The following is a 115,343-nucleotide window of genomic DNA, read 5'->3' as shown; positions in this document are numbered from 1 at the left end:
CGGCACGGCGTGGTCACCCGCGGCGCGGTGGTCGCCGAGGGCAGCCCCGGCGGCTTCGCGGCGGCGTACAAGGTGCTGAGCGTGTTCGAGGAGGGCGGCCGGGTCCGCCGCGGCTACTTCGTGGAGGGCCTGGGCGCTGCCCAGTTCGCCGCCGACGGCGCGGTGGACCGGCTGCGCGCGGTGCACAACGCGAGCGAGCGCCGCGAACCGCACGAGCGGCCCGGCGCGGTGGTGCTGGCCGCCGCCGACCCGGCCAACCCGTACGGCGCCGCGCTGCCCTGGCCGGACCGAGCGGGCGAGGCCGGCGGCGGCCACCGGCCCGGGCGCAAGGCCGGCGCGCTGGTGATCCTGCTCGACGGCGAGCCGATCCTGTACGTCGAACGCGGCGGTCGCACCCTGCTGTCCTGGACCGACGACCCGGATCGGGTGGGTCCGGCGGCCGCGGCGCTGGCCGACGCCGTGCGCGCGGGCGCGCTGGGCAAGCTGACCGTGGAGAAGGCCGACGGCGCCGAGGTGCTGACCTCCTCGCTGGGCAAGGCGCTGGAGGCGGCCGGGTTCCATGCCACCCCGAAGGGGCTCCGCCTCCGAGGGTGACATCGTTTCGTTACACGAGCGCCCGGTCCGCGAAACACCCCGGTCATGTACATCCCGCAGGATCGTGGTCACGGACGGCGACCCGGGAGCGATCCCGGTGGACCGGCCGGCACCACCCCGCCCGTGGCGACCCTGCACGCGTCACGGTCGGGTGCACTCGGATCCGGCGTCGCGGACGTGTTCCTGGCCGCGCGTTCGCGACGTCGGTCCGTGTACCGCGAAGCAGCGCGCGCCGGCGCGCGTCCCGTGGCGTCACCGACCCCCGGGGGCGGCCGCACCGACGGGTCCGGGGGGACTCGGGGGCCGGCCCCGGGCCGGGCGCACGGCCGGCGGCACGGCCGGGACAATGGCGGTATGCCCGAAGGCGACACCGTGTACCAGGCGGCGCGGCGACTGCGCGCGGCCCTCGTGGAGCGCGAGCTGACCGTGACCGACTTCCGGGTGCCCGCGCTGGCGACGGTGGATCTGACCGGCCGCTCGGTGCTCGAAGTGGTCCCGCGCGGCAAACACCTGCTGACCCGCGTCGAGGGCGGCGTCACGCTGCACACCCACCTGCGGATGGACGGCACCTGGCACGTCCAGGAGACCGGCGCGCACCCGCTGCCCCGCCCCTGGCACGCGATCCGACTGGTGCTGGCCAATACCGCACACACCGTGATCGGGATGCGGATGCCGGTGGTGGAGCTGCTGCGCGCCGCCGACGAGTCGAGCGTGGTCGGGCATCTGGGCCCGGACCTGCTCGGCCCGGACTGGGACGCGCCCGAGGCGGCCCGGCGGCTGGCCGCCCGCCCGCGCCGGCCGATCGGCGAGGCGCTGCTCGATCAGCGCAATCTGGCCGGGATCGGCAACGTGTACCGGGCCGAGCTGTGCTTCCTGCGCGGCGTCGCGCCGTGGACCCCGGTCGCCGAGGCGGGTGACCCGCTCGCCTGGGCGGTACTGGCCCAGCGCCTGCTCGCGGCCAATCGGGACCGGGTCGGGCACATCACCACCGGCGATACCCGCCCGGGCCGGCGCCACTGGGTCTACGGGCGCGCCGGGCGCCCGTGCGCACGTTGCGGCAGCGGGATCCGGCGGGCCGATGTGGGCGATCCGCCGAGGGTGACCTTTTGGTGTCCGCGTTGCCAGCCGTCACCCGATGGAGGTACACCCGGTGACCGACGACCGGGTGGTTCGTCGTACCGGGCATGACCCCTCCCCGGATCCTGCCCGTCCTGGTGCTGCCCGTGCTGTTCCTGGCCTCGACCGGCTGCACCTCGGTGTCCGCGCCGACTCCCGCACCGCGCCCGCAGACCCCGCCCGCGGCCGCCGCGCCGCACCGGCCGACCGGCGCCCCCTCCCCCGTCGACCCGCTCGCCGGCGAGCCCGCGCCGGCGATCACCGCCCTGGCGGGCGGCACAGCCGAGCCGACCCCGACCGAACACCCGACGCCGCCGGCGGGCGATCCCACCGAGGACGCCGCGCCGCCCGCCGCCCGCCCGCGCCCCCGGACGGAGACCGGCCCGGCCCACCCGCCCCGGTCGGCGCACACCGGCGGCGGCCGAACCGGACGGCCGGCGCGTATGCCCACCGACCCGTGCGACGCCCTCGCGGCGGCCGGCGTGTTCCCCGCCGGCGGCGAGACGCACCGCTGGTGCCGCCGCCAGGAGGGCCTGCGGTGACGCCGATCTCCCCGGCCCACACCTTTATTGACTGTTCGTCAGATGGCTCGTACGGTCGGCGCGCCATACTCGACCAGCGCCGGGAGGTCACCCGTGTTCCGTGAAGCCCTCGATCTGACCGGCCGGGTCGCCGTCGTCACCGGCGCGGCGTCGGGCATCGGCCGCTCCAGCGCCGAGGTCCTGGCCGAACTGGGCGCGACCGTGGTCTGCGCGGACATCCACGAGGCCGGGGCGCAGGAGACCGCCGAGGCGATCGTGGCCGCCGGCGGCGCCGCGACCGCCGCCGCCGTGGACACCTCGCGGGCCGCGCAGGTCGACGCGCTGATCGACGACACGGTCGCCGCGCACGGCCGGCTCGACGTACTCGCCAACATCGCCGGGGTGATGCACCTGAGCACGGTGATCGAGACCGAGGAGGCCGACCTCGACCGGGTCCTGGCGATCAACTTCAAGGGCGTCTTCTTCGGCTGCCGCGCCGCCGCGCGGGTGATGTCGGGGCAAGGCTTCGGCAGCATCGTCAACATGGCCTCCGGCGCGGTGGACACCGCCACCTCCGGGCTGCTGTGCTACGGCGCGGCCAAGGCCGCGGTGGTGCAGTTGACCAAGACGCTGGCCACCGAGGTCGGCCCGCGGGGCGTGCGGGTCAACGCGGTCGCGCCGGGCTGGATCGTCACCGGGATGACGGGCCGGCACTGGACCGACGCGGACGGCAACGAGGACGAGGAGCGCAAGGCCGCGGTCGCCGCGCCGATGGCCCGGATGGCCCCGCTGCGCACCGTCGGCGAGCCCACCGACATCTCCTACGCGGTGGCCTACCTCGCCTCGGACGCCGCCAAGTTCGTGACCGGCCAGATCCTGCGCCCCAACGGCGGCGTCGCGATGCCCTGGTAGGCCGCCCGCCCGTCGGTCCCGCCCATGCCGAGGCCCCGTCTCCCGATAACAGGGACGGGGCCTCGGTGTCGTGTTCGGGTCGATCGGGCCCGGTGTCCGGTGCGCGACACCCGGCGGGTGCCCGGCGCGCGGACGCGGCTCAGGCCGCCACCACCACGCTCACCGCGTTGTCGCCGGCGATCGGGGCGGCGCCCGACGTCCGGTCGTTGTTCTGACGCTCGGTGGCGCGCTCGTTCGGCGTGAAGCCGGCACCCACCGGCTCCAGGACCGGGCGCATCGCCTCGGCCGAGGCCAGCTCGGCGAGGGCCAGCTCGTCGCTGACCTCCCGCATGAGCACGGACATGCGCACGTCCAGCGCGTCGCAGATCGCGGCGAGCAGTTCGGACGAGGCTTCCTTCTGGCCGCGCTCGACCTCGGACAGGTAGCCAAGGGATACCCGGGCTGAGGACGAAACCTCGCGCAGGGTGCGACCCTGACGCTGGCGCTGGCGCCGCAGCACGTCACCCAGCAGGCGACGGAGCAGGATCATCGGTCGCTCCCTCCTAGGGCGGCTCGGGGGGTCACAGCCCCACCGTACCTGCCCGACCGTGCGGGTGTGCCCGCCTTGCCGTCCTGTTCACTCAGGGCGTGGAACCTTGACGGCGGGGGTCCCCAGGGTCCATAGGCGTTCCGGTTCACTCCCACCTCGATTCGCAGCACGTCCTCGGCCGGCCTTTCGTATCTTCCCCGGACGCCCGGCCGCCATGGTCTCGTCGGCCGATCGGCGGGCCCGGTCACCCCGTACACGCCGGGTCCTGCTCGGCCGGCAGGCCGGCCACCACACACCGGAGCAGGTCGAGCGCACGGACCGTGGTCATCTCGCGGATCCTGCCCCGACTGCCCGAGAACAGCAGGGAGAGCACGATTGTTCCCTCGGGGCCGGCCACCGCGATGTATACGGTGCCCACGGGCTTTCCGTCCTGGGGGTCCGGACCGGCGACCCCCGTCGTGGCCACCCCGTACGTACCCGACATGACGTCGCGCACACCCTCGGCCATGCGCGCGGCCACGTCCGGGTGAACCGCGCCCTCCGCGGCGAGCAGATCGGCGTCCACGCCGAGCACCGAGCCCTTGAGGTCGGTGGCGTACGCGGTGACCGAGCCGCGCACGCTCGCGGACGCGCCGGGCACCGAGGTCAGCTCGGCGGCGATCAGGCCGCCGGTGAGCGATTCGGCCACCGCGACGGTGGCGTCGCGCCCGCGCAGCAGGTCGAGCACCACGCCGGCGAGGGTGTCGCCGGCCTCGCCGTAGACACACCCGCCGAGCAGTTCGCGCGCCCGCGCGGCGGCGGCGTCCACCTCGGCGGCGCCGCCGGGTGTGGCGGAGGTGAGCTTGACCCGGGTCTGTCCGGCGGTGGCCAGGTAGGCGACCTCGACCGCGCCGTCCCGGGCGAGTTCCTTCTCCAGCGGTTCGAGCATCGCGGCGATCACCCCCTCGCCGATCGAGGCGGTGAGCAGTTGGCGCTGCGCACGCGTCGGCGGCTCGCCCGCGCGGCGCAGCAGGTCGGGCAGGACCTGCTCCTCGGTCATCGCGATCATCTCGTGCGGCGGGCCGGGGATCGCGTAGACCGCCACGTCGCCGATCACCACCGCGATGCCGGGCGCGCTGCCGTTCGCGTTGGGCAGGCTGCGCCCGCCCTCGGGGACGTCGGCCTGCTGGAGGCCGAGCGCGGTGAGGGTGCGGTTCAGGCCCCGGTAGCGCCGGCGCAGCCAGTCCTCGATCGCCGGGTCGCGGCGCAACGGCACACCGGCGACGGCGGCGATCGCCTCGCGGGTGCGGTCGTCGGAGGTGGGGCCGAGGCCGCCGGAGACGATCACCGCGTCGGCGCGCCGGACGGCCTGGGTGAGGACGTCGATCATCGCGTCGAGGCCGTCGCCCACCGTGGACACCCCACTCACCCGCAGACCGGCGGCGGTGAGTCGGCGGCCGAGCGTGCCGGCATTCGTGTTCTCCACGTCGCCGACCAGCAACTCGTCCCCCACCGCGACGAGTTCGATCTTCAATTCGCGCATGGTCCCGCTTCCCCGCTTCCCCCGTGGTCGGGATTCGTCCCGACGGTCAGCCCTGTCCGGCGGGCACCGGGGTGCCGCGTCGCAGTCGTACGGCCTTGACGATGTAGTCCAGGCCGGTCACCACGGTAACGATGACCGCGGCCGCCATGATCCAGGCCCGGGTGCTGGCCAGCGGGCCGGTCATGACCAGTGTGTACATCCCGATCGCGCTGCCCTGGAGCATGGTCTTGGCCTTGCCGCCCCGGCTGGCCGGGATCACGCCGTGGCGGATCACCCAAAAGCGCAGCAGGGTGATGCCGATCTCCCGGGCGAGCACCACCAGGGTGACCCACCAGGGCAGGTCGCCGAGCGCGGACAGGCTGATCAACGCGGCGCCCATCAGCGCCTTGTCGGCAATCGGGTCGACGAGTTTGCCGAAGTCGGTGACCAGGTTGTGCATCCGGGCGAGCTTGCCGTCGAACAGGTCGCTGATGCTGGCCACGGTGAACGCGGCCCAGGCCCAGGCGCGCCAGGCGGGGTCGTGGCCGCCGTCCTGAAGCAGCAGGGTGACGAAGACCGGCACCAGGGCCACCCGCATCAGCGTGAGCGCGTTGGCGGCGTTCCAGGCGCTGACGGAGGTGGTGGGGTCGCCGAGGCGGTCGGGCTTCGGCGGGTGGTTGGCGGCGGCGGCCCGAACGGCCTCGGCCGGGCGCCGGCGCGGCGGTGCCGGTTCGGCCGTCACCGATCGCCCCCGCGCACGATCACGTCGATCGCCTCGCCGTACAGGTCGGCGCCCTCGCTGTCGGTGACCCGGACTCGGACGAAGTCGCCCACGCGCAGGCCCTCGCCGACCACCGTGGTCGAGCCGTCGGTCTCGGGGGCCTGGTGGGCCGCGTGGCCCTCGGCGCTGCCGTCCTCGCCGAGTTCCTCGATCAGCACGACGATCTCGGTGCCGATCCGGTCCTCGGCGCGTTGTGCGACCAGTTCCTCGGCGAGCCGGGAGATCCGCTGCACGCGGGCCTCGATCACGTCGGCGTCGAGCTTGTCGGGATAGTTCGCCGCCTCGGTGCCGTCCTCGTCGGAGTAGCCGAACACGCCGATCGCGTCGAGCCGGGCGGCGATCAGGAAACGCTCCAGGTCGTCCACGTCCTGCTCGGTCTCGCCGGGGAAGCCGACGATGAAGTTCGATCGGGCGCCGGCCTCGGGGGCCTTGGCCCGGATCTGCTCCATGAGGGTGACGAACGCCTCGACCGAGCCGAATCGACGCATCCGGCGCAGCACCGGCTCGGAGGCGTGCTGGAAGGACAGGTCGAAGTAGGGCGCGACGCCGGGCGTGCCGGTGATCACGTCGATCAGCGTCGGGCGCATCTCGGCGGGCTGGAGGTAGTTGACCCGGACCCGCTCGATGCCCTCGACGGCGACCAGTTCCGGCAGCAGCGTCTCCAGCAGACGCAGGTCGCCCAGGTCCTTGCCGTAGGACGTGGAGTTCTCGCTGACCAGGACGATCTCGCGGACGCCCTGCTCGGCCAGCCAGCGGGCCTCGGCGAGCACGTCGGAGGGGCGGCGGGACAGGAACGAGCCGCGGAAGGAGGGGATGGCGCAGAACGAGCAGCGGCGGTCGCAGCCGGAGGCGAGCTTGAGCGAGGCCACCGGCCCCGAACCGAGCCTGCGGCGCAGGGCGCGCGGCCCGGAGGCGGGCGCGACGCCCTCGGGCAGATCCTCGGGGATGCCGTGGCCGGGCACCGCGACGTCGGCGGCCTGGCGCTCGACGGGGGTGATCGGCAGCAGTGCGCGGCGGTCGCGGGGCGCGTGCGGGATGTGGCTCTCGCCGGCCAGGATCGAGCGCAGCCGGCCGGAGATGTCGCCGTAGTCGTCGAAGCCGAGCACGGCGTCGGCCTCGGGCAGCGCGCCCGCGAGCTGGTCGCCGTAGCGCTCGGCCAGGCAGCCGACCGCCACCACGGCCTGGGTGCGGCCGTCGCCCTTGAGGTCGGCGGCCTCCAGGACGGTGTCGATCGAGTCCTTCTTGGCGGACTCGACGAATCCGCAGGTGTTGACCATGACGACGGAGGCGTCCGCGGCGTCCTCGACGAGGGCCCACCCGTCGGCCTCGAGCCGGCCGGCGAGTTCCTCGGAGTCCACCTCGTTGCGGGCGCAGCCGAGGGTGACCAGGGCGACGGTGCGCAGGGCGGCGGGGCTCTCGGCCGGGGCGGCGGGGCGGGTGGTATCGCGGGCGGACATGCCGGAAAGCCTACGTCAGGCGCGGACGTGGACCGGACGCAGGGAAGCGTCGGATGGTTCCGGGGAGGTCACGATGCCCGGTCACCGGGGCGACGGGGTCGCCGACGCGCTCGTCCGCATCTGCGGGATGGGGTCGCCGGGGACGAACGTGCGGTTGACCACCTCGCCGTCCTCGCCCGCCGGGCCCAGGTCGCGGCCGTTGACGTTCAGTCGCGCGGCGCCCGAATTGCCGACCTGGACCTGCAGCTGTGCGGGGTCCTCGAAGGTCTTGGCCTCACCCTTGTCCAGGATTGTCTCCAGGATCTGCCTGTCCCTGGAGTCGAACGCGCGGATCCAACTGCGCCCGTCGACGGCGGTGATGGTGACCACGACGCCGGGCGGGAATGCCGGCGCCTTGCTCTCCGGCGCGGCCGAGGACGGCGGCGGGGGCGGCGGGGCCGGTGCCGCGGGGGCGGCGGTGGTCGGGGCGACCCGGGACGCGGTCTCCTTCTCGTCGTCGTCGGCCCGGCCGCCGGCGAGTTGTACGAAGGCGAAGATCAGCACGATGACCACGGCGACGCCCATGGCCAGGGTCCAGTTGGGGCGGCGGTATTCGATCGACTTGCGCGGCGAGTCGAAGATCTCGGTGGGCCGGGGGGTGCTCGTGCCGCCGACGGTGTGGTCGTACTCGGCGATCAGCGGCGCGGGTTCCAGGCCCGTGGCACGCGCCAGGGTGCGAATGTGGCCACGAGCGTAGAAGTCGCCCCCGCACGGCTCGAAGTCGTCGTGTTCGATTCCTTCGATGACGACCTGTCGGATCCGGGTGACCTCACTGAGCCGTTCCACGGTGAGACCGGCCCGTACGCGCGCCTCGGCGAGGCTCTGACCGATCGACACTTTTCGCCCCTTATGCGTCATTCATCACGACTGACACCAATCATCACTTAAGTCAGATCATTCTCCGCGCAACGTGGCCATAACCTGCTCGATTTCATCCGGTTTGATCAACACCTCGCGCGCCTTGGAGCCCTCGCTCGGTCCGACGATGTCCCGGCTCTCCATCAGATCCATCAGCCGGCCCGCCTTGGCGAAGCCGACGCGCAGCTTGCGCTGGAGCATCGAGGTCGAGCCGAACTGGGTGGACACCACCAGTTCGACCGCCTGGCAGAGCAGGTCGAGGTCGTCGCCGACGTCCTCGTCCACCTGCTTCTTGCGATCCGGTCCCGCGGTGACCTCGTCGCGGTACTCCGGCTGCAACTGCTCCTTGCAGTGCCGGGCGATCGCCTCGATCTCCTCCTCGGTGACGTAGGCGCCCTGCATCCGGATCGGCTTGCTCGCGCCCATCGGCAGGAACAGCGCGTCGCCCTTGCCGATCAGCTTCTCCGCGCCGGGCTGGTCCAGGATGACCCGGCTGTCCGCCAGCGAGGAGGTGGCGAACGCGAGCCGCGAGGGCACGTTGGCCTTGATCAGACCGGTGACCACGTCCACGCTGGGCCGCTGGGTGGCCAGCACGAGGTGGATGCCCGCGGCACGGGCGAGCTGGGTGATCCGCACGATCGAGTCCTCGACGTCGCGCGGCGCGACCATCATCAGGTCGGCCAACTCGTCGACGATCACCAGCAGGTACGGGTAGGGCTGGATGTCGCGCTCGCTGCCCGGCGGCACCTTCAGCTTGCCGGCGCGCACCGCGACGTTGAAGTCGTCGACGTGCCGGAAGCCGAAGTTGGCCAGGTCGTCGTAGCGCATGTCCATCTCGCGCACGACCCACTGCAACGCCTCGGCGGCCTTCTTCGGGTTGGTGATGATCGGCGTGATCAGGTGTGGAATGCCCTCGTAGGTGGTGAGTTCGACCCGTTTGGGGTCGACCAGCACCATCCGCACCTCCTCCGGCGTGGCGCGCATCATGATCGAGGTGATCAGGCCGTTGATGCAGCTCGACTTGCCCGCGCCGGTGGCGCCCGCCACAAGGAGGTGCGGCATCTTGGCCAGGTTGGCCACCACGTCGTTGCCCTCGACGTCCTTGCCCAGCGCGGCGATCATCGGGTGCGCGTCGCCGGCGGCGGTGTCGGAGGCCAGGATGTCGCCGAGGCTGACCATCTCGCGGTCGGTGTTGGGGATCTCGATGCCCACCGCGGACTTGCCGGGGATCGGGCTGATGATCCGTACATCCGGGCTGGCCACGGCGTAGGCGATGTTCTTGGCCAGCGCGGTGATCCGCTCCACCTTGACCGCCGGGCCCAGCTCGATCACGTAGCGGGTCACCGTCGGGCCCCGGGAGAAGCCGGTGACCTGCGCGTCGACGTTGAACTGCTCGAACACCTTGGACAGCGCCGCGACCACGTCGTCGTTGGCCTTGCTGCGGGCCTTGGCGGGCGGGCCCTTGCGCAGCAGTGCGGGGCCGGGCAGGTGGTAGGTGATGTCACCGGAGAGCCTGAGTTGCTCGCTGCGCGGCGGCGCGGGGGTGTGCGCCGGGGCGTCGGCGGCGCGGGCCCGCAGATCGGTCACCACCCGGGCGGCGGCGGCCTTGCGCGAGCGGGCGGGCGGGACGACCAGGCCGGCGTCGCCCGCGTCCAGCGCCGCGGCGGCGGCCGCGGCCACGTCGACCGCGTCCGGATGGCCGGTTTTGCCGGCCGGGCTCGGCCGGCGGCGCGGTCGGGGTTTGCGCACCGGCGCCGGCGCGGGCTCGTCGTCCTCGTCGAAGCCGGCGAACCCGCTCGGGCGGTCGTCGTCCTCGTCGTACGGCTCCGGCTCGGGGCCCTCGATGAAGCCGAGGAAGACTCCGAGGCGTTCCGGCGCCGCGTTGATCGGCGTCGCGGTGACCACGAGCAGCCCGAACACGATCAGCAGCACCAGCAGTGGCACCGCGACCCACCGGGTGACCAGGTGCACCGGCGGCGTCGCGAACGCCCAGCCGACCAGCCCGCCCGCGTCGCGCATCGCCGCCGCACCGTCACCGGGCTGCGGCGTCCCGCACCCGACGTGGATCAGCCCGAGCACCGCGCACACCAGCGCCGTACAGCCGATCACGATCCGCCCGGTGGCGTCCTTCTGGTCGGGATGGCGCATCACCCGCACGCCCAACGCGCCGACCAGGAACGGCACCAGCACGTCCAGTCGGCCGACCAGGCCCGCGACGACCGCGTTGACCCCCTCGCCGACCGCGCCGTCGATGGTGCCCCACGCGCCCGCGGCGATCACTATCGCCAGGCCGAGCAGGGCCAGCCCCAGCCCGTCCCGACGATGCGCGGGGTCGAGTCCGCGCGCGCCGGAGCCGATGCCCCGCGCGAGCGAACCGAACGCGTGCGCCAGCCCCAGCCACAGCCCCTTGAGCGCCTTCCCGAGCAACGCGGGCACCCCACCGAGCAGTTTCGGCGGGGGAGGTGGGGGTGGGGCCGCCTTCTTGGCGGGAGCCTTCTTCTTCGCGGCCGTGCGCGGTTGCGCTCCGCCGCCGGACGCACGTGTGGCCATGTCCCGAGGTTACCGGTGGACCCTCTCCACCTCATGCGTCCCGGCCCGGAGCGCGCGCCGTGTCGGACCGGGCCGTCGTCGACGGTCCGGTCCGCGCGGGCGCTCCGGGGTCAGCCGGCCGCCTCGCCCTTGTCCGGGGCCGGGACCAGCGGGGGTCCGCCGTGGCCGGCCGTGGCCGGCGCGAGGGCGTCGAGCGCGGCGCGCATCCGGGCCACCCGGCGGCGCAGTTGCACCGCGGAGGCGGCCAGGATCGGGTCGTCGGTCGACTCGACCTGCTTGGCCATGCCGTCGGCCTGCTCCTCGACCGCGGCCAACCGGGTGGACAACTCCGCGATCACGTCCGCCCCGGCCCGGTCGCCGCCGGCGGGCCCCTCCAGGCGCCCGCGCAGCAGCGTGGCCTGCTCGCGCAACTGGCAGTTCTTCTTGTACAGGTCCACGAAGACCGAGACCTTGGCGCGCAGCACCCACGGGTCGAAGGGCTTGGAGATGTAGTCGACCGCACCGGCCGCGTAACCGCGGAAGGTGTGGTGCGGGCCGTGGTTGATCGCGGTCAGGAAGATGATCGGGATATCGCGGGTCTTCTCCCGCCGCTTGATGTGCGCGGCCGTCTCGAACCCGTCCATTCCGGGCATCTGGACGTCGAGCAGAATCACCGCGAACTCGTCTGTGAGCAGCGCCTTGAGGGCTTCCTCGCCCGAGTGCGCCCGAACCAGGGTCTGGTCCAGCGCGGACAGGATCGCCTCCAGGGCGAGCAGATTCTCCTGACGGTCATCGACCAGGAGGATCTTGGCCTTCTCCGTCATGGCCCACCCTCTTCGATCCGACACGGTGGGTGACCCCGCGTATCGGTCGGCTCCACTCGTCCTTGTGCATGTTTTCGGTTTGCCTGGTTGACACTGCCGGCACTGCTGACGCTGCCCAGAATGACACGGCCTCGATCGACACGGTTCGGCCCGGCACACCGTCGGCCGAGATCGCCCCGACGCACTCCACGCCGGTCGAGCACACGTTCCGGGTGATGCTCGTCCCGGTCATGGTAGTGGCCAGGCGATCGGCTCGGCAGGTATTCCGGAACAGACGACCGCATGGTGTCACCACAGCCCGACCTACGGTTGCGACAACACCCCATCGACCCCTCCACCCCTTCAACGCCGGTTCGACCATACGGGTTCCATCATGTGGTGCTTGCCACCCGAGAAGCGAACTAGTGGTCGAGCCAAGTGCGGATGAGTCCCAACAAGTGCCGCGTGTCGACCGGCTTGGCCACGTAGTCGGAGGCGCCGGAGTCGATGCTCTTCTCCTGATCCCCCTTCATCGCCTTGGCGGTCAACGCGATGATCGGCAACCCCGCGTACTGCGGCATCCGGCGAATCGCCGACGTGGTGGCGTATCCGTCCATCTCCGGCATCATCACGTCCATCAGCACGATCGCGATGTCGTCGTGTCCCTGGAGCACTTCGATGCCCTCGCGGCCGTTCTCCGCGTACAGCACGCTGAGTCCGTACTGCTCCAGCACGCTGGTCAACGCGAACACGTTGCGCACGTCGTCGTCGACGATCAACACCCGCTCGCCGTCGAAGGTGCCCTCGAACGGCTCGACCACCGGCTTGACGGGGCCGGTGTGGTCGGCCCGCACCGGCCCGGTGGCGCCCAGCACCGCCCGGGCCAGCGCGTCGGGGGTGGAGACCCGCTGGAGCAGCACGATCCGGCGCCGGTAGCCGCGCAGCCGGCCCGACTCGGAGCGGGTCGGGCGGGCCGGAACGTGCACCACGACCGGCAGGCTCTGCAATTCGTTCCGCGAGGCGACCGCGTCGAGCACCTGCCACGCGCCCTCGTCGGGCAGCCGCAGGTCCACCACCAGGCACGCGGGCGGCGCCTCGGCGAGCAGGCGCACCGCCTCGCCCTCGTCGGCGGCGGTGCTCAGGTCGATCTGCCCGTCGAGCCCGGCCAGCGCGGTGCTCAGCGGCGCGCCGTCGGACTGCGGCGTCTCCACCACCAGGACCCGGCGCGGCGCCGCCTCGCCCGTGTCGTCGGGCTCGTCCTCCCCCTCCCCGGGCAACTCCGGTGCGTCGCTGAGCAGCGGGGTGGACGGCGCCGCGGCGGGCAGCGCCGCCCGGTACGGGGTCGGCGGCAACTCGATGTCGCGGTCGTGGCCGATCTCGTCGCCCGGGACCAGGACGCTGTCCAGCGGGAGGTAGAGGGTGAACGTGCTGCCGCGTCCCGGCATGCTCTCCGCGTGGATCTCGCCGCCGAGCAGCCAGGCGATCTCCCGGCTGATCGACAGGCCCAGGCCCGTGCCGCCGTAGCGGCGGCTGGTGGTGCCGTCGGCCTGCTGGAACGCCTCGAAGATCACCTTGAGCTTGTCCACCGCGATGCCGATGCCGGTGTCGATCACCGAGAAGGCCACCGCGTGCTCCGCGTTGTCCAACTCGGTGTTGGTCAGCGGGATGTCGTCGGTGAGCGTGATCAACACCTCGACCGAGCCGGAGTCGGTGAACTTGACCGCGTTGGAGAGCAGGTTGCGCAACACCTGTTGCAGCCGCTGCTCGTCGGTGAACAGGATCCCGGGCACCGCGGGCGAGACGTGCACCGTGAACTCGAGGTTCTTCTCCGAGGTCAGCGGGCGGATGGTGGCCTCGACGTAGTCCATCAGCTGGGCCAGCGCGATCCGCGCGGGACGCACATCCATCTTCCCGGCCTGCACCTTGGACAGGTCCAGGATGTCGTTGATCAGCTGGAGCAGGTCGGATCCGGCGCCGTGGATGGTCTCGGCGAACTCGACCTGCTTGCGGGTCAGGTTGCCCTCGACGTTGTCGGCGAGCAACTTGGCCAGGATCAGCAGGCTGTTCAGCGGGGTGCGGAGCTCGTGCGACATGTTGGCCAGGAACTCGGACTTGTACTTGGAGGACAGCGCGAGCTGCTCGGCCCGCTCCTCCAGCGCCTGCCGGGCCTGTTCGATCTCCCGGTTCTTGATCTCGATGTCCCGGTTCTGCCGGGCGAGCAGCGCCGCCTTGTCCTCCAACTCGGCGTTGGAGTGCCGCAGCTCGCCCTGCTGGCGCTGCAACTCCTCGGACCGTTCCTGGAGTTCCTCGGTCAGTCGCTGCGACTCGGCGAGCAGCATCTCGGTGCGCGAGTTGGCCATGATCGTGTTGACCGTGACCCCGATCTGCTCGTTCAGCTGCTCCAGGAAGTTGCGGTGCACCTTGGTGAACGGGCGGAAGGAGGCGAGTTCGAGCACGCCGAGCAGCTGGTCCTCGAACAGCACCGGCAGCACGATCACGTTCGCCGGGGCGGCCTCACCCAGACCGGAGGCGATCTTGATGTAGCCGGGCGGCGCGTCCAGGATCAGGATCGAGCGCTTCTCCAGCGCGGCCTGGCCGACCAGCGACTGGCCGAGCCGGAAGCGGGTGGGCACGCCGCCGCCGTCCTGGTAGCCGTAGGAGGCGATCAGCCGCAGCTCGACCACGTCCTCCTGGGTCAACTCGGCCAGGAAGAAGGCGCCGTGCTGGGCGTCCACGACCGGGGTCAGCTCGCTCATGATCAGCGCGGCGACCGCCATCAGGTCGCGACGGCCCTGCATGAGACCGGAGATCCGGGCCAGGTTGGTCTTGAGCCAGTCCTGCTCCCGGTTGGCCCGGGTGGTCTCGCGCAGGTTGTAGATCATCTGGTTGATGTTGTCCTTGAGCTCGTCGAGCTCTCCGGACGCGTCCACCGCGATCTGCAACGACAGGTCGCCCCGGGTCACGGCGGTGGCGACCTCGGCGATGGCCCGCACCTGGCGGGTCAGGTTGCCGGCCAACTCGTTGACGTTCTCGGTGAGTTGCTTCCAGGTACCGGAGACGCCCTCGACCTCGGCCTGGCCGCCCAGCATGCCCTCCGTGCCCACCTCGCGCGCCACGCGCGTGACTTCGCCGGCGAACGCCGAGAGCTGGTCGACCATGGTGTTGATGGTGGTCTTGAGCTCCAGCATCTCGCCGCGCGCGTCCACGTCGATCTTCTGCGACAGGTCGCCGCCGGCGATCGCGGTGGTCACCTTGGCGATGTTGCGGACCTGGCCGGTGAGGTTGTCCGCCATCGAGTTGACGTTGTCGGTCAGGTCCTTCCAGGTGCCCGAGACGCCGGGCACGTGTGCCTGGCCGCCCAGGATGCCCTCGGTGCCCACCTCGCGGGCCACCCGGGTGACCTCGTCGGCGAACGCGCGCAGCGTGTCGACCATCGTGTTGATCGTGCCCGCCAGGCCCGCCATCTCGCCCTTGGCCTCGACGGTGCTCTTCTGGGACAGGTCGCCGTCGGCGACGGCGGTGGCCACCTGGGCGATGTTGCGCACCTGGGACGTCAGGTTGTTGGCCATGACGTTGACGTTGTCGGTCAGGTCCTTCCAGATGCCGGAGACCCCGCGCACCCGCGCCTGCCCGCCGAGTCGGCCCTCGGTACCCACCTCGCGGGCCACCCGGGTCACCTCGTCGGCGAACGCGGAGAGCTGGTCGACCATCGTGTTGACGGTCTCCTTCAGCTCCAGGATCTCGCCCCGGGCGTCGACGGTGATCTTCTTGGACAGATCGCCCGTGGCCACCGCCGTGGTCACGTCGGCGATGCTGCGCACCTGGCCGGTCAGGTTGCCGGCCATCACGTTGACCGACTCGGTGAGGTCCTTCCAGGTGCCGGAGACACCCTTGACGTCGGCCTGTCCGCCGAGGCGGCCCTCGGTACCCACCTCGCGGGCCACCCGGGTGACCTCGTCGGCGAAGCCGGAGAGCTGGTCGACCATGGTGTTCACGGTGTTCTTGAGTTCGAGGATCTCGCCTCGGGCGTCCACCGTGATCTTCTGCGACAGGTCGCCGCGGGCCACGGCGGTGGTCACCTGGCCCAGGCTACGCACCTGTTCGGTGAGGTTTCCGGCCATCGAGTTGACCGAGTAGGTCAGGTCGCGCCACACCCCGGCCACCCCGAGCACCTGGGCCTGACCGCCCAGTCGGCCCTCGGTGCCCACCTCGCGGGCCACGCGGGTGACCTCGTCGGCGAACGCGGAGAGCTGGTCGACCATCGTGTTGACGGTGTTCTTGACCTCCAGGATCTCGCCCCGGGCGTCCACGTCGATCTTTTTGGACAGGTCGCCGCGCGCGACCGCCGTGGTCACCTCGGCGATGTTGCGGACCTGGGCGGTGAGGTTGCCCGCCATGAAGTTCACCGAGTCGGTGAGGTCGAGCCACACACCCGCAACGCCCGGCACCACCCGGGCCTGGCCGCCGAGCCGGCCCTCGCCGCCGACCTCGCGGGCGACCCGGGTGACCTCGGAGGCGAACGCGGACAGCTGGTCCACCATGGTGTTCACGGTGTTCTTGAGCTCCAGCATCTCGCCGGAGACGTCGACCGTGATCTTCTGCGACAGGTCGCCCCGGGCCACGGCCGTGGAGACCTGGGCGATGTTGCGGACCTGGCCGGTCAGGTTGCCGGCCATCACGTTGACCGAGTCGGTCAGGTCCTTCCACGTGCCGGCCACGCCGGAGACCTGCGCCTGGCCGCCCAGGATGCCCTCGCTGCCCACCTCGCGGGCGACTCGGGTGACCTCGGAGGCAAAGGCCGACAGCTGGCCGACCATGGTGTTGACGGTGTTCTTGAGCTCCAGCATCTCGCCGGAGACGTCCACGGTGATCTTCTGCGACAGGTCGCCCTGGGCGACCGCCGTGGTCACCCCGGCGATGTCGCGGACCTGCGCGGTGAGGTTGAAGAAGGCGGTGTTGACCGAGTCGGTCAGGTCCTTCCAGATGCCCGCGCCGCCGGGGACCTGGGCCTGGCCGCCGAGCCGGCCCTCGAAGCCGACCTCGCGCGCCACGCGGGTCACCTCGGAGGCGAACGTGCGCAGCGTGCCGGTCATCGCGTTGATCGTCTCGGCGAGCTGGGCCATCTCGCCGCGCGCGGACACGGTGATGGTCTGCGACAGGTCGCCGTACGCGACCGCCTTGGTCACCTGGGCGATGTCGCGGACCTGGGCGGTCAGGTTGCCCGCCATGATGTTGACCGAGTCGGTGAGGTCCTTCCAGGTCCCCGAGACGCCCTCGACCCGGGCCTGGCCGCCCAGGCGGCCCTCGGTGCCCACCTCGCGGGCCACCCGGGTCACCTCCTGGGCGAAGCCGGAGAGCTGGTCGACCATCGTGTTGACGGTCTCCTTCAGCTCCAGCATCTCGCCGGCCACCTCGACGGTGACCGTGCGGGACAGATCCCCCTTGGCCACGGCGGTGGTCACCAGGGCGATGTCGCGCACCTGGAGGGTCAATCGGCTGGCCATCGTGTTGACCGAGTCGGTGAGGTCCTTCCAGCTGCCGGAGACGCCGCGCACCCGGGCCTGCCCGCCGAGCTTGCCCTCGGTACCGACCTCGCGGGCCACCCGGGTGACCTCGTCGGCGAACGCGCTGAGCTGGTCCACCAGTCCGTTGGCGGTGCGGCCCATCCGCAGGAACTCGCCACGCAGCGGCTGTTCGGCGATCCGCAGGTCCATGCGCTGGGACAGATCGCCCTCGGCGACCGCGGCCAGCACCCGGCCGACCTCGACGGTGGGGCGCACCAGGTCCTCGACGAGCGCGTTGGCCGCGTCGATGCTCGTCGCCCAGGCACCCTCGCCCGGGCCCGGGTCCAGCCGCTCGGTCAGCTTGCCCTCTCGACCGACCACCCGACGCACCCGGGCCAACTCGCCGGACAGGTGCTGGTTGCGCTCGACCATGTCGTTGAACACGACGGCGATCTCGGACATGATCCCGTCGCCGGAGACCGTCAGGCGCTTGCGGAAGTTGCCGTCACGGACGCCGGTCAGGGCGGCCAGCAGACGCCGCAGATCCTGCTCGTCGTGCCGGCCCTGCCGGACGGCCGCAGTCCGCGCCTGCGCTGGGGAAGCCTTCGCCATCTCGCATTTCCTCCGCCGGACCCGATTCGCCGCGACCGTCCGTGCCTCCGGCCGCTTGCCGTCCACAGTCTTTCACTCACAGGGTTGAGAGCAGAGGCGGTCCGGGAGGATGGTGCTTGTCATCGGGAAAGTGCGGGCCCGAATGGCACGCTCGGACGGAACATCTGTCGGAATCGTGATCGATGCGTCACTGTTTGGAAGGGGTCCGCCCGATCGTCCGAAACCGATAGGGTGCGAATCTGCCGGACTGTGGAGCCGGATTCGTCACCGCAGCCGCCGTTCGTCGCAGATGCGGGAGTGTATGGATCAGGGAACGAGCATGCTCATCACTGCCCGGATGAGCGCTGCCTTCGCACCCGAGGGCAGGTCCGTGGCGGCCGCACGCTCGTTCGTCCGCAAGACGCTCACCGACTGGGACGCCGGCGACGTGGTCGACGATGCCGTATTGCTGACCAGCGAGTTGGTCACCAATGCGATCGTGCACGCGGGCACCTCGGCCGAGGTCTCGTGCGTGCGCTACGACGGCGGCGTCCAGATCGAGGTCACCGACCACTACCCCAGCCGCGAGTTGCCGGAGCCGGCGACCGGCTTCGACGACGGCGACGAGAGCGGCCGCGGGCTGTTCCTGTCCGCGTCGCTGGCGTCGGCGTGGGGGGTCGAATACGCCAAGAACGTCAAACGGGTGTGGTTCCGGCTCGAACTGCCCGACCCGGTCTCGGCGACCAGTTCGGCCGGGCCGCTGCTGCCCGCCAACGCGCTGCCCGACGCCGCGGTGCCGGTCTGCGTGGCGGTGGTGCACGCCGACGCCTCGCGCAAGGTGACCCACTGGAGCCCCGAGGCGGCCCGGTTGTTCGGTCTGAGTGACACCGAGGCGATCGGCATGGCGCTGGGCGACTTGGTCGCCTGGCCGCAGACGCCGGGCACCGAGCTGACGCTGGACGAGATGCTGGAGCTGTCCCGTTGGCAGGGCGGGTACGACGTGCGCGCCGCCGACGGGGTGGCCACGCGCGTCTTCGCCTCGCACGTGCGGCTGCGCGACGCCGACGGCGACCCCGCGCTGGTCGCGCTCCTGGTGCCCGCGCAGGCCCGCGCGCTGCTGGAGAACCGGGACGCCTCACGTGGTCGCGCCGGGGCGGCGATCCCGGTGGACAGCGAATGGGACGGGATCGACGGGCTGAACCGACTGGGCTTGGAGGACCTGCTCCAGCGCGCGGTCGAACGTGCCCGCGACCTGCTCGACGCCGACGCCGCGTTCGTGCTGCTGGCCACCGACGACGAGAGCGAGATGGAGGTGCGCGCGACCACCGGCCTGGCGGGCGCGGTGCATCGGCTGTCGCGGGTGCCGGTGGAGACCTCGGTGGGCCGTTACGGCTCGGCCCGGATGCCCGCCGTGCACGAGGACTTGGAGGCCGGGCCCGACGCGGTGCCGATCCTGCAGGGGACCCGGATGCGCTCGGCGGTGACCGTTCCGCTCAAGGTCGAGGGCCGGCTCACCGGCACGCTCGGCGTCGCCTCGGAGTCGGCGGCCCGCTTCGACAACGACGACGCGGCCCGGCTCCAGCGCGCCGCCGACCGGGTCTCGCTGACCGTGGAGAGCGCGCGCCTGTCCGAGTTGGAGCGGGTCCGGCGCGGCTCGCTGTCCTTCCTCGCCGAGGCGTCCGACCTGCTGGCCGGCACCCTAGACCCGGAGATGACGCTGGCCATGATCGCCCAGATCGTGGTGCCGCGACTGGGCACGTGGTGTGCGGTACACACCGGCGAGTCGCACGCGCCGGTGCTGAGCGTGGTGTGGCACGCCGACGAGATGCGGATCGACGACCTGCGCGCACTGCTGGACCGCGCCGAGGCGCCGCGCGCGCAGCCCACGCCCGGCGCCCGGCGCTGGCTGGGCCTGCGGTCGCTGGACCCGGAGGTGGTCCGCGAGCACACCGACCTGGTCACCGGCGAGGCGGTCACGCTGCCGCTGGTCGCCCGGGGGCGCGGCATCGGCATGCTGACCTTCGGCATCCTGGCCGGCGACCGGTTCCGCCGGGACACCCTGGAACTCGCCGAGGACCTGTCCCGCCGCGCCGCGTTGGCGATGGACAACGCCCGGCTGTACTCGGAGCGCAACGCGACCAGCCAGGCCCTCCAGCGCAGCCTGCTGCCGCCGGAACTGCCCAAGGTGCCGGGGGTGGACGTCGAGGTCGTCTACCAGGCCTCCGGCGAGGGCAACGAGGTCGGCGGCGACTTCTACGACCTGTTCACCATCGGCGAGGACAAGTGGGGCTTCGCCATCGGCGACGTGTGCGGCACCGGCCCCGAGGCCGCCGCGGTCACCGGACTGGCCCGCACGGCGCTGCGGTTGCTGACCCGCGAGGGCCTGTCGGTGCCCGCCGTCCTGCAACGGCTGAACACCGCAATCCTGGACGAGGGCCCGCGCAGCCGGTTCCTGACCCTCCTGCACGGTCACATGACCCACCGCGACGGCGGCGGCGTACGCCTGAGCCTGGTCTCCGCGGGCCACCCGCTCCCGCTGCGCCTGCGCCCCGACGGCACGGTCGACGCGGTGGCCACCCCGCAGCCGCTGCTCGGCGTCCTGGACGAGGTCGACCTGGTCCTGGAGACGGTGGACCTGGACCCGGGCGACGTCCTGGTCTGCGTCACCGACGGCGTCACCGAACGCCGCGAGGGCACCCGCATGCTCGGCGACGACGGCCTGGCCGAGGTCCTGTCCGGCTGCACGGGCCTGACCGCCGGCGCGGTAGCGGCCCGAATCCACCGCGCGGTCGAACAATTCGCCGAAGAACAGGCCCGAGACGACATGGCCATCCTGGTCCTGAGAGTCTCCGGCGACGACTAACCCCGGCCCACACCACAAAGCCCCTAACGTAGACCCCCCACCAGCCGAACCAACCCGCAGCCGGCGCAAGCCCCAGCGGCAGCCACCCACCCCATGCCGCCCGCCGGCCCAAACCGGCACGAGGCCCGTCCCTCCCTCAACCAGCCCCATACAAAAGCCACCACGGAAGCACAAACCCCCACCAAACCGAGGCCGCAGTCCGAACACAGGCCGGACCACCCGGGCGCGGGCGGAGAACGCAGCGCGGCTAGTCATGGGCCAACTCCGGCGCGGATGGGCCGATCGACCCACCCGCGCGCCGGCGGAGAGCGCAGCGGGGCAGGTCGCGGAACAGCTCCAGACCGGGTGGTCCGATCCGGCCGGCCGGACCGACCCGGGCGCCGGCGGCGCAGCGCAGCAGGGCCGGTCGCGGAAATACTCCAGGGCGGGGCAGAGCCGATCAGACCCACCCTCGCGCCGGCGGGGGCGGCAGCGCCAGTCGTGGACGACTTCAGGACAAGTGGGTGGGGCCGGCCGGGGACCGGCTCGGGCACGGGTGGAGGGTGCAGTGGGGCCGGTCTGGGGCGGCTCTGGGGTCGGTGGGTCGAGTCCGGCCGGGCTCGGCCGGGTGCCGGTGGAGAGCGTGGCCGGGCGGGGCGTGAGGCGGCTCCGGGTGGGGTGGTCGGGTTCACTTGGGTGTTGGCGTCGTGCGGGTCGTGGACCAGCGTTGTTCGCCTTGCTGCCAGGTTTCGGTGGGGGTCAGGGACGCCGCTTCGGCTACTGCGGCGGAGGCTGTGTTGGCCGGGTGGATGTGGGCGCGGATCTCTTCGATGCCTCCGGCCCGGAGCCAGGCCACCCACGCGACCGCCGCCTCCTTGGCGATGCCCCGGCCCTGCCAGGCGGTTCCCACCACCCAGGCCACCTCGGCGACCGGACCGGGCCCCACCGTGGCCTGGACCGTGCCCACCAGAGACCCCCGCGACCGCAGCCGGATCACCCGGTTCAACCAGACCACGCCGGGATCCGGCGATCCCTTCGCCCAGCGCGTGTAGCGCGCCCGCAGCGCGTCCACGTCCTCCGGCTCACCACCGATGAAGGTGTGCAGCGCCGGATCGCCCAGCACCCGCGCCATCTCCTCGGCGTGACCGACCTCGACCGGGATCAACTCCAGCCGATCGGTGACCACCGGCCCTGCCTCGTTCACGTTCATCGCCGCAGCATGCCGGCGCCTACGCGGCGATGTCGCCGCGATTTCGCCGCTCCCGCAGCCGCAACTCCGATCCGATCCGGGCGACCGTGGCCGCCGGCCGCTCGCGCGCCTGGAGCGTCGGGCAGTGCAACACGAGCCAGCTCTGCCCGGCGATGCTCCGAGGTCGCGCCCTGACCCACTGCCGGTCGTCGGTCAGCTCCACCCCGACCCGCGCCCCCGGCCAGGCCAGCGCAAAGCGCTTCAGGACCCGACCGAACGCCGACCGGATCTCCCAGCCGACCTCGGCCGCCGGCACCCCGGCGTCGAGCAGCGCCAGCCGCAGCCGGGTCTCGTCCTCACCCGCGCTGCGCCCGTCGGCCAGCCGCACCACCTCGGCGAGCCGATGGCGCCCCGGATGTCCGGCGTAGCGCTCGACCATTGCCGACAACGCGTCGGGCGCGATCAGCCCGGCCCGCAGGAACCCGTCGAGCACCACCACGCCGGTCTCCCGATCCGAGGTCCGGACCAGGTCCGCGGCGGTCCGGGCGGGCGAGGTGACCGGAATCCCGGCCCGCCACACCGTCTCCCCCGGCCCGAGCGCCATGATCCGCGCCCGGCAGCCGTGCCGGCGGGGCAGAGCCGCCCCCACCGGCACGACCACTTCGATCGGTGCCACGCGCCGTGCCTGCGTCCGGGGCCGCGCCGGAACCCGCACGCCGTACAACCTCGCCGCGGTGCGCCCACAGACCACGGCCCCGCGGGGCAGAACCATGACCGCGGCCCGGGCCCGCACCTCCGGCGTGTCGTCGACGTGCGCGCCGACGTAGACCCCGTGTATGACCCGACGCACGTCGCCGTCGCGCACCAGGCGTCGGACGACCGACCGGCCGACCCCGTGGCGGGCGGCGACGGCGAGGGTGAAGGGCCGGGACAGCAGTGCGGAAAGATCGGTCGGCGTCATGCGGGCCAGTGTGCGCGCGCCCCCTCCACGCGCGCCGCCCGTCGTCCACAGCCCCCGGGATGGGTGTGACCATCACACCCGGCCTGTGTACGACTTCGGCCCGGCCGCCCCCACGACCCGACCCCGGCCGACCCGCCGACGCCCCTTCCGCCTCCCGCCCGGCCCGCACCCGCTACTCGGTGCCGGTGTGCTCCGCCTGCCGCCCGCATCCCTTCTTCGCGCGATAGAGCACCTTCCAGGTGGCCTCGTTCGTGACCCCCGACGGATCGAGGCCGTTGCACTTCTGCACCCACCGGACCCCGTCCGCGGTGGCCGCGTCGAACACCCCGGTCTCAGGCAAGTCGCCGGGGGCTCCGGACCTCGTGTCGATCAGGCACTGCACCTGGGCGACCGCGTCGTCCCGATCCCCCTCACGCAGCTCCGGCCGGTTGTCCTTCGCCACGTGGTCGCAGCGCGGGGCGGCCGCCGCCGGCGAGACGGGGCCCGTCATCCCCGCGCCCAGACCCAGCGCCGCACACGAGCTCAGCGCGAGCGCCGCGACCCGCCCACGCCGCGAGCGCCCGAACCGGGCGACCGGCCGCCGCCCGGGCACCGAGATCGGCGCGCCCCACGGCGCGGGCGGCGGAGCGCCCCGTCGTGGGCCGCCGCAACGCCGATTCCGCTGTACCGCATACATGTGTGCTCCTGACTGCCGATCCTGTCGACCGTGTCGACCTGTCCAGCGCCCGGAGAGCGGCTGCCCTCCGAACACGACCGACGTTAGGAGCCGGCAGTCGAGCCACCCATAAGTACGAGAACCCGACCTTCACACCACAAAAAAGGCCACAAACTCCCCAGCCACCCCAGCTTCACGCCACCATCACCCTCCCCCGCACCACGACAAGCCCGCCAAGGCCCACCAAGGCCCCGCCAAGACCCGCCAAACGCAGCCACCCCCACACCCACCGCCTCGCACATCCGGTCGACAACCCGCCACCGCCCCCGACCACAACCGCCGACTCCCCCGAACCACGCCCACGCCCACCCTCCGCCCCCAAACCACACAGGGCCCGCTACGAAGATTTCGTAGCGGGCCCCGCGCAAAACGATCGAGGAGGTCTCAGACCTCCACCACAACCGGCAGAATCATCGGCCGGCGCCGATAGGTGTCCGACACCCACTTGCCCACGATCCGCCGCACCTGCTGCTGCAACTGATACGGCTCCGCCACCCCGTCGGCGGCCGCCTTCTGCAGCATCTCCTCGATCTTCGGGATCACCGCGTCGAACCGGGCGTCGTCGATGCCCGATCCCCGCGCCGTGATGGTCGGCCCGCCGACCACCTTGCCCGAGCTGGAGTCCACGGCGAGAAACACGGACACGAAGCCCTCCTCGCCCAGGATCCGACGATCCTTGAGCGAGGACTCGGTCACGTCGCCCACGGACAAACCGTCCACGTAGACGTATCCGGCCTGCACCTTCCCGGTGATCTTGGCGACACCGTCGACCAGGTCGACGGTCAGCCCGTCCTCGGCGAGGACCACCCGGTCCTTGCGCACCCCGGTCTTGACGCCCAGATCGGCGGCGGCGCGCAGATGGCGCCATTCGCCGTGCACGGGCATCAGGTTGCGCGGGCGCGTGAGGTTGAAGAAGTACAGCAGTTCACCGGCCGAGGCGTGGCCGGAGACGTGCACCTTGGCGTTGCCCTTGTGCACGACCTTGGCGCCCCACCGGGTCAGCCCGTTGATCACCCGGTAGACCGAGGTCTCGTTGCCCGGGATCAGCGAGGACGCGAGCACCACGGTGTCGCCCTCGACGATCCGGATCTGCTGGTGCGAACGGTTGGCCATCCGCGACAGCGCCGCCATCGGCTCGCCCTGCGAGCCGGTACAGACGAGGACCACCTCGTCCGGCGGCAGGTCGTCGAGCGTCTTGACGTCCACGACCAGGCCTGCGGGGATCTTCAGATAGCCGAGTTCCCCGGCGATCTTCATGTTGCGCACCATCGAGCGGCCGACGAAGGCGACCTTGCGCTCGTAGGCGTACGCGGTGTCGAGCACCTGCTGGATGCGGTGCACGTGGCTCGCGAAGCTGGCCACGATGATCCGCTGGTCGGCGTCGGCGAAGACCCGGTCCAGCACGCCCGCGATGTCCCGCTCGGCCGGGATGAAGCCCGGGACCTCGGCGTTCGTGGAGTCCACGAGCAGCAGATCGATGCCCTCGGTGCCCAGCCGGGCGAACGCCGGCAGGTCGGTGAGCCGGTTGTCCAGCGGCAACTGGTCCATCTTGAAGTCGCCGGTGTGCACGACGGTGCCGGCCTCGGTGCGGATCGCCAGTGCGAGCGCGTCCGGGATCGAGTGGTTCACCGAGATGAACTCGCACTCGAACGGCCCCAGCCGCTCGATGTCGCCTTCCTTGACCTCGAGGGTGTACGGCCGGATGCGGTGCTCGGTGAGCTTCGCCTCGATGAACGCGAGGGTCAGCTTCGACCCGATCAGCGGGATGTCGGCCTTCTCCCGCAGCAGGTACGGGACCGCACCGATGTGGTCCTCGTGCCCGTGGGTCAGGATGACCGCCTCGATGTCGTCGAGGCGATCCCGGATCGAGCTGAAGTCCGGCAGGATGAGGTCGACTCCGGGCTGCTCCTCCTCGGGGAACAGCACCCCGCAGTCGACGATCAGCAGCCGGCCGTCGAACTCGAAGACGGTCATGTTTCGGCCGATCTCGCCGAGGCCGCCCAGCGGGGTGACCCGAAGGCCGCCCTTCGGCAGCACCGGCGGCGGGCCGAATTCGGGGTGGGGATGGCTCAAGTTCTCTCCTCGCCACGTGCCGCCGTCCGGCCGATCGATACTCGGCCGGACGGGAACGCGCAAAAGCTCGTGTTCGGCCCGAGCGGGTGTGGTACCCGCCCGGGGCACTACTTACAGATATTCCTGTTTACAGCTCTACCCCACCCGCCGAAAGATCCTGCCTCAGCTGCGCGATCTGTGCCTCGTCGGCATCGATCAGCGGCAGCCGCAGCGGCCCGGCGGGCAGGCCCTGCAATCCCAGTGCGGCCTTGGTGAGGATCACGCCCTGGGTACGAAAAATGCCGGTGTACACCGGAAGAAGACGCTGGTGGATCTCGCGCGCCTTGGCGACGTCGCCGGCCGTGAAGGCGTCGATCATCGCGCGGAGCTCCGCCGAAACGAGGTGTCCGACCACGCTCACCACACCGACCGCGCCGATGGACAGGAGCGGCAGGTTCAGCATGTCCTCACCGCTGTAGTACACCATGTCGGTGCGCGCCATCACCCAACTCGCCGAGGCGAGGTCGCCCTTGGCGTCCTTGTTCGCCACGATCCGGGGGTGCTCCGCGAGCCGGACCAGGGTCTCGGTCTCGACCGGCACGGCGCTGCGACCGGGGATGTCGTAGAGCATCACCGGCAGCCCGGTCGCGTCGGCGACCGTGGTGAAGTGCCGGTACAGGCCCTCCTGCGGGGGCTTGCTGTAGTACGGGGTGACCGCGAGCAGACCGTGCGCACCGGCGGCCTCCGCCTGCCGGGCCAGCTCGACCGTGTGCCGAGTGTCGTTGGTACCCACACCGGCGACCACGAACGCGCGATCGCCCACGGCCTCCAGAACCGCCCGGACCAGCTGCTCTTTCTCCGCGTCGCTCGTGGTGGGCGACTCGCCGGTGGTGCCGTTGACGACGAGTCCGTCGTTGCCGGCATCGACAAGATGGGCGGCCAGGCGCTGGGCGCCGGGGAGGTCGAGCGCACCGTCGGCCGTGAAGGGGGTCACCATCGCGGTGAGGACCCGGCCGAAGGGGGTCTGGGAGGTAGACGTCGGAGCCATGGCCCAAACCGTACCGGGCCCGCACCTGACCTGCGGGTAGCACCCGCCCTATGAGACCTCCACCGCCCGGGAGCCCGCCCCATCGGCCCGAACGACACCCGAACAAAACCGGGGACCGGGCCGCACAAAACAAGGGACCAGGCGCTGCCCGCTCGGGGGTTCGAGCAGCGCCTGATCTCTTTCAGTATCGACCACAAGGGGCGAAACCTTAGGGATTCTGGCGAAAAATTTCCAATGTCACCCTATGTGCCGATTTGACCACTCGGACGGCTCAGCCGGCCCCTGCCCCGCCCTCGCCTCCTACGGCGCGACCCGACCGTTGGCGTTGAACGCCGCGTACGTCAGCGGCATCAACTCCGCCCAGGCCGCCTCCATCCGCTCCGCGACCATCTCGATCTCGCGCTGCGGGAACGATGGGAAGGTCGCGTCGTCATGCTTGGTGCGCAGTCCCAGGAAGTGCATCAGGGAGCGCGCGTTGCAGGTCGCGTACATCGACGAGTACAGCCCGACCGGCAACGTGGTTCGCGCCACCTCCCGCGCGACACCCGCCTCCAGCATGCGCCGGTAGGCCGCGTACGCCGCCTCGTAGCCCGCCCGCGTCGCCTCGTCGACCACCGCGTGCTGCTCGGCCGTGCCGTCGACGAACTCGTACGCCCCCGGCTTGCCCCGCTGCACCAGCCGCCGCTCCGTCGCAGGTACATAGAACACCGGCAATAGCTCCCGATAACGCCCGCTTTCCTCGTTGTAAGACCATCCGACGCGGTGGCGGTGGAATTCGCGGAAGACGAAGATCGGGGCGCTGACGAAGAAGGTCATCGAGTTGTGCTCGAACGGGCTGCCGTGCTTGTCGCGCATCAGGTAGTTGATCAATCCCCTGGAGCGCGAGGCGTCCTTGTCCAACTCGTCGAGGGACTTCTCCCCCGCCGTGGAGACCCGGGCGGCCCAGAGCACGTCCTGGTCCGAGGCGCTGTGCTTGATCAGTTCGACGGTCACGTCGTCCCGGAATCGCACGTCGGCGGGCTGCTCCTGGGGTGTTTCGGTCACGCGGGGTGGCTCCTCGTCGGACGAACGCACGCAGCCGTGCGTCGATGAAGGGGGGTGCGGCGGCGGATAAGCCTAACCGCCGCTCGGAGCCGCGCTCGTCCCCGTGCCCGTCGGCGTGGAGCGCGGCACCACCACCGTGCTCGGCTGGGTCGACGGCCCCTCGGCGGGCCGCGTCGGCGCACCCGCCGGCAGCGCCGCGGATGTCGTGAAGGTCACCCGGTCCAGTCGGCCCATGTACGGCTGCACCTGGACCTCCAGCTTCCCGACCAGCTCCCTCGGCACCGCGAAGTTGTAGGTGATCACCGTGTCGGCGTTCACCGCGACCTCACCCGGGCCGCTGCGCGCCAAGCCGACCTTGGCGAGGGCGCACGGCAGCGCGTCCGGCCCCGCGTACAGGGTCACCTGGAACAGTTCGGCGACCAGGTTCGATCCGGTGCGGTTGCCGTAGCGGATCGGAATCGCCACGTCGACCGTCTCCCGCCGCTCGCCGGGCACGGCCGCCGTCCGGGTCACCGCCGGCGCCAGGGCGGTGACGGTCAGCCCGTTCGAGTAGGTGTGCGTCTGCTTCTTCTGTCCGGTCCCGCCGGACGGCGGCGGCGCGCCCGAGGGCGGCGGGGCCGCCGGGGTCGAGCCGTCGGTCGGATTCTTGTCGGGCAGATCCGGCGGATTGCCGGTGGGGCCGGCCGCGGCCGGCTTCGGCTTCTCGTCGTCGATCGTCGGACCCACCATGCAGCCGGTCGCGAGCACCGCGACCACCGCGCACACCGGGGCGATTCGTCGGACCCGGACCCCCATGACCATCCTCCGCTGCCGCGCCCACCAATCCTTGGCCGACAGCGTCGCACGACGCGCGCGGGGGCGGGAACGCCGGCGGCGCGTGTCGCCCACGGGTGTGTGCGTTCGGCGAGCGGCGGACAGGAAACCGTCGGGCGCGCGAGAATCGGCCGAACTCGACGATGGGGGCACCACATGAGCGATTGCTACGTACGGCCGGCCCACGCCGGAGACGGCCCCGCCCTGGGCGCCGCGCACGCCCGGGCCTGGCACGACGCCTACACCGGCGTGCTGCCCGCCGCGGCCTTGGCGGCGGCCACACCCGAGGCGTTGGCCGCCGAGTGGGAGGACGCCGCGGTCGCGCCACCCTCACCGCGCCACCGCGTGCTCGTGGCCTGCGCGGGCTCCACCGCGGCCGGCTTCGCGGCCCTCGTCCCCGGCTCGGACGAGGACCTCGACCCGGCCCGGGCGGGCGAGTTGGCGATCCTGGTGATCGACCCGGCCCGACAGCGCGAGGGGCACGCCTCCCGGTTGCTCACCGCGGTCGTCGCGGACGCGGTGTCCGACGGCGTGGACACACTGGTGACCTGGGTCCTGGAGAACGACAAGCCGCTGTACGACTTCCTGACCGGCGCGGGCTGGGCCGCGGACGGCGCCACCCGCGAACTGTGGGTGGACGAACCCGGCGGCGCGGTGATCCGCCAGGTGCGACTGCACACGGCGGTCTCCCCGATGCCCTGAGCAAAATCCGACCACGTTCGTCGCCCTACTCCGGGGTCGATCCGTTTCCGCCCGACGGCAATCCCGTGATGCGAGCGGGAAATCGGCGGGCGAAACGGCCGACGAACACGGTGAAGACCACACCGACGTGCCATTGAAGTGGGTAAGTCAGCCGACTTAACGTGGGCGCCGTGAGCCGAACTCCGACCCGCGAGCGCCTTCTGCTCACCGCCGAGCGGCTGTTCGCCGTACACGGAATCGACGCGGTCTCGCTGCGCCGGATCAGTGTCGCGGCGAGTCAGCGCAACAATTCCGCCGCGCAGTACCACTTCGGCAGCAAAGAGGAATTGATCCGGGCGATCTTCGGCTTCCGGCTCGCGGCGGTCAACGGGCGCCGCGAGGACCTGGTCCGCGCACTGGTCCGGGCCGGCCTCGACCGGGACCCCCGGGCCCTGGCAGAGGCCATGGTGCGCCCGCTGGCCGAACAGATCGACGTCGGGGGCAGCTTCTACCTGCGCTTTCTGGCCCGGGTGCACCAGCACCCGGGCGCCTCCGCCTATGCGCTGCCGGCGATGGGCCTGGAAGGCAGCTCGCCGGAGTTCGCCCACCTGATCGATCTGGCCCTGGGCCACCTGCCGAGCGCGGTGCGACGCAACCGGCTGCGCCTGGGCGGCAGCCTGGCCGTACACGCGACGGCCGATCGCGAGCAGCGCGTCCACGAGGGGCAGGCGCACGACGTGCTGCCGCCCGCGGCGTTCGTGGAGGACCTGGTGGACGCGGTGGCGGGCATCCTGGCCGCGCCCGTATCGGCCCGGCTGCTCACCGCCCTGGACCCGACCGCCGCGCAGCCGGCCACGCCCCACCCGCCCGGCCCCGCGACACTCGACCACCCGGCCGGCGCCAGACCCTAGCTAACGCGTGGCCGGCGCCCGGCCCGCGTGCAGGCGGATCGCGGTCAGCATCGCCCGGCGCCCGCGCGCGTTGTCGCGCGCGTCGCCGTAGGCCACGGCCAGCCGATACCAGCCCCGCCAGTCGTCCGGCGCGGCCTCCACCTCGGCCTTGCGCCGCTCGAACACCTCGTCGGCGCTGTCCCGATCGACCCGCCCGCCGGGGGTGCGGGCCAACTCGTCGGCCGGCAGCCCGCCCTCGGCCGCCAACTCGCGGGCCAGCCGCTGCATCGCGAAGCCGAAGCGCACCTCGCGCCAGATGTACCAGGCACCCACCACCGGCACGAGCAGGATCGCCAGCCCGAGCACGACGGTGACCGGCCGCCCGTCGCGAATCGCGATCATGCCGCGACTGCCGACGAGAAACACGTAGAAGACCAGAACCGCGATCAGCACGAGCGCGGTGACACGTTGCCTCACGATGCTCAGCCCAGATCGAGGAAGTGTTCCAGGCCCACGGTCAGGCCGGGCGTGGAGACCACACGACGCACCCCGAGCAGCACACCCGGCATGAAGGACGTGCGCTGGAACGAGTCGTGCCGGATGGTCAACATCTCGCCGTCGTCGCCGAGCAGCACCTCCTGGTGGGCGACCAGGCCGCGCAGCCGGACCGCATGCACCGGCACGCCGTCGACCTTGCCGCCGCGCGCGCCGTCCGGGTCGTCCACCGTCGCGTCGGGCATCTCCCCGAGACCGGCGCCCTCCCGCGCCTCGGCGATCAGCTCGGCGGTCCGGCGGGCGGTGCCGCTGGGCGCGTCGACCTTGTTCGGGTGGTGCAGTTCGACGATCTCGACCGACTCGTAAAAGCGCGCCGCCTGGGCCGCGAACCGCATCATCAGCACCGCGCCGATGCCGAAGTTCGGCGCGATCAAAACGCCGGTTTCCGGGCTCTTCGCCAGCCACTCGCGCAACTGCGCCAGGCGGTCGGGGGTGAAGCCGCTGGTGCCGACGACGGCGTGGATCCCGGCACCCGCGCAGTACTCCAGGTTGCCCATGACCACACCCGGGTGGGTGAAGTCCACGGCGACCTGCGCACCCGCCTTCGCGAGGTCGGCGAGGTCGTCTCCCTCGTCGACACGCGCCACCAGTTCGAGGTCGTCCGCCGCCTCGACGGCACGGCACACCTCGGTGCCCATGCGGCCGGCCGCACCGATCACACCCACCCGGATCGCAGTCATGATGTCGCGCACTCTCCCGTCAGCACAGTTCTTCGCCCCGATCGGCACCGCGGCCGATCGCAGCGCACCAACTTCCGTGCCCGCCGACCCGCTCGCGACCCGGCCGGCACGGTTTCGCCGTCGTTCAGGCCGACGCGGCGACGAAGTCCGCGTCGTCGGCGAACGGTCCGACCACGGCCAGCGTCGGCCGCGCGGCGAACAGGACCTTCGCCACGTCGTGGATCTCGTCGGCGGTCACCGCGGCGATCCGGGCCAGCACCTCGTCGACGGACAGGTGCTCGCCGTAGACGAGTTCGCTCTTGCCGATCCGGCTCATCCGCGACCCGGTGTCCTCCAGGCCGAGCACGGTCGAGCCACGCAGCTGGCCGATCGCCCGATCGATCTCGTCCCGGGGCAGCCCGTCGTGCACCACCCGCTCCAGCTCGGTCCGGCAGATCTCGATCACCTGGCGGGCCTTCTTGGGCTGGCAGCCGGCATAGATCCCGAACACGCCCAGGTCGGCGTAGCCGGAGTGGAACGAGTAAACCGAGTAGGCCAGCCCGCGCTTTTCCCGGATCTCCTGGAACAGGCGCGAGCTCATCCCGCCGCCCAGCGCCGTGTTGAGCACGCTGAGCGCGAACCGCCGGTCGTCGTCGCGGGCCAGGCCGGGCATCCCCAGGACCAGGTGGGCCTGCTCGGTCGGCCGGTTGAGCACCCGGACGCTGCCGGCCGCGCGGGTCCCGCGACCGCCGACGCGCGGCGCCGCGGCCACCGCGCCCTCGTCCACCTTGACCTGCGCGAACGCCTTCTTGACCAGCCGGACCACCTTGGCGTGGTCGACGTTGCCGGCCGCGGTCACCACCATGTTCGGCGCCTTGTACCGGCGCCGGTAGTAACCGTTGATCTGGGTCCGGGTGAGCGCGTTGATCGACTCGACGGTGCCCAATACGGGCCGCCCGAGCGGGGCGTCGCCGAGCATCGCGTCGTAGAAGAGTTCGTGCACCAGGTCGCCGGGCTCGTCCTCGTTCATCGCGATCTCCTCGAGGATCACGCCGCGTTCGGCGTCCACGTCCTCGGAGTCGATCAGCGAGCCGGTCACCATGTCGCAGATCACGTCGATGGCGAGCGGGAGGTCGGTGTCGAGCACGCGTGCGTAGTAGCACGTGTACTCCTTGGTGGTGAACGCGTTCATCTCACCACCGACGGCGTCCAGTTCCGCGGAGATCTCCAGCGCGTCGCGCTTCGCGGTGCCCTTGAACAGCAGGTGTTCGAGGTAGTGCGAGGTGCCGGCCAGGGCGGGGGTCTCGTCGCGCGAGCCCACCCCGACCCAGATGCCGAAGGTCGCGGAGCGCACGGACGGCATGTTCTCGGTGATCACCCGCAGGCCGCCGGGCAGGACCGTGCGGCGGACGGCACCCACACCGTCCGCGTCACGCAGCAGGGTCTTCGTGGAACCAGGCCGCTGCGCGGACGCAGCGGCCTGGTTCTTCGACGAGGAGGACGTCACTTGGCGGCAGCGTCCTCGGTGTCCTCGGCGGCGTCGCCTTCGCCCTCGATGACCGGGACGAGCGACAGCTTGCCGCGCTGGTCGATCTCGGCGATCTCGACCTGCACCTTGTCGCCGACCTTGATCACGTCGTCGACGTTCTCGACGCGCTTGCCACCGGCGATCTTGCGCAGCTGCGAGATGTGCAGCAGGCCGTCCTTGCCGGGCATGAGCGACACGAACGCGCCGAACGTGGTGGTCTTGACAACCGTACCCAGGTAACGCTCCCCGACCTCGGGCATCGTCGGGTTGGCGATCGCGTTGATCGTCGCCCGCGCGGCCTCGGCCGAGGTGCCGTCCGAGGCACCGATGTAGATCGTGCCATCGTCCTCGATGGTGATCTCGGCACCGGTGTCGTCCTGGATCTGGTTGATCATCTTGCCCTTCGGGCCGATGACCTCGCCGATCTTGTCCACCGGGATCTTGACGGTGATGATGCGCGGCGCGAACTTCGACATCTCGTCCGGAGTGTCGATCGCCTCCATCATCACGTCGAGGATGTGCAGACGGGCGTCCTTGGCCTGCTTGAGCGCCGCGGCCAGCACCGACGCGGGAATGCCGTCCAGCTTGGTGTCGAGCTGGAGCGCGGTGACGAACTCCTTGGTGCCGGCGACCTTGAAGTCCATGTCGCCGTACGCGTCCTCGGCACCGAGGATGTCGGTCAGGCACACGTACTCGGTCTTGCCGTCGACCTCGTCCGAGATCAGGCCCATCGCGATGCCCGCGACCGGCGCCCGGAGCGGCACACCGGCGTTGAGCAGCGACATCGTGGACGCGCAGACCGAGCCCATCGAGGTCGAGCCGTTGGAGCCGAGCGCCTCGGACACCTGGCGGATCGCGTACGGGAAGTCCTCGCGCGCGGGCAGCACCGGCAGCAGGGCGCGCTCGGCGAGCGCACCGTGGCCGATCTCGCGGCGCTTGGGCGAGCCCACGCGGCCGGTCTCGCCGACCGAGTACGGCGGGAAGTTGTAGTTGTGCATGTAGCGCTTGCGCGTCTCGGGCGAGAGCGTGTCGAGCATCTGCTCCATGCGCAGCATGTTCAGCGTGGTGATGCCCAGGATCTGGGTCTCGCCGCGCTCGAACAGGGCCGAGCCGTGCACGCGCGGGATGACCTCGACCTCGGCCGACAGGGTGCGGATGTCGGTCAACCCGCGACCGTCGATGCGCACCTTGTCGCGCAGCACGCGCTGCCGGACGAGCTTCTTGGTCAGCGCGCGGAACGCGCCGCCGATCTCCTTCTCGCGACCCTCGAACGCCGGGAGCAGCTTCTCCGCGGCCAGGTCCTTGACCCGGTCGAGCTCGCTCTCGCGGGCCTGCTTGCCGGCGATGGTCAGCGCGGCCGACAGCTCGTCGGTCACCGCGGCGGCCAGCGCCTCGAAGACGTCGTCCTGGTAGTCCAGGTAGACCGGGAACTCGCCGGTCTCCTTGGCGGCCTTGTCGGCCACCTCGACCTGCGCGGCGCACAGCGCCTTGATGAACTTCTTGGCGGCCTCGAGGCCGTCGGCGACGACCTCCTCGGTCGGCGCCTCGGCGCCGCCCTTGACCAGCTCGATCGTGCCGGTCGTGGCCTCGGCCTCGACCATCATGATCGCCACGTCGCCGTCGTCGAGCACACGGCCCGCGACGACCATGTCGAACACGGCGCGCTCGAGCTCGGTGTGCGTCGGGAAGCCGACCCAGGTGCCGTCGATCAGCGCCACCCGGACGCCGCCGATCGGGCCGGAGAACGGCAGGCCCGCGAGCTGGGTGGACATCGAGGCCGCGTTGATCGCGACCACGTCGTACAGGTGGTCCGGGTTGAGCGCCATGATCGTCTCGACGATCTGGATCTCGTTGCGCAGGCCCTTCTTGAAGGACGGGCGCAGCGGACGGTCGATCAGCCGACAGGTGAGCACGGCGTCCTCGGACGGGCGGCCCTCGCGGCGGAAGAAGGAGCCGGGGATCTTGCCCGCGGCGTACATGCGCTCCTCGACGTCCACCGTCAGGGGGAAGAAGTCGAGCTGGTCCTTGGGACGCTTCGAGGCGGTGGTGGCCGAGAGCACCATGGTGTCGTCGTCCAGGTAGACCACGGCGGAGCCGGCGGCCTGCTTGGCGAGGCGGCCCGTCTCGAAGCGGATGGTGCGGTTGCCGAAGGTGCCGTTCTCGATGACTGCTTCGGCGAAGCTGATGTCGGGACCCTCCACGGGTGCCCTCCTCGTTCGTTTCGAGGGAGGTCCGCGGCGCATGACGCCTGAGGGCCGACCGTGCCGGTCTTCGATCGAAGCACCCGGGTGCGTTACCCGGGGGCCACTACCGAGGACCGGCGCTGGAGGTCGGCGCCTTGGTCGCGACGCGGCGCTCCCAGTGTTTGTCGTTCGTCCTCGTCGTCGGGCGTGCGCGAGGCACGACCGACGTCGATTGTCTTGTTCTATCTCACCGCGGATGCCCGCGTGCGGAACACAGCCTACAAAGACGGCGTCCGGATACGGCGAAGGAGCGGCTTGTGCAAGCCGCTCCCCCGTCGTGTGTTGCTAGCGGATGCCGACGCCGCTGCGGCGGATGCTCAGGCGGTCGGTCAGCGTGCGGTAGCGCTCGATGTCCTTCTTGGCCAGGTAGCCGAGCAGGCGACGACGCTGGCCGACCAGGAGCAGCAGGCCCCGGCGGCTGTGGTGGTCGTGCTTGTGCTCCTTGAGGTGCGCGGTGAGCTCGTTGATCCGGTAGCTCAGGATCGCGACCTGCACCTCGGGGGAGCCGGTGTCGCCTTCCTTGGTGGCGTAGTCGGCCATGATCTGCTTCTTCGTTGCGGTGTCGAGCGACACGTGTTCTCCCTCTGCAAGGTGGTGAGCGCCACCGGTCTTACTCACGGCGGCGACTGGGCTCACATGGTGCGGGCGCGCGGCCCGTGGGCAGCACGCATCCCGGGCACGCGGCTCCGGGATACGGACAACCCTAGCAGGAGCGCATCAGGCCGTGATGTTCCGCAGCTTGTCGTACAGATCCAGCACCGCCAGGCACAGCGGTACGACCGACACCATCAGCATGCCTTCGAGCACGTCCATCAGCCGCCCCCAGAAGGGGGACAGGCCGCGCGAGGGCACGGTGGTCGCCACGATCGCGAGCAGCGCGCCGACCACGCAGACCAGCGCGAAGATCCAACCCTGGCGCTCCTTGTCCGCCATGCCGGTGTCCAGGGCCAGGCCGACGAACAACATCGCCAGGGCGAGCAGGCCGGCCGTGTACAGGACGGTGACCTGGGTGGTGTGCCGGAACAGGCGGGCCCGGCACAGGGTGACCAGGGCGAGTACGGCGGTCAGGGCCCGGGCCCACAGGGTGTCGACGCTGCCGAGCACGACGCAGGAGGCGACGAGCGCGGCGGCGCAGGCGCCGGCCAGGCCGCTGAGCACCTCGTGGCCGCGACGGGCGCGGGCGGCGACGTCGGCGTGGTCGAGGGTGTCGCTCTGGCGGGAGGTCGGCGCGTCGGAGGGCAGGAAGCCGATCGGCAGCCGGGCCAGGCGGGCCGCCCAGGAGGGCAGGAAGGCGATCATGGCGAGGGCGACGGTGCCGGTGACCGCGGCGGCCTCGCGGGGGGCGCCGTCGACGGTGATCAGGCCGAAGGTGGCGAGCGTGCCCAGGGCGCCGGCGCCGGCGCCCGCGATGTAGACGGCGCCGCGGGCGGGCAGCAGGGCGGCGATCAGGGTGGAGACGACGAGCACGGCGACGCAGGCGACCAGGAACTGGACCCGGCCCGGGCCCTCGCGGACCGGCGGCTCGATCAGGCCCAGGCCCGCCAGGAACGCGTTCGGCAGCGCGCCGAGGCCGAGCACGGCGCCGCCGGAGTGGTCCCCGTACACCCGGGCGCGCACGCCCGCGACCACGGTCAGCACCAGGGCCAGCGAGCCGCCGACGATGGCGGGCAGGCCGTGCGGCAGGGGGGTCATGCGCCAGAGCACGACGGCGCCGAGGGTGAAGAAGACGGCCGCGCCGGACAGACCGGCGATGCGCAACATCTCCGGCGTCCACAGCCGGTTGTCGCCGGTGACGGAGGTGGCCACCGAGTCGGCGACGTCGTCGTACACCGGCGGGGGCGGCGCGTCCGCGAGCGCCGTGAAGCGCAGCAGTTCGCCGTCGCGCACGTTTTGCGCGGCCAGCGTGAGTCCGCTGTCCAACGCCTCGCCGTCGAGCCTGGTGAGCTGAAAGCCGGTCACCGCGCCGTTGCGCTGGGTCTGCCCCGACAGCCGCAGGATCTCCGGGTACAGCTCCGCGAGCGGGACCTCCTCCGGCAGCGCGAGGTCTACGCGACAGTCCGGTGCGATGACGGTGATCCGGGCGAACCCGGTGGTGACCGTCGTGGTCGTGGAGTTCACCTGTGCAGATCCCCCTGCTTGTAGCCGCCCCGTGTCCCGCGACCCCGAGGGGGCGGGACGACGACTCTATACGTCACCGCTTCACGCGACGGTGGCGCCGGGAAGACCGGCCAGTAGTATGCGGCGCACACACGAACGGACCACCGGTCCACCGTGTGTCATGGAGACGACCCTGACGGGGTGGGTTGACTCACATCACCTGCTCCTTTTCCGTGCTTTGCGGCGGGTTCGATCCGTGTCCGGGATCCTCGCGACGGATGAGGCTGATTCACCTTGACCGTGGTCATCGTCAAGCGCCCGCCCAGGGTGCTGCCCTCTCCTGTCCCCACGGAGGAGATCCGACTCCAATCGCCACCCGAGTTGGAGCGCCCGACCGATCAGAACTGGATCATGAGCGTGCTCCCGATGATGGGCATGCTCGGGTCGGCGGGCTTCTTCTTCATGCCGGGCGCGCCCAAGATGATGATGGTCATGGGCGGCATGATGATGATCTCGTCGCTGGTCATGGTGGTCGCGAACATCCTCAAGTCGCGTGGCGGCAACCGGGTGCAGATGCTCGACTCCCGGCGCGACTACCTCAAGTACCTCGCCCAGCAGCGCAAGGAGGTCCGGCGGACCGCCCGCAAGCAGCGCGACGCGCAGTTGTGGACGCATCCGGATCCGGGCCAGTTGTGGTCGGTGGCCGCGGGCGAGCGGCGGATCTGGGAACGGCGGGCCGGCGACCCCGACTTCGGGCAGGTCCGGGTCGGGGTGGGTCAGCAGCAGTTGTCCACCCCGCTGGTGGCTCCGGACACCGCGCCGCTGGAGGAGTTGGAGCCGCTGTGCGCGGACGCCATGCGGCGGTTCCTGCGCACCCAGGCGACGCTGGACGATCTGCCGATGGCGGTCTCGCTGCGCTCCTTCTATCACCTGACCGTCTCGGGCGAGCCGGAGCGGGTGTACGGGCTGACCCGGTCGATGCTGGGCCAACTCGCGGTGCTGCACTCCCCCGACGACGTGCGCATCGTGGTCGCGTGCGACACGAACTCGCTGCCTCGTTGGGACTGGCTCAAGTGGCTGCCGCACGTGCAGCACCCGTCCCAGTCGGACGGCGCGGGCTCGGTGCGGATGATCGCCGGCGACCTCGGCGAGATCGAGGAGTGGCTGGCCGAGGAGTTGGCCGGGCGTTCGCGGTTCGCGGCCGGTGCGCAGCCGGTGCCGGACCAGCCGCATCTGGTGGTGGTGCTCGACGGCGGCGGGGTGCCGGCCAACTCGCTGCTGGCGGGCGCGGACGGGTTGCAGGGCGTGACCATCGTCGAGGTGGTCCCCGGGCCGCTGGACGAGTTGCGCGGCGGGCTGGCGATCATCGCCGAGGAGGACCGGCTGACGCTGGAGTCGACGGCGGGCGCGTACGAGGGGGTGCCCGACTTCCTGTCGGCGGGCGACGCGGAGGCGCTGGCCCGCAAGCTCGCGCCGCTGCGGCTGTCGGCGAACGACGACGACGAACCGCTACTGGCCAATCTGGACTTCACCGACCTGATGGGCATCGGCGACGCGGCCCAGGTGGACGTATCGCAGACCTGGCGGCCCAGGCCGCCGAACGACCGGCTGCGGGTGCCGATCGGGATCGGCCAGAACGGCGAGCCGATCATGCTGGACCTCAAGGAAGCGGCGATGGAGGGCATGGGTCCGCACGGCCTGTGCGTCGGCGCGACCGGTTCCGGCAAGTCGGAGCTGCTGCGCACCCTGGTGCTCGGCCTGGCGACCACGCACAGCTCGGAGATCCTCAACTTCGTGCTCGCCGACTTCAAGGGTGGCGCGACCTTCTCCGGGATGTCGGACATGCCGCACGTGGCGGCGGTGATCACCAACCTCTCCGACGACCTGACCCTGGTCGACCGCATGCGCGACTCGATCACCGGTGAGCTGAACCGACGCCAGGAGTTGCTGCGTTCGGCGGGCAACTACGCCAACATGCACGACTACGAGCGGGCCCGGGTGGCCGGCGCGGCCCTGGAGCCGCTGCCCTCGCTGGTGATCATCATCGACGAGTTCAGCGAACTGCTGACCGCCAAGCCGGACTTCATCGACATGTTCATCCAGATCGGCCGCATCGGCCGATCGCTCGGCGTACACCTGCTGCTCGCGTCGCAGCGGCTGGAGGAGGGCAGGCTGCGCGGGTTGGACACCTATCTGTCCTACCGGATCGGGTTGCGCACCTTCTCCGCCGCCGAGTCGCGCGCGGCGATCGGCGTGCCCGACGCGTACCACCTGCCGTCGGTGCCCGGCGCGGGTTACCTCAAGTTCGACACCGAGTCGATGGTGCAGTTCAAGGCCGCGTACGTGTCCGGCACCTACCGCGCCTCGGACCGGATCCGGCGCAACCGCACGGGCTCGCCGATGCCGGTGCTGTTCGACAGCCGGTGGACGGCCGCGAACACGTGGAACCGACAGCCGGACCTGCCACCGGAGCCCGAGCCCGAGCCGGACGTCGACAGCGCGCTCGCGGACACCGTGCTTGACGTGATCGTGCGGCGGATGGTCAACCAGGGCCCGCCGGCGCACCAGGTGTGGCTGCCGCCGCTGGCCGAGTCCAACTCGGTGGACCGGATGTTGCCGCCGCTGCGCGTCACCGCGGAGCGCGGGTTGAGCTCGCCCGAATGGGGGGCGAACGGCCGCCTCGTGGTGCCGCTGGGCCTGGTGGACAAGCCGTTCGAGCAGCGCCGCGACGTGATGTACGCGGACCTGTCCGGCGCGGCCGGCCACGCCCTCGTCGTGGGCGGCCCGCGCAGCGGCAAGAGCACGCTGATGCGCACCATGATCACCTCGTTCGCGCTCACCCACACGCCGGCCGAAGTGCAGTTCTACGTCCTGGACTTCGGCGGCGGCGGGATGGTCGCGCTGAGCGATCTGCCGCACGTGGGCGGGGTGGCGGGCCGGCTCGACGCCGAGCGGGTGCGCCGGATCGTCAGCGAGGTCAAGGGCATCCTGGACCGGCGCGAGGAGATGTTCCGGGTCAACAACATCGACTCGATCGACACGTTCCGCCGACGCCGCGCCGCGGGCACGCTGCCGGACGAGGCGTGGGGTGACGTCTTCCTGTTCGTCGACGGCTGGTTGACCCTGCGCAACGACTTCGACGCGCTGGAGGCCGAGGTCACCGACATCGCCACGCGCGGTCTGGGCTTCGGGGTGCACGTGGTGCTCTCCGCGTCCCGGCATCCGGAGATCCGGCCCGCGCTGAAGGACCAGATCCAGACCCGGCTCGAACTGCGGCTCGGCGAGACGATGGAGTCCGAGGTCGACCGGCGGCTCGCGGCGAACGTGCCCTCCGGCGCGCCCGGTCGCGGTCTGTCCCCGGACAAGCTGCACTTCCTGGCCGCGTTGCCCCGGATCGACGGCTCGTCGACGGCGGAGGACCTGGGCGAGGGCATGGCGGCGATGGTCGGCGCGGTCAAGGCGGCGTGGGCGGGCCCGCCCGCGCCGCCGGTGCGGGTGTTGCCGATGTTGCTGCCGTACGAGCAGTTGCCGACGCCGGCGCAGGTGTCCGGCCGGGGGATCCCGATCGGTGTGGACGAGCAGACGCTCAGCCCGGTGTACCTGGACTTCAACGTCGACACGAACTTCGTGCTGTTCGGCGAGAGCGAGTCGGGCAAGACCAACTTCCTGCGGCTGCTCTCCCGGGGCATCGCCGAGCGGTACACCCCGGCCGAGGCGCGGATCATCGTGTCCGATTACCGGCGCACGCTCTTGGACGTGGTCCCGGAGTCGCACCTGCTGGAGTACGCGGCGGCGGCACCGGCGCTGACCTCGTTCATGGCCGAGATCCGCGGCGGCATCGAACGGCGGCTCCCGGGGCCGGAGGTGACGCAGGAACAGCTGCGCAACCGGAGCTGGTGGAGCGGCCCGGAGCTGTTCCTGCTGATCGACGACTACGACCTGGTGGCCTCCTCCAGCGGCAACCCGGTGGGCAGCATCGCCGAGTTCCTGCCGCTGGCCCGCGACGTCGGCCTGCACCTGATCATCGCCCGCAGCAGCGGCGGTGCGGGCCGCGCGCTGTACGAGCCCGTGCTGCAAAAGCTCCTCGACCTGGGCACGTCCGGCCTGATCCTGTCCGGCAACCGGGACGAGGGCGCCCTGATGGCCAACGTCAAACCGACCCAACTCCCGCCGGGGCGTGGCCAGTTGATCACCAGGCGGCGAGGCGTGCAGCTGATCCAGACGGCCTGGCTGCCGGACAACTGACGGCATTTCGCGTCGGTATGCCGAACCCACCATCCGAATAGTTATAACGGAACGTCAGCCTCCTCTTGCGGTCCGCTGACCATTCGTGGATCAATGGTCAGCGCCGCGACGCGCAGGCGTGTCCGACGTCCGCCGGGGAGGGTCGCGGCCGAAGGTCACCAAGCCCGGGGGAAACGTTGGCTATGGCGGGATCCGGTTTTCAGATCAGCCTGGAGATGCTGGAGAAGTTTCAGGGGGCGTTGGAGGGAGTGCTCGCCGATCTGATCGGCGAGGATCCGGGGGCGAACGCGGCCGAACACGGGATCGGCGCGACCGACTTGGGCGTGTCCTTCGCGGAGGCCCCGATGATCGGGGGAGTGATCCAGGAGACCGCCACCCGATTGCGCGCACTGATCGCCACGCTGCACGACCAGATCACGGCGATGAAGTTGTCGATCAAGGTGACCGGCGCGAACACGGCCGACGTGGACGACGACACGCGCCGCGCGCTGAACGAGATCATGGCGCGGATCGGCCAGGGTGGACAGACGCCGGTGACGACGGGATCGACGACCAAGTCGGGCGGCACGGTGGGTCTGGAATGACACGACTACACGAATCCGGCGTCGTGGGGGGAATCTGATGGTGCACGCGGACGGCGCGCCGACCGGGGGACCGGGCGGCGGCGGAACCGACTTCGAGGGATACACGCTCGAACAACTGCAGGCGATGATCGCCGGGGCGAACCCCTCGGCACTGGGTGTCTACGCCGACAAGCTGCACGGAACCGCCCAACGCATCCAAACCGCCACCGACGGCCTCACCAAGTGCATCCAGGCCCTCAGCGGCGCCTGGGAGGGCCCGGCAGCGGAAAGCTTCCGCACGTGGGCCGGCGGCGTCACGGCCGCCGCAACCGGCCTCGGCGACTACGTCTCGGCGGCCGGCACCCACGTCAACCACGTGGGCCAACAAATCTTCGTAGCCAAGATGCGCATGCCACGGGTGCCCCCGACAGTCCTGGCCACAGCCAACCAGGGCCCGGTAGCGGTCGTCTCAGCCGCCACAAACCCACCCCCCGGCGGCGTCGACCCAATCAAAGCCCACGAGGAAGCCAAGGCACAGGTAGACGCAGCCCACCGCGAAGCAGTAACCCAAATGCGCACATTGGCCTCGACATACCGCGTCACCGCGTCCGACCTGAAGGCCCTACAAGCGCCGGTGTTCCCCAATCCTCCGGGATACGGGCCAATCGACCAAGAGAGAACCATTGAAGGAGTCGCCAACACGAGCTCAGTCGGCGGTACTGCCGGTGAACATAGCGGCGGCGGGTCAGAAACTCGTTCAGGACCGAGCGGCTCGCGCAGCGGAATCTATTCGGCACCCGCGGAACAACCGAGCGGCGGCAGGGCGCCAGGCTTCGGATCTCCTGGCGAAACAACTCCCTACACCCCGCAGTCGACAAGTTTGCAAGGTGGCACTTCACTCACTGCATCGCCGGCGACTGATGTTCCCTGGACTCCGCAAAGCTCCGGCAGTAATCCCAGCTCCATGCCTACCGGCGCCAATCCGCCCGGTGGGCTCCCAGGGATTAGCCCGATCACTTCCACAGGTTCGGGACAGATCACAACGCCCCACACCGGAGGCAGCCGCACCACCGGAGGCCCGGGGGCTACCCCACGGAATAGCTACGCCGGAGGACCAGGAGGCGCGCCCCCGCATGGTGGAAGCAGAGCTCCAGGGGTGATCCCGGGAAGTGGGACTACGCCCGGAAATGGGGGTGGGCGAGGTACCTTCAGCGCTCGGCCCGAAGCTCGCGGCCCAGCATCGAATCCCGTAAGCGGCACATCCGCGTCAGGGCCGACAGGGCGTACGGCAGGCATGCCCGGAGCAGCAGGTGCGCCGGCCTTCCCAGCAGGTCGACCAACTGGCGGATCCGGTCGCCGTCTAGCCGCTTCGCAAGGTGGATCCGTCGGTAACGTTTCTCGTGCCGCGTCCAGTCGCAACTCCCCGAGGTTGCAAGCGCTTCCTGCGGAGCCAAATGCAACCAGAACCGGCAGCGCTGGCACACAGCGCAACCCTGCGGCTCCCGGGGAACGAACCCCATTTACAGGCGGTGCTCGCTCGGAACAGGTCCGTCGGCGCACACCTCGCGTGGACAACGACGACGACAACGTCTGGGATGGCCCCCGTCGGCCGGGTGTGGTCCCACCTGTCATCGAATAGACCACGCCCCTCCCACCCTTGGAAGGACACCTACATCGTATGAGCGGACGACCTATGCAAGCCCATCGGCTGTCCGTCATGCTCAGCACGCTCTTCGTGATTCTGATCGGCAGTGGACCCTTTGCACCACCCGCCCGGGCCGACTCCCTCCGCGCCCAGCAATGGTACTTGGATACATGGAAAATCGACGAGGCATGGAAGATTTCTCGCGGCAACGGCATCACTGTTGCGGTAATCGACTCTGGCGTTGACGCTACGCATCCGGATTTGGTGGGGCAGGTACTGCCTAGTTTGAGCACAGCCGGGGATGCCAATGGTCACGGCACCGGTATGGCGAGTCTCATTGCTGGTCATGGCAGAGCTGGTGGCGGGCAGGGAATTTACGGCGTGGCTCCCGGAGCCAAGATCCTGCCGTTCAGAGCTCTCGATGGCTTGGCCGGTAGGCAGGACACAAATTCGGTGGCGGAGGGCATTCGCCTAGCCGCAGATTCCGATGCCAAAATCATCAGCATCTCGTTGGCCGGAAGCAACAATGTTCCAGCTGAGGGGGAGGCTGTAGCATACGCGCTCAGCAAGGGAAAACTAGTCGTCGCTGGCGCAGGAAACACACCGGACAGTCGTGACAACGTGCCGGTCTACCCAGCGACGCGCCCAGGCGTTCTAGCCGTTAGCGCAGTGGATCGTGAAGGAAAACCCGCCAACAACAGTGTGCGCGGGTCGTGGGTCGCGCTGGCGGCCCCGGGCGCCGACATCCCTCGCGCCTGCGTCACCGAGACCCGCTACTGCCTGGGCACCGGTTCCAGTGACGCCACCGCGCTTACCTCTGGGGTGGCGGCGCTTGTGTGGTCGGTGCATCCCGATTGGACTGCCAATCAGGTCATTCGGCGGCTGATCGATACTGCCAATCGGCCTACCGAGCCTGTTCCTTCCGACACCTTTGGCTACGGGGCCGTGAGTCCCCGTAAGGCCCTTGCTGCCACCGACACGCCTGGGCCGGCCGATGTGAATCCGCTCGTCGGCGTGCGTGGGGACAAGCCGAGTGCGCCGCCCACCACCGGCGCGTCCAGCGGCCCGCCTGCGGCAACTGCGCCACCCGCAAGTACCGCGCCCCCGGCGGCAGTCGCCGGCAAGTCCGACGACGAGGACAGCCTCCTCGTTCCGATCCTCATCGGCACCGCCGCCGTCGTCGTCCTCGGCGCCGGCGCCGCCGTCGTCACCATGCGCCGTCGCCGGGCCCGCGAGCTCGCGGCCCGTCAACAGGCCGCTGCGCCGCCCTGGCCCACCGTACCGCCGACCTACCACCCGCCGGGCGGCGGCCACCCCTACGACCGGCGCTGAGCGCGACGGCACGCCCGATCCCGCCTACTTCGCCGAAGTCGCGCCGCCGCCCGCGCATGCCGATTCGGGCGCGGCCGCCACGATGGCCGCCTTCAACTCCCGCAGCGGCCGGAGCCGTTCATCGAAACGTTCGAGTGCATGGACCAGGGCCGCGTTTTCGGCGGGAATCACTCCGGGCTCGCAGCCCCACGCGATCGTGCGACGACGTTCGGCGTTTTGGGGGTACTGCCAGGCGAAGGCCGCGTTCATGCTCGTGAAGCGAAGGGCTCGTTCGCCCTTCTCGTTGAAAACATCACACCAGGACACATCGGTTCGGGCGGTCTCGAACTTCTCCGCCGACCACCTTGTCGTATCCGTGATCCCGAGAGCCGTCGCGTCCACAGGTAGACACCGCCCATCCTGCGGAAGCGGCTCTCTGCGCACCGGTCCCGCGGAAATGTCCAGTTCCGGGATACGGTCCGGGCAGCCCATGGCCTCGAGCCCGCGATTCGTCAAACGGGCGAGCATCGAAGCCAGGATCGGCCGTATGTTCTTGAGCGAAGCATCCTGCGAGCGCCGCACACCGATGTTGGCGAACCTCGCCGTCTTGCGTGTCTCCTCGGGGCCTGCCGAACACGCCGGCACCCGTAGCCACGCCTCGTTGTCGGTGACCGCTCCGCTGATGCCACCGCCGAGCGGGGTGGCGCCGGTGGGGAAGTCCTCGGCGATCTGACCTTCCACGGCCCAGTCGGCAATGAACAATCTGAAAGCGAATTCGGCGCGATCGTCATCTCGGGATGTGTTGAGCCGCGTCCCTTGTGGCTGTACACGTCCCCGGGCAACCGGCACCGAGAGGTAGCAGTTCGTGGTACCGATGTGATCCCGGTCGACCGGGGTCACGGATATCACGCGCCCGATACGACCGTGCTTGCCCATGGACGATCCACTGATGAAACGCGCCACCTCGGCCCCGGACATCGCATCGAAACAAAACTTTTCCGGGGCCGAGTAGGTCTTCTCCTGCCACGGCAGCCGATCACTGTGACCCAGAAATACCCCGACAGCAGTCAATGAGACGCACGTCGCGAGAGCGATCACCAATCGCCGAGTCCGAAACGCCCAAGGAGATCGATCGGACATTATCGCACCCTTCAATTTTTCGAATTCACGAACAGAAGCCGTGGACTGCTATTTATCGAAAATCTGCTGCACCATGTGGCTGCCGTTTCCGTAGTACAGCTGCGAATTCCCGAGCAGGCCTTGAAGCTTCACGTCGAAGTCCGGAGCCCCTCGCTCCGGAGAGCTTTCGGCAAATGCCTTCAGCGCCGCGCTCCATCGATCCGCATTTTCCTTGCGCATGGCCTCCAGGTCGATCGAGGTCTGCTCGGCGATCTCACTGCTGCGGTCGGCATACCAGTGATCGGTAATAAGATTCACCCTCCGCTGGGCGAAGTCTCCCAAAAAGGCGAGTTGCGGGGGCAGGACAACCCCTGCCACCGCATTCGCTCCACCACCGTAGCCGTGGTAGAGATATTTACTGTCCCAACTCCTCGCGGTATCCGAGTCGCTTCCGTAGTCCATGATCACCTGTGCTCGAATTTCATCGAGCGCGCCCAGGGCCCTGGATCCGGCGTTGACCTCCACCTTCACCGCTTCCGGATCGACGGGGGTGGCCATTCTTGCCGCGCCGTAATTGAGTTCCTGATCATAGAGCAACCTGAAGGCTTCCGGGTTCTCGGATGCGCCCTTCATCGCCCTGACCAGATCGTTCGTGTTACCGAAGAGGGAATGATGGAGTCGATCTCCCGAGAGACTGAGATGCGTTTCGTCCACATATTCCGCGAATATGTTCGCCATACTGTCGCTCATGCTCCCGGGTACCGCGCCGTGCAACCCTCCCCGGCCCCCGATGTAGTTGACCGCGTCCGCCGCGATACGCCGCATGACGTCATCGTGCGGGGCCATCGGGGAATCGGGGAGGCCCACCGCGCCGGTGGGGATTCGGCCGGTCGTGGCGGCCTGGAGCGCATTCCCGAGAGCATCGAAGCTCGTCGGCTCGCCGCCGCCACCGCCGATGTGGTCCGAAATCGGGCTGCGGCCCTTGAACAGGTAGTCGAGCCGGGCCGGTCCGCCGTCGCCGAAGAAGCCCTTCGCCGCCTCGGGGTTCCAACTCATCGCCGTCAGCACGCCGGTCACCGGATCGTAGCCGCTGCCCGGACGGGAGAGATCCAGGCCGAAACGCGGCGGCGGAATGAGGGTCGTGCTCCAGATCGAGGGCTTGCCGGCGGCCTTCTCGAACGCGATCACCTCATCGGCGGTCTGTCGCAGGAAGGCGGTGTCGTATGTGCCGTGGCCCAGCAGCGTGCCCAGCAACTGGTACCCGTAGACCGTGGCCCGTCCCGGATACGCGTCACCGTCGCCGACGCGGACGAACTTTCGGCCCGCCTCCGTCATCGACGCCATCCACGCGGGGTCCTTGACCAGTCGCGGACTGGCCGCGGCCAGGGAATTGCCCAAGTCGGTCTGAAGTTGCCTCAGGTCCGCCAGTCTCGGGTCATTCTTGTCGCCCGCGCCTATCCGCGCGTTCATCTGCGCGATCAGACCGGTGGCATCGTAGAGGCCGGTGGGTTTCATCGAACGAGTCAGTGCTTCGGCGAAGTTCGGGTTTCCGGAGTTCGCCTGCATGATGTTGCGCAGCAGGTCGAGATCACCCGAATCGAGCGAGGACAGGCGGGTGAACAGGTCGGCGGCGCGCTTGGCGTCCGCCTCGGCACCGCCACCGAGCGCGTCGGGCGAGTCGAACAAGGTCGCGTCCTTGCCGCGCGTGGCGCGCAACGCCGCCGCCCCCCGCTCGTCCGCGTCGCCGGCTCGACGCAGCAGGTCGGCGATCCGGCGACCGATTTCCTCGGCATGTGAGCGCTGCTCGGCCGTGTAACGATCGCCGGCCTCCTTGCTCACCTCCGGCTGCCCCGGAGCAACCTGCATCGGTGGCCAGCTGACCGCCCCGTCCGGCGCGATCACGAGTTTCTTGGCGGCGGCCTCCGCCTCGATCGCCTGCAACTCCTCACGCAGCTTGCGAAGATCGCCGTTGACATCACTGAGCACGGAAGCGACGGCCCGACTCTCGAGCGTGGCGTTGGTCAACTGCTTGTGCACCGTATCGATGCGCAGGCCGGCGAACTTGGCGGAAAGCCCCTGCCACTTACCGCTCTTGATCGGCCCCGACAACTCGGCGCCCAGGCGGAGTTCAACGCCTTGCATCCGTCCGGCCAGGGCGTCCCAATACGCCACCGCCGCCGACAGGCCATCGAGATTGGCCTGTCGAAACTGTGCGAGGTTCATCGCTTCTCCTCAAGAACCGAACAGGTTGGTGTTGACATGCTCGGTATGCCGGTACTGGTCGGCGTTGGCGCGCAAGGCTTCCGCCGCCAAACCGAACTGGGCCGCGGCGGAGGCAGCCTGCAAGGGCCAGTCGTGTGCCAACTCGCGCAGCGCCGCCTGCATGGCGTGGCCCTCCAGCCCGGCCGCCGCGGTCTGGGCGGTGGCGTCGGCGTCCTGGTTGATCTTCAGAATCTCGCCCTGGAAGCCTTCGGCCGTGCCGGCGAGTCGGGTCAATTGGTCCGCTTCCACGTACGTGCGACCCGGCACGTCGAACGAGCCGCCGGGGTCCTGAATCGGCGGAACACCCGGAGGCGGGTTCGGTGGGCCGGCCGGAGCCGGGTGCGAGCCGGGCGGCGCGGGATCGGTCTCGTGAAACTGATCGGGAAAGGCGATACGGCTCAAGTTCGTATCGGGTATGCCGCTTGACATGTTTTCCCCAGGTGGTCCGATGAGGTTCTTTCCTGATTATCGGAAGCCCGCCCCGAACGACGGGTCGTCACCATGCAGTGGCCGGCCGAACCTCGATCGGCCGGGGCCGGTCGCGGTTCAGCTGGGTTAAGGGCGGTTTCGGGCGTCGCGGATGACGATTGCGCCGCAGATCACCACGATCGTGAGCCCGATCGCGACGAAGAGGATCACCGAGGCCTTGCGGCGGTCGCGGTCGGCTCGGGAGGGGCCGTGGGCCAGTGGGGCCACGTTGACCAGTTCCGTGCTGCGGTCGACCTTGGGGTCGGGGACCGGGACGGAGCCGGGTACCCCGGTGAAGGCGAGGGCGCGCAGGGGGTCGACCACGCCCCAGCCGACGCCGTCCACGTGGCCCGGGGCGGTGCGCTGTGCGGTCTGTTCGATCAGGGTGATCACCTGGGCCGCGGTGTAGTTCGGGTGCGCCGAGCGGATCAGCGCCGCGACGCCCGCCACGTACGGCGTCGCGAACGAGGTGCCGTCGCCCCGGCAGTGGCCGCCCTTGGGGACCGTCGACCACATGTCCACGCCGGGCGCCATCACGCCCACGTACGGCTTGTTCTGCGAGAACGGCGCTCGCTCGTTGTTGCGGTCGGCGGCGCCGACGCCCAGCACGCCCGGATACTTCGCGGGCCACGAGTCGAGGTTGTCCTTGTCGCCGGAGTTGCCGGCCGCGGCCACCACCACGACCTGCTTGGCCAGCGCGCGCTGGATCGCGTCCTGCAACTTTTGGCCCGGCTCCTGGCCGCCCACGGTGTCCTGCGAGATGTTGATCACCGAGGCACCTCCCGCGACCGCGAAGTCGATCGCCTGGGCCAGGGTGTCCTCGTTGCCCTTGGTCGCGTCGTCGCCGCCGTTCTGCCGGATCGGCAGCAGCATCGCCTCGGGCGCGATCCCGGCGAATCCGGTCTCCAGCCTGGGGGTGAGCCGATCCCCGGGCCGGGCCGCGATGATGCCCGCGGCCATCGTGCCGTGGCCGTTGGTGTCGTCGGTGCCGTTCGCCTTGTCGTTGAAGAAGTCCTTGCCGGCCACGATCGCGGGCGCCAACTGCGGGTTGTCGTCGTCTATCCCGCTGTCGATCACCGCGACCGTGACGCCCTTGCCGGTCGCCTTCTGCCACAGCTCGTCGAGCAACACCCGTTGCAACGACCACGGCTTGCCGGGCATCGGCTTGGACGGGTACTGGCAGTCGCTCCCCGCGAGCAGCGCGGTGTGCGCCGGACCCCCGTCGGCCGAGGCAGCGCCCACCGATCCGGCGGGAAGCACCAGACCCAGCGCCAGAAGGGGTGCCGCCCACCGTCGCCGCACGGGTCGCATCGGTTCGTTCGCCTTCCGGATCACCGTCCGCCCGATCCCGGTCCACCGGGCCGGGCGGTTCGTCTTCTGGGTGTCCCCGGCCCCCGTAAGACCGATGACGGACGCGGGAGGAGGCGGGCACCAGCCCGCCTCCTCACATCACGCCACTCACGCACACACGCTCTCGCACACACATGCCTTCGCGCACACACGCGCACGCGCACTCGCACTCACACACACGCACTTCGCCGACGACGCACCGCGCCGAGGATCGAAGCAGCGACTACTGCCACATCTTGGCGTTCGACGCCTCGGTCTGGCGGTACGCGTCGGCCGCGCGCATCAGGCCGTCGGCGATGCCGTTGAGCGCGTCCTGCAGCCCCTGCGCGTTCTGGTCCCAGCTCGCCTGCTGGACGAGGTAACCCTCGCGGGCGTCACCGGACCACGACTCGGTGACCGGCGAGATGTCCCGCTTCAGACCCGACTGCATGTCGGCGAGACGGGCGTTGAGGGCGCGAATATCGGCTGCGGCCTGTTCGAGCGCAGCGAAAGTGACAACTACCTGCGACATGCTTTCTCCCCAGTGTCGGATGACGGGCGTACGACCGGGGCATCGCCCCGAGCGCCACGAGAGCGGACTCGACCGTCGGCGACGGGGGCGACCAGGCGCACGGCGACGACGGTACGAATCCCGGAACGAACCTCGGTCAGAACATCAACTTCGAGATGTTGCCGGACACCGTCGTCTCGGTCTGGTCGTACGAGTTGGCGTTGTGGCCCATCGCCCCCGAGATGGCCTCCAGAGCGCGCTTGACCCCGAGCGCCTTCTGCACGGCCTGCTCCTGCAGCGGGTCGAACTGGGTCCTGGCAGCGCCCTGCCACTGACCCTCGATCGCGTCGACCTTGCGGTTCATCTCCTGGATGGCCGCCTCGAGGTCGGTCGCGACACCCTGAACCTTCTTCGACAACTCCGCCAACATCTGCGGAGTGATCTTGAACGCTTCACCTGCCATGTTTCACCATCCCCCATGAGACAGACGTGCGCGAGGGAAGGTTCGTGTCACCCGTGTCGGGTGCCCCCGCACCAACGTCACCGTTGCGACGTCGTGGGAACTCTAACCGCAACCCCGGACGCCACCCAAGCGACGCCCTACGCAAGGTTACGGAACCTTGACCCGGTGAATACCCCTGCGGGTCCAGTGCAATGCGCAGGTCTTCAGTGGTGCTTTCGGGTCGGTTCGTCGCCACTCACGACCCCCACGACGCTACCTCAACTCCCGCCCCCAGGCTCAGGAACCCTGTGGCTTCTTGGCATCGGCCGTACTCAACTGCGGTCCCCGCGACACCAGTTCCGACCACGCCCGGGGCAACGGCTTGGCCTCCACGCCCTTGTACCCCAGGCGCTGCTTCGCCTCGCTCTCCTGCCCGGACTGCGCCTGCGCACCGCCGGCCTGCGCCTCCTCCGGCACGCTGTAGCGCAGTCCCGAGTCGGCGACCAGATACATCGGACCGCCCTCGGGCGTACCGGTGACCTCCCGATACAGCGCCCCCGCGCCGGGCTTGACCCACACCCCGCCCATGCCGTCGACCAGTTGCTCCGGCGGCCGGGTCCCCGCGGACTGCGTGGTCACCGGCTGTGTGCCGCGCCAGTCGTCGGCGAAGGTGTTGCACACCACGTTGCGCGGCAGTTCCAGGTCGTTGCGGGTCATCCGGTTCATCGGGGTCGGCGGAATCTCCGGCCATCCCTTGTCCGCGGCGTAGGTGCGGTCCTGCACCACGGCGGTGCCGAGCGTGCCGATGTTCACCGGGAACGCGTTCGGCGGCGTGTTGCCGTACGCCTCCTTGACCCTCGGGTTCGTGGTGAGCAGGACGGCGGTCAGCTCGCTGATCGGCATCACGCCCTCCCTGGTGACCACGTAGTTCTGCCGCTGGGCACCACCTTCGGCCCGCAACACGATGCCGATCCTGTTGTACTCCCGAGCCAGCGGCAGCGAGGTGGGCTTGCCGTAGTCGGCCGGCAGCGGGTGGTCGATCACCCCGCCGTCGATCAGCGTGGCCAGCCACGAGTCGCTCATCGGCTGCGCCGGTATGCCGACCAGGTTGAGCGCGCCGATCACGGTCGGCGCCTCCACGGCGTAGCGCTTGCCCTGGTAGACGAGGTACTTGCGCTGGTTGCGGTCCTGGACGAACAGCCCCTGCCCGGGGGCGAGCGGCCCGTCCGCCGGAGCCGCGCCGATGAACACGCTGCGCTGCGGCTCGCCGGCCGGGTCGGGCCTGCCGTCCTTGCCGATCGCCGGACGCTCGCACACGGTCCAGGACTTGCGCCCCCGGACCTCCTTGGCCGTGGGCAGCCGGTCCGGCGCGTTCGGAATACCCAGCGGCGCGCCGTGACTCACGCTGTTGAGCTGCTTCTCCGGCACCATGTTGACCTTGAAGTTGCCCGGGTCCAGGAGCAGTCGGCCCGAAGCGATGTTGAGCACGGGGTGCAGCTTGCCGTCGAGGAAGACGTATCGGCTGGCCGAGTCGCGGCCCACGATCAGACTGCTCTTGTCCTTCCAGCCGGGCGGCGTTCCGGGCTTGATCAGACCGACGACCCCGAACCCGGCCAGCACCAGCATCGCGACCACGATGCTGGGCGTGACCATCCGCATCGGCTTGGGGGCGTTCTCCTCGGTGCCCCCGCCGGGCGCGGGTTGCAGGAAGGCCGCCACCATGCGGCGGCGCGCGAAGATGTACGCCTCAAGTTGCTCGCGGCGCGATGCCATCGTTCTCCCCGTGATCGACCGAACGCTCCGGCTGACGGTTCTATCACCGCCGCGGTCGCAGGGTCGCGGCCAGACCCCCGGCCCCGTACCGTACGGTGTGCCGCACCCGTTGTGACACTCGGGCGACGGCGTACGGGGACAAGTCGTGACATGGGGGATCTACAAACGTGGCCGCACCCACGCCGGTAGGGACGCATCGGCAGACCCGCCCGCCCACACCACCCGACGGGACGTCACCACCGACGCCGCCCCAACGCGCCTCGTTGCGGGTACATCCGCGCGCGGGGCGGATCGGCGGCGTGCTGGTCCAGCAGATCGTACTGATCCAACTCGCCGTGCTGCTGGTCGCGATCGGCCTGGCCACCAACCTCGCGGTGCTGATCGGTCTGGGCGCGGTGGCGATCCTGCTGGTGGTGCCCGCGCTCGTGCGGCTGCGCGGCCGGTGGCTCGCGCAGTGGTTGCCGATCGTGTACGACTTCCGCCGCAGGCGTCGGATGCCGGCCGTGCCGGACGACGCGGACCCGGTCCTGGTCCCGGTATTGGAGTGCGCGCCGCGGTTGACCACCACCTCGGTCACCGACCGCGACCGCCGCTCGATCGGCCTGATCGGCGACGGCACCTTCCTCACCGCCGTACTGCTGGTCACCTCGCGCGACGAACCGCTGCGCCCCTCGCGGGCCCAACGCCCGCTGCCGCTGCCCGCGATCGTGAGCACGCTCGACGTGGACGACGTGACGCTGGCCTCGGTCCAGGTGGTCCAGCACACCCAGCCGGCGCCGGCCACCCACCTGCCCGAGGAGGCGCTGGCCACCCGTTCCTACCGGCAACTCGTCGAGCAGGGCCTGCACGACGTGCCCGCGCTGCGGCTGACCTGGATCGCGCTGCGCTTCGAACCCGAGCTGTGCGCGGGCGCGGTGGCCGCGCGCGGCGGTGGCGAGGAGGGCGCCCAGCGGGCGCTGTTGCGCGCGGTCAACCAGCTCGCCGGCAACCTGACCGGCGCCGGTTTCGAGGCCCGGGCCCTGGACGAGGCCGAGTTGATCCAGGCGCTCGCCACCTCGTGCAGCGTGAACCGCACCACGCGCCAGTACGGGCGCGGCGGGCGGCGGACCACCGAGTCCAAGCGCGCGTGGCGCTGCGACGACCGGTGGCACACCACCTATTGGGCGAACCACTGGCCGCAGTTGACCCAGGGGCGCACCTCCGACCTGGTGGGCGCGCTGACCGCGACCCCGGCGATCGCCACCACCTTCGCGCTGACCGCCACCCACGGCGTGGGCGGGACCACCGCGCTCACCACGCACGTACGGATCGCCGCCCGCTCCGGCAGCGAACTGGCGGACGTGACCCGGCAACTGGAGCGCCGGGCGCGCTCCGAGCGGATCGGGCTGACCCGGCTCGACTGGGAGCAGCAGCCGGCCCTGCTGGCCACGCTGCCGCTCGGCGGCCTGTCGTGACGAAGCGTCACATGTGCATGTGTACGGGGAGGATCCACCTGTGAGCACGACCAACACCGGCCGCGGCCGACGTCGGGCGCCGAACGGGCGCAATCCGGCCCCCGCGCCGACGCCGACCCCGCCCCCGAATCCGACCCCGGGGTCCGGCACCCCCGCACCACGGCCGGCGCGCCGCGGGGGCCTGGCCCGCTTGATCGGCCCGCGCCACGAGCGACACCTGCTGACCGCCGCCCAGTTGCCCGCGCTCGGCCTGCCGGTGGGCGACGACGGCGTGGTGATCGGGGTCGACGCGGATCGTGATCCGGCGGTCCTGGGCCTGTTCCGGCCCGAGCCGCTGGAGGTGGCGTTCGTCGGCGGCGCGTATGTGGTGCAGATCATCGCGTTGCGGGCGGCGGCGATCGGCGCCCGGGTGGCGATCGAGTCCGGCCGTCCGCAGCTGTGGTCCGCGATGGCCCAGGCCGCGGGCGGCGCGCAGCCGTGCGTGACGGTGCATCAGGTGGGTCGGCTCGGCCCGCAAGGCCCCACTCCGGGCAGCCCGGTCCTGGTCGTCCGCGACTGCGGCGCCCGGCCGCCGCGCAATCGGCTCGCGCCGGCCGCCTGGCAGACCACGCTGACCCTGCTGCCCTTCCTCGACCCGGCGCAGGCCCGGCAGCGGATCGGCGCCGGCGTCGGGCTGATCGGCATCCAGCGGGTCTCGCCGATGGAGGCGCAGGCGGCCGCGACCGTGCTGAGCCTGCCCGGCGAGGACGAGGCCGCGCTGCCCACGCTCGCCGACGAGCTGACCCTGTGGAGCACCAGGAAATCGCGCAAGTACGTGATGCTGACGCCCACTCGGGCCGAACTCGACCTGCTCGGACCGCCGCGCCGGATGGACTGACCCGGTGTCCGGGCACACCGACCGCGCGGTTCCGCGCACCGCCTCGACGCGAACAGGGGACGGACCGGCGACGACCGCCGACGCCGCTGACTACGCTGTGAGGCTCGTGTAGGGGGCAACCTCGACCCTGGTCGGGGTACGGCCGACGGCGGCGCCGTGTGCTCTGATGCCGAGCCGCCTCCGGACGATCGGAAGGACCACACCGTGAGCAGCGAGCAGGACGGCGCACACATCGAGGCGGGGGCGGACGAGGAAGAGGAGTGGTCGGGACCCGATTTCACCATGCCCTCGTGGTACACCCACCAGGACGGCGGCGCGCCCGCGCCACCCCCGTCCGGGGGCCGTGCGCCCGCACCACCGGGGCCGAGCCAGGCGCCCCGCTACGGCAGTGAGGACCCCACGCTCGTGCCGCCGGCACGCACGCCGGACGCGCCCGCGCCGCTGCCGTACGGGGCGGACCACGGCGCCGCGCACCCGGCCGGACCGACCGCCGGCGCCCCGGGCCCGTACGGCTCCGGCGCACCGGTACCGCCGCCCGGCGCCCCACCGCACGAGCCCACCCACCGACCGCCGGCCGGCGACCCCCGCGCGCACGAGGCCCGCACGCACGAGCCCGCGCCCCCGGCCGCCGTCGACCACGGCGCGCACCGCCCGGCCGGGCCCGGCGAGGCGCACCCGAACACCGCGCCCCAGGCCCCACCGGCGTTCGGCACGGGCGAGCCGACCACCGTCGTCCCGCCGCAGTACACCCCACCCGAGCCCGCGGCCCCCCTGCCGTACGGCGGCCAACCACCCGTCGCGCAGGACCGCCCCGGCCCGACCTTCACCCCCGGCGACCAGACCATGGTCATGCCGCCGGTGACCGATCCGGACCGCCCGGGCCCGGCCACCCCGCCGGCCGCCCGGGACAACCGACCGGATCAGCCGTTCACCCCCGGCGACCCGACAACGGTCGTGCCCCCGTCCCTCGACCGGGACCACCCGGGCGCGCCCGTACCGACGGACGACCGGACGACGGTCGCACCGCCCTCCCACGACCAAAACCGCCCGGACCCGACCTTCACCCCGGGTGACCCGACGATGGTCGTCCCGCCGTCGTTCGACGGAAACCGGACCGAGCCCACTCCCCCGGCCGACGACCGCACCACCGTCGTCCCGCCGTCCGGCGACCCGAACCACGCCGGCCCGGCCCACACACCCGGCGACCCGACCATGGTCGTACCGCCTTCCCACGACCCGAGCCTTCCGACCACGGAACCGGCCGAGCCCGGTCCCGCCGACCCGCCCACCGGCGCTCCGGTCGACGCGGCCCCGGACGGCCCGGAGCACCCGGAGCCGATCGAGCCGCCCCGCCCCGACGTCGAGGCCGGCGACGCGCGCCCGACCGACACCGCGGCCCCGGAGCAGTCGCCCGCCGGTCCGCCCGGCGATGCCGCCCCGCAGCCCGACTCCGCGCCCGACCGCGCCGACGACGCGCCCCCGGCGGCGGAAGCCCGCCCGGACACGCCCGCGCCGTTCGACCCGCAGGACGTACCCACCACCCCCGCCGGCGGCACGCCGATCCCCGGCCTCTCCGCCGACGAACCGGCCCCGGCCGCCCCGGAAGCCCCCCCGACCACGCCGGCCGACGCACCCGCGCCGCCACCGCAACCGCCACAGGGCTACGACCAGCACCCCCAAGCGGACCCGTACGCCCCCCACGCCGGCGAAGCACAGCCGCCCCGGGCCCCCGAAGCGGCGGAGATGCCGCAGCCACCGGCCGCCGCGCATCCGCAACAGCCCCAGCCCCCCGCCCCGCCGGCCGCCCCCGCGCAACAGCCGCCCGCCGGCGCGTACCCGCCCTACGGACAGCCCCAGCAGCCGCCCCCGCCCCAGGGCGGGCCGCTGCCCTACCCGCAGTACCAGGGCCCGGCGCACCCGGGCGCCCCGCAGCAGCAGCCCTATCCCGGTCAGCAGGGCGCCCCGACCCCCGATCAGGCGACCCGGCTGATCCCACCCGTCACCGACGACATGGCCGCACCGCCCGGCGTCCCGCAGCAGGGCCCGCCGACCGGTGCCCCGCCGCGCCCGATGACGGCCCCGCAGGGTTCGCCGCTGCCGCCGCCGGCCTGGACCGGCTCCGCCCCCGGTCACGGCGAGGCCTGGGGCGGCTCGGCACCGCCGCCGACCGGGCAACCGCTGCCGCCGCCGAGTGGTGCGCCGATCGCGCCCCCGCAGCAGCAGCGCGACGAACGTTCGTGGATGCGCCGTGCCTTCGGCGGCGGCAACGACCAGGCCACCGCGCCGGAGCAACAGCAGCACGGCGGCCAACCGCCGTACGCCCAGGCCCCCGGCCCATACCAGCAGGCCCCCGCCCCGTACGCCCAGGGCACCCCGCCGCACGGCGCCCCCGGCCCACAGGCCCACGCCCCATACCCGCAGCCCGATCCGCAGCAGGGCGGCCCCAACCCGTACGCCCAGGCACAGCCGGGTCAGCCGCCCTACGGCCAGGCACCCCCCGGCCCCCAGGGACCGGACTACGCCCAGGGCGCGCCCTACGGACAGTCCAACCCCGGCCACCCGCAACCGCCCTACGCCCAGGGCACCCCGCCCCAGGGCGCCCCGGCCCCGCAGCAGCCCCCGTACGGCCAACCCCCCGCCGCCGCCCAGCCCCCCGAGGCCCAACCGCCCCACCAGGGCACGCCCCCACACGGCGCCCCCGGCCCCCAGGCGGCACCGGCAGCACAGGGACAGCCAGTACAACCGGGACAACCGGGACAGCCAGGGCAACCGGGATACCCCAACCACCCCACACCCCAACACCCCAACCCGGCCGACCCATACGCCGCCCAACCCCCCGAGGCGCCCCAGCCCTACCACCCGGGCACCCCGCCCCAGGGCAACCCGCAACCCCAGCAGCAGCCCTGGTCCCCCGACGGCGGCGGCGCCCCGGCCCGCACCGTCGGCGGCGCCCCCCTCGGCTACACCGCGGCCGTCGAACTGACCAGCGACCGCCTGCTGCGCAAACAACCGCAACCCCGCCGGCAGACCCCGCGCTTCCGGCTCGGCGGCAAGTCCGCCGACGCCCGTCGCGCCGAACGCCTCGAACGCATCCGCACACCCGTCCTGGGCTGCTATCGGATCGCGGTGATCAGCCTCAAGGGCGGCGTCGGCAAGACCACGACCACCACCGCCCTCGGCTCGACCCTGGCCACCGAGCGCCAGGACCGGGTGATCGCGATCGACGCCAACCCGGACGCCGGCACCCTCGGCCGCCGGGTCCGCCGGGAGACCGGCGCAACCATTCGCGACCTGGTCAACTCAATGGCCCACGTGCACAGTTACATGGACATCCGGCGGTTCACCTCACAGTCGTCCAGCGGCCTGGAGATCCTGGCCAACGACGTGGACCCGGCGGTGTCGACCACGTTCAACGACGACGACTACCGCTCGGTGATCGACCTGCTCGGCAAGCAGTACCCGATCATCCTGACCGACTCCGGCACCGGCCTGCTCTACAGCGCGATGCGCGGAGTCCTGGACCTGGCCCACCAGTTGATCGTGATCAGCACGCCCAGCGTGGACGGCGCGACCAGCGCCAGCACCACACTCGACTGGCTGGTCGCACACGGCTACGCCGACCTCGTGGCCAACAGCATCACGGTGATCTCCGGGGTCCGCGAGACCGGCAAGATGGTCAAGACCGAGGACATCGTCGCCCACTTCGAGACCCGCTGCCGCGCGGTCGTGGTCGTCCCCTTCGACGAACACCTGTCCGCGGGCGCCGAGTTGGACCTCGACATGATGCGCCCCAAGACCCGCGAGGCGTACTTCGAACTCGCCGCGCTGGTCGCCGAGGACTTCCACCGCACCCAGCCCGGCGAGCAACAGCAGCAGTGGCAACCGCAGTACGGGCAACAACCGCCGCAGCAGCCCTATTACGGCCAACCGCAACAGCAGCCATACCAACAGCAGCAACAGCACCCGCAACAACCGCACCCACAACACCAACAACAGCCGCAGCACCCGCAACAACCACAGCCCCAACAGCCGTACTACCAGCAGCCCCCGCCCGGCGACTGGCAACCACCGCGACAGGGCTGAACGCACGAGGGCCGCCCCGGAGATGTTCTCCGGGGCGGCCCTCGTCGGTTCACTCAGCCCGCGGTGTCGAGATCCGTCGCGTCGATCAACTCGCGTGCCCGCTTCACGTCCCGCGCCATCTGGTCGAGCAGGTCGTCGACCGACTCGAACCGCACGGTCCCGCGCAGGTATTCGAGGAAGTCCACGGCGACGTGCACCCCGTACAGGTCGAGGTCGGTCCGGTCCAGCGCGTACGCCTCGACCCGGCGCTCCGTACCGTCGAAGGTCGGGTTCGTCCCGATCGAGATCGCCGCCGGCAACCGCTCGCCGTCGATCACCAGCCACCCCGCGTACACCCCGTCGGCCGGAATCGCCGTATACGGAAGCACCTCGAGGTTGGCCGTCGGATAGCCCAGTTCGCGCCCGCGCTGGTCCCCGCGCACCACCACACCCTCGACCCGGTGCGGCCGGCCGAGCAGTTCGGCCGCGCCCGCCACGTCGCCCTCGGCGACCCGGGCCCGGACCACGGTGGACGAGAAGGTCACCTCGCCGGAGACGAACAGCTCCGGCTCGACGACGGTGAAGTCGTTCGCCACGCCCAACTCCTCCAAGAGGGCGACGTTGCCCGTCGCCTTGTGGCCGAAACGGAAGTTGCGTCCCTCGACCACCACGGCCGCGTGCAGCGTGTCCACCAGTACCTGGCGGACGAAGTCGACCGCGCTCTGCCGGGAGAATTCGAGGGTGAACGGGAGCACCAGGACCGCCGCCACCCCGAGGTCCGCCATCAACTGCGCGCGCCGGTAATGCGGCGTCAGCAGCGGCGGATGGCTGCCCGGGCGGACCACCTCGCTGGGGTGCGGGTCGAACGTGACCACGACCACGGGCAGACCGCGCTCGCGACCGATCTCGACCGCTCGGCCGATCGTCCGCCGGTGTCCGCGATGCACACCGTCATAGGACCCGATCGTGACGACGGAGCGTCCCCAATCGCTGGGGACGTCCTCCAAGCCCCGCCAACGCTGCACCGTAACCGCTCCTCGTTCTCCGTGGTGTGTCGCGGGTCCAGCCTCCCACGTACCGGCCCCCACCCGGCCCCGACCCCGCCGTGGCAACGATCACCCCGGACCCGAGCCGACAACGTCAGCCCACGAACACCGCAAGCGGCCGGGCCACGCCCCCGCTGTTCTCCACCAACGCCAGAAAGGTCCCGTCCGGCCCGAACACGCCCACCGGCCCCGACGCCTCGTCCGCCGGCAGCCGCCCGCCGTGCGAGACCGCCCGCGCCTCGTCCTCGCTCACCTCGCGGCGCGGGAAGGCCGCCGCCGCCGCGTCCGCGATCGGCAACACGCCGAAGGACTCCTCCAGCTCCTCCAGCGTGCGAGCCCGGTCCAGGCCGTACGGACCGACCCTGGTGCGCCGCAGCGCCGTCAGGTGGCCGCCCACGCCGAGCCCGGCGCCCAAGTCCCGGGCCAGCGCCCGGATGTAGGTGCCGGACGAGCAGGTCACCCGCACGTCCAGGTCGATCGTCTCGCCCTCGCGCCGGGTGGCCGACACCTCGAACGCGGACACGGTGACCGGTCGGGCGGCCAGCTCGAACTCCTCGCCGGCCCGCACCCGCGAGTAGGAACGCTTGCCGTCGATCTTGATCGCCGACACCTTCGAGGGCACCTGCATGATCGGCCCGGTCAGCGCGGCCACTCCCGCCGCGATCGCGGCGTCGCCCACATGCCCGGCCGGGGTCGAATCGGTGACCTCGCCCTCGGCATCGTCGGTGACCGTGTTCTGCCCGAGCCGGATCGTGCCGTCGTAGCCCTTCTCGGTGAGCGCGAGGTGGCCGAGCAGGCGGGTGGCCTTCTCGACACCGATCACCAGGACGCCGGTGGCCATCGGGTCCAACGTCCCGGCGTGGCCCACCCGACGGGTGCCGGCGATCCGGCGCAGCCGGCCCACCACGTCGTGCGAGGTCAGTCCGGCCGGCTTGTCCACGATCACCAGACCGTCGGGCGGCGGGGGTCCTGCGTTGCGGCGCTTCACGCGTCGTCTCCCGGGGTTGCCTGCGCCGGGGCGACCGGCAGTAGTGCGTCGGCGAGGAGGTCCCGGAATCGGGCCACCACCTCGGCCGGTGGATCGTATGCGGTGAAACCCGCCGCGAACGCGTGTCCGCCGCCGCCGAAGGCCCCGCAGACCCGTCCCAGGTCCACCGCGCCCTTGGACCGCGCGGAGGCGCGCAGCGCGCCGTCGTCGTCCTCCTTGAGCACCAGCGCGACCTCGGCCTCGCCGCTCTTGCGGACCACGTCGATCACGCCCTCGATCTCGTCCAGGCGGATCCCGTGCGCGGCCCGCTCGGCGCGGGTGATCACCGTGGACACCAGGCCCAGGCCGCCGGCCGCGCCGGTGTCGAGCCGGGCCCCGGCGAGGGCGGCGGCGAGCACCTTGAGGTAGCCGAACCGGCAGGTGTCCCAGATCGCCCGCTGGATCAGGTCGTGCCGTATCCCCGTGGCCATCAGCCGGGCCGCGAAGGTGTGCGTCTCCGGCGTGGTCCCCACGTACTTGAACGAGCCCGTGTCGGTGACCAGACCGGTGTACAGCGCGGTGGCGATGTCGGCGGTCAGCGTGGCGCCGAGCCGGGTGATCAACTCGTCGGCGAGCACCGCGGTGGCGGGCGCGTCGATGTCGATCAGGTGGTGGGTGCCGAACCGGGTGTTGGAGGCGTGGTGGTCCACCACCAGGAGCGCTCCGGCCGCCTTTGCCTTGCCTTCCAGCAGGCCCAGCCGGGCCGAACCGGCCGCGTCGAAGACCGCGACCAGCTCCGGCTCCTCGGGGACCTCGGTGTGCGGCACCAGCAGGTCCTGACCGGGCAGGAACTCCAACGAGGACGGCACCACGAGGGGATCGTCGCCGTAGGAGACCCGCACGCTCCGCCCCAGCTCGCGCAGCGCGAGCCCGACGGCGAGCGCCGAACCCAGCGCGTCGCCGTCGGGGCTGACGTGTGCCAGCAGGGTGATGTCCTCGGCCGTCAGGAGCAGGCGTACCGCCTCGTCCCAGTCGGCCGCACCCGGCGCGGTCGGCGGCCTCGTCTCCGCGTCGGAACCACCGCCGGTCCGCGGCTTCGCTCCCGCGGCCGGACCGGAGTCCCGGTCCGCCGCCACGCCTGGTGTCAAGGTCGGTCGCCCTCCTGTGTGTCCGCCTTGGTCTGCGCCGTCGACTCGTCGTCGGAGTCGTCGGCGTCGCCCGCGGCCGGGGTCCGATAGGGGTCCGCGTCACCGGCGTAGCCGGCGCCCGCGGCGGTTGAGCGTACCGCCGCATCGGCCTGCTGCGCCCGGGCGAGGAGATCGTCGATGAGTTTGGCGCTGTCCGGAAGGGCGTCGGCGACGAACGTCAGCGACGGGGTGTGGCGCACGCCGGTCTGCCGGCCCACCTCGCTGCGGAGCACGCCCTTGGCGCTCTCCAGCGCGGCGGCGGTCGCCGCGCGCTCGATCTCGTCGCCGTAGACCGTGTAGAACACGGTCGCCTCACGGAGGTCACCCGTCACTCGTGCGGCGGTGATCGTCACGAACCCCAGACGGGGGTCCTTGATCCGGCGCTCCAAGGTCTCCGCGACCACGACCTGGATGCGGTCCGCGAGTTTGCGCGCCCGCGCGGTGTCGGCCACTGATCCTCCTGCGATTGCTCGGCATTTCGGCGGGGTCCCCCGCGCCCGGGGTCACCGGGCGCGGGAGCCGCTCTCGTTCTTCTTCCCTGCGACTGCGACGACCACGGCCGGGGTCGCGACCGGGGGTCGCGGCCACGGCGACCGCGACCGCCGTCGCCGCCGGTCCGTCAGTCGTCGTCCCCGTACACCCTGCGGCGTGCGGAGAGCAGATCCAACTCGGGCCGGCCCGCGACGAGCCGCTCGCAGCTGTCCAACACCTCGGCGCACCGCTCGACGGTCGCGGAGACCACCGCGACCCCGATCACGCTGCGCCGATGCAAATCCTGATGCTCCACCTCGGCGGCGGCAACGGCATTCTTGCGCTGAAGGTCCGCCAGGATGGGGCGGATCAAAGATCGTTTTTCCTTCAACGAGTGCACATCGCCGAACAACACATCGAGGCTGATCGTTCCCACAAACATAGGCGACGGGCCTGGCCGGCCCGGGAGGCCTCGGGTCGGGGCCACCGGGGCCGCCGACGAAAAGAGCCGGGCACGCACGTCGCGGCCCGGATACCACCACACTGCTTCGCGACACGGCGGATCCGCCCGGTGTGCACCGGGCGGATCCGCCGCCTCGTCTCGGCGGGTTCGAGTGCCTTCGACCACCGGATCGGCGGCCGGAGGCGCTCGAACGCCCTACCGGATCAGCCTCGCGGCTTCTCCCGCATCTCGAACGTCTCGATGATGTCCTCGACCTTGATGTCGTTGAACGAACCGAGGTTGATACCGCACTCGAAGCCCTCGCGGACCTCGGTGACGTCGTCCTTCTCGCGGCGCAGGCCCTCGACGTTGAGGTTGTCGGCGACCACGGCCCCCTGCCGGATGATCCGCGCCTTGGTGTTGCGCTTGATCGTCCCGCCGGTGACCATGCAGCCCGCGATGTTGCCGAGCTTGGAGGAGCGGAACACCGCGCGGATCTGCGCCGTGCCCAGCTGGACCTCTTCGAACTCGGGCTTGAGCATGCCCTTGAGCGCGGCCTCGATCTCCTCGATGGCCTGGTAGATCACCGAGTAGAAGCGGATGTCGACGCCCTCGCGGTCGGCCATCGTCCGCGCCCGGCCCTCCGGCCGGACGTTGAAGCCGATGATGATCGCGTCCGAGGCCATCGCCAGAGTGACGTTGGACTCGGTGATGGCACCGACGCCGCGGTCGATGATCCGCAGCTCGACCTCTTCGCCGACGTCCAGGTTGAGCAGCGCGTCCTCCAACGCCTCCACCGAACCGGAGCCGTCGCCCTTGAGGATGAGGTTGAGCTGCTGCATCTCGCCGGCCTTGAGGGCCTTGTCCAGGTCCTCCAGCGAGACCCGCTTCGACCGACGGGCCAGGACCGCGTTGCGCTCCCGGGCCGCCCGCTTCTCGGCGATCTGCCGCGCGGTGCGCTCTTCCTCGACCACGAGGAAGTTGTCACCGGCGCCGGGCACCGAGGTCAGGCCGAGCACCATGACCGGACGCGACGGCGTGGCCTCGGTGAGGTTGTTGCCGTTCTCGTCGATCATCGCGCGGACGCGGCCGTAGGCCTCGCCGACCACGATGGCATCGCCGATGTGCAGCGTGCCGCGCTGGACCAGGACGGTGGCGACCGGGCCGCGGCCCTTGTCGAGGTGACCCTCGATCGCGATGCCCTGGGCCTCCTGGTGCGGGTTGGCGGTGAGCTCCAGCGCCGCGTCGGCGGTCAGCACGACCGCTTCGAGCAGGTCGTCGATGCCCATGCCCTGCTTCGCCGAGATGTCGACGAACATCGTGTCGCCGCCGTACTCCTCGGCCACGAGCCCGTACTCGGTGAGCTGGCCGCGCACCTTGGTCGGGTCCGCGCCCTCCTTGTCGATCTTGTTGACCGCCACCACGATCGGCACGCCCGCGGCCTGCGCGTGGTTGAGCGCCTCGATCGTCTGCGGCTTCACGCCGTCGTCCGCCGCGACCACGAGGATTGCGATGTCCGTCGACTTGGCACCGCGGGCACGCATGGCGGTGAACGCCTCGTGACCGGGGGTGTCGATCAGGGTGATCTTGCGGTCGACGTCGTTGACCGTGGTCGCGACCTGGTAGGCACCGATGTGCTGGGTGATGCCACCGGCCTCGCCCGCGATCACGTTCGTCTTGCGGATCGCGTCGAGCAGGCGGGTCTTGCCGTGGTCGACGTGACCCATGACGGTGACCACCGGCGGACGCGCCTCGAGGTCGTCCTCGTCGCCCTCGTCCTCGCCCCATTCGAGGTCGAAGGACTCGAGCAGCTCGCGGTCCTCCTCCTCCGGGGAGACGATCTGGATCACGAAGTCGAGCTCGGCCCCGAGGGTCTGCAGCTCGTCGTCGCTCACCGACTGCGTCGCGGTCAGCATCGAGCCCAGGTTGAACATGATCTGGACCAGTGCCGCCGGGTTCGCGTTGATCTTCTCCGCGAAGTCGGTGAGCGAGGCACCGCGCGACATCCGGACGACGCGCCCGTTGCCGCGAGGAGCCATCACGCCACCGGCGGACGGAGCCTGCATCTGGTCGAACTCTTGACGACGCTGACGCTTCGACTTGCGCGCGCGGCCCGGACGCCCACCGGGACGACCGAACGCGCCCTGCGTGCCGCCGCGACCACCCGGGCCGCCACGACCGCCGCCGCCGGGACGACCGGCGAAGCCGCCGCCACCACCGGGACGACCCGGAGCGCCGCCGCCGCCACCGCCGGGACGGGGACCGCCGAAGCCGCCACCGCCACCACCGGGACGACCGCCACCGCCGCCGGCACCCGCCGGACGACCGCCGCCGCCACCGGGACCGGGACGACCGGGCGCACCGCCCGGACGGCCGGGACCACCCGGGCCACGCGCGGGCGCCGGACGGTTGGGCATCATGCCCGGGTTCGGACGCGGGCCACCGGGGCCTGCGCTACCACCCGGACGCGGACCCGCGGGACCACCCGAACCGCCCGGACGCGGGCCGGCGGCCGCAGGACCCTGCGGACGCGGCGGCATGCCGCCCGGGGTGGGGCGACCGCCGCCGGCGGCCTGCGGCCGCGGCATACCGGTGCTGCCCGAGGTGAAGGGGTTGTTGCCCGGACGCGGGCCGGCCGGACGCGCGCCACCCGGACGGGGGGCACCACCCTGACCGGGACCACCGGCACGCGGGCCACCGGCGGACGGTGCGCCGCCGGTACGCGGACCGGAGGAGCGCTCGCCGCGCTCGGGACGGTCACCGCGCTCGGGACGACCACCGGGGCCGCCCTGACCGGGACCACCCGGACGCGGACCCGGACGGCTGCCCGCCGCCGGACCCGAGGAGGCCGCGGCGGGACGGTCCGAACGCGGACCGCGCTCGGCGGGACCGCGGTCGCCCTGGCCACGCTCGGCCGGACCGCGCTCGGCGGGACGTGCGGCCGGACGCGGACCCGGAGCGGGCGCGCCGCCCGGACGCGGACCCGACTGTGCCGCGGGACGCTCCGCCTGACGCGGGGCGGCCGGAGTCGCCTCCGCGGCCGGCGCGGCCGGCACCACGGGCGGGGCGGTGCTGCCCTGGGGGGCCGGGCGCGGCGTCGGGCGCGGGCCCGGCGTCGGCGCACCCGCCGGGCGCGGGCCCGGAGCGGGGGCAGGGCGCGAGGCGCCCTGCGGGGAGGGGGCGCCCTGCGACGCACCGGACGAGGCCGGCGGACGCGGGGCGCGGCGGGCGGGCCCGCCTTCCGTCTTGAGTGCTTCCGTCAATTTGCGAACAACCGGCGCCTCGATCGTCGAGGACGCCGAACGAACGAACTCACCGAGTTCTTGGAGCTTGGCCATGACGACCTTGCTCTCGACTCCGAACTCCTTGGCGAGTTCGTATACCCGGACCTTTGCCACGTCGCTCCTTCTGGTCCGGGGTTGGTCGTCCGCCGGACCGTCACTACCGCATGTCTGTACTCATCGCGTACTCATCGAGTGCTCATCGCAATCTCGACCTACTTCCGACTCGCGAGGTACCGCTTCGCTGGACCTGTCCGACCGACCTCTGACAACCCATCACCGCTCAAAAAAGCACGCAGTGGTGCCGAGTCCAGCGGCCCCGGCACGCGCAAAGCCCGAACGAACGCCTTGCGGCGCTCCGCCTGGGCCAGGCACTCCGGATCGGGGTGCAGATGCGCTCCCCGCCCGGGCATTCGGCCGCGGGGATCGGGGACACAAACGCCCTCGACCGCCACGACCCGCAATAGGTCGGCCTTGGCCGCACGCTGCCGACAACCTACGCACGTTCGGCACGGGGAAGCGGTGATTTCCCGCTTCTCCGACCTTGTACGAGGGCATGCTCGGGCACGCCTGCGACCAGACATGTTCAAGTCTACCGCTCCTCACCGCGACCTGGTTCGGTCGACCGGGTCCGGTCGTCCGAATCGGTGGTCTCGGTGTCCGGCCGGATGTCGATGCGCCATCCGGTCAATCGCGCGGCAAGTCGGGCATTCTGCCCCTCCTTGCCGATCGCCAGCGAGAGCTGGTAGTCGGGCACCGTCACCCGGGCGGAGCGCGCGGCGAGATCCACGATCTCGACCTTGCTCACCCGCGCCGGCGACAGCGCGTTGGCCACCATCCGCGCGGGGTCGTCCGACCAGTCGACGATGTCGATCTTCTCGCCGTTCAACTCGGCCATCACGGCGCGCACGCGCGCGCCCATCGGCCCGATGCACGCGCCCTTGGGGTTGAGCCCGGCGCGCGTGGAGTAGACGGCGATCTTGGAGCGGTGGCCGGCCTCGCGGGCGATCGCGGCGATCTCGACGCTGCCGTCGGCGATCTCCGGGACCTCCAGCGCGAACAGCCTCCGCACCAGGTTGGGGTGGGTGCGCGAGAGCGTGATGGACGGCCCCTTGGGCCCACGCCGCACCTGTACGACATAGCAGCGCAGGCGCATGCCGTGCGCGTACCGCTCGCCCGGCACCTGCTCCTGGGGCGGCAGGATCGCCTCGATGCGACCCAGGTCCACCAGGACGTTGCGGTTGTCCTTGCCCTGCTGGACCACACCGGCGACGATCTCGCCCTCACGGCCGGCGAACTCGCCGAACGTGATCTCCTCCTCGGCGTCGCGCAGCCGCTGCAGGATCACCTGCTTGGCGGTGGTCGCCGCGATCCGGCCGAAGTCGTCCGGGGTGTCGTCGAACTCGCGCACGCGCTGACCGGCCTCGTCGGTCTCGGTCGCCCATACGGTGACGTGACCGCTTGCCCGGTCCAGCTCCACGCGCGCCTTGGGCAGGCTGCCCTCGGTGCGGTGGTAGGCGATCAACAGGGCCGACTCGATGGCCTCGACCAGGAGGTCGAACTTGATCTCTTTTTCGCGCTCGAGCCCGCGCAGGGCGCTCATGTCGATGTCCACGTCCTACGCCTCCTCGTCCATGGTGTCGTCCGCGTCGGTGTCGTGCTCGACACCGGTGTCGTCGTCCTCGTCGTCTTCTTCGGTCTCGGCGTTCGTCGCCGAATCCTTGCCCTTGCGGTTGAACTCGACCTGTACGACGGCCTTGGCCACCTCGTCCCAGGTCAACCGTCGCGGTGTGCCGTCGACGTCCAGTTCCACACCCTCCGCGTCGCTCGCGCCGATCCGGCCGGTCACCGTGCCGCCGTCGTGCAGCTGCACCAGGACCAGCCGATCGGCCGCGCGGCGCCAGTGCCGCTCCAGCGTCAGCGGGCGGTCCACGCCGGGGGTGGTGACTTCCAGCAGGTAGGGCAGCGAGCCGAGCACGTCGCTCGGGTCGAGCACGTCGGAGACCGCGCGGCTGACCTCGGCGACCTTGTCCAGGTCGACGCCGCCGTCGGCGGCCACCATCACGCGCAGCACACGCCGTTTTCCGGCGGGAGTGAGGGAAACTTCCTCGAGATCCACGCCCAGGGTCGATACCACCGGCTCCAGCAACTCCCGCAGCCGGTCCAACGTGGTGGTGCTCATCCGGGTGACTCCTCGGCTGCGTGTGCTGTTGTCTCAGGTGCGTCGACCGCCGGAGGGCGGGTCGGGGGAGGACAACAGTATCCGGTCCGGGAGCCATCTCGCGCACGTCCGCCCGGCGTACACGGGTTGTCCGCCGGATGTCCGGCGGGCTCCACAGGCCCGGCCATGCGGTAGCGTCCGACACGGCCGGAGGCGGCACGGACATCACGGACGAGGTTCAGGAGCGGGACGCATGCGCGACGCGGGGCCGACGCGACGGGCCGTCCTCGGCGCCGTGACCGCGGCGACGATCGCCGCCGCGGTCGCCGGTTGCGACGACGGCGGAGGTTCGGACCAGGGGCGGCGCAAGGCCGACGACGCGGCGCGCGACCGGGCGTACGCGGCGACCGGGGCGCTGCTGGCGCACTACGACGCGGTGGCCGCGCGACACGCCCCGTTGGCCGAGCGGATCCGGCCGCTGTCGGTCGAGTTGCGGCAACACCTGACGGCCTTCGCCGGTCGCGCGACACACCCCGCGCCGCCCCCAGGGGCCGCGCCCGACGACCTCGCCGCGGCGACCACCACGATCGCCGACCGGGCGCAGCAGGCCTCGGACGAGCGACTGGTCGACCTGGACCGGGTCTCCCCCGATCTCGCCCGCCGACTGGCGGCCACCTCGGCGTGTCTGGCGGGACACGCCCAACTGTTTCGGAGCGCATCGTGAGTACGCCGCGTCCGACCCCGTCGGGGGCCGCCGCCGTCGAGGTGAAGGCGCTGCGCGACGCGCTGGACGCGGAGCACGCGGCGGTCTACGGATACGGCATCGCGGGCGGGCGGCTGACCGGTGCCGCCCGGACCCAGGCGCGGACCGCGCTGGACGCGCATCGGGCCCGGCGGGACACGATCACCCGGCTGATCGCCGACCGGGGCGCGACCGCGCCGTCGGCGGCGCCCGCGTACACGGTGCCCTTCCCGGTGGCCACGCCGGCGGACGCGACCCGGCTCGCGGTGTACCTGGAGGACGGGGTCGCGCTGCACCTCGGCGCGCTGGTGGCCGCGGCCGGGGCGCCGCTGCGGGCGGAGGCGGCCGGCTGGTTGCGCGAGGCCGCGGTGTGGGGGGTGCGCTGGCGGGGGGCGAGTACGCCCTTCCCGGGGGTGCCCGAGGAGGGTGGTTCGGGGACGGCGACGGCGGGGGGCCGCACGTGAACGATCGGGTCGAGGTACCGGAACGGCTGACGCGGACCGCGCTGCGCTGGTGTGGCGAGGAGGCCGCGCGCGGGTGGCTCGCGGGGCTGCCGGACGCGGTCGCGGAGTACGCGGCGCGCTGGGGGCTGACCGTGGAGCGGCCGATCATTCCCGGCGGCGCACTGAGCCTGACCTTCCTGGTCCGCCGGGCGGACGACACGCCGGCCACGCTCAAGCTGGGCTTCGTGGATCGCTACACCGCGCATGAGCCGACCGCGCTCGCGCTGTGGGACGGCGCCGGCGCGGTGCGGTTGCTGGAGGCGGATCCGGCGCGCGGCGCGCTGTTGCTGGAGCGGCTGCAACCGGACGTCTCGCTGCGCTCGTTGGCGGAGGATCGGGCGATGCTGGAGGCCGCGGAGGTGGTCCGCCGGTTGTGGGTGGCCCCGCCCGCCGACTGCCCGATCGAGCCGGTCGCGGAGCGAGCCGGGCACTGGGGCGCATCGATCCCGCGGCGCTACGCGGAGCTCGCCGGCCCGTGCCCGAAGGCGCTGGTCGACGAGGCGGTGGCGCTGTGCGCCGAACTGGCCGCGTCGCAGCCGGAGGTGGTGGTGCTGCACACCGACTGCCACCACGGCAACGTGCTCGCGGGCACTCGGGCGAAGTGGCTGGCCATCGATCCGCGGCCGATGCTCGGCGAGCGGGCCTTCGACCTGGGGCCGCTGGTCCGGGACCGGATGGCCACGGTGGTCGCCGAGCCGCGTCCGCAGGCGCTGGTGCGGCGGCGGGTGACGTGGTTGGCGAACGCGCTGGACCTGGACCCCGATCGGGTGCGCGGGTGGGCGCTGGTGCAGGCGTTGGCACTGGGCCTGTGGTGCCTGTCGGTGGACGACCCGGCGGGCGAGGACCTGCTGTCGGTCGCGGAGTGGCTGTCCTGAGCCGTGCCCCGGCTACCGGCGCGCGGCGGCGCCGTCGGGCGCGGCGGGATCGGGCGCGGCGGCATCACGCGAAGGGCAGGATCGCGCCCATCACGGTGTAGGGCCGGTTGTTGCCCGGGAACAGCACCGGGCGGGCCAGGTCGACGAAGCCCAGGCCGCGATAGAGCCGGCGCGCGGGGGTCTGCTCGTCGATCGCGGAGAGCAGGATGTGCGAGCGGTCCTGGCCCCGGCACAGCAGGCCGATCAGGGTGCGGCCGATGCCGTGCCCCTGCCAGCGCGGCAGCACGTGCAACTCGCCGACCACGAACGACTCGTCCAGCCAGGCCCGATGGCCCTCCCGGGCCAGGTGCGGCTCGATCACCAGGCTCCACCACTGGTCGGTGAGGTTCGGATAGCCGTAGCCGAAACCGACCAGGCGACCGGCGCCGTCGAACGCGCCGAGCGAGCGCACCCCGGCGAAGGTCGCGTGACGGCGCATTATCCGCTGCCGGATCGCGATCTCGTCGTCGGCGAGCCCGAACGCGTGGGCCTGTACCTCGACCGCCTCGTCCGCGTACGCGGCGAGGTCGACGACCCGGCACGTCCACTCCATCAGCACACGCACTCCATCGGGACGAGCCGCCGGCGCCGCATCAGAACAACACACTCATGAAGGCGCCGGTCTCGGCGAAGCCGACCCGCCGATAAGCCGCGCGGGCGGGGCCGTTGTAGCTGTTCACGTACAGGCTGGCCACCGGCGCGACCTCGGCGAGCGCGTGCCGCAGCACCGCCGCCATGCCGATCTCGGACAGCCCCTCACCGCGCCGCTCCGGGGCCACCCACACACCCTGGATCTGGCACGCGTGCCGGGTGACCGCGCCGATCTCCGCCTTGAACACCACCCTGCCGTCCTCGATCCGGGCGAATGCACGGCCGCCGGCGATGAGTTCGGACACCCGTGCGCGATACAGCGTGCCACCGTCGCCGATCAGGGGCGAGACTCCGACCTCCTCGGTGAACATCGACACGCACGCGGGCATCACCAGATCCAGCTCGTCCGGCCGCACCCGGCGCACCAGCGGATCCGCGGGCACCTCGGTCGAGGGCCGGCCGGCGACCATCAGCGGCTGCACCGGGCGTACGTCGCGGGCGGGTCCCCAGGCGGGTTCGAGCAGCCGCCACAGACCGGCCGCCGCCTCGGCGGGGCCGACGATCGACGAGCAGCGCCGACCCTGGCGCCGGGCACGTTCGGCGAAGGAACGTATCGCGTCGGGCCCGGCCTCGACCGGAACCAGGTTCGCCCCCGCGTAGCACAGCGAGGTGAGCAGGCCGCCCTCGTAGTAGCCCCACAGCTCGCCGCCCAGACGCCACGGATCGACACCGGCGAGCCGGACCCGGGACGCGACGAAGACGTTGGTGACCGGGTCGCGGTCGAGCAGCGCCTGGACGGCGGACAGGTCGGTCCCGTCCAGGACCTTGGTGGAAACCGAGCTCAGCACGTGCCTCACCATGCCATCGGGCGGACCTTGGGGAAATGCCGGTTGTTGCGGCACCACCCTATGCAGGTCCGGGCCGTATGTGCCGCCCGGGAGGTAGGGGGATCGGCGGGCGGATCAGCGCGGCAGCCTCGGCACCCCCGGTCGGCGCGTCACGGGGCCCTCCGGCGCGGCGGCGTCGCACTCGATGTCGTTCGCGGGCAGGGTCCCGTCGACGAGGTACCCCGTGGCCCGGTCGTCCACGCACGGGCCGTCGACGAGGTAGTGCCCGTGGTTGCCGTTGCCGCGCACGGTCAACAGCCGCGAGGAGGGCAGCGCGTCGTGCATGCGCAGCGCCCCCTCGTAGGGCGTGGCCGGGTCGCCGACGGACTGGATCAGCAGCACACCGGGCAGGCCCGCCCCGTCGATCCGGGTCGGCGGGGCGGTGTTGGTCTGCAGGTACAGGCACGCCCCGGGCGAGGCGATCGCCGCGCCGAGCGCGCCGTCGCGGGTCCGCAGTCGGACCATGTCCGCGTCGAAGACCCGCTCGTCGGCCGGGAAGGGGGCGTCCGCGCAGGAGACGGTCTGGAACACCGACTCGAAGTTGACCTCCTCGGTGGTCGCCGCCCGCCGGGACGCGACCAGCGCCGCCGGGTCGCCGGAGGCGTAGTCGGCGAGCGCGCCGGCCAGCCGGGGCCAGTCCCGGTCGGTGTAGAGCGAACCGATCGTGAACTGGTCGAGTTCGACGCCGCCGAAGACGCCGTCGGCGGGCTGCGCCACGAGGCGGGCGCGCAGTACGTCCCAGCCGGCCAGTACCCGGGCCGCGCTCGTGCCCAGGTGGTAGCGGTCGTCGCGGTCGGCGGCCCAGGCCGCCCAGTCGCGCTGACGCGCGGAGAAGGCGCGGGCCTGGAGGAAGCCGGTCCCGTACCAGACCTCGGTCGGGTCCACCACGCTGTCCAGGAGCATCCGGTGCACCCGCCGCGGGAACAGTTGCCCGTACACCGCGCCCAGGTAGGTCCCGTACGAGTAGCCCAGGAAGCTCAGCCGCTCCGCGCCGAACGCGGCCCGGACCAGGTCGAGATCGCGGGCGATGTCGCGGGTGGTCAGGTGCGGCAGCAGGTCGGGCGCGGAGGCCCGGCAGCCGTCGGCGAACGCGCGGGTCGCGGCCAGGTGCGCGGCGCGACCGGCGGGAACCGCCGGATCGGGCCTGGGCCCGCGGCCGAAGGTGACCGGGTCGGTGCAGACGACCCGCGTACTGGTGCCGCGCCCGCGCAGGTCGAAGCCGATCAGGTCGTAGGCCCGGCGCAGCCGCTCGGGCAGGCCGCCGGCCAGCGCGGCCATCGAGCCGACGGAGGAGGCGCCGGGGCCGCCGAAGTTGACCACCAGGACGCCCTGATACTCGGCCCGGCTCCCGGTGGCCGGCACCCGGGAGACGCCGACCCGGATCCGGGCGCCGTCGGGGCGGGCGTGGTCGAGGGGCGCGCCGATGCTGCCACAGCGCTCGCCCGGCGCGGTGCCCGTCGGGCAGCCGCCCCACGTGATCGGCTCGGTGCCCGCGCGGGCCGGTGCGGGGGCGGCGGTGAGCGCGGCGGCGGTGAGCGCGCCGGCCAGGAGGGCGCGGACGGCGCGGGTCACGATTCCTCACAGGTGGTGTCGCGGCCCGCCGGGAGCGTGCCGTCGGTCAGGTAGGCCGCGGCGGCGGCCAGGACGCAGTCGTTGGGCTGGAACGCGAGGATCCCGTGGTCGCCTTCGCCGAGCACGGTGATCAGGCGCGAGGAGGGCAGCGCGTCGTGCAGCGCGTTCGCCCCGGCGGGCGGGGTCGCCGGATCGCGGGTGCCCTGGATGAGCAACACCGGCGGCAGGTCGTGGCCGTCGATCCGCATCGGGGTCCGGGCCGGCACCGGCCAGAACGCACAGGGCGCGTTCAGCCAGGTGTTGGACCAGGCGGTGAGCGGGGCGGTGGCGTGTACGGCGCGCGCGTCGCGGTCCCACACCGCCCAGTCGCGCGGCCACGGCCCGTCGTGGCACTCGACGGCGGTGTAGATCGCGGTGCCGTTGGCGTCCTGCGCGGTGGGCGGCGTGTACAGCGCGGCGAGCGGGGCCGGGTCGCCGCGGTCCCAGGCGCGCAGGGCGTCGGCGAAGCCGGGCCAGTGCTGCGAGCTGTACAGGGTCCGCGTGGCGAGGTCGTAGAGCTCGGCCGGGCCGACCGCGTCGGCGAGGGGGCGGGTTCGGGCGGCGGCGAGCACACGCGTGAAGATCGGGTCCAGATCGGCGCCGGAGGCGTCGAGGAAGTCGCGCCAACGGCCCTGGAAGGCGATGTCCTGACGCAGGTTGGAGCCGTACCAGACCTGGTCGGGGCGGGGGTCGACGATGCTGTCCAGGATCATCCGGTCGACCCGCTCGGGGAACAACTGCCCGTAGACCGCGCCCAGATAGGTGCCGTAGGACCAGCCGATGAAGGAGAGTTTCGGCCGGTCGAGCGCCGCGCGGACCAGGTCCAGGTCGCGGGCGTTCTCCAGGGTGCCCAGGTGCGGCAGGAGGTGGCCGGCGCGCTCGGCGCAGCCGCCGGCATAGGTGCGGGCGCGCTCGATCAGCCGTTCCTCGTCCCGCGCCGTGGCGGGCACCGGGTCGGGCCTGGGCGCCCGGTCGAAGCTCGCGTCGACGCACGAGATCGGGTCGCTGTGGTGGTTGCCGCGGGGGTCGACGCCGACGATGTCGTAGCTCTGCCGCACCCGTTCGGGCAGGGCGCGGCGGACCAGCCCGGCCAACCACATCCCGCCGCCGCCCGGTCCGCCGGGGTTGACCACGATCGTGCCGCGCCGGGCCCGCCCTCCGGTCGCCGCCGCGAGCGACAGACCCAGCGTGGTGGTGGGCCCGTCGGGGCGCGCGTGGTCGACGGGCACGGCCAGCGTGCCGCAGCGCAGTCCCGGTTCGGCGACATCGTCGGGGCAGCCGCCCCACACGACGCCGGGCGTGCTCCCGACGGCCGGGTGCGCCGTGTCGGGACCACTCGCGGGTCCCGCGGCGGTGCCCGCGATCATGGCGGCGACGGCCACTACGGCCACGACGATGCGTCCCACGCGCGACGCCCCTCCCCCGGGGGCGACGCCCCGATCATGTGTCTCGATGATCGGGGTCGATTACCTGGGGTCGGGGCGCATCAACGATATGTCACTCGCGTGGGCGAGCCGATTGATCCGGTCGGGCTCGAACCGGGGTGGATGGGGGTGGACCCGACCGGATCGGGATGGACCGGGGTGGACCCGCCCGGACCGGGGTGGATCCGCGCGGACCCGCCTCGATCGAGACCGACCGCGGCCGGATCGGGCACCGGCCGAAATCCGCCCCCGGCGACCGCTTCGGGCGACCGCTTCGGGCGACCGACTCAGGCGATGTCGACGATCGGCTCGCCGCTGATCACACCGTCGGCCTGCATCTGCTCGGCCAGCTTGAGCGCCTCGTCGATCAGCGTCTCGACGATCTTCGACTCGGGCACGGTCTTGATCACCTCGCCCTTGACGAAGATCTGCCCCTTGCCATTGCCGGACGCCACACCCAGGTCCGCCTCGCGGGCCTCGCCGGGGCCGTTGACGACGCAGCCCATGACGGCCACCCGCAGCGGCACCTTGAGCCCGTCCAGGCCCGCGGTGACCTCCTCCGCGAGCTTGTACACGTCGACCTGGGCCCGGCCGCAGGACGGGCAGGAGACGATCTCCAGGCCGCGCTGCCGCAGTCCGAGCGACTCCAGGATCTGGTTGCCGACCTTGATCTCCTCGACCGGCGGGGCGGAGAGGGAGACCCGGATGGTGTCGCCGATGCCCTGCGACAGCAGCGCGCCGAACGCGACCGCGGACTTGATCGTGCCCTGGAAGGCGGGCCCGGCCTCGGTGACGCCAAGGTGCAGCGGGTATTCGCAGCGCTCGGCGAGCAGCCGGTAGGCCTCGATCATCACGACCGGGTCGTTGTGCTTGACCGAGATCTTGATGTCGCGGAAGTCGTGCTCCTCGAACAACGAGCACTCCCACAGCGCGGACTCCACCAGCGCCTCGGGGGTGGCCCTGCCGTGCTTGGCGAGCAGTCGCTTGTCCAGCGATCCGGCGTTGACGCCGATCCGGATCGGGGTGCCGGCCGCGGAGGCCGCCTTGGCGATCTCGGCGATCTTGTCGTCGAACTGCTTGATGTTGCCCGGGTTGACCCGCACCGCGGCACAACCGGCGTCGATCGCGGCGAAGACGTACTTCGGCTGGAAGTGGATGTCCGCGATCACCGGGATCTGCGACTTGCGCGCGATCGCGGGCAGCGCGTCGGCGTCGTCCTGCGAGGGGACCGCGACCCGGACGATCTGACAGCCGGACGCGGTCAGCTCGGCGATCTGCTGAAGCGTGGCGTTGACGTCGGACGTCAGGGTGGTCGTCATGGACTGCACCGACACCGGGGCGTCTCCGCCGACGGCCACGTTGCCGACCATGATCTGCCGTGACTTGCGGCGCGGCGTGAGGGGCCGGGCAGGTACGGACGGCATTCCGAGCTGGATCGCGGTCATGTTCGCTTGAGTCCCGTGGGTTCGGCGGGGTAGGTCGTCGTCAACGCTACGCCACCGCCCACCGGTACGGACGCGCCCGTACCCCTGTGCCGTCCCACCTGTTGCCTGATCGACACACGCCGGGCCGGCCCGGCCCGGATACGGGCGCGCTCTCGACGCTAGGTGACCTTCACGGGGTTGATCAGGTCGGCGATCAACACCAGGACGGTGAAGGCGATGAAGATCGAGGCCACGACGTAGGCGACCGGCATCAGCCGGGCCACGTCGAACGGGCCCGGGTCCGGACGCTTGCGCAGGCTCGCGATCCGGCGACGGATCGACTCCCACCACGCGCCGATCACATGGCCGCCGTCGAGCGGGAGCAGCGGCAGCATGTTGAACAGGAACAGCGACACGTTGAAGCCGGCGATGATGAAGATCATCAGGCCGACCCGCTGGGACGGCGGCACGTCCAGCGCGGCGACCTCGCCGCCGACCCGGGCCGCGCCGACCACGCCGACCGGGGAGTCCTGATCGCGCTTGTCGCCCTGGAAGGCCGCGCCCCACAGGGCGGGGACCTTCTGCGGGATGCGCAGCAGGCCGTGGAAGGCGTTCTTGACGATGTCACCGGTGAATTCGACGGACTCGGCGGCGCTCTGGCGCTGGATCCCGGTCGCGGGGCTGATGCCCAGGAAGCCGGTGGTGACGTACTGGTTGGGCACGGCCCGCCCGTCGCCGTCGATCTTGATCATCTTGTTCTGTTCGAGCACCGGCTTGAGGGTCAGCTTCTGGCCCTTGCGGTCGACCACGAGGGTGACCTCGCCGGACGACTTGCGGATCAGGCCCTGGAGCTTGTCGTAGTCGCCGATCTTCTGCCCGTTGAACGAGACGATGCGGTCGCCCGGCAGCAGACCCGCCGCCTTGCCGGGTGCCGCCTTGGCGCCCTCGGGGCACTTGTCGGTCTTCGCGTCGGCGCTGACCACACACTCGGAGACGGTGCTCACCGTCGAGGTGGTCTTGTTGATCCCGAAGCCCATCAGGTACACCGCGAGCAGACCGATGGCCAGGATCAGGTTCATGAACGGGCCCGCGAGCATGATGATCGTGCGCTGCCACGGCTTGCGCTGGTAGAACATCCGGTCCTCGTCGCCGGGACCGACCTCCTCGTAGGACGCCTCCCGGGCGTCCTCGATCATGCTGCGCCACGGCGAGGTGCTGCGGGCCTGGACCTTGCCCGACGCGTCGGGCGGGAACATCCCGATCAGCCGGCAGTAGCCGCCGGCCGGGATCGCCTTGAGGCCGTATTCGGTCTCGCCGATCTTCTTCGACCACAACGTCTTGCCGAAGCCGACCATGTACTGCGGCACCCGAACACCGAACATCTTGCCCGTGACCAGGTGGCCCGCCTCGTGCCAGGCGATGGAGAACAGCAGGCCCACGACAAAGACGACGATGCCGAGGATCGTCATGAACAGGGTCAACGGGGTTCTCCTCCGTGGGCGATGATCTCGCGTGCCCGTCGGCGCGCCCAGTCCTCCGCGTCGAGGACGTCTTCCAGTGTCAACCGGTTGCCGTCCCCACGTACATCATGCTCGCTCACCACGGCGGCGACCGTGTCGGTGATGCCGTTGAACCCCAGGTGTCCCGCGACGAACGCGTCCACACACTCCTCGTTGGCCGCGTTGAACACCGCGGGCGCGGTGCCGCCGGCGCGGCCCGCGGCGCAGGCCAGCCCGACCGCCGGGAAGGCCTCGTGGTCGAGCGGGAAGAACTCCCACGTGGCCGCCTTGGTCCAGTCGCAGCCGGCCGCCGCGTCGGGCACCCGGTCGGGCCAGGACAGGCCGAGCGCGATCGGCAGCCGCATGTCCGGCGGGGACGCCTGGGCCAGCGTCGAGCCGTCGGTGAACTCCACCATCGAGTGCACGATCGACTGCGGGTGGACCACCACGTCGATCCGGTCGAAGGGGATGTCGTAGAGCAGGTGCGCCTCGATCACCTCCAACCCCTTGTTGACCAGGGTCGCCGAGTTGATCGTGATCACCGGGCCCATGTCCCAGGTCGGGTGTGCCGCGGCCTGCGCGGGGGTGACGTCGACCAGGTCGGCGCGGGTGCGACCGCGGAACGGGCCGCCGCTGGCGGTGACCACGAGCCGCTTGACCTGATCGGCCCGGCCGCCGCGCAGCGCCTGGATCAGCGCGGAGTGCTCGGAGTCGACCGGGACGATCTGGCCGGGCTTGGCGATCGCCTTGACCAGCGGGCCGCCGACGATCAGCGACTCCTTGTTGGCCAGCGCGAGGGTGCGTCCCGCGGTCAGCGCGGCCAGCGTGGGGGCCAGGCCGATCGAGCCGGTGATGCCGTTGAGCACCACGTCGCACGGGTGTTCGGCGAGTTCGGTGGCGGCGGTGGGGCCGGCCAGGATGCGCGGCAGCTTGTACTGCCCCTTGGCGTAGCCGCGGCGCTGCGCCTCGGCGTAGAAGGCCAGTTGCAGGTCCTGCGCGGCGGACGCCTTGGCCACGGCGACCACCTCGACCCCGAGTTCGAGCGCCTGCCGGGCCAGTTCGTCGACCCGGCCGCCGCCGGCGGACAGGCCGACGATGCGGAACAGCTCGGGGTGGGCGCGCACCACGTCGATGGTCTGGGTGCCGATCGACCCGGTGGAACCGAGCAGGACGACGTCCCGTCGGCCGGGCGGCTGGTCGGGGGCGGCGAAGGGTGCGTACGGATCGGCCAGGGAGTCCATCCGTCCATTGTGGCCCGCGCCGACGAGGCGCCGAGCACAGGTCGGCCGATTGCCCGCGGTGACCGCCCCGGACGGCGCGAGTCGGCGCGCGGGGGCCCGCGGTACCCGCCCGCCGGCCCCCGCGCGTGGCTCAGCCGACCGGTCGGTGCACGTTCTCCACCTTGGACGGTCCCGGCGTCGCGTCGGCAATCCAGGGGCCCTCGGTGGAGACGTCGAGCACACCCTCCTCCAGCCACAGGTAGCGGCCCGCCAGCACACCCTCGACGGCTCGCCCGTCCAGCGTGTCGGTGTTGGTCCACAACCGGCCGAACAGCTCGTCCACCCGGATCTGCGCCTGCCGGCAGAACAGGTCGGCCAGCTCGTACGCGGCCCGGCCCTGCTCGGCGTCGCGGCGGCGCAGCATGTCGGCCCGCACGCACACCGCGCTCATCGCGAACAGCTCGGCGCCGATGTCGACGATCCGGCCGAGGAAGCCCTGCTTGCGCTCCATCGCGCCCTGCCAGCGGGCCATGCCGTAGAAGGTCGAGCGGGCCAGCCGGCGCGAGGTGCGCTCGACGAAGCGCAGGTGCGCGGCCAGGCTCGGCAGCCCGGCGGGGGCGAACTCGCGGTAGGACGTGGGCACCTGCCCCTTGCCGGCGACCAGTTTGGGCAGCCACTTGGCGTAGAAGACACCCGCGTCGGCGGCGGCTTTGCCCTTGGCCTTGAGGTCCGCGTCGGGGTCGATGATGTCGCCGGCCACGGCCAGGTGGGCGTCCACCGCCTCGCGGGCGATCAGCAGGTGCATGATCTCGGTGGAGCCCTCGAAGATCCGGTTGATCCGCATGTCGCGCAACATCTGCTCGGCCGGCACTCCGCGTTCGCCGCGGGCGCGCAGCGAGGCGGCGGTCTCGTAGCCGCGTCCCCCGCGGATCTGCACCAGTTCGTCGCTGACCAGCCAGCCCACTTCGGAGGAGTACAGCTTGGCCAGCGCCGCCTCGATCCGGATGTCGCGCCGGTCCTCGTCGGCCATTCGGGCGGTCAGCTCCAGGACCGCCTCCAGCGCGAAGGCGTTGGCCGCGATGTAGGCGATCTTGCCCGCGACCGCCTCGTGTGCGGCGATCGGGCGGCCCCACTGCTCGCGCTCGCCCGCCCATTCGCGCGCGACCTTCAGCGACCACTTGGCGGCGCCGGCGCACATCGCGGGCAGCGAGAGCCGGCCGGTGTTGAGCGTGGTCAGCGCGATCTTCAGGCCCGCGCCCTCGGCGCCGATCCGGTTCGCCGCGGGTACCCGGACCCGGTGGAAGCGGGTGACGCCGTTCTCGATGCCGCGCAGGCCCATGAAGGCGTTGCGGTTCTCCACGGTGATCCCGGGGCTGTCGGCGTCCACGACGAACGCGGTGATCCCGCCGCGCCGGCCCTCGGCCTTGGGCACCCGGGCCATCACCACCAGGAGTCCGGCGACCACGCCGTTCGTGGTCCACAACTTCACCCCGTCGAGGATGTACGCGTCGCCGTCCTCGGTGGGCACCGCGGACGTGGCCAGGCGGGCCGGGTCGGAGCCGACGTCGGGCTCGGTGAGCAGGAACGCGCTGACCTCGCGCACGCAGCGCGGCAGGAACTCGCGCTTTTGGTCGTCGGTGCCGAACAGCTTGACCGGCTGCGGTACCCCGATCGACTGGTGCGCGGACAGCAGCGCGCCGAGCGCGGCGTTGACCGAACCGACCAGGACCAGCGCCTTGTTGTAGTACAGCTGGCTCAGGCCGAGGCCGCCGTACTCGGTGTCGACCTTCATCCCGAGCGCGCCGATCTCGGCGAGGCCCTTGATCACCTCGTCGGGAATTTGCGCGTCACGCTCGATCACGGTCGCGTCCACCCGGGTGGTCAGGAACTCGCGCAGTACCGCGAGGAAGTCCTCCCCCCGACGGATCTCCTCCGCGTCCGCCTCGGGGTGCGGGTGGACCAGGTCGAGCCGAAAGCGGCCGAGGAACAATTCCTTGGCGAAACTGGGCTTGTCCCAGTCCTGCTGTCGCGCTTCCTCGGCGACTTTGCGCGCTTCGCGTTCGCTGACAGGGGGCATGGCGGACTCCTCGCGGACTCGCAGCGGAACCGACGTTGTTACCGACCGGTGTTACCTGCCCGTGCACGTCCACTGAATGCCGGGTAACGGGGTTTTGTCCAGAGCTATGCCACCGCCGACGTCAAGACATGCGCGCGTTGATCCGAGGCGTGCGCCGCGTCGATCCCGGGCACCCGCCGCGTCGATCCCGGGCATGCGAAAGGGCCCGGCGGCACCACCCCAGGTGGCCGGGCCCTTCGTCGGTGGGGCCTACAGGTCGAGGCCGGTGAGGACCATCACGCGCTCGTACGTGAAGTCGGTCATCGCGTAGGTGACGCCCTCGCGGCCGACGCCGGAGTTCTTGGCGCCGCCGTACGGCATCTGGTCGGCGCGGTAGGACGGGGCGTCGCCGATGATCACGCCGCCCACCTCCAGTTCGCGCTGGGCCCGGAACGCGGTCTGGATGTCGTGCGTGAACACGCCGGCCTGAAGGCCGAACTCGGAGTCGTTGACCGCGGCGAAGGCGGCGTCGGTGCCGTCCACCCGGGTCAGCGTGAGCACCGGGCCGAAGACCTCCTCGCAGGCGATGGTGACGCCCGCCGGGACCTCGCTGAGCACGGTCGGCGCGTAGTTCGCGCCGTCGCGGGTGCCGCCGGTGAGCACCTTGGCGCCGGCCTGCACGGCCTCGTCCACCCACGCCTGCACCCGCTCGGCGGCGGCCACGCTGACCAGCGGGCCGACGTCGACCGCGTCGTCCTCGGGGTCGCCGGTGACCTGCGCGGCGACCTTGGCCACGACCTTCTCGACCAGGCGGTCGTACACGCTCGTGTCGGCGATCACCCGCTGCACCGAGATGCAGGACTGGCCGCCCTGGTAGTTGGAGAACGTCGCGATCCGCTGCGCGGCCCACTCCAGGTCGGCCTCGGAGGACCAGTCGGCGAGCACGACGGCGGCGGCGTTGCCGCCCAGTTCCAGGGTCACGTGCTTGCGCGGGACCGCGTCCATGATGCTCCAGCCCACCGGGCCCGAGCCGGTGAACGAGATGACCGGCAGCCGCTCGTCCTCGACCAGGGCCGGCATCCGGTCGTTGGGCACCGGCAGCACGCTCCAGGCACCGGCAGGCAGGTCCGTCTCGGCCAGGATCTCGCCCAGGACCAGCGCGGACAGCGGGGTGGCCGGCGCCGGCTTGAGGATGATCGGCGCGCCGACCGCGATCGCGGGGGCGACCTTGTGCGCGACCAGGTTGAGCGGGAAGTTGAACGGCGCGATGCCGAGCACCACACCCTTGGGGATCCGCCGGACCAGCGCGTAGCGGCCGGTGCCGCCCGCATCGGTGTCGAGGCGCATGCCCTCGCCGTTGAACCGGCGGGCCTCCTCGGCGGCCCAGCGGAACACCGATACCGCGCGACCGACCTCCCCGCGCGCCCACTTGATCGGCTTGCCGTTCTCGGCGGTGATCAGCCGGGCGATCTCCTCGGTGCGCTCACCCAGGCGCCGGGCGACGTGGTCCAGGGCCGCGGCGCGGCGGTACGCGGGCAGCGCGGCGAACTCGTGCGCGCTCGCGTGGGCGGCGGCGACGGCCTCCTCGATCTGCGCGTCGGTGGGCTCGAAGACCCGGCCGACCAGCCGGCCGTCGTACGAGTTGGTGACGTCGAAGGTCGACTCGCCGGTGGCCTGGCGGCCCGCCAGCCAGAACGCGTGGGTGGTGGTCACTGCTGCTCCTTCTCCGTCAACGGGCGCCGATGATCCCGGTGTCGTCCACGGTACGTCGATCGGGCGGGCGAGTTTTTGTCCATGCCGGCCAATCCCGGCCCGCCGGTGCTACGACTTGTCCTCGGCGGTGCCGGTCGTGTCGCGCAGCGCGAACCACAGTTCCGCGCGGGTGTCCGGATCGTCCAGGGTGCGGCCGAGGATCTCCTCGACCCGGCGGATGCGATAGCGCAGCGTGTGCCGGTGTACGCCCAGATCGCCCGCCGCCGCGTCCCACTGCCCGTGCCGGGCCAGCCACGCGCGCAGCGAGACGATCAGGTCGCCCCGACCGCCCGCGTCGTGCGCGCGCAGCGGCGCGAGCACCTGATCGGCCCACGCGTGCACCGCGTCGCCGTCCAGGAGCGGCAGCAGGCCGCCCGCGTCCCGGCCGTGCACGGTCAGCGCCTTCTCCGAGCGCAGGCCCACCGCGTGCGCGCCCAGCGCCTGCCGATAGCCGTCGCCCGCCCGGTCCGGCTCGACCGGACCGGACACGCCCGCGACCAGCCCCGGCAGGTCGACCGGCTCGACCGGGTCGACCGACTCCGGCAGCACCAGCACCGTCGCGCCGGCCAGTTCGCCGGTCAGTGCCGGGGTGCCCGCCCGGGCCGCCCGCGCGCACAGCCGCTCCGTGAACGCGGCCACCGCCGCGTCCGGTCCGGTGGCCACCACCATCCGCCACGGCCCGGGCGGCAGATCGGCCGCGATGTCGTGGGCCAGTTCGGCGGGCGTCGCCCGCTCCCCCGTGAGCAGCAGCCGCAGCAGCGCGGTCCGCATCCGGGCGCCGGCGTCGGCGCCCGCCCGGGACTGCTCCAGGGCCAGGGTGAGCAGCGACGCGGCGGTGCCCAGGGTCTGCCGGTCGGCGGTACGCGCGGGCCGGTCGGTACCCACCGCCAGGAACCCGCTGATCCGTCGCTCGGCGCCCAGCGACTGCACCACCACCCGCCCGCCGTCCTCGTCCTCCTGGAGCGACGCCGAGGACGGGGCGGGCATCCGGCGCAGCTTGTCGATGTCGGCGCGCAGCGCCTCGGTACGCGGGCGGGCAGCCGCAGGTGCCACCTGGCGCAGCGTGCCATCGGCGTCGTAGAGCGCGGCCCAGCCGTCGAGCCGGCCCGCGAGTCGGCGGATCAGCGTCGCGGCGCCCTCGCGCCCGGCGGCGGCCCGGGTCAGCTCCTGCTGCACCGCGAATCCGGTGGTGACCGTCTCGTACTGCTCGGCCGCGAGCGCCGAGGAGACCACCTTGCTGATCGCGATGAACGGGGTCGGCCGGGGCACCTCGAACACCGGGAAGCCGTGGCTCTCGGCCGTCTCGACGATCACCGCGGGCACCCGGTCCAGGGTCAGTCCCACGCCGATGCCCAGGCCCGCCACCTCGGCCGCGGCCAGCCGCTCGACGTAGGCGCGCCGCTCGGCGTTGTTGCGGCCGAGCTTCATCCCGGTGGTCAGCAGCAGTTCGCCGCCCTCCAGGTAGGGCGTGGGGTCGGCCAGTTCGCTGGTGTGCACCCACCGCACCTCGCGCTCCAGGCCGCCCTTGCCCGCGAGCACGCGCAGGTCGAGGGCGGGCGCGCGGACCAGGGAGGCGAGGGTGGGCGGCATGTCGGTTTGTCCAAACTGGAGTGGGAGAGGTCTCCAGTGTGACTCAGCGGCCGAGATCGATCAGCACGGGAGGCGTGCGCTCGCCTTTCCGGGTGGTCAGGCTGAGCACGGCGTGCCCGGTGGGCAGGTCGCTGGTGAGTTCGGCCGGCGACCAGCGATAACGCTCGACGGTGCGGGTGGTCACCCGCTCGGAGCGTCCGCTCGCCTTCTCGCCGAACAGCGCGCCGAGCACCGAGTAGCGCAGCCGCTTGACCAGGCCGCCCTCCGGCGAGCCCATGGTGATCGAGCGCTCCTGCTCCTTGGTCATGCCCCAGTGTTCGGCGAACAGTTCGGCGTCGGCGCGGGAGGCGCCCGGGACGATCGCCTTGCAGCCGGCCGCGGCGAACACGCCGTGCCGCAGCGCCGGGGCCAGGTCGTCGAGCGAGCGCACCGACAGGACCAGGCCGGCACGGCGGTTGCGGGCCCACTGCAGGCCCTTGGCCGCGTACTCGTCGATCAGCCGACCCGCGTCGTCGGCGACCAGGCACGCGAACACCCGGCGCGGTCCGCGTTCGCGCCGCGGGGTGGCCATCGCCTGGACGAACTGGGCCAGCACGAGCCGGCCGATCAGCCGGGCCGCCTCGGGGTGCGCCGCCTCGTTCAGCGCGATCCGCACCCGCAGCGGCCGGTCGATCTCGCCCGCGCCGAACCGCTCCCGGTCGGCGTGGAACAGCTCGGCGACGCCGGGTCTCTCCAGCACCGCGAGCCGCTGCACCAGCATCCGCGCGTCGTCGTCGCCGCGCGCCATCGCCCGCAGCGCCCGCTCGTGTTCGGGGTAGCGGCCCGCCGCGCGCAGCGCCTCCTCCAACGCGGCCAGCGCCGCCTCGGTGCCGTCGAGCAGGTCGAGCAGCGTGCCCACGTCGGGATAGCGGTCGTGCCCGGCCACATACGCGCCCAGCACCTGGCGCAGCGCGTTGCTCGCGCCCTCGCCCAGGCCCAGCGCGCTCGGCGGCAGCGCGGCGGCGGCGAGCCGATCGGCCGCGTCCTCGGGAGTGCCGGCGCCGCCGTACAGGTCCAGGCCCCACGGCGAGTCGCGGTCGCCGACGATCACTTCGCGGTCGTAGCCGCCGGGGCGCTCGAACTCGTCGCCCTTGGCGTCGATCACCAGCAGCGAGGCGGTGCCGGTGAGCGCGCGCAGGCTCATCGCCTCCACGACCGGTTCGAGCAGCCGCCCCGGCTCGCCGGCCCGGGACGCGCCGACCACCAGCATCGAGGCGCCGAGCACGTCCGGGTCCAGGGCGAAGTCGGCGGCGCGGTACAGCGCCGGATTGCGCGCGTGGTCGGTGCCCGCCCCGATCCGTACCTGCCCGGTCAGCAGGTCGTGCTCGGCCCGCCGCGGCCGCACGTCGCGCTGCCCGGAGCCGTGCCGACAGGCCGCAGCGCCGTGATCGACGATCTCCTCGGCCACGTCGGCCAGATACTCGGAGTCCCGGTCGCCCGCCTCGATCACCCGGCGCAACCGCAGGTAGTCCACGTCCCGCAAGCGCCCCGCCGCCACCTCGTCGTCGAGCACGTCGGCGGCCTCGTGCTGCCCCGCGTCGCGCAACTCGGGCCACAGGTCGGCATCGACGGGCGCCTCCTCGTCCTCGGGCGTCGCGTGCTCGCGCGGGGTGCGGGTGTACGGCTCGACCACCACGCGCCACCGGCCGAGCACCGCGGCGGCGTAGACGAAGCCGCCGTTGTAGACGAGACGCACCAGCCACTGCAGGTCGTGCAGCGCCCCGCGCGGAAAGATCAGCAGGAGCAGCGCGACGAACGGCCGCATCAGCACGATCCAGGCGACGAAGCCGAGCACCAGGAACAGCGCGGCCCGGCGCCACTGTTCGGGGCGCGGACGCCCGTTCAGCTCGGCGCGCCGGTCCAGTCGTTGCCACCACGGGCGCAGGAAGGGCCAGGCGATCTCGTACCAGCGGCCGAGGTAGCAAAAGAGCGCGAACACCAGGACGTAGAGCAGGTTGTTGAACAGCAGCGGCCACAGGAACTCGGGCAGGATCTTCCGGACCAGCCAGACGTAGGCGAGGATCACCCAGTTCAGGCTCGCGATCGCGATCACCAGCCACAGCACGGCCCTGCGCACCAGCGCGGCCTCGGGCCGGGTGCGGGCGTCGCGCTCGGCCGCGCGCAGCCGGATCTCCCGCTCGTCGCGCCCGAACCCGTAGATGCCGGGGGCCTCGCGGTGTCGCGGCCCGCGCAGCCAGCCGCGCAGGTCGAAGCCGTCGGGATCGAGGCCGCGTCCGGGCGAGGCCGGCGCCGGCACCCGGGCCCGGCCCGCGGGCGGGCGACGGCCCGGCGGCTCTTCGGCGCGGGTGCGATCGCTTCGGCCGCGATCATCTCGGCCGCGATCACCGCGGCTGCGATCACCGCGAAGGGCCTCGGCCTCGACGGCCCGCGACGCAGGGGAATCCGACCGTTCCACGTTCACGCCTCGCCCTTCCGGAACCACACCTTCGGCCGGGACTCAATCTAGGCGCGGAACCCGCGCTCGTGACGATCATTCCGAGGCGAGTCCGCAATCCGTTCCGCAATCCGTTCGGAGTTGTTGTGCCCGATCGGCATTTGTCCATCCCGGACACAAGCAACCGGGCGACTCACCGATGCGGCGCATGCGGCGAACACCACCCGGCGCCTAGCCTGCGGAGAGGACCACGGTGCCACCGCGCCGACCCACCTCGACCCCACAGGAGACCAGCATGGGCGCTTCGCAGCCCGGCGGGCCCTCGCTCCCGCAGGAGCGCCGGCTCGTCACCGCCATCCCCGGCCCGAAGTCGACCGAGCTGATGAACCGCCGCAACGCGGCGGTCCCGCGCGGCGTCAGCACCACCCTGCCGGTCTTCGTGACCCAGGCGGGTGGCGGCGTGGTCGTCGACGTGGACGGCAACTCGCTGATCGACTTCGGCTCCGGCATCGCGGTGACCAGCGTCGGCAACTCGGCCGAGGGCGTGGTGCGTCGCGCCTCCGAGCAGTTGCAGCGCTTCACCCACACGTGCTTCATGGTGACCCCGTACGAGTCGTACGTGGCCGTCGCCGAGCAGCTGAACGAGCTGACCCCCGGCGACCACGACAAGCGCACCGCACTGTTCAACTCGGGCGCCGAGGCGGTGGAGAACGCGATCAAGATCGCGCGTGCCCACACCAAGCGCCCCGCCGTCGTGGTGTTCGACCACGGCTACCACGGTCGCACCAACCTGACCATGGCGCTGACCGCGAAGAACATGCCGTACAAGGAGTCGTTCGGCCCGTTCGCGCCCGAGGTGTACCGGGTCCCGGTCGCCTACCCCTACCGCTGGCTCACCGGTGCGGAGAACTGCGCCGAGGAGGCCGCCGCGCAGGCGATCGACGCGATCACCAAGCAGATCGGCGCGCACAACGTCGCCGCTGTGGTGATCGAGCCGATCCTGGGCGAGGGCGGCTTCATCGAGCCGGCCAAGGGCTTCCTGCCCAGGATCGTGGAGTTCTGCCGGGACAACGGCATCGTCTTCGTCGCGGACGAGATCCAGACCGGGTTCTGCCGCACCGGCCAGTGGTTCGCGTGCGAGGACGAGGGCATCGTGCCCGACCTGATCACCACCGCCAAGGGCATCGCGGGCGGCCTGCCGCTGGCCGCGGTGACGGGGCGCGCCGAGATCATGGATTCCGCCCATGCGGGTGGTCTGGGCGGCACGTACGGCGGCAACCCGGTCGCGTGCGCCGCGGCACTCGGCGCGATCGAGACCATGCGCGCGCTCGACCTGAACGGCGCGGCCCGCCGGATCGGCGAGATCATGCTGGGCCGACTGGGCGCGATGAGCGAGAAGTTCGCCGAGATCGGCGACGTCCGCGGGCGCGGCGCGATGATCGCGATCGAGCTGGTCAAGCCCGGCTCGAAGGAGCCGAACCCGGAGCTGGCCGGCGCGCTCGCCAAGGCGTGCCACGCCCAGGGCCTGGTGGTGCTGACCGCCGGCACCTACGGCAACGTGCTGCGCTTCCTGCCGCCGCTGGTGATCCCGGAGGACCTGCTCGTCGAGGGCTTGGACCTGCTGGAGCAGGCCTTCGCCGCCACGGTCTGAGTCGGGCGACACCCCGAACGGTCCGAACACCACGAACCCCCGGTCACCGGAATGCTCCGGCGCCCGGGGGTTCGGCGTCGTGTCGGGAAATCGGGTCGGAGGATCGGACCCGCGCTCGGCGGGCGATCACATCCGGATGCCTCGGACCCGGATGATCGGGATTCGGGATTCGGGGATCGGGATCGAACGATCGGGTTCGGGCGATCAGATCCGTGGTCGGCGCGGCGCCGGAGCGATCCGCTCGACCATGGTCAGGCCCGGAACGGCGTCCCACCCGCACAGGGCGAGCACGCGCACCATCTGTCGGCTCGCGCCGACCAGAACCATGTGCCCACCACGCCGCGCCAATGCGCCGGCCTGGTCGACGAACACGCGCAGACCCGCGACGTCGATGAACACGAGCTTGCTCACGTCCACCCGGACGTCGCCACCGTCGCGCGCGGCGGCGCCGAGGACACGGCGCACCACGTCCACGTTCGCCAGGTCGATCTCGCCTTCGAGCCGGAGGCCGCGCGGTCGGGTGGTGCGCACGACGCGAAGCTGGCGGTCGCTGGTCAGGACCACGCCCATCGCGCCCGCGCCGCGACCCGGCCGGGGTTCCACCGAGGAATCGAACACGGCACCGCCCGCCTTGACGCCCTTGGAAACCACCGGAGCCTCGATCCGGCGGACGCGCCCGCTCCCCGCAGGGGCCGGGATGCACGGCACGCGGTATGTCGAGTAATCGGACTCTTCAACCACCTGGCCAACCCTACCTTTGCGTGCTGACAGCAGAGGGGCGATCGACGACATTGCGTCAATGCCACGTCACTCGAGCCACCGTCGATTTGCCCTGCTTACGGATGTTCTCCGCGTACTTGGACTCTCCGGGGTGTCCGGAGTCACGCGACACGCGCTGTGACCCCGCTCACACCCTTCAATGCTCCAACGTACAGCGTGTATGTCCCACCTTCCAGACCGTGGAGAACGTGTGCAGGGTTTGTGAGGAGGCCGCGCGTCGGGAACTCGACGACCCCTTCTCCGCGTATCTTCGAGTGAGATGCACAGACCTTCCTCCGACACCGGCCCTGAGCAAGCCGGTGGCCGCCCCGGGACAACGCCCCCCGTTCCGGGGCGGTGGTCTGTTCACTCACAGTACACGCGCCGCCTCGCAGCGCCGCTGATTCTCGCCGTCGTGCTCCTGGCGCTCACCGTGCAGGTGATGGCCGAAAGCGGACCCTCGATCACGCTGGACCGGATCGTCCGCGACGGCACGCGAAACCTCGCCGACGCCACGGGCGCGGCCTGGCTCGACGGACCCATGCACACCCTCGCCGACCTCGGCGGACCGCTCCCCGCCGGCCTCGCACTCGCCGCGGCGGCGCTGTTCGCCGCGTGGCGGCTGCGCCGGGCGTACCCGATCACGATCGCGGCGGGCGCGGTGCTCGTGGTGACGGTCGCGGTGATCGGCGGCAAGGACCTGATCGGCCGGACCGGGCCGAGCGAGTCGCCGCTGCCCGCCGACCAGTGGGGCTTCTTCCCGTCGGGCCACACCGCCACCTCGACGATCTGCTACGGCACGGCCGCGCTGCTGCTCGGGCGTGTCGGCTCCGCGCGCGCGGCCCGGTGGTGGCATCGCGGCGCGGTGCTGTCGTGCGCGGCGATCGGCTTCTCCCTGTTGTGGTGCGACTACCACTGGTTGGCGGATGTGCTTGCCGCGTGGGCCCTGTGCGGGATCGTGTTGTGGGCGGCGGCGCACCTGACGGCCCGGATGGCGATCCGCCCGACGCACGGCCCGGCGGACCGGACGACGACCGGATCCGGCGACCGTCTCGCCAGGTGAACGGTCGGAGAACTTTTCCCGCAGGCCGATCTGCGGATTACGCACCATCACCTGCCAGCTTGGAGCGTTATCCGACGAAATCCGGGGGCACAACCTACGGAATCAGTTGGTATCGAAACCTTGACGCGTGATCAAACGGGCGTTTGTATTACGCCGCACCGTTCGGAACGTGCGAACGGCTCACATCCGTCCCGGAGGCGATAAACCGCACCCCGCTCTGTCCGCAGAGGTAGCGCTCATGGCTGTAGAAACCACCCCACCGCCGTCCGGGACCCTGACTCCAGTCACGCTCGAAGACGTCGGTGGCACACCCGCCCCGCTCAAACGATCCATCGGTGTCGTCGGCGGCACACTGCTCACCCTGTCCTGTCTGACCCCCGCGTCGTCCCTGTTCGTGATCGTGCCGGGCATGTTCGCGGATCTGGGGTCCGGGACCTCGCTGGCCCTGGTCGTGGCCGCCGTGCTGTGTATCGGGGTGGCGTTCTGCTACTCCGAGTTGGGCACGCTGATCCCCAGCGCCGGCGGCGAGTACGCCATGGTCGGCACCCTGATGGGGCGCTTCATGGGCTGGCTGGTCTTCATCATCGCCACCATCGTGGTGATGATCGTGCCGCCGATCATCGCGCTCGGCACCGCCGACTACCTGACCTCGATCGCCACGGTCGACACGATGTGGGCCGGCGCCGCGGTGATGATCCTGGCGACGATCATGGGCCTGCTCGACCTGCGCGCCAACGCGTGGGTGACCGGTGTGTTCCTGGCCCTGGAGGTGGTCGCCGCGGCGATCGTGGCCTTCCTCGGGTTCGGCAACGTGCACCAGTCCGCCTCGACGCTGGTCAAGCCCGAGGTGGTCGCGGACGCCGCGGCCGGCACCACCGACCCGCTGAAGATGGGCCTGCTGATCGCGGGCATGGCCGGCGCGCTGTTCGCGTTGCAGGGCTTCTCCACCGCGGTCTACCTGGCCGAGGAGATGGAGAACCCGCGGCGCACCGTCTCGCGCACGGTGTTGTGGACCCTGGGTCTGGGCGGCGTGATCCTGATCGTGCCGACCATCGCCATCTCGCTGGGCGCGCCGTCCCAGGCGGCACTGGCCGAGGGCGACATCCTCGGCCTGGTCGAGGGCTGGTCCAACCACGGCATGGCGACGTTCATCGGGCTGTGCATCGCACTGGCGATCATCAACGCGGGCGTGGTCATGGTGATCCAGAACTCGCGTGTGGTCTACGCCTCGGCGCGGGACAAGGCCTGGCCCGAACCGATCAACCGGGCCTTCGGCAAGGTGAACCGGTTCGGTTCGCCGTGGGTGTCCACGCTGGTGGTCGGCGTGCCGGGCGCACTGCTGTGCTTCGTCAACCTCGACATCCTCGGCGAGGTCACCGGCGTCGCGGTCGCCGCGCTCTACCTGACCGTGGCGCTGGCCGTACTGGTCGCCCGCCGGGGTGTGCACAAGAGCGGTCAGGCGTGGCGGATGCCGCTGTGGCCGGTGATCCCGGTGCTGCTGATCGCGGCGATGATCTACGTGCTGACCGAACAGCCGATGCGCGCGCTGGAGATCACCGGCGGCATCGTCGTGGTGGCCGCGCTGTACTGGGTGCTCTACCTGCGTCCGCGCCAGGAGACCCGCTGGAACATCAAGCTGATGGCCGACGACTCCTGAACCCCTCCCGTCTCCCGTGACCACCCGCCCGAGGGCGGTGCCTCCTCCTGTGGGCACCGCCCTCGGGTGTGTTCCGGGCCGGTACGGCTCGGCCCTCGGTCAGTCGGTCAGCAGCGCCGCGCGCAGCCGCTCCAGCCGGTCCGCGTCCAGGCCCAGGCCGCGTTCCAGGTAGGCGTCGAAGCCGCCCCAGTGGGTGTCCATCACCTCCAGCGCGCCGCGCAGGTACTCCTCGCGCACCTCCAGGAACGGCCGGAACAGCTCCAGCAGGCCCGGGCGCATCGCGAGCCGGTCGCTGTTGGGCGTGTAGCGGTGCGCCGGGTCGTTGCTGATCAGGTAGTTCGCCACCACGTCGTCGACGCCGACGCCGAGCAGGCGCTGGACCAGGGCCGCCGCGATGCCCGCGCGGTCCTTGCCGGCCGAGCAGTGCACCACCACCGGCAGGCCGTCGGCCCCGATCAGCGCGTGCACCAGTGCCGCGTGTTTGTCGACCCGGCTCACCACCTGGTCGCGGTAGTCCGCGGCGATCGACTTCTCCGCCCGCCCGTCGCCCAGCCGCTCGCGCAGCACGTCGAGGTCCGCCGAGCGCATGTCGCGCCAGAACTCCGCGCCCCGGGCCGGGTCGGACATCGACAGGTTGAGCCACCGCGCGCCCTCGGGCAGCACGTCCGCGCCGTCCAGCTCGATGTCGGCCGGGCTGCGCAGGTCGACCACGAGCCGGATGCCCAGTCGGGCCAGGCTCGTCCGGTCGGCGTCGGTGGGCGTGGCCAGGTGGCCGCTGCGGAAGTAGCGACCGGCCCGGATGTGTCGGCCGTCGACGGTGGGCAGACCGCCGATGTCGCGGAAGTTGCGGACGCCTTCGAGAGCGACTCCGGCGTGCGCCTGATGTTGTGTCACGTGTCTCCTCGTGCTGGTCGGGCCGGGATGGGAACAACCGCGATATCCGGGGCCGGGGTCGATCGGTCGGGGTCGATCGGGCCGCCGCGCGGGCTGTGCGTCGGGCTCAGGCGCCCCGTACCGGCCGGGGTTCGCCGAACCGCTCCTCGAACTGCTCGTCGCTCAGCGCGCGCATCTCCTCGACCGTCACCAGGCCCATCATCAGCTCGGTGAGGAAGCGCGGCGCGGGCCTGGCCCGCATCGCGTCGGTGATCGGCCCGGGCACGGTGTGCGCGGCGGATTCCACCCGGCCGTCCGGGTGCAGGGTGAAGGTCCGGTAGCCGGGGCCGTCGAAGTGCCTGCCCTCGTAGTCGATGCTGTACGTGGTCGAGGGCGCCACGAACACCGGTACACCCGCGAACTCGCCCTCCAGGGAGCCGTGCAGGTGTCCGCCGGAGATCGCCCGGATCCGCGGGAAGTCGCGCAGCAGCGCGCCGAGTCGGCCGGAGGGGTCCAGGTTCGGACAGATCTCCGCGAGCGGCGGCTGGTGCAGGAACAGCAGCGCGTGCTCGGCGTCCGAGCCGGCCAGGATCTCCCGGATCCGGGCAGCCTCCGGCGCGCTCAGCTCCGGCCCGTCGGCACGTGTCATGCGGTCGTCGAGGTCGCGGTACACCCCGTCCCCGACGTGTTCGCGACCCAGCGCGTTGGTGTCCACCATCAGCAGCAGCCAGGACCCGATCCGTACCGCGGGTTCCAGGTGCACGCCGGTGCGGGGCAGGCCGGCGGTGTAGGCGTCGTGGCTGTCGTGGTTGCCCGGGAGGCAGTACACCGGCACCGGCAGCGCCTGGAGCACGTCCCCGAGCCGCCGGTAGGCGCCCGGCTCGCCGGTGTCGGCCAGGTCGCCGGAGGCGACCAGTACGTCCGCCGCGGCGAGCGCGTCGGCGGCGCCCTCCAGGGTGGCCGCCAATCCCGCGTCCGGGTCGTGCCGTACGAATCCGTGGGTGCCCGGGGCGTCCCGGTAGTGCACGTCGGAGATCTGGATCAACCGGACGGCGGTGTCGCCGGCCGGACTGTCTTGGATGGGCATGCGCCGTTCCCCTGTCACGTCCGTAACGGCCGTCGACTGATCATCTGACGACCCGTCACGCATGCTGCCAGGGAAGGCGCGTGGAGGAAATGGCGAAGCCCGCCGGACCACGTCGTCGGGGTCCGGCGGGCTCGCCGTGAGGTCTCGCCGAGGCGAGGAGGTGATCAGTCGTTGGTGGGGAAGCCCAGGTTGATCCCGCCGTGGCTCGGGTCGAGCCAGCGCTGGGTGACGACCTTGCCCCGGGTGAAGAACTGCACGCCGTCGGCGCCGTACGCGTGCAGATCGCCGAACAGCGAGTTCTTCCAGCCGCCGAACGAGTAGTAGGCGACCGGGACCGGGATCGGCACGTTGATCCCGATCATGCCGACCTCGACCTCGTTCTGGAACTTGCGGGCCGCGCCACCGTCGTTGGTGAAGATCGCGGTGCCGTTGCCGTACGGGTTGGCGTTGATCAGGGCCAGGCCCTGGTCGTACGAGTCGACCCGGAGCACGGAGAGCACGGGGCCGAAGATCTCGTCGGTGTAGATCGACATCTCGGGGGTGACGTTGTCGAACAGGGTCGGGCCGACCCAGTAGCCGTCCGCCGTGTCGTCCCCGTTGATCGGGTGGGTGCGGCCGTCGACCACGAGCGTCGCGCCCTGGTCCACGCCGGCCTGTACATAGGACAGCACCTTGTCGGCGTGCTGCCGGGTGACCAGCGGGCCCATCTCGGACGCGGCGTCGTTGCCCGCGCCGACCTGGAGCTTGGTCATGCGCTCCCTGATCTTGCCGATCAGCTCGTCGGCGATCGGCTCGACCGCGACCAGGGCGGAGATCGCCATGCAGCGCTCGCCGGCCGCGCCGAAGCCGGCGTTGACCGCGGCGTCGGCGACCAGGTCGAGGTCGGCGTCCGGGAGCACCAGCATGTGGTTCTTGGCGCCACCCAGGGCCTGCACACGCTTGCCGTAGCGGGTGCCGTTCTCGTACACGTACTTGGCGATCGGGGTCGAGCCGACGAAGGAGACCGACTTGATGTCGGGGTGCTCCAGGATGCGGTCCACCGCGACCTTGTCGCCGTGCACGACGTTGAACACACCCTCGGGCAGGCCGGCCTGCTTCCACAGCTCGGCGAGGAAGTTCGCGGTCGAGGGGTCCTTCTCGCTCGGCTTGAGGATCACCGTGTTGCCGGTGGCGATCGCGATCGGGAAGAACCACATCGGGACCATCGCCGGGAAGTTGAACGGCGAGATGATCGCGACCGGGCCGAGCGGCTGGCGGATCGAGTAGACGTCGATGCCGGTCGACGCCTGCTCGGAGTGGCCGCCCTTCTGCAGGTGCGGGATGCCGCAGGCGAGTTCCACGACCTCCTGGCCGCGGGCGATCTCGCCGAGCGCGTCCGAGTGCACCTTGCCGTGCTCGGCCACGATGATCGCGGCCAGCTCGTCCTTCTTGGCGTTGAGCAGCTCGCGGAAGTTGAAGAGCACCTGGGAGCGCTTGGCCAGCGAGGCGTTGCGCCACGTCGCGAAGGCCCGGACGGCGACGGAGACGGCCTCGTCGACCTCGGCCACGGACGCGAAGTCGACCGTGCCGGTGACCTTGCCGGTGGCGGGGTTGTGGATGTCGCCACGACGCTCGGACGTCCCCGTCCACTCCGCGTTGGCAATCCAGTGGGTTACGTGGTTCGTCACGGGTCCGACCTTCCGAGGGGATGTGGTTTCGCCAGTCTGCGTGGTCCGGTGCGGGCGGCTCAACCTTCAGGTTGTCGGCGGTTCCGGCTTTTGGCTTACAGACCGTCTCGGTCGGGTTTTTTGGTGCCCACCCGCACCGCCCGTTGGGTTTCGGGCCAAGGCCGCGGTTTACCGCGAAGGGGTGGACGGATCGGGCCCCTCGGCCCTGGTCCGTCCACCCCTTCGGAGACCACTGCTCAGCTATCGAAGCCCATGCCCAGTTTGTCGAGGGTCTTGAGCCACAGGTTGCGCTTGCCGGCGTTCTTGTCGGCTCGGTCCATCGACCACTTCGTCATCGTGACGCCGGCCCACTTGATCGGTTCCGGAGGGAACGGAAGGGGCTTGGTGCGGACCATCTCCAGCTCGGTGCGCGCGGTCGGGCGGCCGTCGAGCTTGTCGAGCATCACCTCGGCGCCGAACCGGGTGGCGCCCACGCCGAGGCCCGTGTAGCCCATCGCGTAGGCCACCTTGCCCTTGTACGCCGTGCCGAAGAACGCCGAGAACCGGCTGCACGTGTCGATCGCGCCACCCCACGTGTGGGTGAAGCGCAGACCTTCGAGCTGCGGGAACGTCTCGAAGAAGTGCCCCGCGAGCTTCGCGAAGGTCTCCGGACGCTGGTCCAGTTCCGGGGACATCCGCGAGCCGTAGTGGTAGACGGCGTCGTAACCGCCCCACAGGATCCGGTTGTCCGCGCTCAGCCGGTAGTAGTGGAACTGGTTGTTCGTGTCGCCGATGCCCTGGCGGTTGTTCCAGCCGATCGCCGCCAACTGCCCGGCGCTCAGCGGCTCGGTCATCATCGCGTAGTCGTAGACCGGGACCACGAACGGCCGCAGCCGTTTGACCAGCGAGGGAAAGACGTTGGTGCCCAGCGCCACATGGCCCGCGAAGACCCGCCCGTAGGGCGTCTTCAGCATCATCCCCGAGCCGTGTTCGGCCAGTTCGGTCACCTTGGTGCGCTCGAAGACGCGTACGCCGAGCGACTCGCACGCGGCCTTCAGGCCCCAGGCCAGCCGGGCCGGGTCGACGATCGCGCAGCCCGTCTTGTCCCAGACGCCCGCGAGGTAGGTGGGCGAGTCCACCTCGGCCCGCACCTCGTCCCGGTCCAGGAAGGTCAGTTCGGTGCCGTACTTCGCCGCGAGGTCGATCTCCTCGCGCAGTTCCTCGACCTGGTGCGGCTGGGTGGCCACGTTGAGTTCACCGGTGCGGCGGAAGTCGCACTCGATGCCGTAGCGCTCGATCGCCGCCTCGATCTCGTCGAGGTTCTCCTCGCCGAGCCGTTCCAGCCGGGCGAGTTCGCCCTCCCAGCGGTCGAGACCGTTGTAGAAGCCGTGGGTCAGGCTCGCGGCGCAGAATCCGCCGTTGCGGCCCGAGGCCGCCCAGCCGATCTCGTGCGCCTCGATCAGGACCACGTCCCGCGAGGGGTTGCGCTCCTTGGCGATCAGCGCGGTCCACAGGCCCGAGTACCCGCCGCCGACCACCGCGAGATCGCAGTGGTCGTCGCCGATCAGGGCCGCGTGCGGCGCGGGGCGGTCCGGCTGGTCCAGCCAGAAGGGGACCGGCGCGGCGTCCGCGAGCGAGCGGACGGCCTCGACGGAGGGGGCAGGATCCGACGTGTTCCGGGGACCCATGGGGTTTCACCACTTTCGCGATGTCCGCCGGAGTCCCTGGTCGGACCCCGGCGGTTTCACCGCATAGCTACGGATCTGGGAGTGTTCATCATCCAACAGGCGTGGCTAGGCGCGTTGCCTGGCCCGCCGCGACGCGCGGATCTGCCCGATCATCACGATCAGTACGGCGATCACGAACATCGCCGAGCCGATCACGTTGATCTGCGGCGGGGTGCCGCGCTGGGCCGCGCCGTACACGAACATCGGGAACGTGACCGTGTTGCCCGACGTGAAGTTGGTGATCACGAAGTCGTCGAAGCTGAGCGCGAAAGCGAGCATCGCGCCGGCTCCGATGCCGGGTGCCGCGAGCGGCAGGGTCACCCGCAGGAACACCTGGGTGGGTGACGCGTACAGGTCCTGCGCGGCCTCTTCGAGCTTGGGATCCATGCCGAGCACCCGGGCCTTGACCGCGACCACCACGAAGCTCAGGCAGAACATGATGTGCGCGATCAGGATGGTCACGAAGCCGGTGTTGATCCGCATGTTCAGGAACAGCGTGCCGAGCGAGGCGCCCATCACCACCTCGGGCATCGACATCGGCAGGAACAGCAGCGTGTTGATCGCGCCCCGGGCCCGGAACCGGTAGCGGCCGAGCGCGAAGGCGATCGCGGTACCGAGGGCGGTGGCGATCAGCGTGGACAACACCGCGATCTTCATGCTGACCTCGACCGAGTCGCAGATGCCCGCGACCCCGCACGGCTTTTCCCACGCGTCGGTGGTGAAGCCGTTCCAGGTGTAGTTGAAGCGCCCGTTCGGGTCGTTGAACGAGAACATCAGCACGACGATGTTGGGCAGCGTCATGTAGCCCAGCGCGAGCAGGCCGACCAGAACGATGACGTTGCGACGCAACCAGTTGACGACGGCCATCAGACCAGGTCCTCCGTCCCCGCCTTGCGGATGTACGCGGTCACCATCAGCACGATCAGCAACATCAGGATGAACGACAGGGCGGCGGCGGTCGGGTAGTCCAGGACCCGCAGGAACTGGGTCTGGATCACGTTGCCCGCCATGCCGGTGTCCGGCGAGCCGAGCCACTGCGCGTTGACGTAGTCGCCGGAGGCCGGGATGAAGGTGAGCAGCGTGCCGGAGACCACGCCCGGCAGCGACAGCGGGAAGGTGACCTTGGCGAACGTGGTGCGCGGCGAGGCGTACAGGTCGCCGGCCGCCTCGTGCAGCCTCGGGTCGATCCGCTCCAGGCAGGCGTACAGCGGCAGCACCATGAACGGCAGGAAGTTGTAGGTCAACCCGCAGATCACCGCGAGCGGCGTGGCCAACACCCGGTCGTCCTGGGTGAGTCCGAGGAACGCCGTGACGTCGGTGAAGCGCAGCGTGTTGAGCACGTCCACGACGATCCCGTTGTCCGCGAGGATCGTCTTCCAGGCCAGGGTGCGCACCAGGAAACTGGTGAAGAACGGCGCGATCACCAGCACCAGCCACATGCCGCGCCACCGGCCCGCCTTGAACGCGATCGCGTAGGCGAGCGGGTAGCCGATCACCAGGCACATCACGGTCGCCGCGGCGGCGTAGCCGAACGAGCGCAGGAACTGCGGGTAGTACTGCTCGATCGCGTCCCAGTAGGTGGCCCAGTGCCAGGTGAGGTCGTAGCCCTTGGTCAGGTTGCCGGTCTGGAGCGAGGTGGAGCCCTGGACCACCATCGGAATGGCGAAGAACACCACGAGCCACAACAGGCCGGGGGCGAGCAGTGCGTACGGCACCCATCTGCCGCGCCGCGCCGGCTCGTTGCCCGCCTTGTCGGTGGTGTCCGCACCTCCCGTCGTGCCCGTGCCGAGGGTGCCGAGCGCGCTCACGCGGCGTCCTCGCTCGCCTCGGCGATGCCCGCGGTGAGGTCGCCCGATTCGAGCCCGAAGCCGTGCTCCGGGTTCCAGTGCAGCAGCACGCCGGCGCCGGGTATCAGGCGCCGGTCGCGCTCCATGTTCTGCTCGAAGACGGTGAATTCCTGGCCCCACGGCATCCGCACCACGTACTGGGTGGAGACGCCGATGAACGCGGCGTCCACGATCACCCCGCCGTCGAGCCGGTTGCGGCCGTCCGCGACCTTCGCGTCGGCCGCGTGCACGATGGTGATCTTCTCCGGGCGGATGCCCATCACCAGCCGGTCGCCGTCGGCGGCGGAGCGCGTGGCGGGCAGCACGAGGCGGTTGCCCTGCGCGTCGAGCAGCAGATCACCGTCGGCGCGCCCGGTCACCTTGGCCTCGACGAGGTTGGACTGCCCGAGGAAGTTGGCCACGAAGGTGGTGCGCGGCGACTCGTACAACTCGACCGGGGAGCCGAGCTGTTCGATGCGGCCGCCGTTCATCACGGCGATGGTGTCGGCCATCGTCATGGCCTCTTCCTGGTCGTGCGTGACGTGCACGAAAGTGATGCCCACGTCGGTCTGGATGCGCTTGAGTTCGAGCTGCATCTGCCGGCGCAGCTTGAGGTCCAGCGCGCCCAGCGGCTCGTCCAGGAGCAACACCTGCGGCGTGTTGATCAGCGCCCGGGCCACCGCGACCCGCTGCTGCTGGCCGCCGGAGAGTTGGGTCGGCTTGCGCTTGGCCAGGTGCCCGAGCTCGACCAGGTCGAGCATGTCCTTCACCTGCCCCGCGGTGTCCTTGACGCCGCGACGGCGCAGCCCGAAGCCGACGTTGTCGGCCACGCTCAGGTGCGGGAACAGCGCGTAGTTCTGGAACACCGTGTTGACGGGACGCTTGTACGGCGGCAGCGCCGTGACGTCGCGATCGCCGATGTGGACGGTGCCCGTCGAGGGCTGCTCCAGTCCGGCGATCATCCGCAACGTCGTGGTCTTGCCGCAGCCCGAGGCGCCGAGGAGGGCGAAGAACGATCCCGCGGGGATGGTCAGGTCCATGGGGCGGACGGCCGTGAAGTCACCGTAGTGCTTGCTCAGACCCGCCAAGGAGACATCGCCGGAGGCGCCGGCCCGCTGCTGCTCAGTCATGTTTCCTCTCGCCGCCCGGGACGGGTGAAGGCCCGTCCGCCGGCCACACGAGACGGCCGGGAGCTCTCGCTCTCGGCCGCCGATCCGGAAGGTGGGGGGGGTGTCTACCGAGCTCCGAAGATGGTCCGGTGCCAGTCCTTGCGGGCGATGCCCGTGCCGTCGTACATGACGTGCTTGACCTGGGTGTACTCGTCGAAGGAGTACTGCGACATGTCCTTGCCGAAGCCGGAGGCCTTGTAGCCGCCGTGCGGCATGTCGCTGATGATCGGGATGTGGTCGTTGACCCACACGCAGCCGGCCTGGATCTCCCGGGTGGCGCGCAGCGAGCGGAAGATGTCGCGGGTCCACGCGGAGGCGGCCAGGCCGTACGGGGTGTCGTTGGCGAGCCGGATGCCCTCGTCGTCGCTGTCGAACGGCAGCACCACCAGGACCGGGCCGAAGATCTCGTCCTGCACGATCTCGCTGTCCTGGGCGACCCCGGTGACCAGCGTCGGCCGGTAGAAGGCGCCCTTGGCCAGGTCGCCGCCGGGGATCTCGCCGCCGGTGACGATGGTGGCGCCGTAGCCGCGGGCCCGCTCGACGAAGCCGGCCACCGACTCCTGCTGGCGGCGCGAGACGAGCGGGCCGAGGTCGGTCGCGGGGTCCGTCGTGTCGCCCAGGCGCACCCCCTCGTACAGCTCCGCGACCCCGGCGACGAACGCGTCGAAGAGTGGGCGCTGGACGTAGGCGCGGGTGGCGGCGGTGCAGTCCTGGCCGGAGTTGATCAGGGACGCGGCGACCGCGCCGTTGATCGCGGCGTCGAGGTCGGCGTCGTCGAAGACCACGAACGGGGCCTTGCCGCCCAGTTCGAGGTGCAGCCGCTTGACCGTGCGCAGGGCCACCTCGCCGACCCGCTTGCCCACCCCGGTGGAGCCGGTGAAGGAGACCATCGACACGTCGGCGTGGCCCATCAGGTATTCGCCGACGGTCCGTCCCTTGCCGGTGACCACGTTGACCACGCCGTCGGGGATGCCCGCGTCGGTGCATGCCTGGGCGAACATCAGCGAGGTGAGCGGGGTGATCTCGGCCGGCTTGAGCACGATGGTGTTGCCCGCGGCGATCGCCGGGAGGATCTTCCAGGCGGCCATCTGCAGCGGGTAGTTCCACGGCGCGATCGAGCCGACCACGCCGATCGCCTCGCGGCGCACCATGGAGGTGGAGCCGGCCGCGTACTCCCCGGCCGCCTTGCCCTCCAGGTTGCGCGCGGCGCCCGCGAAGAACGCGGTGTTGTCGATCGTGCCCGGTACGTCGAACTCGGTGGTCAGTCGGATCGGCTTGCCCGCCTGCGCGCTCTCCACCCGGGCGAAGTCCTCGGCCCGCTCCTCGAGCAGCGCGGCCAACGTGTTCAGCGCGCCGGCCCGCTCTCCCGGGGTGGCGCCCGACCACTGCGGGAAGGCGCCCTTGGCGGCGGCGACGGCCGCGTCCACGTCCGAGGGGTCCGCGAGGGTCAGCGTCTCGACCGTGTCGCCGGTGGCGGGGTTCACGACGTCGAACGTCTCCCCGGACGAGCCCTGCCGCAGTTGTCCCCCGACGTACTGATGACCGTTGCCGAAGTCCTGCATAGGCATGGGAGCCCTCCAAGGGAATTTCGATGAGCCGACGGGGCGTCGCGGGTGGTGGTTATGCGCGTGAGCCGCGTCAGCGTAGGACGATGCCGTTTCGACACGGGGTGCCGCAACAGGCACATCGACAGGTAGGGGGCCATGGCCTTTACAGGTCGTGAATCGCCGGGGCGAACCCCGGGGCGAGAGGTCGAAGCCCCCGACGACCTGTCACCATGGAAGCACCGCCTGCCGAGCCGTTTACAGCTTGCTCACGGTTTGCTCGCGGTTTCCTTCTCTCAGGATCCCTCGGGTTCCCCTCGCCTTCCCCTCGGGAACCGACCGCCCCGCGGTCGGGTCGTAGTCAGCACGCGGAGGTTGTCGAATGTTCCCCACCGTTTCCGACGTACTGGCCCTCGATATCGTCCGGCGTGGCCGCCCGCAGGTGGTGGCGGGCGAGCGTGGCCTGGCCCGTCCGGTGCGCTGGGTGCACATCAGCGAATTGCCCGACGTGACGCGCCTGCTCAAGGGGGGCGAGTTGGTGATGGCCACCGGCATCGCGCTCCCGGAGGAGCGTGAGGGGTTGCAGCGCTACATCCGCGATCTGGCCGAGGTGGACGCCGCCGGGCTCGTGCTCGAACTGGGCCGGCGCTACACCGAACAACTGCCGCGCGCACTGGTCGCCGCGGCCGAGCAGGCCGGCCTGCCGGTGATCACGCTGCGCAACGAGACCCGGTTCATCGGCATCACCGAGGCCGTGCACGCGCTGATCATCGACGCCCAGTTGGCCGAGTTGCAGGCGTCCGAGGCGGTACACCAGGCGTTCAACGAGCTGGCCGTGGAGGGCGCCGAGCCCGCCGAGGTGGTCCGCCAGGCGTCCCGGATGGCCGGGCGGCCGGTGATCCTGGAGAACCTGGCGCACCAGGTGCTCGCCTACGACGCGGCGGGGATGGCGGCCGAGACGCTGCTGGAGAACTGGGAGGACCGCTCCCGGCAGCTGCGGCTGTCCACCCGCACCGCCTTCGACGAGCGCACCGGGTGGCTGGTGACCACGGTGGGCGCCCGGGGGCACGACTGGGGCCGGCTGGTACTGGTGGGCGACGGCGCCCCGCCGCCGGCGCAGCAGACCATGCTCCTGGAGCGGGCCGCCTCCACGCTGGCGCTGAACCGGCTGGTGGTGCGCGACCGGGAGAGCCTGGAGCGGCAGACCCACCGCACGCTGCTGTCCGGGATCCTGACCCACTCGTACACGGTGGCCGAGGTGACCCTGCGCGCCCGTGCCCTGGGCATCCCGCTGGAGGGCCGGCGTCTGGTCGGGGTGGTGCTGCGACTGCGGCGCAACAGCACCCCCGCCGCGCTGGAATCCCAGGCGCGGCTGCGCGACTTCACCGAGATCGCCGCCGCCGCGGTGCGCGAGCGCCGGTTGGCCGCGCTGGTCGGCGGGCTCGACGACGACAACGTCGGGCTGCTCGTCGCGCTCGCCTCGCAGGACACCGAGGACGGCGCGCTGGAGGGCTTCTCCGCCGCGATCCGCCGGCTCGCGCCGGACCTCGCGGACGACATCGTGGTCGCGGTGGGCTCCTCGGTGGGCGCGGCGCGCGACGCGCGGCGCTCGCTCCTGGAGGCGACCCAGGTCGCCGACGCCGCGCTGCACCAGGGCGGCAAGGCCGCGTTCTACCGGCTGCCCGACGTGCGGCTTCGCGGTCTGCTGCACCTACTGCGCGACGACGCGCGGCTGCAGACCTACGTCGAGCGTGAACTCGGGCCGCTGCTGGCCTACGACGCGCAGCAGGGCACCCAGTTGGTCCCGATGCTCCGGATCTATCTGGAGCACGGGCGCAACAAGTCCGCCGCAGCGGATGCCGCGCACCTGTCCCGGCCGTCCTTCTACGAGCGCCTGCACCGGATCGAGCGGGTGCTCGGCGTGGACCTGGACCAAGTGGAGAGTTGCCTGTCGTTGCACGTGGCGCTGCTCGGTCTGGAGGCGCTCCGGCGCTGACCGCGGCTCAGGCGGCCGGCCGGGTGCCGGCGAGGGTGAAGTCGTTCATCGCGAGCGCGTGCAGGATCGAGTCGCGCGGCCACAGCTGCTCGGTGCCGAACACGTCGACCTCGACGTAGATCCCGTCGATGATCACCGACGCCAACATCGCGTGCCGGGCAATACCGGACTCGGTCCAGGTGTATTCCCAGACCACGCCTTTCCGGCCGTGAATGGCACGCGACTCGAAGGTCACTTTCCGATAGTCGCGAAATACCCGGGCCGCGTTCTGTTCGTCGTCGCGCCACTGTTCCAGCAGGTCGCTGGTCTGCTGGAAGGCGGTCCGCCCGGTCAACACGGTCGGGCCGGCCGGGTCGGTGTAGATCACGCTCTGGTTCTGCTCCTTGCGGGTCCAGCCCTGCGGGACCTGCCAGGCGAAGGTGCTCTCGTCGACCCGGCGCACCGGGATCGGCGCGCCTCCCGGCGGCGCGGTGGGGTACGCGGCCAGGCCGGCGAGCGGATCGGCGGCCGGTCGCGAGCCGGACCCGGTGACCGTCGGCGGGTTCGGCCGGGACGACGCCCCGCCCGCGTCGCCGCCCCGGCCGCCGGCGCGGGCGAGCAGCACCGCCGCCACGATCGCGCCCGCGACGAGGAAGGTGACGATCGGGAGCAGGACCGCCAACAACCGACGACGCGAACGGCCTGGCCGCCGGCCGCGGGAGGGCAGCGGGAAGGTCGGCGGATCCCCGCCCCCCGGCAAACCGCCGGGTCGGCGTCCGGGCAGCGGCGCGGCGGGCACCCGGGGCAGCGGGTCGAACGATCCGGCGTCGTCCGGGGCGGGCCGCGCGGTGGGCAGCAGGTCGCGCAGCGGCGGTTGCCGGTGCGAGGAGGGCACCAGCGTCACGTCCGGGTCGGTCGTGTCGGGGTCGCCTCCGTGCGGGTCCGTCCGGTGCGGGTCCGTCGCGGACGAGTCGGTCGGGTGCGGGACGGTCACGGCCGGCTCCCCCGCCTCCACCGCCCCGGGCGCCGACGTCCACCCGAGCAGGGTGGGCCGGATCGGCCGGGTCGGATCGCCCGCGCGCCGGCGGCCCTCGGCGGCGACCACCGCGCTCAGCCGCGCCTCCACCTCGGCGCTGTTCGGGCGCAGCGTCGGATCGCGCCGGAACAGGTCGCGGACCAGTGGCTCCAGCGGCCCGATCTCCTCCGGCACCTCGGGCTCGGCGATCACGATCGCGTGCATCGTGGCCACCGGGGTGGCCCGTCGGAACGGCGAGGCGCCGGTGACCGCCGCGCACAGCGTGACGCCCAGCGACCACAGGTCCGAGGCCGGTCCCGGGTGTTCGCTCTCGATCCGCTCCGGCGCCATGAACTCGGGCGAGCCCAGGATCGCGCCGGTCCCGGTCAGTCCGCTCACGCCCTCCAGGGCGGCGATGCCGAAGTCGGTGAGCACCGCGTGCCCGTCCCGCTCGATCAGGACGTTGCCCGGCTTGACGTCGCGGTGGATCACCCCGTGTGCGTGTACGACGCCGAGCGCGCGCGCGATCTGTACCGCCATCGCCGCGGCGGCGTGCGGGGTGAGCGGCCCGTCCTCGGCGAGGATCGTATCCAGCGAGCGGGCGTCGAGCAGTTCCATGACGATCCACAACCGGTCGTCGTCCTCGACGTAGTCGTAGACCCGCACCACGTTGGGGTGGTTGATCCGGGCGGTCGCCTGGGCCTCGCGCAGACTTCGCTCGCGGAAGGACTGCGACGCGCTGCGCCCCCAGCCCGTGCTGATCACCTTCGCCGCCACGGGTCGGTCGAGCAGGCGGTCGCGGGCCCGCCACACGGTGCCCATTCCGCCGCTGCCGAGCACGCTCACCAGCTCGTAGCGGGCTCCGACCACGAAGCCCGTCCCACCGTCACCAGGCGCGCCCGACATCGGCTTTCCCCCAGGTTCGCCGCTTTTCAAGATCAGACTATTTCAGCTTTACCAGGGTTATCCCCCAAAAGCCGTCCTAAAGCTTAGGACGGACATGGTAGAACGAATCGTCACGCATAGCGGGAGGGGGATACCGCATGTTCCTACGGAGAAAACTTCGATCAGAAAATGTCAAGCGAGCCGCGTTGATCATTTCTGTTCCGATCGGAATAGGAATGATTCTGAACGCGGGCCTGGCCGTCGCGGATACCGACGCGAGCGGGTCGGTACCGCGAGGCGGCGGCGAGGGGCACACGCATACCCGACCCCCGACCGGCGAGAGCACCAGGCCGCCGGTCACCACCAAGCCGCCGGTGAGCACGAAGCCGGCCACGACGTCGCCACCGGGCACCCACCGGCCGACCACCGAGCCGCCCACCACCCGGCCGCCGAGCAGCACCGGGCCGCCGACCACGACACCACCGACCACCGGGCGGCCCAGCACCACGTCGTCGTCCACCCGGCCGTCGACCACGCCACCGCCGGCCACGCGGTTCGGGGTGGCGACCGCCCTCCAGATCACCTTCGACGCCCGGGGTCGGGGCACGATCTGGTTCACCGTCACCAACGACACCGACAAGGCCCAGCCCGCCCGGGACGTGTACGCCTACAGCACGGGGCAGTTGCGAATCACCTCGGTGGGCGGCTGCTCCGCCGCACCCGCGCTGCGGGATCCGGGCCCGGCGTGGGTGACCACGTTCAAGTGCTCACCGGGCTCGCTCCGGCCGCACGAGACCAAGCGCTGGACGGCGTCGGTGGAATACCCGCCCGCCGTGGCCGGGTCGCCGCGCGCGGCCCGCGCGGAGGTACGGCTCCCGCTCGCGCCGGAGACCGACATCTCCACGTTCTGCGCCCTGGTGGTACCCGAGGGCGCCACGGACACCTCGGTGATCCTGGGTCGGGCCGGACCGCTGACCCTGGTCGGCCGGGCCGACAACAACGACCCGTCGTTCATCGGCTACACCGTCGACACACCCCTGCCGAGCTTCCCGGGCGGGACCTCCGACGGAGGCACGTCGGGCGGCGGGACATCCGGTGGCGGCACGAGCGGCGGCGGATCCACCGGCGGCGGGAGCACCGGCGCCGGCAGCACGGGTGGTGGAAGCACCGGCGGGGCCACGGGCGGCACCTCCACCGGTGGCGCCGACCAAACGCCGCCGAGCACCCTGCCCAAGACCGGACCCGACGACGACACCCTGTCGCTCGCGGGCGGCGCGGTCGGCCTGCTCCTCGTCGGCAACGCGCTGTTCCAGGGCGCGCGGCTGCGCCGGATCCACTCCGCCGAGGACGAGGAGCCGGAGCAGGACTGACCCGAAGCCCGACCCGGCCCACGGCGACACCGCAGCACTCCAGCACCCGGGCCGGCGGCACACCCCACGAACACGGTCCCGGGCCCGCGCACCGCGGACCCGGGGCCGTGCCCGGTCCCACCCCGCCGATCGACGACCGGCGGACCTTCGATCAGTGGCCGGTCAGCGCCAACACCCGCCGGGCGGCGGGCCGTTCGAGCAGGTCGGCGAACGTGGTGCGCCCCTGGACCACCTTGCGGAACACCCGCCAGCCCTGCGGCAGCGTGGTCACCGCGTGGTGCAACATCGCCGGGTGCCGCTCGAAGACGTCGAGCAGGATGCGCCCGGCGCGCATCTCGCGCCCGAGCACCGCGTCCACGTCGGCGTGGTAGTCCGCGCCGATCTTGTCCACCTCGGCGACGGTGTCGACCCCGGCCACCTGCGCGGCCCGCTCCCCCGCCAACCGGCCCGAGCGCAGCGCGTACGAGATGCCCTCGCGCGTCCACGGTTCGAGCAGCCCGGCCGCGTCCCCGGCGACCAGCACCCGGCCGCGCGACAGCGGCGCGCTCTCCTTGCGGCACCGGGTCAGATGGCCCGACTCCACCGCCGGCCGGAACCCGGCCAGACCCAGCCGGCCGATGAAGTCGCGCAGGTAGGCACGGGTGGCCTCACCCTCGCCGCGCGCGCAGATCACCCCGACGGTCAACGTGTCGCCCTTGGGGAACACCCACCCGTACGAGCCCGGCAGCGGGCCCCAGTCGAGCAGGATCCGCCCCCGCCAGTGCGCGGCGACCTCCGGCGGCACCGGGATCTCCGCCTCCAGGCCCAGATCGACCTGCTCGAAGGTGACCCCGACGTAGGCCGAGCTGCGCCCCGCGCTGCCGTCCGCGCCGACCACCGCGTTCGCGCGCACCGTCTCGCCGCCCGCGAGGGTCAACTCCACCAGGCCGTCGTGCTCGACGATCCGGGAGACCGCCGTGCCCTCGCGCAGCACCGCGCCCGCGGCCACCGCCGCCCGGGTCAGGGCTTCGTCGAAGCGGGCCCGGTCGACCAGTCCGATCAGCGTGGTCCGGGCCGAGCGGACCCGGCGGCGGCGTCCGCGCAGGGTGAACTCGACCTCGCGCACCAGGTCTTCCACCGGCGGCTCGAAGCCCGGCGGGAGGGCGTTCTTGGACGGGCCGATGATGCCGCCGCCACACGTCTTGTAGCGCGGGAGTTCGGCCCGGTCGAGGACCAGCACGCGGCGTCCGGCGCGCGCCGCGGCCAGCGCCGCCGACGCGCCGGCGGGGCCCGCGCCGATCACCACGACGTCCCAACCCGAGGGCTCACCGGGATCGTCGGCGGGGTCGGCGGGCGTTGCGACGGCGGGCACGGCGGTGGCCTCTGAGGAGCTGCTAGTCATGGAAATCGACCCTAGTGCCCCGACGCCGTGCCTCCGTCCGGGCGGCTCCCGCCCGCACGTGCGACCCCCGCCCGCGCGTCTGCCCGAATCGCCGGCGAATGCGCCTTATGCTCCGCCGGTGCCCCACGACAGCGCGCCGTTCCTGATCGTCCTGGCCCTGGCCTTCGTCGCGCCGCCGGCGGCCGATCTGCTCGGGCGACGGATCCCGGTACCCACCGTCGTGCTCGAACTCCTGCTCGGCGTACTGGCCGGACCGTCCGTCCTGGACTGGGTACACGAAACGACCGTGCTCTCCTTCACCGCCAACTTCGGGCTGGCCTTCCTGATGTTCCTGGCCGGCTTCGAGATCGACCCGTCCCGGCTCAACGGGCGGCCGTTGCGCCTGGCCACGCTGGGCTGGCTGGTGTCCCTGGTGCTCGGCCTGGTGGTCGGGCTGCTCCTGGTGTGGTCCGGTTCGACCATGTCGCGCCTGGTGGTCGGCCTGGCCCTGACCACCACCGCGCTCGGCACGCTGTTGCCGATCCTGCGCGACGCGGGGGCGCTGCCCACCCGGTTCGGCGCGCAGGTGATGGCGATCGGCACCCTCGGCGAGTTCGGTCCGATCGTCGCCGTCTCGCTGCTGCTGAGCGGGCGCAACGCGGACGCCTCGGCGGTCGCGCTGGCCTGCTTCGCCGCGGTGACGCTGGTGGTGCTGGCGTTCGCGCGCCGGCCGCTGCCCTCGGCGCTGGACCGGGTGGTCCGGGCCACCCTGCACTCCAGCGGCCAACTCGCCATCCGACTGGCCGTGTTGGTCCTGGCCGCGCTGGTCTGGGCGGCGGACGAACTCGGCCTCGACGCGCTGCTCGGCGCGTTCGCGGCCGGCCTGATCATCCGGCTGCTGCTGTCCGACATGCCGGCGGAGTTCCGCGAGACGGTGGCGGCCAAGCTGGACGCGATCGGATTCGGGATATTCATCCCGGTGTTCTTCGTGATCAGCGGCGTGCGCTTCGACGGCCGGGCGCTGTTCGCGGACCTGGGCACGGTGGCCCTGCTCCCGCTGTTCCTCGCGCTGTTCCTGCTGGTCCGCGGCGTGCCGACCTACCTGGTGGAGCGCGGTTCCCCGGTCGCGGTACGCCTGGGCCTGGCCCTGTTCGCCTCGGCCGGCCTGCCGCTGATCGTGGTGATCACCGGGATCGGCGTGGAGGAGGGCGAGTTGCGGGCGGGCACCGCGGCCGCGATGGTCGGCGCCGGCATGGTCTCGGTGCTGGTGTTCCCGCTGCTCGGTCTGCGCGCCTACCGCAGGGCCCGGACCGCCGACCCGGCCATGGCGGAGCGCTGAGCGCGGCACCGCGAACCGAGGCCCGCGGACCGCCCGACAGGCACCGACCGCCCGCGCGGCCCCGGCCGCCGGCTCACAGGCCGATGATCTTCCCCCACGCCTTCTCCCAGCGCCGTTCCTCGTCCTCGGTGGTCTCCCGCATCCCGTGCAGCTTCGCGGTCATCTCCGCGTCCGGGAAGATCAGCGGGTTGGTCGCCGACGCGCGCATCTCCTGGTCCGGCGACTCGGCCAGCACCTGCTGCGCGGCCGGCACCGGACACACGTACGCCACGTAGTGCGCCAGCTCCGCGGCGATCTCGGGGTCGTAGTAGAAGTCCATCAGCTTCTCGGCGTTGGTCTTGTGCGCGGCCTTGTTCGGCACCATCAGGTTCTCCGACCACAGCTCGGCACCCTCCTCGGGCACCACGAACTCGATGTCGGGGTTGTCCAGCTTGAGCTGACCCACGTCGCCGGAATACGCCTGGCAGGCCAGGATGTCGCCACTGGCCAGGCCCGAGGTGTAGTCGTTGCCGGTGAAGCTGCGGATGTGGTCCTTGTCCACCAGCTTCTGCATCCGCTCCATCACCTTGTCCACGTCCGCGTCGGTGAAGGTACGGATGTCCGAGCCCTCGCCGAGCATCAGCAGCGCGACCGCCTCCATGAAGCCGGCGAACACGGTGACCCGGCCCTTGAGTTCGGGCCGCCACAGGTCGTTCACCGACCGGATCTCGCGGTCCACCAGCTTCTTGTTGTACGCGATGCCGGTCATCCCGCTCTGCCACGGCACGGTGTATTCGCGCCCCGGGTCGTAGCCGGGGCTGCGCAACGATTCGGCGAGGTTGGCGCCCACGCGCGGCAGGTTGGCCTTGTTCAGCTTCTGCACCCAGCCGAGCCGGACGAAGCGGGTGCACATCCAGTCGGAGATGACGATGGCGTCGCGCCCCGGCTCCTTGCCCGCCTGGATGGCCGGGTGGATCTTGCCGAAGAACTCGTCGTTGTCGTTGATCTCCTCCGAGTACCGGACCTTGATCCCGGTCCTGTCGATGAACGCGTCGAGCGTGGGGTGGCGCTGTTCGTCCTCGTCGTCGACGTCGATGTACAGCGCCCAGTTGGAGAAGCGGACCACCTTCTCGCGCTCCGACCGGTCCGTTCCGCCGCGCTTGGACTCCTCGACATACGCCGAGGGCACACCGCACGCGGCCAGCGCGCCCACAGCCGCGGCCGCGCCGGTGCCGCGCAGGAACATCCGCCGGTCCACCCGGTGTCCGGCGATCCGCGGCGGGGACTGGGCGCGCGTGCGGGCGCGGATCATCGGCGACTCCTTGGCGGTACGGAACGGGGCCTGCTCCCTGGGCGCGGGGACGCGCCGGGCGTACGGACGGCCCACCGCATCGTGGCCGGGTCCCGCCCCGGACGGCAACACGCACCCTGTCAACCCTCGCGAAGCGGAGTTGACAGGGTGCGTGCGGGTGGCGCCGGGGTGCCGCTCGCGCGGCGGGGCGGATCAGGCGTCGTAGTTGGTCATCACGTGCTTGATCCGGGTGTAGTCCTCGAAGCCGTAGCCGGAGAGGTCCTTGCCGTAGCCGGAGTGCTTGAAGCCGCCGTGCGGCATCTCGGCGACCAGCGGGATGTGCGTGTTGATCCACACGCAGCCGAAGTCGAGCCGCTTGGCCATCCGCATCGCCCGGCCGTGGTCCTTGGTCCACACCGAGGAGGCGAGCGCGTACTGCACGCCGTTGGCGTTGGCCAACGCCTCGGCCTCGTCCTCGAACGCCTGGACGGTGATCACCGGGCCGAAGACCTCGTTCTGGATGATCTCGTCGTCCTGCTTCAGTCCGGAGACCACGGTCGGCGCGTAGAAGAAGCCCTTGTCGCCGACCCGGTGCCCGCCGGCCTCGACCTTGGCGTGTCCGGGCAGGCGGTCGATGAAGCCGGAGACCTGGGTGAGCTGGTTGACGTTGTTGACCGGGCCGTAGTCGGCGTCGTCCTGCGGGCCGGTGGAGGTGGCCTTCGCGGCGGCGGCCAGCGCGGCGACGAACTCCTCGCGGATCGAGGAGTGCACGAGCACCCGGGTGGCGGCGGTGCAGTCCTGGCCCGCGTTGAAGAAACCGGCCCCCGCGATGCCCTCGGCCGCGGCGGCGATGTCGGCGTCCTCGAAGACCACGACCGGCGCCTTGCCGCCGAGTTCGAGGTGCACCCGCTTGAGGTCCTTGGACGCGCTCTCCGCGACCGACATGCCGGCCCGTACCGAACCGGTGATCGAGGCCATCGCCGGGGTCTTGTGCTCGACCATCAGCCGACCGGTGTCGCGGTCGCCGCAGATCACGTTGAACACGCCGGCCGGCAGGATCTCGCCGATGATCTCGGCGAGCAGCACGGTGGACGCCGGAGTGGTGTCGGACGGCTTGAGCACCACGGTGTTGCCCGCGGCGAGGGCCGGCGCGAACTTCCACACCGCCATCATCATCGGGTAGTTCCACGGCGCCACCTGGGCGCAGACCCCGACCGGCTCCCGCCGCACCATGGAGGTGTGCCCCGCCATGTACTCGCCGGCCGACTTGCCCTCCAGCATGCGCGCGGCACCCGCGAAGAAGCGGATCTGGTCCACCATCGGCGGGATCTCCTCGGACGCGGTCAGCGCCCGGGGCTTGCCGGTGTTGCGACACTCGGCGTCGATCAACTCGTCGGCGCGCTTCTCGACCGCGTCGGCGATCTTGAGCAGAGCGAGCTGGCGCTCCGCGGGCGTGGTCTCGCTCCAGCTCTCGAACGCCGTGGCCGCCGCGCGCATCGCCGCGTCGACGTCCCGCTCGCGAGAGAGCGGGGACGTCGCGTAGACCTCGCCGGTGGCGGGATCGACGATGTCGAGCGTGCCGCCGTCCGCGGCGTCGGTGAACGTGCCGTCGATGTAGTTGCGCAGAGTACGCAGGTCGCTCATGTCCCAAGTCTCCTTCGAAAACGGGGCGGCGCCGGCAGGACGGCGAGGGGGTCGATTCCCGACCTGGGCCGCGATCCCAGCCTAACCGGATTGCTGTCGGTATCCGCATCCCCATCACGCACCAACAACTGAATCAGTTGTCTGACTGAGCAATGTCAACGGATTCCCTTGCGAAAGGCCCATCTGATGAGGCAGAGTGACCACATGGCCGGTCGAGACAGAAACCCGAGCGCGCCGGCCGACGCCGTGTCGAAGGCGATCATCGAGCAGCTCCAGGAGGACGGACGCCGCTCGTACGCCGCAATCGGCAAGGCCGTCGGTCTCTCGGAGGCCGCCGTGCGCCAGCGCGTACAGCGCCTGCTCGACCAGGGCGTGATGCAGATCGTCGCGGTGACCGATCCGCTGACCGTCGGCTTCCATCGCCAGGCCATGGTCGGGGTTCGGGTCGAAGGCGACATCGAACCCGTTGCGGACATACTGGCCACGATGAAGGAAGTGGACTACGTCGTCATCACGGCGGGTTCGTTCGACCTCATCGTGGAACTCGTATGCGAGAACGACGACCACCTGCTCGACATCATCAACAAGAGGATCCGAGCGATTCCGGGCGTACGGAGCACCGAGAGCTTCGTCTACCTGAAGCTCCGGAAGCAGACCTACCAGTGGGGTACTCGATGACACAGCAGTACGACAACGCGGCCCTCTCCAAGAGCGCCTACGACCACCTGTGGATGCACTTCACCCGCATGTCGTCGTACGAGAACGCTCCCGTGCCGACCATCGTGCGCGGTGAAGGCAGCTACATCTGGGACACCAACGGTCGCAAGTACATCGACGGCCTCGCCGGCCTGTTCGTGGTACAGGCCGGACACGGCCGCACCGAGCTGGCCGAGGTCGCCCGCAAGCAGGCCGAGCAGCTGGCCTTCTTCCCGGTGTGGAGCTACGCCCACCCCAAGGCCATCGAGCTGGCCGAGCGCCTGGCGAACTACGCCCCGGGCGACCTGAACAAGGTCTTCTTCACCACCGGTGGCGGCGAGGCCGTCGAGTCCGCGTGGAAGCTGGCCAAGCACTACTTCAAGCTGACCGGCAAGCCGACCAAGCACAAGGTCATCTCGCGGGCCATCGCCTACCACGGCACCCCGCAGGGCGCGCTGTCGATCACCGGCCTGCCGGACTACAAGGCGCCGTACGAGCCGCTGGTGCCGAGCACCTTCCGGGTGCCCAACACCAACCAGTACCGCAAGCCGGAGTTCCTCGCCGACAACTCCCCCGAGGCGTTCGGCCGCTGGGCCGCCGACCAGATCGAGGTGGCGATCCTCAACGAGGGCCCCGACACCGTCGCCGCGGTCTTCCTGGAGCCGGTGCAAAACGCCGGTGGCTGCTTCCCGCCGCCGCCCGGCTACTTCCAGCGTGTGCGCGAGATCTGCGACCAGTACGACGTGCTGCTCGTCTCGGACGAGGTCATCTGCGCGTTCGGTCGGCTCGGCACCATGTTCGCGTGCGACAAGTTCGACTACGTGCCGGACATCATCACCTGCGCCAAGGGCATGACCTCGGGCTACTCCCCGATCGGCGCGATGATCGTCTCGGACCGCATCGCCGAGCCGTTCTACAACGGCAGCGACAACGTCTTCATGCACGGCTACACCTTCGGCGGGCACCCGGTGTCCTCCGCCGTGGCGCTGGCCAACCTCGACATCTTCGAGCGCGAGGGCCTGAACCAGCACGTGCTGGACAACGAAGCCAAGTTCCTGGCCACCCTGCAAAAGCTCCAGGACCTGCCGATCGTCGGCGACGTGCGCGGCAACGGGTACTTCTACGGCATCGAGATGGTCAAGGACAAGGGCACCAAGGAGACGTTCAACGAGGACGAGGCCGAGCGCCTGCTCCGCGGCTTCCTGTCCACCGCGCTCTACGACAACGGCCTGTACTGCCGCGCCGACGACCGCGGCGACCCGGTCATCCAGCTCTCCCCGCCGCTGGTCGCGGACCAGGGTGTGTTCGACGAGATCGAGCAGATCCTGCGCGGAGTGCTGACCGAGGCCTGGACCAAGCTGTAACACACGCCGTCGACTCGACGCCCGACTCGACGGTGGGCACCGGCATTTCGACGAACCCTCAGTGAGGCTGCCGCCGTCGCGCACACACCCGTGCGCCCCCGCGGCCGC

85 protein-coding genes (1 of these 85 running past the window's edge) are annotated in these 115,343 nt (G+C 71.4%); 24 read left to right on the top strand and 61 right to left on the bottom strand.

Translation table 11 applies throughout. From position 1 onward, the window contains the following. The 4 genes from ACWGR4_RS32875 to ACWGR4_RS32860 form a co-directional block, all read left to right on the top strand. Positions 1-594, top strand: partial view of an ATP-dependent helicase gene (locus ACWGR4_RS32875; RefSeq protein WP_452129341.1) — the 3' end only. It extends 4,011 nt beyond the left edge of the window; only the last 594 of its 4,605 coding nucleotides appear in the window; its start codon lies off the left edge, out of view; its stop codon occupies positions 592-594. 354 nt (positions 595-948) lie between these two features. Then, entirely contained in the window at positions 949-1,782 is an 834-nt protein-coding gene (locus tag ACWGR4_RS32870; protein WP_452129342.1) for a DNA-formamidopyrimidine glycosylase family protein, read from the top strand. Beyond that, positions 1,779-2,252 (top strand): hypothetical protein, encoded by a 474-nt coding sequence (locus ACWGR4_RS32865; protein WP_452129343.1) that lies wholly within the window; start codon positions 1,779-1,781, stop codon positions 2,250-2,252. Before ACWGR4_RS32870 ends, ACWGR4_RS32865 begins: the two co-directional genes overlap by 4 nt. A gap of 93 nt (positions 2,253-2,345) precedes the next feature. Next, positions 2,346-3,143 carry an SDR family NAD(P)-dependent oxidoreductase gene (locus ACWGR4_RS32860; protein WP_452129344.1) on the top strand — a complete coding sequence of 266 codons (798 nt, stop codon included), beginning with the start codon at positions 2,346-2,348 and terminating at the stop codon, positions 3,141-3,143. Between the two features lie 139 nt (positions 3,144-3,282). Here the strand turns inward: ACWGR4_RS32860 and ACWGR4_RS32855 are convergent, their stop codons facing one another. From ACWGR4_RS32855 to ACWGR4_RS32820, 8 genes are all read right to left on the bottom strand, one after another. Continuing rightward, on the bottom strand, positions 3,283-3,672 hold the full coding sequence (locus tag ACWGR4_RS32855; protein ID WP_078977475.1) for a helix-turn-helix domain-containing protein: 390 nt from the start codon (positions 3,670-3,672) through the stop codon (positions 3,283-3,285). 244 nt (positions 3,673-3,916) lie between these two features. Beyond that, positions 3,917-5,194 (bottom strand): CinA family nicotinamide mononucleotide deamidase-related protein, encoded by a 1,278-nt coding sequence (locus tag ACWGR4_RS32850; RefSeq protein WP_452129345.1) that lies wholly within the window; start codon positions 5,192-5,194, stop codon positions 3,917-3,919. A 46-nt stretch (positions 5,195-5,240) separates the two neighbouring features. Beyond that, positions 5,241-5,915 carry a CDP-diacylglycerol--glycerol-3-phosphate 3-phosphatidyltransferase gene (pgsA, locus tag ACWGR4_RS32845; protein ID WP_126638402.1) on the bottom strand — a complete coding sequence of 225 codons (675 nt, stop codon included), beginning with the start codon at positions 5,913-5,915 and terminating at the stop codon, positions 5,241-5,243. Next, entirely contained in the window at positions 5,912-7,411 is a 1,500-nt protein-coding gene (gene rimO, locus ACWGR4_RS32840) for a 30S ribosomal protein S12 methylthiotransferase RimO (protein WP_380003122.1), read from the bottom strand. Before rimO ends, pgsA begins: the two co-directional genes overlap by 4 nt. 81 nt (positions 7,412-7,492) lie before the next feature. Continuing rightward, positions 7,493-8,287 (bottom strand): helix-turn-helix domain-containing protein, encoded by a 795-nt coding sequence (locus ACWGR4_RS32835; protein ID WP_452129346.1) that lies wholly within the window; start codon positions 8,285-8,287, stop codon positions 7,493-7,495. A gap of 57 nt (positions 8,288-8,344) precedes the next feature. Next, positions 8,345-10,858 (bottom strand): DNA translocase FtsK, encoded by a 2,514-nt coding sequence (locus ACWGR4_RS32830; RefSeq protein ID WP_452129347.1) that lies wholly within the window; start codon positions 10,856-10,858, stop codon positions 8,345-8,347. A gap of 110 nt (positions 10,859-10,968) precedes the next feature. After that, entirely contained in the window at positions 10,969-11,661 is a 693-nt protein-coding gene (locus tag ACWGR4_RS32825) for a response regulator (protein WP_380003118.1), read from the bottom strand. Positions 11,662-12,062: 401 nt separating this feature from the next. Beyond that, positions 12,063-17,756, bottom strand: a complete 5,694-nt coding sequence (locus ACWGR4_RS32820; protein WP_452129348.1) for a HAMP domain-containing protein — start codon at positions 17,754-17,756, stop codon at positions 12,063-12,065. A 319-nt stretch (positions 17,757-18,075) separates the two neighbouring features. On the opposite strand from ACWGR4_RS32820, the gene ACWGR4_RS32815 reads away from it, so the two are divergent. Then, complete coding sequence (locus ACWGR4_RS32815) at positions 18,076-20,598, top strand: SpoIIE family protein phosphatase (RefSeq protein WP_452129349.1); 2,523 nt, start codon at positions 18,076-18,078, stop codon at positions 20,596-20,598. Positions 20,599-21,265: 667 nt separating this feature from the next. On the opposite strand, the gene ACWGR4_RS32810 is transcribed toward ACWGR4_RS32815, so the two are convergent. The 7 genes from ACWGR4_RS32810 to ACWGR4_RS32780 all read right to left on the bottom strand — a co-directional run bounded on the left by ACWGR4_RS32810 (position 21,266) and on the right by ACWGR4_RS32780 (position 28,381). Then, positions 21,266-21,787 carry a GNAT family N-acetyltransferase gene (locus tag ACWGR4_RS32810; RefSeq protein WP_452129350.1) on the bottom strand — a complete coding sequence of 174 codons (522 nt, stop codon included), beginning with the start codon at positions 21,785-21,787 and terminating at the stop codon, positions 21,266-21,268. A gap of 19 nt (positions 21,788-21,806) precedes the next feature. Then, the gene (locus tag ACWGR4_RS32805; protein WP_452129351.1) at positions 21,807-22,727 is read right to left on the bottom strand and encodes a type IV toxin-antitoxin system AbiEi family antitoxin domain-containing protein; all 921 of its coding nucleotides are present in this window, start codon (positions 22,725-22,727) and stop codon (positions 21,807-21,809) included. A 172-nt stretch (positions 22,728-22,899) separates the two neighbouring features. Next, positions 22,900-23,403, bottom strand: a complete 504-nt coding sequence (locus ACWGR4_RS32800) for a peptidoglycan-binding domain-containing protein (RefSeq protein ID WP_452129352.1) — start codon at positions 23,401-23,403, stop codon at positions 22,900-22,902. 423 nt (positions 23,404-23,826) lie between these two features. Continuing rightward, positions 23,827-25,515, bottom strand: coding sequence for a ribonuclease J (locus ACWGR4_RS32795; protein ID WP_126638412.1), 1,689 nt, complete (start codon positions 25,513-25,515; stop codon positions 23,827-23,829). 127 nt (positions 25,516-25,642) lie between these two features. Next, positions 25,643-26,542: a 4-hydroxy-tetrahydrodipicolinate synthase gene (gene dapA / locus ACWGR4_RS32790; RefSeq protein WP_452129353.1), complete on the bottom strand. Its 900-nt coding sequence runs from the start codon at positions 26,540-26,542 to the stop codon at positions 25,643-25,645. A 300-nt stretch (positions 26,543-26,842) separates the two neighbouring features. Continuing rightward, complete coding sequence (gene thyX / locus ACWGR4_RS32785) at positions 26,843-27,586, bottom strand: FAD-dependent thymidylate synthase (RefSeq protein WP_452129354.1); 744 nt, start codon at positions 27,584-27,586, stop codon at positions 26,843-26,845. A 72-nt stretch (positions 27,587-27,658) separates the two neighbouring features. Next, on the bottom strand, positions 27,659-28,381 hold the full coding sequence (locus tag ACWGR4_RS32780) for a hypothetical protein (protein ID WP_452129355.1): 723 nt from the start codon (positions 28,379-28,381) through the stop codon (positions 27,659-27,661). 174 nt (positions 28,382-28,555) lie between these two features. Here ACWGR4_RS32780 and ACWGR4_RS32775 point away from each other — a divergent pair, with 174 nt between their 5' ends. Together ACWGR4_RS32775 and ACWGR4_RS32770 are read left to right on the top strand one after the other, a co-directional pair. Then, positions 28,556-29,101, top strand: a complete 546-nt coding sequence (locus ACWGR4_RS32775) for an N-acetyltransferase family protein (protein ID WP_452129356.1) — start codon at positions 28,556-28,558, stop codon at positions 29,099-29,101. Positions 29,102-29,271: 170 nt separating this feature from the next. After that, complete coding sequence (locus tag ACWGR4_RS32770) at positions 29,272-29,991, top strand: TetR/AcrR family transcriptional regulator (RefSeq protein ID WP_380003107.1); 720 nt, start codon at positions 29,272-29,274, stop codon at positions 29,989-29,991. Here ACWGR4_RS32770 and ACWGR4_RS32765 read toward each other — a convergent pair whose 3' ends face one another. The 6 genes from ACWGR4_RS32765 to eccD form a co-directional block, all read right to left on the bottom strand. Beyond that, on the bottom strand, positions 29,992-30,447 hold the full coding sequence (locus ACWGR4_RS32765; protein WP_380003106.1) for a hypothetical protein: 456 nt from the start codon (positions 30,445-30,447) through the stop codon (positions 29,992-29,994). A gap of 5 nt (positions 30,448-30,452) precedes the next feature. Continuing rightward, the gene (gene dapB, locus ACWGR4_RS32760) at positions 30,453-31,205 is read right to left on the bottom strand and encodes a 4-hydroxy-tetrahydrodipicolinate reductase (RefSeq protein ID WP_380003105.1); all 753 of its coding nucleotides are present in this window, start codon (positions 31,203-31,205) and stop codon (positions 30,453-30,455) included. Positions 31,206-31,329: 124 nt separating this feature from the next. After that, complete coding sequence (locus ACWGR4_RS32755) at positions 31,330-32,691, bottom strand: M16 family metallopeptidase (RefSeq protein WP_452129357.1); 1,362 nt, start codon at positions 32,689-32,691, stop codon at positions 31,330-31,332. Further along, on the bottom strand, positions 32,688-34,913 hold the full coding sequence (locus ACWGR4_RS32750; protein ID WP_380003103.1) for a polyribonucleotide nucleotidyltransferase: 2,226 nt from the start codon (positions 34,911-34,913) through the stop codon (positions 32,688-32,690). The genes ACWGR4_RS32755 and ACWGR4_RS32750 overlap by 4 nt, the downstream gene beginning before the upstream one ends. 327 nt (positions 34,914-35,240) lie before the next feature. Beyond that, the gene (rpsO, locus tag ACWGR4_RS32745) at positions 35,241-35,528 is read right to left on the bottom strand and encodes a 30S ribosomal protein S15 (protein WP_020553079.1); all 288 of its coding nucleotides are present in this window, start codon (positions 35,526-35,528) and stop codon (positions 35,241-35,243) included. Between the two features lie 144 nt (positions 35,529-35,672). Then, positions 35,673-37,073 (bottom strand): type VII secretion integral membrane protein EccD, encoded by a 1,401-nt coding sequence (gene eccD, locus ACWGR4_RS32740; protein ID WP_380003102.1) that lies wholly within the window; start codon positions 37,071-37,073, stop codon positions 35,673-35,675. 273 nt (positions 37,074-37,346) lie between these two features. On the opposite strand from eccD, the gene eccCa reads away from it, so the two are divergent. The 3 genes from eccCa to ACWGR4_RS32725 all read left to right on the top strand — a co-directional run bounded on the left by eccCa (position 37,347) and on the right by ACWGR4_RS32725 (position 44,837). Next, on the top strand, positions 37,347-41,297 hold the full coding sequence (eccCa, locus tag ACWGR4_RS32735) for a type VII secretion protein EccCa (RefSeq protein WP_380003101.1): 3,951 nt from the start codon (positions 37,347-37,349) through the stop codon (positions 41,295-41,297). A 182-nt stretch (positions 41,298-41,479) separates the two neighbouring features. Beyond that, positions 41,480-41,881 (top strand): hypothetical protein, encoded by a 402-nt coding sequence (locus tag ACWGR4_RS32730; protein WP_380003100.1) that lies wholly within the window; start codon positions 41,480-41,482, stop codon positions 41,879-41,881. A gap of 1,696 nt (positions 41,882-43,577) precedes the next feature. Next, on the top strand, positions 43,578-44,837 hold the full coding sequence (locus ACWGR4_RS32725; RefSeq protein ID WP_452129358.1) for a S8 family serine peptidase: 1,260 nt from the start codon (positions 43,578-43,580) through the stop codon (positions 44,835-44,837). 24 nt (positions 44,838-44,861) lie between these two features. On the opposite strand, the gene ACWGR4_RS32720 is transcribed toward ACWGR4_RS32725, so the two are convergent. The 7 genes from ACWGR4_RS32720 to eccB all read right to left on the bottom strand — a co-directional run bounded on the left by ACWGR4_RS32720 (position 44,862) and on the right by eccB (position 52,720). Beyond that, positions 44,862-45,914, bottom strand: a complete 1,053-nt coding sequence (locus ACWGR4_RS32720) for a hypothetical protein (RefSeq protein ID WP_452129359.1) — start codon at positions 45,912-45,914, stop codon at positions 44,862-44,864. Positions 45,915-46,004: 90 nt separating this feature from the next. Further along, positions 46,005-48,158 (bottom strand): hypothetical protein, encoded by a 2,154-nt coding sequence (locus ACWGR4_RS32715; RefSeq protein ID WP_452129360.1) that lies wholly within the window; start codon positions 48,156-48,158, stop codon positions 46,005-46,007. A 9-nt stretch (positions 48,159-48,167) separates the two neighbouring features. Further along, a complete protein-coding gene (locus tag ACWGR4_RS32710; protein WP_439674866.1) occupies positions 48,168-48,599 on the bottom strand; it encodes a hypothetical protein in 432 nt (143 codons plus the stop codon). 153 nt (positions 48,600-48,752) lie between these two features. After that, entirely contained in the window at positions 48,753-49,976 is a 1,224-nt protein-coding gene (mycP, locus tag ACWGR4_RS32705) for a type VII secretion-associated serine protease mycosin (protein ID WP_452129361.1), read from the bottom strand. A 262-nt stretch (positions 49,977-50,238) separates the two neighbouring features. Beyond that, complete coding sequence (locus ACWGR4_RS32700) at positions 50,239-50,526, bottom strand: WXG100 family type VII secretion target (protein ID WP_078977448.1); 288 nt, start codon at positions 50,524-50,526, stop codon at positions 50,239-50,241. A 136-nt stretch (positions 50,527-50,662) separates the two neighbouring features. Further along, positions 50,663-50,968 (bottom strand): WXG100 family type VII secretion target, encoded by a 306-nt coding sequence (locus tag ACWGR4_RS32695; RefSeq protein WP_380003093.1) that lies wholly within the window; start codon positions 50,966-50,968, stop codon positions 50,663-50,665. 276 nt (positions 50,969-51,244) lie between these two features. Continuing rightward, entirely contained in the window at positions 51,245-52,720 is a 1,476-nt protein-coding gene (eccB, locus tag ACWGR4_RS32690) for a type VII secretion protein EccB (RefSeq protein WP_452129362.1), read from the bottom strand. A gap of 167 nt (positions 52,721-52,887) precedes the next feature. On the opposite strand from eccB, the gene eccE reads away from it, so the two are divergent. The 3 genes from eccE (at position 52,888) to ACWGR4_RS32675 (ending at position 59,134) form a co-directional block, all read left to right on the top strand. After that, positions 52,888-54,174, top strand: a complete 1,287-nt coding sequence (gene eccE / locus ACWGR4_RS32685; RefSeq protein WP_452129363.1) for a type VII secretion protein EccE — start codon at positions 52,888-52,890, stop codon at positions 54,172-54,174. 40 nt (positions 54,175-54,214) lie between these two features. Continuing rightward, entirely contained in the window at positions 54,215-55,051 is an 837-nt protein-coding gene (locus tag ACWGR4_RS32680) for a hypothetical protein (RefSeq protein WP_452129364.1), read from the top strand. A 204-nt stretch (positions 55,052-55,255) separates the two neighbouring features. Next, positions 55,256-59,134 carry a nucleotide-binding protein gene (locus ACWGR4_RS32675; RefSeq protein WP_452129365.1) on the top strand — a complete coding sequence of 1,293 codons (3,879 nt, stop codon included), beginning with the start codon at positions 55,256-55,258 and terminating at the stop codon, positions 59,132-59,134. Between the two features lie 53 nt (positions 59,135-59,187). Here the strand turns inward: ACWGR4_RS32675 and ACWGR4_RS32670 are convergent, their stop codons facing one another. From ACWGR4_RS32670 to rimP, 9 genes are all read right to left on the bottom strand, one after another. Further along, the gene (locus ACWGR4_RS32670) at positions 59,188-60,138 is read right to left on the bottom strand and encodes a bifunctional riboflavin kinase/FAD synthetase (protein WP_380003088.1); all 951 of its coding nucleotides are present in this window, start codon (positions 60,136-60,138) and stop codon (positions 59,188-59,190) included. Between the two features lie 115 nt (positions 60,139-60,253). Continuing rightward, the gene (gene truB / locus ACWGR4_RS32665) at positions 60,254-61,147 is read right to left on the bottom strand and encodes a tRNA pseudouridine(55) synthase TruB (RefSeq protein WP_452129366.1); all 894 of its coding nucleotides are present in this window, start codon (positions 61,145-61,147) and stop codon (positions 60,254-60,256) included. Further along, positions 61,144-62,274: a DHH family phosphoesterase gene (locus ACWGR4_RS32660; RefSeq protein ID WP_380003086.1), complete on the bottom strand. Its 1,131-nt coding sequence runs from the start codon at positions 62,272-62,274 to the stop codon at positions 61,144-61,146. The genes truB and ACWGR4_RS32660 overlap by 4 nt, the downstream gene beginning before the upstream one ends. Then, the gene (rbfA, locus tag ACWGR4_RS32655) at positions 62,271-62,765 is read right to left on the bottom strand and encodes a 30S ribosome-binding factor RbfA (RefSeq protein ID WP_380003085.1); all 495 of its coding nucleotides are present in this window, start codon (positions 62,763-62,765) and stop codon (positions 62,271-62,273) included. The genes ACWGR4_RS32660 and rbfA overlap by 4 nt, the downstream gene beginning before the upstream one ends. Before the next feature lie 167 nt (positions 62,766-62,932). Continuing rightward, a complete protein-coding gene (locus tag ACWGR4_RS32650; protein WP_078977441.1) occupies positions 62,933-63,226 on the bottom strand; it encodes a DUF503 domain-containing protein in 294 nt (97 codons plus the stop codon). A 224-nt stretch (positions 63,227-63,450) separates the two neighbouring features. Then, the gene (gene infB, locus ACWGR4_RS32645; RefSeq protein ID WP_380040535.1) at positions 63,451-66,624 is read right to left on the bottom strand and encodes a translation initiation factor IF-2; all 3,174 of its coding nucleotides are present in this window, start codon (positions 66,622-66,624) and stop codon (positions 63,451-63,453) included. A gap of 98 nt (positions 66,625-66,722) precedes the next feature. Then, positions 66,723-67,091: a YlxR family protein gene (locus tag ACWGR4_RS32640; RefSeq protein ID WP_380003163.1), complete on the bottom strand. Its 369-nt coding sequence runs from the start codon at positions 67,089-67,091 to the stop codon at positions 66,723-66,725. An 8-nt stretch (positions 67,092-67,099) separates the two neighbouring features. Then, positions 67,100-68,122: a transcription termination factor NusA gene (gene nusA / locus ACWGR4_RS32635; protein WP_078977439.1), complete on the bottom strand. Its 1,023-nt coding sequence runs from the start codon at positions 68,120-68,122 to the stop codon at positions 67,100-67,102. Between the two features lie 3 nt (positions 68,123-68,125). Further along, positions 68,126-68,689 (bottom strand): ribosome maturation factor RimP, encoded by a 564-nt coding sequence (gene rimP, locus ACWGR4_RS32630; protein ID WP_380003083.1) that lies wholly within the window; start codon positions 68,687-68,689, stop codon positions 68,126-68,128. 232 nt (positions 68,690-68,921) lie between these two features. Between rimP and ACWGR4_RS32625 the strand changes: the two genes are divergently transcribed. The 3 genes from ACWGR4_RS32625 to ACWGR4_RS32615 are packed head-to-tail and all read left to right on the top strand — an operon-like array spanning position 68,922 to position 70,788. Then, entirely contained in the window at positions 68,922-69,392 is a 471-nt protein-coding gene (locus tag ACWGR4_RS32625) for a hypothetical protein (RefSeq protein ID WP_380003082.1), read from the top strand. Beyond that, positions 69,389-69,874, top strand: coding sequence for a ferritin-like domain-containing protein (locus ACWGR4_RS32620; RefSeq protein ID WP_452130620.1), 486 nt, complete (start codon positions 69,389-69,391; stop codon positions 69,872-69,874). The genes ACWGR4_RS32625 and ACWGR4_RS32620 overlap by 4 nt, the downstream gene beginning before the upstream one ends. Then, a complete protein-coding gene (locus ACWGR4_RS32615; protein WP_452130619.1) occupies positions 69,871-70,788 on the top strand; it encodes an aminoglycoside phosphotransferase family protein in 918 nt (305 codons plus the stop codon). Before ACWGR4_RS32620 ends, ACWGR4_RS32615 begins: the two co-directional genes overlap by 4 nt. 64 nt (positions 70,789-70,852) lie before the next feature. Here the strand turns inward: ACWGR4_RS32615 and ACWGR4_RS32610 are convergent, their stop codons facing one another. From ACWGR4_RS32610 to ACWGR4_RS32560, 11 genes are all read right to left on the bottom strand, one after another. After that, positions 70,853-71,380: a GNAT family N-acetyltransferase gene (locus ACWGR4_RS32610; protein ID WP_126638436.1), complete on the bottom strand. Its 528-nt coding sequence runs from the start codon at positions 71,378-71,380 to the stop codon at positions 70,853-70,855. Between the two features lie 40 nt (positions 71,381-71,420). Beyond that, positions 71,421-72,278 carry a GNAT family N-acetyltransferase gene (locus tag ACWGR4_RS32605; RefSeq protein WP_380003078.1) on the bottom strand — a complete coding sequence of 286 codons (858 nt, stop codon included), beginning with the start codon at positions 72,276-72,278 and terminating at the stop codon, positions 71,421-71,423. Positions 72,279-72,380: 102 nt separating this feature from the next. Continuing rightward, positions 72,381-73,877, bottom strand: coding sequence for an alpha/beta hydrolase (locus ACWGR4_RS32600; protein WP_452130618.1), 1,497 nt, complete (start codon positions 73,875-73,877; stop codon positions 72,381-72,383). Further along, positions 73,874-75,322: an alpha/beta hydrolase gene (locus ACWGR4_RS32595; protein WP_452130617.1), complete on the bottom strand. Its 1,449-nt coding sequence runs from the start codon at positions 75,320-75,322 to the stop codon at positions 73,874-73,876. The genes ACWGR4_RS32600 and ACWGR4_RS32595 overlap by 4 nt, the downstream gene beginning before the upstream one ends. 305 nt (positions 75,323-75,627) lie before the next feature. Next, a complete protein-coding gene (ispG, locus tag ACWGR4_RS32590; protein WP_380003075.1) occupies positions 75,628-76,785 on the bottom strand; it encodes a flavodoxin-dependent (E)-4-hydroxy-3-methylbut-2-enyl-diphosphate synthase in 1,158 nt (385 codons plus the stop codon). 158 nt (positions 76,786-76,943) lie between these two features. Continuing rightward, positions 76,944-78,245 carry a M50 family metallopeptidase gene (locus tag ACWGR4_RS32585; protein ID WP_380003074.1) on the bottom strand — a complete coding sequence of 434 codons (1,302 nt, stop codon included), beginning with the start codon at positions 78,243-78,245 and terminating at the stop codon, positions 76,944-76,946. Further along, a complete protein-coding gene (gene dxr, locus ACWGR4_RS32580; RefSeq protein WP_380003073.1) occupies positions 78,242-79,504 on the bottom strand; it encodes a 1-deoxy-D-xylulose-5-phosphate reductoisomerase in 1,263 nt (420 codons plus the stop codon). The genes ACWGR4_RS32585 and dxr overlap by 4 nt, the downstream gene beginning before the upstream one ends. A gap of 130 nt (positions 79,505-79,634) precedes the next feature. Then, on the bottom strand, positions 79,635-81,560 hold the full coding sequence (locus tag ACWGR4_RS32575) for an acyl-CoA dehydrogenase family protein (protein WP_380003072.1): 1,926 nt from the start codon (positions 81,558-81,560) through the stop codon (positions 79,635-79,637). A 249-nt stretch (positions 81,561-81,809) separates the two neighbouring features. Then, on the bottom strand, positions 81,810-83,252 hold the full coding sequence (locus tag ACWGR4_RS32570) for an aldehyde dehydrogenase family protein (RefSeq protein ID WP_452130616.1): 1,443 nt from the start codon (positions 83,250-83,252) through the stop codon (positions 81,810-81,812). Positions 83,253-83,360: 108 nt separating this feature from the next. Continuing rightward, positions 83,361-84,881: a PucR family transcriptional regulator gene (locus ACWGR4_RS32565; RefSeq protein WP_452130615.1), complete on the bottom strand. Its 1,521-nt coding sequence runs from the start codon at positions 84,879-84,881 to the stop codon at positions 83,361-83,363. A gap of 43 nt (positions 84,882-84,924) precedes the next feature. Beyond that, complete coding sequence (locus ACWGR4_RS32560; RefSeq protein ID WP_452130614.1) at positions 84,925-87,177, bottom strand: hypothetical protein; 2,253 nt, start codon at positions 87,175-87,177, stop codon at positions 84,925-84,927. 433 nt (positions 87,178-87,610) lie between these two features. On the opposite strand from ACWGR4_RS32560, the gene gabT reads away from it, so the two are divergent. Beyond that, complete coding sequence (gabT, locus tag ACWGR4_RS32555; protein WP_380003068.1) at positions 87,611-88,966, top strand: 4-aminobutyrate--2-oxoglutarate transaminase; 1,356 nt, start codon at positions 87,611-87,613, stop codon at positions 88,964-88,966. Positions 88,967-89,170: 204 nt separating this feature from the next. Here the strand turns inward: gabT and ACWGR4_RS32550 are convergent, their stop codons facing one another. Then, positions 89,171-89,758, bottom strand: coding sequence for an STAS domain-containing protein (locus ACWGR4_RS32550; RefSeq protein ID WP_380003067.1), 588 nt, complete (start codon positions 89,756-89,758; stop codon positions 89,171-89,173). A gap of 382 nt (positions 89,759-90,140) precedes the next feature. Here ACWGR4_RS32550 and ACWGR4_RS32545 point away from each other — a divergent pair, with 382 nt between their 5' ends. Both ACWGR4_RS32545 and ACWGR4_RS32540 read left to right on the top strand, forming a co-directional pair. Next, a complete protein-coding gene (locus tag ACWGR4_RS32545; RefSeq protein ID WP_452130613.1) occupies positions 90,141-90,788 on the top strand; it encodes a phosphatase PAP2 family protein in 648 nt (215 codons plus the stop codon). Positions 90,789-91,026: 238 nt separating this feature from the next. Continuing rightward, positions 91,027-92,445 (top strand): APC family permease, encoded by a 1,419-nt coding sequence (locus tag ACWGR4_RS32540; RefSeq protein ID WP_380003065.1) that lies wholly within the window; start codon positions 91,027-91,029, stop codon positions 92,443-92,445. A 99-nt stretch (positions 92,446-92,544) separates the two neighbouring features. Here the strand turns inward: ACWGR4_RS32540 and ACWGR4_RS32535 are convergent, their stop codons facing one another. From ACWGR4_RS32535 to ACWGR4_RS32500, 8 genes are all read right to left on the bottom strand, one after another. Continuing rightward, positions 92,545-93,339 carry a tyrosine-protein phosphatase gene (locus ACWGR4_RS32535; protein WP_452130612.1) on the bottom strand — a complete coding sequence of 265 codons (795 nt, stop codon included), beginning with the start codon at positions 93,337-93,339 and terminating at the stop codon, positions 92,545-92,547. Between the two features lie 106 nt (positions 93,340-93,445). Next, a complete protein-coding gene (locus ACWGR4_RS32530) occupies positions 93,446-94,405 on the bottom strand; it encodes a metallophosphoesterase (RefSeq protein ID WP_452130611.1) in 960 nt (319 codons plus the stop codon). Positions 94,406-94,569: 164 nt separating this feature from the next. Next, entirely contained in the window at positions 94,570-96,072 is a 1,503-nt protein-coding gene (locus ACWGR4_RS32525; RefSeq protein WP_380003062.1) for a CoA-acylating methylmalonate-semialdehyde dehydrogenase, read from the bottom strand. Positions 96,073-96,308: 236 nt separating this feature from the next. Then, a complete protein-coding gene (locus ACWGR4_RS32520; protein WP_380003061.1) occupies positions 96,309-97,739 on the bottom strand; it encodes an NAD(P)/FAD-dependent oxidoreductase in 1,431 nt (476 codons plus the stop codon). 105 nt (positions 97,740-97,844) lie between these two features. Beyond that, the gene (locus ACWGR4_RS32515; RefSeq protein WP_078977419.1) at positions 97,845-98,645 is read right to left on the bottom strand and encodes an ABC transporter permease; all 801 of its coding nucleotides are present in this window, start codon (positions 98,643-98,645) and stop codon (positions 97,845-97,847) included. After that, entirely contained in the window at positions 98,645-99,586 is a 942-nt protein-coding gene (locus tag ACWGR4_RS32510; RefSeq protein ID WP_452130610.1) for an ABC transporter permease, read from the bottom strand. The genes ACWGR4_RS32515 and ACWGR4_RS32510 overlap by 1 nt, the downstream gene beginning before the upstream one ends. Continuing rightward, on the bottom strand, positions 99,583-100,734 hold the full coding sequence (locus ACWGR4_RS32505) for an ABC transporter ATP-binding protein (RefSeq protein ID WP_452130609.1): 1,152 nt from the start codon (positions 100,732-100,734) through the stop codon (positions 99,583-99,585). The genes ACWGR4_RS32510 and ACWGR4_RS32505 overlap by 4 nt, the downstream gene beginning before the upstream one ends. Before the next feature lie 104 nt (positions 100,735-100,838). Continuing rightward, positions 100,839-102,335, bottom strand: a complete 1,497-nt coding sequence (locus tag ACWGR4_RS32500) for a gamma-aminobutyraldehyde dehydrogenase (RefSeq protein WP_452130621.1) — start codon at positions 102,333-102,335, stop codon at positions 100,839-100,841. A gap of 364 nt (positions 102,336-102,699) precedes the next feature. Here ACWGR4_RS32500 and ACWGR4_RS32495 point away from each other — a divergent pair, with 364 nt between their 5' ends. Further along, a complete protein-coding gene (locus ACWGR4_RS32495; protein ID WP_452130608.1) occupies positions 102,700-104,313 on the top strand; it encodes a PucR family transcriptional regulator in 1,614 nt (537 codons plus the stop codon). 7 nt (positions 104,314-104,320) lie between these two features. On the opposite strand, the gene ACWGR4_RS32490 is transcribed toward ACWGR4_RS32495, so the two are convergent. Further along, on the bottom strand, positions 104,321-106,213 hold the full coding sequence (locus tag ACWGR4_RS32490) for a protein kinase domain-containing protein (RefSeq protein ID WP_452130607.1): 1,893 nt from the start codon (positions 106,211-106,213) through the stop codon (positions 104,321-104,323). 215 nt (positions 106,214-106,428) lie between these two features. On the opposite strand from ACWGR4_RS32490, the gene ACWGR4_RS32485 reads away from it, so the two are divergent. Next, positions 106,429-107,562, top strand: a complete 1,134-nt coding sequence (locus ACWGR4_RS32485; RefSeq protein WP_452130606.1) for a hypothetical protein — start codon at positions 106,429-106,431, stop codon at positions 107,560-107,562. 151 nt (positions 107,563-107,713) lie between these two features. On the opposite strand, the gene ACWGR4_RS32480 is transcribed toward ACWGR4_RS32485, so the two are convergent. Continuing rightward, a complete protein-coding gene (locus tag ACWGR4_RS32480; protein ID WP_380003054.1) occupies positions 107,714-108,943 on the bottom strand; it encodes a geranylgeranyl reductase family protein in 1,230 nt (409 codons plus the stop codon). A 118-nt stretch (positions 108,944-109,061) separates the two neighbouring features. Here ACWGR4_RS32480 and ACWGR4_RS32475 point away from each other — a divergent pair, with 118 nt between their 5' ends. Then, positions 109,062-110,261, top strand: a complete 1,200-nt coding sequence (locus tag ACWGR4_RS32475) for a cation:proton antiporter (RefSeq protein ID WP_452130605.1) — start codon at positions 109,062-109,064, stop codon at positions 110,259-110,261. Between the two features lie 73 nt (positions 110,262-110,334). On the opposite strand, the gene ACWGR4_RS32470 is transcribed toward ACWGR4_RS32475, so the two are convergent. Then, complete coding sequence (locus tag ACWGR4_RS32470; RefSeq protein ID WP_452130604.1) at positions 110,335-111,552, bottom strand: polyamine ABC transporter substrate-binding protein; 1,218 nt, start codon at positions 111,550-111,552, stop codon at positions 110,335-110,337. A gap of 192 nt (positions 111,553-111,744) precedes the next feature. Then, positions 111,745-113,175, bottom strand: a complete 1,431-nt coding sequence (locus tag ACWGR4_RS32465) for a gamma-aminobutyraldehyde dehydrogenase (protein WP_452130603.1) — start codon at positions 113,173-113,175, stop codon at positions 111,745-111,747. Positions 113,176-113,379: 204 nt separating this feature from the next. On the opposite strand from ACWGR4_RS32465, the gene ACWGR4_RS32460 reads away from it, so the two are divergent. Further along, the gene (locus ACWGR4_RS32460; protein WP_101897326.1) at positions 113,380-113,853 is read left to right on the top strand and encodes an Lrp/AsnC family transcriptional regulator; all 474 of its coding nucleotides are present in this window, start codon (positions 113,380-113,382) and stop codon (positions 113,851-113,853) included. Continuing rightward, entirely contained in the window at positions 113,850-115,235 is a 1,386-nt protein-coding gene (locus ACWGR4_RS32455) for an aspartate aminotransferase family protein (protein ID WP_380003050.1), read from the top strand. Before ACWGR4_RS32460 ends, ACWGR4_RS32455 begins: the two co-directional genes overlap by 4 nt. Positions 115,236-115,343 lie beyond the last annotated feature (108 nt).

This window comes from Embleya sp. NPDC055664, assembly GCF_053618075.1.
Note: the sequence above shows the minus strand (reverse complement) of the source record. Positions and strands in the feature narration are given on the sequence as shown.

Bases quoted from the DNA above. Each gene is read 5' to 3' on its own strand.
- ACWGR4_RS32495 (WP_452130608.1), top strand. From the start codon at position 102,700: ATGTTCCCCACCGTTTCCGACGTACTGGCCCTCGATATCGTCCGGCGT.
- ACWGR4_RS32700 (WP_078977448.1), bottom strand. From the start codon at position 50,526: ATGTCGCAGGTAGTTGTCACTTTCGCTGCGCTCGAACAGGCCGCAGCC.
- ACWGR4_RS32460 (WP_101897326.1), top strand. From the start codon at position 113,380: ATGGCCGGTCGAGACAGAAACCCGAGCGCGCCGGCCGACGCCGTGTCG.
- ACWGR4_RS32505 (WP_452130609.1), bottom strand. From the start codon at position 100,734: ATGACTGAGCAGCAGCGGGCCGGCGCCTCCGGCGATGTCTCCTTGGCG.
- ACWGR4_RS32465 (WP_452130603.1), bottom strand. From the start codon at position 113,175: ATGAGCGACCTGCGTACTCTGCGCAACTACATCGACGGCACGTTCACC.
- ACWGR4_RS32715 (WP_452129360.1), bottom strand. From the start codon at position 48,158: ATGAACCTCGCACAGTTTCGACAGGCCAATCTCGATGGCCTGTCGGCG.
- ACWGR4_RS32455 (WP_380003050.1), top strand. From the start codon at position 113,850: ATGACACAGCAGTACGACAACGCGGCCCTCTCCAAGAGCGCCTACGAC.
- ACWGR4_RS32850 (WP_452129345.1), bottom strand. From the start codon at position 5,194: ATGCGCGAATTGAAGATCGAACTCGTCGCGGTGGGGGACGAGTTGCTG.
- ACWGR4_RS32605 (WP_380003078.1), bottom strand. From the start codon at position 72,278: ATGGTGAGGCACGTGCTGAGCTCGGTTTCCACCAAGGTCCTGGACGGG.
- ACWGR4_RS32865 (WP_452129343.1), top strand. From the start codon at position 1,779: ATGACCCCTCCCCGGATCCTGCCCGTCCTGGTGCTGCCCGTGCTGTTC.
- rimO (WP_380003122.1), bottom strand. From the start codon at position 7,411: ATGTCCGCCCGCGATACCACCCGCCCCGCCGCCCCGGCCGAGAGCCCC.
- ACWGR4_RS32695 (WP_380003093.1), bottom strand. From the start codon at position 50,968: ATGGCAGGTGAAGCGTTCAAGATCACTCCGCAGATGTTGGCGGAGTTG.
- mycP (WP_452129361.1), bottom strand. From the start codon at position 49,976: ATGCGACCCGTGCGGCGACGGTGGGCGGCACCCCTTCTGGCGCTGGGT.
- ispG (WP_380003075.1), bottom strand. From the start codon at position 76,785: ATGACCGCGATCCAGCTCGGAATGCCGTCCGTACCTGCCCGGCCCCTC.
- ACWGR4_RS32470 (WP_452130604.1), bottom strand. From the start codon at position 111,552: ATGATCCGCGCCCGCACGCGCGCCCAGTCCCCGCCGCGGATCGCCGGA.
- ACWGR4_RS32820 (WP_452129348.1), bottom strand. From the start codon at position 17,756: ATGGCGAAGGCTTCCCCAGCGCAGGCGCGGACTGCGGCCGTCCGGCAG.
- ACWGR4_RS32800 (WP_452129352.1), bottom strand. From the start codon at position 23,403: ATGTATGCGGTACAGCGGAATCGGCGTTGCGGCGGCCCACGACGGGGC.
- gabT (WP_380003068.1), top strand. From the start codon at position 87,611: ATGGGCGCTTCGCAGCCCGGCGGGCCCTCGCTCCCGCAGGAGCGCCGG.
- ACWGR4_RS32575 (WP_380003072.1), bottom strand. From the start codon at position 81,560: ATGCCCCCTGTCAGCGAACGCGAAGCGCGCAAAGTCGCCGAGGAAGCG.
- ACWGR4_RS32540 (WP_380003065.1), top strand. From the start codon at position 91,027: ATGGCTGTAGAAACCACCCCACCGCCGTCCGGGACCCTGACTCCAGTC.
- ACWGR4_RS32650 (WP_078977441.1), bottom strand. From the start codon at position 63,226: ATGTTTGTGGGAACGATCAGCCTCGATGTGTTGTTCGGCGATGTGCAC.
- ACWGR4_RS32500 (WP_452130621.1), bottom strand. From the start codon at position 102,335: ATGCAGGACTTCGGCAACGGTCATCAGTACGTCGGGGGACAACTGCGG.
- dxr (WP_380003073.1), bottom strand. From the start codon at position 79,504: ATGGACTCCCTGGCCGATCCGTACGCACCCTTCGCCGCCCCCGACCAG.
- ACWGR4_RS32515 (WP_078977419.1), bottom strand. From the start codon at position 98,645: ATGGCCGTCGTCAACTGGTTGCGTCGCAACGTCATCGTTCTGGTCGGC.
- rimP (WP_380003083.1), bottom strand. From the start codon at position 68,689: ATGAGCACCACCACGTTGGACCGGCTGCGGGAGTTGCTGGAGCCGGTG.
- ACWGR4_RS32610 (WP_126638436.1), bottom strand. From the start codon at position 71,380: ATGGAGTGGACGTGCCGGGTCGTCGACCTCGCCGCGTACGCGGACGAG.
- ACWGR4_RS32830 (WP_452129347.1), bottom strand. From the start codon at position 10,858: ATGGCCACACGTGCGTCCGGCGGCGGAGCGCAACCGCGCACGGCCGCG.
- ACWGR4_RS32805 (WP_452129351.1), bottom strand. From the start codon at position 22,727: ATGACGCCGACCGATCTTTCCGCACTGCTGTCCCGGCCCTTCACCCTC.
- dapB (WP_380003105.1), bottom strand. From the start codon at position 31,205: ATGACTGCGATCCGGGTGGGTGTGATCGGTGCGGCCGGCCGCATGGGC.
- ACWGR4_RS32625 (WP_380003082.1), top strand. From the start codon at position 68,922: ATGCGCGACGCGGGGCCGACGCGACGGGCCGTCCTCGGCGCCGTGACC.
- ACWGR4_RS32520 (WP_380003061.1), bottom strand. From the start codon at position 97,739: ATGGGTCCCCGGAACACGTCGGATCCTGCCCCCTCCGTCGAGGCCGTC.
- ACWGR4_RS32730 (WP_380003100.1), top strand. From the start codon at position 41,480: ATGGCGGGATCCGGTTTTCAGATCAGCCTGGAGATGCTGGAGAAGTTT.
- ACWGR4_RS32550 (WP_380003067.1), bottom strand. From the start codon at position 89,758: ATGTCGTCGATCGCCCCTCTGCTGTCAGCACGCAAAGGTAGGGTTGGC.
- ACWGR4_RS32870 (WP_452129342.1), top strand. From the start codon at position 949: ATGCCCGAAGGCGACACCGTGTACCAGGCGGCGCGGCGACTGCGCGCG.
- ACWGR4_RS32825 (WP_380003118.1), bottom strand. From the start codon at position 11,661: ATGACGGAGAAGGCCAAGATCCTCCTGGTCGATGACCGTCAGGAGAAT.
- ACWGR4_RS32725 (WP_452129358.1), top strand. From the start codon at position 43,578: ATGCTCAGCACGCTCTTCGTGATTCTGATCGGCAGTGGACCCTTTGCA.
- ACWGR4_RS32775 (WP_452129356.1), top strand. From the start codon at position 28,556: ATGAGCGATTGCTACGTACGGCCGGCCCACGCCGGAGACGGCCCCGCC.
- ACWGR4_RS32640 (WP_380003163.1), bottom strand. From the start codon at position 67,091: ATGTCTGGTCGCAGGCGTGCCCGAGCATGCCCTCGTACAAGGTCGGAG.
- ACWGR4_RS32855 (WP_078977475.1), bottom strand. From the start codon at position 3,672: ATGATCCTGCTCCGTCGCCTGCTGGGTGACGTGCTGCGGCGCCAGCGC.
- ACWGR4_RS32530 (WP_452130611.1), bottom strand. From the start codon at position 94,405: ATGCCCATCCAAGACAGTCCGGCCGGCGACACCGCCGTCCGGTTGATC.
- dapA (WP_452129353.1), bottom strand. From the start codon at position 26,542: ATGGCTCCGACGTCTACCTCCCAGACCCCCTTCGGCCGGGTCCTCACC.
- ACWGR4_RS32485 (WP_452130606.1), top strand. From the start codon at position 106,429: ATGATTCTGAACGCGGGCCTGGCCGTCGCGGATACCGACGCGAGCGGG.
- ACWGR4_RS32780 (WP_452129355.1), bottom strand. From the start codon at position 28,381: ATGGGGGTCCGGGTCCGACGAATCGCCCCGGTGTGCGCGGTGGTCGCG.
- ACWGR4_RS32565 (WP_452130615.1), bottom strand. From the start codon at position 84,881: ATGCCGCCCACCCTCGCCTCCCTGGTCCGCGCGCCCGCCCTCGACCTG.
- ACWGR4_RS32480 (WP_380003054.1), bottom strand. From the start codon at position 108,943: ATGACTAGCAGCTCCTCAGAGGCCACCGCCGTGCCCGCCGTCGCAACG.
- ACWGR4_RS32815 (WP_452129349.1), top strand. From the start codon at position 18,076: ATGCTCATCACTGCCCGGATGAGCGCTGCCTTCGCACCCGAGGGCAGG.
- ACWGR4_RS32810 (WP_452129350.1), bottom strand. From the start codon at position 21,787: ATGAACGTGAACGAGGCAGGGCCGGTGGTCACCGATCGGCTGGAGTTG.
- ACWGR4_RS32490 (WP_452130607.1), bottom strand. From the start codon at position 106,213: ATGTCGGGCGCGCCTGGTGACGGTGGGACGGGCTTCGTGGTCGGAGCC.
- eccB (WP_452129362.1), bottom strand. From the start codon at position 52,720: ATGGCATCGCGCCGCGAGCAACTTGAGGCGTACATCTTCGCGCGCCGC.